Consider the following 113585-nt stretch of genomic DNA (forward strand, 5'->3'; position numbering starts at 1 on the left):
CGAGGTTCACAATGAAGAAGGCCGTCTATCAAATGCAACCATTCAGTTGCCCGTCGTGCATCAGGAGGATAGAAGGTGCGCTGCTAAAGCAGCCAGGCGTCAGGGATGCCAGGCTGCTATTCCATTCTGCCAAGGCCCGTGTTGAATTCGATGAATCCATCGTCGATGCGACCACGCTGGGGAATATCATCGCCAGCCTCGGCTACACGGTTCTCTCCAAAAAGGTCGCATGAAGGAACGTAAAGAATGAACCGGATGAGGGACGCCTATATCGTGTTGGCAGCAGGCACACTGCTGCTGACAGCCCTCGCCCTGCACGGCGCACAGCAATACGATCTAAAAAATCTGGTCCTAATCATGTCCACAGCCGTAGCCGGCACGCCGATACCGTTCAAGGCATATAAGGCACTACGGATGAAGACACTCAGTATAGAGCTGCTGATCACAATCGCGGTCGTCGGGGCGTTGATCATCGGAGAATATGTTGAATCGGCTGTCGTCACTTTTTTATTTGTATTCGGGGCATGGCTTCAAGCCCGAACGCTTGAAAAAACCCGCTCGGCAATGCAAAAACTGATCGCTTCCGAGCCGCTAAGGGCAACCGTCATACGTGCCGACGGCAATGTCTCTATCGCCGTCGAAAATATCGCAATTGGCGATCGCATAGCAATCCATCGCGGCGAGAAAGTCACCGTCGATGGCCCAATCGTTCTTGGCCTGGCGCTAATCGACGAATCGGCTATCACCGGTGTAACGGAGTCGGTCAGGAAATCCGTCAATAACGTGGTCTACAGTGGGACTTTCCTTGAAAGTGGTTATGTCGAAGTAATCGCCAGATGTACAAGCGCGGACACGACGTCCTCAAAAATGATCGCCATGCTGGAAGATGCTCAGGAAACCGGCACAAAAACACACTGGTTTCTTGAGAGGTTTGCCACTGCTTATACGCCGTCGGTCGTCGCCCTATCGCTTCTGGTTTATGTTTTCACTGGCGATATCCATATGGCCCTCACCTTTCTGGTCATCGCCTGTCCCGGTGCGCTGGTTATTGCCGGGCCGGTGTCGTTGGCCGCTGGCCTGGGAAATGGTGCCCGCCACGGCATCCTGATAAAGGACGGGGAAACAGTGGAAAACCTCGCGAAAGTCGATGTCGTACTATTCACTAAGGCTGGCATATTAACGACGGATAGCCAAGGACCAGCCGAAGCCCGAACAGACACGCAAATTGCGATCGACCAAGTGCGTAGCGCTGGAATCAGCAAGCTCTACCTGCTTACCGAAGACAGTGTCGAAACCGGTCGTGCGATGGCCAGGGCCTATGGATTGGACGGCGTGTACGCTGAACTCTCCCCTGAACGAAAGGTCGAGCAGGTGACTGAATTAATTGCCCAAGGTCACAAGGTCGCAATAATCGGGAACGGTGTACACGATGCTCCTGCATTGGCTGCTGCTAATGTAGGGGTTGCCTTGGGCGCGGCGAATTCTATAGTATCCATGGGAACAGCCGATGTCGTTCTGCTGTCCAACCGGCTGGGACAGTTTTCGTACGCGTACTTATTGGCCCGGTCCACATTGCGCAACATGAAACAAAACACCTACTTCGCGATGGCAACTGTCGTGCTGCTGCTGTTCGGGGTCTTGCTGGGCAGCGTGTTTCTTGCTTCCGGCATGTTGATACACGAGCTTAGCGTCCTGATAGTGATCCTGAATGCGGTCAGGCTTACCTGCTACAGAAACCCTCACCATCCAGATCTCGCGATGATTTATGCGAGCCGGAAGAAAGCTGCGCAAGCAACACAGGATATATAGCAATGAAACAGCACGGCTGCGCAGCGTCCGATATCAGCGATTCAAATATAGAAGCACTGTGCGTTTCCATGGTTCCTATATTCAATCACCTACCCTCGCAACACCTCGCCAGCATTTCAAAATTGGCAAAAAGTCGTACCTTCGAGCGCGGCGAATTCATCCACCGTTCAGGCGAGCATTCCAACCAATTGTGCATTGTTCATCGTGGGCGCGTGAAGGTGTATCGCTTATCCGAATCGGGAAAAGAACAGCTTGTCCGCATTCTCACTCCCGGCGACTTCACCGGCGAGCTGGCTATGTTCTCTTCCGATTCCTTCCATGAAACCTACGCTCAGGCATTGGAAAAGGCCGATATCTGTTCGATTCAGCGTACAGATCTTCAGACGCTGCTGCTGGAACATCCAAGCATTTCCCTGCACATCCTGAACGAGCTCGCAAAGCGTCTGGGAAAAAGTGAGCAACAATCAACCAGCATTGCCACGGACTCTGTTGAAACACGCATTGGCCTATTCCTTGCCGAACAGGTCGAGCAGCAAGGTTCCAGTAAGTTGACGATTCCCATGTCCCGCAAAGACCTTGCCTCTTTCCTGGGCACGACTCCCGAAACCATCAGTCGACGACTTGCCCAATTTGAAGAATCGGGGTGGATAAAACAATCCGGCCAACGAGGGGTGCTCATACTCGACCTGGACGCACTGCTCTTACTATAGATTGTAAACCCCGTGGCATCACATCAATTGCCAATCTACACTAGCGGTATTCGCGAAACCGCGCGAACCAATTCCCTTGCACCGCCAAGGTGTAAGGTTCTAAGCCGGAGATAATCATGAAGATTCGGACATTATGCGCAACTACGCTTTCCGCCGTTCTATTGAATATGAGCGGAATCGCAATGGCAGCAAACCCTGGCAGCGAAATGCCCATGCCAGGTCGAACGCCGTCTATGGGGGCTGACGCTCCCAGCAACTGGTCTCCCCAGATGCAATACATGAGGCAGGGCGGAATGATGGCCGGTGGCATGGGTGGCATGGGTGGCATGGGTGGCATGGGGGGCATGATGGGCGGTTGCCCCATGATGGCCCCCGGTGGAGGAGCCAATGCGAAAGTCATGATGCAAATGCATGGCGAAATGATGCGCGCCATGGGCGACATCATGATGAAGTACGCCGACAAATTTGAAGCACCTCCCGCTGCTCAATAATCGAAGCACTTCTTGAAGGCCATCCAGGCAGCATCGCCTGAATGGCCCGCCCGACTGGCTAAACAGATGTCCTGCCTACGGGCCTATATTTGATGCTGCCCATCAAGAATAACTATCTCCTGAAATGTTTCGCCGTCGTGAAGCACAAACAACACGCTCATGCCCCGCTTCTGGGCCAATTCCACTCCAGCGGTTTCCCCTAGCACCAGAAAGGCGGTAGCCCAGGCATCAGCAAGCATACAACTTGGCATCACCACTGAAACCGCCGCAAGACGATTGCACGCAGGCTGACGCCCGATTGGATCCATGGTGTGGGCATGGCGCCTGCCGTCCAAGTCGACCCAATGTCGGTAGTCCCCCGACGTGGCAATGGCGGCGTCGATCAGTTCCATCACACCCATGACTTCCCGAACGTGAGGTACCGGCTTTTCGATGGCGACGGCCCACGCTTTACCATCAGGCTTCATGCCTTTAGCGCGCATTTCACCGTCAATACCAACCAGGTAACGGGTAATTCCAAAGCTGTCGAGACAGCAGGCCAGACCATCCACTCCGTAGCCTTTGGCAATCCCTGAAAGGTCCAACGCGATGGGCATGCGCTTGCGAACCCGCTTATGCTCGTGATCGATCTCCAATGCATCACTTGCTGAATAGCGCAGGTGCTTTTCTAACACCCTTGTTTGATGTTCATCAGGCACAGATCCAGAGGGACCAAACCCCCAGGCATTGACCAGATCCCCCACTCCAATATCAAATGCGCCTTCGGACTGCTCGCCTATGCGCATGGCAGTATCCAGTACGGTCAGAAGCTCTTCGGGCACGGCAAGCCATTGTCGCGGCGGCAATGCGTTCAGGCGGCTCAGGTCGGAGTCCGGTTTCCAGGTGGACATCTGGCAATCCACTTTGTCGACCGCGGCAAACAAGGCGGCGCCGACGGCGGTCTCATCAAGCCCCGCCTCGGCAAAAAAAACAGCACTGTAACGGGTTCCCATCGTCTTGCCGCTAAGGACACGACGCCGTAAAAAAGGGGCCGACGCTTCTTGTGCTTCAGAATACATCTTCACGGTACCGCCCTTGTGCTTTAAGCGTCTGTACATCAAGGTTCAGGGGGGCGAGGATCTCATTCATGGCCCGTGTGATGTTTTCAGCCATGGCACGGCTGCCGCAGATAAGGACTTGCGCCCCACTCTGGATCAGTTGTCGCATTTGAGTGCTGTCGTCCAATACTCTGTCGTGTACGTAAGCGCCATCCCGAACTCGTGAGAATGCCGCACGCAACCCCGTCAATCTACCGTCGGCCAAATAAGTGCTGAGTTCGGGCTCATAAAGAAAATCAGAAGACGGGTCGCGCCCACCCCAATACAGGTACATCGGATATCGGCCAGTGTTATTACGGATAAACCCGGCTAGGGGGCCGATTCCTGTGCCGGAGCCGATAAGTATCACCGGGGCCTGGCCGGAAGCTGGGCGAAAATCCGGGTGCAGCTGGATAAAAGCGTCCATGCGATCGCCCACCTTCAAGGCATGCAGAAACGTGGAACACTCGCCGTCGGGCAACTTGCGCACGCAGATTTCCAGAAATCCATCAGCCGACTTGCTGGCCAACGAATAGAACCGGGGGATGGAGCTGCCGGGAGGCACAACGCCAACCAGATCGCCGACTTCAAAATGCGGCAGTCCGTTGGCGCGGGTCAAGCGCAACAACCAGCCAGCCATACCTTGCGGGACTACCGCTGCGAATCTCAAAATGCTGGTGGGCGCTTGCACTTTTTCACCATAGTCGACCCGCTCCATTAACACATAGCTCTGTGTTCGTGGACGCCGTGGCGTATGCAGCAGGGTCAGGTCCCGGCCGATCCACTGGCCAACGGCATTGCCCCATCGGGTAAAGCTCTGCGCTGACTGCCGATCAATGGTGTCCAGGCCCATTACCCGGCGCCAGCCATGGGCGGCCAGGGCTGCGTCAGTGTCCCTTGCAAATTTGCAGAATTGCGGGAACTGACGGTCCCCAAAGCCCAATACGGCATACCCCGCTTGTGGATTGGCCTTAGTCTTGTCTAGTCGCGCCAGGAACTGAGTGGCAGAGCTGGGTGCGTCACCATCGCCATACGTTGCCGTGAGAACGAATAGGCGCTCGGCACGACGGTACTCGGTTGCCAGTTGGTTCATCGCCGCGGTATGCACACGGAAACCAGCCTGCTTCAACGCGTCATGCAGAGCCTTGGCAAAACCCCAGGTGCTGTTGTTTTCACTGCCCACTAAAATGATCGTGTCGGCCGACTGCGGCCCATTGTTTTCGGTAATCCGCGGCATGGATTGCCGACGCTGCCACCATGTCAAGGCGCCCGTGATGCTCATTAACGGCACACTCGCCGCACACAGTCCAAGGAGTAAACCGAGCCACCAAAAGCCTTCGCCTGTGTGCAATTGATAGATCAGTTCGTAGGCGTCGCGGATACCGTTATGTGGCTGGTAGGACAAGAGCGAGCCCTCCACCTGATCAACATAACCATCACCTTGGGCCGTGCGTAGCGAGTAAACATCCGTAGGGTCATTTGGGTTGGGATACACCAGTTCGCGTAGGTCGTTCAGGTCGGTAGCCAGCAGAGCGGGCAACGTCGTTATGGGCGCTGCGGGACCACTGGCAAGCCCGGACGGAAAATCAGGCTCGTTCTGCATGCCATCAGGAATAAAACCGAAGCTTGCAGCCGACATGTAGACCCCGGTGACCGCAGACAGCAGCAATCCAGCCAGCACGAAGCGGCCCACTTGTGCATGCCATCGCTGGCTGAAGCCGCCACGCAATGGTTCGGCAATATGTCGCAAGCCTCCTACGCGCTTGACCAGCAACACAGCGCCCGAAATAGACAGTACGAGCATGATGAGTGCCGTCATACCTGAAACCGCGCGCCCGGGTGTATCCAGCAACAATGACCGATGCAGGCCTTTCATCCAGCGTGTAAACGTCGAGGGTATGTGGGCCGCAATGCCCTGCCCGGTGAATGGGTCAATACGGTCAATTCCGGTCTGGCCGTCGCGGCTGTAATAGACAATGACCGAACCTGATGGCGTGCGCTGTATCTGCTCTGCTCCGGGGTAATGCCGGGCTATTCGGCCGGCTAGCGTCGCAACGTCGATCTGCCCGGTGGGAGGTATCGTTGTACCCAGTCTTTCCAGCGTTGGGTCAAGCGACAGGATCGCACCGCTGATTGCCAACACTATGGCCAGCACGCCCGCTATCAGGCCGAGCAGCGAATGTAGCTGACGCATCATCACCAGGGAATGTCTCCGGATCGGGATGCGCTCACATGTCGTAAGTGAAAGACTTCACGTAGCCGCGCCCCGTCACAGGTTTGCCGGCGCCCTGAGCAGTTAGCGGCGCGCGCACATCAGCAGGGTTGTCGCGCTGGTCTTCGACCGCGCTGTCCACGCGTATTTCATAGCCAGCATCTATCAGCGCGTCAGCCAGTTCGACCGTGACTTTCAAGGTGCTCCCACTTCCAACGCTAGCCCCACTGACGCCGTCAAACTCGCTGGCTTTCAAGCCGCTGCCGCGCGCCCAGTCACGCAGGTTTTTATAGTATTTGGCCTTCTTGCCAGCAACCCACAGCGTCTTCTTATACTGGCCATTGGCATCGGTCACATAAATTGCCAGATATGCGCCATCACCGTTATAGTTTTTCAATTGAGTAGTCAAGGTCACTGGACGCGCGTGCACCAGAACGGGCAGTGCCATGGCGCCAACCAAACAAAGCGAGACAGCTAATTTGTTCATGATGAATCTCCGGATCGATTCGATGATTGCACGTTGATTCTGCGTGATGAAGATTTTTTACGTCGCATTTGGAAGTGGTTCAGCGTATTTGTTACAGTGGCGCCCCAAGATCGAAACCTTCATTCGGCTTTTCGGCCATGGTCGAGGTAGTCATAGGCTTCTCCATGCCGATTGAAGCTGATTTCGAGTTCACGGATGCGTAGAGTATCAGGTGAAAATTTGGCTTTGAACTTGTTTCCCAGATGGTCCTTGCCTTTGACCTCATAGCAGCCATCGTCCACCTTGATGCGGTGTATCGTCCAGCCCCGCTGCTCAAGCTGCTGGCGCAACACTTCGCGCGGCTGCCACAGAGCTATGGGAGCATCACAGTCGGTGTCCGCCATTGCGGCGCTGCTGATAAGCAAACCAGCCAGCACGGTCGCAGCCAAGATTCGAGGCTTCATAATCACTTACCCATTGAAGTTCCTGATGTTCATCATGGCCCTTCGCAATCGCCTGAATATTGATCAAAATCAACATTTCAGCGGTTTACAAACCGGGGAATTGATAAAGGTCATCACACCTGCGACCCGACCTTCGCAGCGCCGGAAAAACTCGGAACAACCACATACTGCTTCTACACCACGGATCTATTTTCCAGTCGCTTCTTCCTCTTGCTCCATGGCGCGCTCCGCCAGGCGGGCAACCTCGGCAGCTACTCCTTTGCGTTCGCTGTACCGGTCGGTCAGGTAATCGCCGCGGTCCCGAACCAGCAAGGTGAACTTCATGAGTTCCTCCATCACATCGACGACGCGGTCATAATACGGCGAGGACTTCATCCTCCCGTTTTCATCGAATTCCTGAAAGGCTTTGGCCACCGACGACTGATTGGGAATTGTCACCATCCGCATCCAGCGTCCCAGAATGCGCAGCGCATTCACTGCGTTAAAGGACTGGGAGCCGCCGCTGACCTGCATTAGGGCAAGCGTGCGACCTTGTGTGGGACGCACGCTTCCCATCTCAAGCGGCAGCCAATCTATTTGGCTCTTGAATACCCCCGTCAACGTTCCGTGGCGTTCCGGACTGCACCATACCTGGCCCTCCGACCAGTTTGATAATGCACGCAATTCGGCGACTTTAGGATGATCTGCCGGAACACTGTCGGGCATCGGTAATCCACGCGGGTCAAATATTCTGGCCTCGGCACCCAGACGGATGAGGATGCGCGCCGCTTCTTCGGTAAGGAGGCGACTGTACGAGCGCTCGCGCAACGAGCCGTACAGTAAGAGGATACGCGGCGGGTGCCTTGCCGCAGCCTGCAAGGAAAGTTTCTCAGAGGTCGGGATATCCAATAAGGCGTCATCCACCAATGGCAAGGTCAAGTCGTGGGGTGAACAATAGGGGCTCATAAGTATCTCAAACTTCCGGGAAAAGTGCTAAATGGCGTGTTAGCGTATCGGCTACGCCTGGCGAACTCGCCGGCCGAGCTCATCGATGACAACTTCTCCGTCTTCTTTGGTAAACGGTCCCTGTTGGTCCCGCGGAAGGATATCCAGGACGAGTTCCGACGGCCGGCACAGACGCACTCCCAAGGGTGCAACAACAAAAGGTCGGTTCATCAGGACAGGATGCTCTTGTATCGCGTCGAGCAATTGCACATCCGTGAGCGCCATATTATCAAGACCTAATTCGAAGAACGGGGTGCCTTTTTCACGCAGCGCCTGGCGCACTGTTAACCCGGCACGTTTGATTAAATCAGTAAGCACCTCACGTGATGGAGGAGTTTGCAGGTATTCGATTATGGTGGGCTCGATACCCGCATTGCGGATTAAGGCAAGTGTATTGCGCGAAGTCCCGCAGTTGGGATTATGGTAAATCGTGATGGTGTCCATGGGATTCCTAAATTTTAATATTTCGAGTATTATTGATCAATGGAAACTAAAAGTATAGTCCGGGCGCTTGCCGCTATCGCACATGAGTCTCGCCTGGAAACCTATCGTTACTTGGTGCAGGCCGGGCCGTCCGGGCTGCCTGCTGGGCGATTGTCCGAATTGGTGGGGATCGCGCCCTCCTCACTTTCCTTTCACCTGAAAGAATTGGTTAATGCTGGCCTGTTATCGTCGCGTCAAGAAGGCCGTTTCGTCTTTTACTCGGCGGAATATGAAACCATGAATTCACTTTTGGCCTATCTTACCGACAACTGTTGTGGCGGTAATCCGTGCTTGTCCGTGAATGCCGACGCTTGCCCCGCTCCACATAAAGCCCACTCCTAGACATTCTCTGAACCACGTGTCAGTAAGTCCGCCACCCGTAACATAGGAACCACCCACCATGTCGGATAAAATCTTCAATGTTCTTTTTCTATGTACGGGCAATTCAGCACGCAGCATCATGGCCGAGGTGCTGCTGAACTCTTTCGGCGAAAATCGTTTCAAGGGATACAGCGCTGGCAGCCGTCCCAGCGGCCACGTAAATCCCCTGGCTCTCGAAGTCCTTCAGGCGACTCATCTACCAACTGATGGCTTACGCAGCAAAAGTTGGGATGAATTCTCTCGTCCGGGCGCGCCGCATATGGACTTTGTCATCACGCTTTGCGATAGCGCGGCTGGCGAGCAATGCCCACTGTGGCCGGGACAACCGATTACCGCGCACTGGGGCTTTGAGGATCCATCCACCTTTGGGGGATCTGCCCAAGAGAAGCGCGTGTTCTTCGACAAAATATTTCGCCAAATCGCCAGCCGCATCAGGATTTTCAATAGCCTGCCTTTAGCCACTCTGGACCGCGTGGCAATCAAGCGCGAGCTCGACGCCTTGGGCAGTCCAGCCACGCGCACGAGCACCATCACGTCTTAATGACTCGATGCACGCGCATGACGCGACGGTGCGCGGCGCCTTCCCGATAGTCGTAAAGAGAGATACAACGTGCTTGTCGCACTATTGATTTTTGTTGTCACCATTGTTCTGGTTATTTGGCAGCCGCGCGGCTTGAATATTGGTTGGAGCGCCTCAATCGGCGCGGTGCTTGCACTGTCTTTCGGTGCAGTCAGCCTCAGCGACATACCCGTTGTCTGGCAGATTGTCTGGAATGCTACCGCTACGTTCGTGGCCATCATCATTATCAGTCTGCTCCTGGATGAAGCCGGTTTTTTCACGTGGACAGCACTGCACGTCGCCAGATGGGGTGGAGGGCGTGGTCGTCGTCTGTTCGCCCTGATTGTATTGCTGGGAGCTGCGGTGTCCGCGTTCTTCGCCAATGACGGCGCTGCCCTGATCATGACGCCTATCGTAATGGCTATGCTGCTGGCATTAGGTTTCAGTCCCGCCGCAACACTAGCGTTTGTTATGGCAGCGGGCTTCATTGCCGATACCGGCAGCCTTCCGCTGGTTGTATCCAATCTCGTCAATATCGTATCTGCTGATTTTTTCAACATCAGCTTCGCGCGATATGCCGCAGTGATGATTCCGGTCAACGTTGTCGCCGTTGCAGCCACGCTGTTGGTTCTGATGCTGTATTTCCGCCGCAGTATTCCCATACGCTATGACGACGGCCTGCTCAAGGAGCCCAAAACAGCCATACGCGATCTGGCGACCTTTCGTGCGGGGTGGATAGTGCTGGGGTTGCTGCTGATCGGTTTTTTTACCCTTGAAGGCGTTGGCATTCCGGTCAGTGCCATCGCCGCCTTGGGCGCGGTGGCATTGCTTTTCGTTGCAGGACGCGGGCACATAATCAGCACGCGCAAAGTCGTGCGGGAAGCGCCTTGGTCTATCGTGATTTTCTCGCTAGGCATGTACCTCGTCGTCTATGGACTGCGCAATGCCGGGTTGACGGAAATGATCGCAGGATTGCTCGACTATCTTGCTGACCACGGATTGTGGGCGGCAACGTTGGGCACCGGTGTACTGACCGCCCTGCTTTCGTCCGTCATGAATAATTTGCCTACTGTCCTGGTGGGCGCACTCTCGATTGAAGCAAGCCAGGCCACCGGCGTGGTCAGGGAAGCCATGATTTACGCCAATGTTATTGGCAGCGACCTTGGACCCAAGATCACGCCTATCGGCAGCCTGGCTACACTGCTGTGGCTACACGTCTTGTCGCGCAAAGGGATGACGATTACGTGGGGATATTACTTCCGAGTCGGTATCGTGCTGACGCTACCCGTATTGCTCGTCACCCTAGCCGCTCTTGCGATACGCTTGGGCGCGTTATAAGGACCTGGGCTAATTCAAGTGCAGTGGCCTTGGCATAACGCATCCCACCGACCAATGTCGCGGATGCAAAACCAGTCCATTCTCCATAGCCAACGAACCATAGACCCGGCACCTCTACTGACTGGGTGCCGGAAAGAGCAACCTTGCCGTCCGCGTCGACGATATTCAGCGACGTTAAATGCTGCAATGCTGGGCGAAAGCCGGTGCACCAAATAACGGCATCGAATACCGTGCGTGATCCATCCTGCCAGATCACACCGCTATCCGTGAACGCCAGAAACGGATGCACTGCGTGCAGAACACCACGCTCGCGCGCCAACTTTACTGGCTCGACCATAACCACGTCGCCCAAGCCACCGGGAGGGTCTTGCAATAGGCGTCCTTCTTGCTGCGCTTTCCATTTGGCTGTGGCACGCTCGAACAGCACGCGACCATCCACATCGTCCGGCAGAAAGACCGGCTCGGTCTGTGTGACCCATGTGGTCTTGGCCACACCCGACACTTCCGCCAAGATCTGCGCACCCGAATTCCCTCCTCCTACGACGAGCACCCTCTTACCGACAAAGGCCGCGGCATTTCGGTACTGCGATGAATGTATCTGCAAGCCGGCAAAAGTCGATTGACCAGGATAGGTTGGGATGAAGGGGTGGCTCCAGGTGCCCGTTGTGCTGACGACGGCGCGTGCGCGCCATAAGCCTTGGTCCGTATGCACAGTAAATCCGTCGTTTTCGCGGAGAATGTCCGTTACTGTCACCGGCCGTTTCACGGAAAAATCATAGCGTTTCTCGTACTGCGCCAGGTAACTGACGATGTCATCGCGCGTCGGGTAGCCCTCTGTCGTGGGCATGCCCCATCCCGGCAAGGAGCTCCACTGTGCAGGAGAGAATAAACGCAGCGAATCCCAGCCATGGACCCACGCACCACCCGGTCCCTCGCCGTTATCGAGTATCACGACGCTTAAAGGCGTTCGTCGTAAAAAATAGGCCACCGTCAGTGCGGACTGGCCGCCGCCAACGATCACCACATCGGCATTTCCCCGGGTTGTCGTAATCGACAAGTCTTCCGCGTATTGCTGCTGTACCTGCTCTGCCATGACCGTCTTACCTTATGTGTCGACCGCTTGCCGGACATGACAAAATTGTAATGCATCGGTAGGCCGAGTACAGACTCCAAACCCGCGTCTATATGGCATGATGAGGCTTCCAATTGGCGCAGTCCTTCGCGCATCGACTATAGAGGGGCCGCACCGGCACTATTTGCGTGAAGGTCGTAATCATCATGACACCAAAGAACTCTGAACAACATCGCGAACATCACCACCACGATATGACGGCGGCTGTTGCCGGGCTGGAGCTCACGGATCCCGTTTGCGGTATGCGCGTGACGGAAAGCTCTCCGCACCATATCGAACACGGCGGGAAGCCCATCTATTTCTGCAGCGCCAAGTGCATGGGAGCGTTCAACAGCGATCCCGACAAATTCATACAAAAAGACAAAAGCGAAATAGCGATAGAGCAAACGGCTCCAGGCACCATCTATACCTGTCCCATGCATCCCGAAATCCAACAAGATCATCCAGGAAGCTGCCCGAAATGCGGCATGGCGCTGGAGCCGCTGATGCCTAGTCTGGAAGACGACAATCCGGAACTGAAGGATTTTACGCGCCGTTTCTGGTGGACGCTCCCATTTACCGTCATCGTCACAGTCCTTGCCATGTTCGGGCATCAACTCGCATGGTTCAGCATGGCGACGCAGACCTGGGTAGAACTAGTACTGTCCCTGCCTGTGGTGTTATGGGCCGGTCAGCCCTTCTTTGTGCGCGGCTGGCAATCAGTGATCAACCGCAGTCCAAACATGTGGACGCTCATTGGTCTTGGCACTGCGGCTGCGTTCGTCTATAGCGTTATGGCGACAGTGACGCCGGGGCTTTTTCCGGAAACCTTTATGTCCATGGGGCGAGTCGCCGTTTACTTTGAAGCCGCCGTGGTCATCATCTCCCTGACTCTGTTTGGCCAAATCCTCGAGCTGCGGGCGCGCTCGCAAACTTCGGCTGCCATAAAGTCGCTGCTTGGGCTGGCGCCTAAAACAGCGCGTCGCATTAATCCGGATGGCACAGAGGAAGACATACCGTTAGGGCACGTTCATGAGGGCGATCGTTTACGCGTGCGCCCCGGTGAGAAAGTCCCCGTTGACGGCGTTGTTGAAGATGGCGCCAGCTCCCTGGACGAGTCGATGCTCACCGGGGAGTCTCTGCCCGTCAGCAAACGGCCCGGGGACAAGGTGATCGGCGCAACAATGAATACGTCCGGCGCTTTGGTGATACGGGCCGAAAAAGTGGGTTCCGCCACGGTGCTCTCGCAAATCGTCCAACTTGTAGCGCAAGCGCAACGCTCGCGCGCGCCAATGCAACGCATGGCAGATATCGTTGCCGGTTATTTTGTGATGGCTGTCGTAGCTATCGCGATTTTTACCCTGGTGTTGTGGGGTCTTTTTGGACCTCAGCCGAGTTGGGTTTACGGCTTGATTAACGCGGTGGCCGTGTTGATTATTGCATGCCCCTGCGCACTCGGATTGGCCACGCCCATGTCCATCATGGTGGCCACCGGCCGTGGCGCCACTCAAGGGGTTCTATTTCGCGACGCGGCAGCCATCGAGAACTTCCGCAAAGTTGATACCTTGATCGTCGATAAGACGGGCACCTTGACAGAAGGTAGGCCCGCATTTGAGCAAGCCATCCCCGTTGGCGATATGGAAGCCGACGAAGTGCTGCGGCTGGCAGCAAGCCTGGATCAGGGTAGCGAACACCCCTTGGCGGACGCTATTGTCAACGCGGCCCGGGAACGCGGTTTGAGCCTTAGCGCAGTCAACGATTTTGAATCGGGCAGCGGTATTGGCGTGCGCGGTCGGGTGGATGGAAAAAGGCTGGCCCTGGGCAATACCGCCCTCATGGATCAGGAAGACATTGACGTCACGTTAAGGGCCAGCACCGCCGAATCGCTGCGAAAAACGGGTGCAAGCGTCATGTTTCTGGCGGTGGATGGCCATTTATCAGGTTTGCTGGCTGTATCGGATCCAATCAAAAAGAGCACCCCGGAAGCCCTGCAAGAGCTTAAGGCAGCAGGAATTCGCGTCATCATGGCAACCGGAGACGGTGTTTCCACCGCTAAAGCCGTAGCGCAACGATTGGGAATCGACGAAGTTCATGGCGAGGTTAAGCCCGCTGACAAGCTCGAACTCGTCAGTAAGCTTCAATCGGAAGGTCGGATTGTTGCAATGGCGGGCGACGGCATCAACGACGCGCCTGCCCTGGCTAAAGCAAATGTGGGAATTGCAATGGGTACGGGAACCGACGTGGCCATGAACAGCGCGCAAGTCACCCTGGTCAAGGGCGACTTGCGCGGGATTTCGATAGCGCGTCATTTATCGGACAAAACCATCGCCAATATGAAACAGAATTTGGGCTTCGCGTTCATCTACAACGCGCTTGGGGTGCCGCTGGCCGCAGGTGTTCTTTATCCGTTTACTGGGCTCTTGCTATCTCCCATGTTCGCCGCCCTCGCGATGAGTTTGAGTTCGGTGTCTGTCGTATTCAACGCTTTACGACTACGAAAATCCGTATAAAGCTCAAGCCCTTTTCGCATCTTCGAATCTGGTAAGAGTAGTCGGGTACTGAACAAGCCCCGGCCATTACGATCTTGTAATGGTCGCGACATCTCGCTGTCAGACCATGGTCCGTATAGTAAAGCCAGTAGCCAAGCCCTTGGCTAATTGTCGGCAAGGACCAACGTCATGAAAAACCTGCGTACAGTTGTTTTTACTATCCTCCTGACTTCCGCGAGCACTTTATCATGGGCTCAAACTCCAGACGAGCACAACGTCCACCACCCCGACGCCGCTACCACAGGTCAAGCCCCAAACCCCACTCCATCAATTCGGGCAGATAGCGCGTCGCTGGAAAAAGACATGGCTACGCAAATAAAGGCTATGCACGACCTTCACGAAAAATTTCAGAACGCAAGCCCCGATGAGCGCCAAGCACTCATGTCCAAACACCATAACTTGATGCACGAGAGCATGCAAATGATGGGCATGGCCTCTGCTGAAATGCGCGGGATGCGAATGATGAATACTATGCCGGAGAAAACATCAAGCGGTTCCCCGACCGTACCATCCGCTGCAGATCACACGATGATGTTGAAGCGCATGGACATGATGGAATCGATGATGCAATTGATGGTCGATCGAATGTCCGCACCCCCTGCGACAACCCGATAGTAGATCCAGCTAAAGGACTCCAGCTACCCGATAGAAAGGTAGTTCAACATGGGCACGGAAAGGTTCCAGGGGGTTGCGAAACGGAAGCCGAATAGGCCCGACTGCATAACCCCGCTCTTTCCTTCTCCACGCAGTGTCAGTCTTGCGAAAACGGTTTACCAGCGAAATCCACAGTGATCAGGTTGCCGTCGAGCTTCCCCATGCCCGGAGCGTTCAGCGGCATACCGGGCGCCGAAACGCCTGTTATGGATATATCCGTCAAAAGCTTGCGCACCGCATTGGCTGGCACATGACCCTCAATTATCTGCCCCGTGTCTTTCACCACGCCCGTATGGCACGAGCCGAGATTTGATGGCACGCCCAGCTTCTGCTTGATCGATGTCATGTCGGCCGTCTTTATGGCTGTCACGTCAAAGCCGGACTCACGCATATGCTCGACCCAACCGGAGCAGCATCCGCAGTTGGGATCCTGATAGACCGTGATGGCCGTGCCGGCGGCGGCATGTGCGAAGGACGACGCGGCCGACCAGGCAACCGCTGCGAGCCAGAATTTCATGAAATGTACTCCGAGAAAAAATGGGTATTGGGCTGATAGGACAGACCATAACAAAGCCCGTTTAGTTTTGCCGCTGTAATGTCACTTCTCTCTGTGCCTGCAGGACCTTAGGCGGCCACGAACTTTTGATATATGCGAGCACGGCAATGATGTCCTTGTCGGATAAGGCGAGGCCATATGCAGGCATGTCGCTGACATAACCCGGAGGGGCCGTCTTGCCTGGTACCAAGCCGTTTTTCACCATATCGATTAGCATCGCATCGGGATGGTGCCAAGTATGGCCGGTCTTGTCGTGCGGTGGAGCGGGAAGCTTTCCATTTGGCAAGCGTTCACGCCAGTTCGACTGGCCTTGGAGCGACTCGCCGTGGCAGGCCGCGCAATTGTTAGCATAGACCGCCCTGCCTTGCATCACAAGAGTCTGATCTGACGGATCGATGAATGCGGGAGGCGATTGTCGCATAGTGCCGTAAAGAAGAGCCGCGGCTCCTATTATGACTACGCCGACCACCCCGAGAATCAATTTTTTCTGTGTCATTACTATGTGTTAACTCAGCTGACCTTTACCTTGCCAACCATTCCGGCTTCCATGTGGCCAGGAATCAGACAAGCGAAATCGACGGTGCCTGCCTGGTCGAATTGCCACACGAGGCCGCCTATTTTGCCCGGCGCCAAGGTAATCATATTAGGCTCCGCATGTTGCATTCCGGGCATTTTTCGCATGTCGGCTGCGTGGGCCTGTAGCTCGGCAATGGATCCGATCACCATTTCATGAGGAATTTTCCCGGTGTTCTTGATAAAGAAACGAACAGTCTCGCCAGCACCAACCTGTATCTCGCCAGGCGTGAACCGCATTGTATCGTCCATGGTCAGTTCGATTGTGCGGGCTACTTTCGCCGGATCGCCAGGCTGACCTGTCGGGGACGGTGCTTTTGACATCGTGGACATATCGTGTCCAGGCATGCCATGCACTGGCGCAGCGCGCCCGCCGGCATGGCTACCCGCGGCCGATGCCAGGGTCGGAAGCAGGCTCAAAGCCACGATGGAAAGGAATGTTTTCATTGTGAATACTCTCTTATCGTTTAGTAAACGGGGCGGCCGCTGTCGCGCCACCCATGGGAAAAGGTAACGTCAAAATCTGAAACTTAAACCGGCAACAAAACGGGTTTCCTGCTTGGCCTCGCCCACGGCACGTGCATAATCCGCCGTCTTACCAAACTTGCTGGACCACTCCACCCCAATGTAGGGAACAAACTGACGGGTGACTTCATACTTGAGCCGCAAGCCTGCGGTGCCATCTGTCAGCCCGCTACCAATACCCCGGCGTTCGTCGTCTTTGCCATAAAAATTCATTTCCACACTCGGCTGGAGATAAAGTTTTTGTGTGAGCAATATGTCGTATTCAACACTTAAGCCCAATGCGGTTCGACCGCTTGGGCCGACATAGGCGGTGGCGTCTACCTCGAACCAGTAAGGCGCAAGCCCTTTAACGCCAAACGCAAGCCATTTCCGGTTCGGCGCCCCTTGGCCATGGTCGAAACGGAAACCCAGTTCGGTGTCCCAAAACGTTGAAACCGCATGACGCCAAAGCAGTTGCGTCTCGGAGTCTTGCAGTTTGCCGCGCGCGACTTCGCCCTCAGCTTTGATGACCGCCCTGTCATAGGTGCTGCCGTACCAGGCTTCGCCCTCATAACCCCCCCACTCCTCGCCTCGCGCCTTCACGTACTCAAGCCGGTCAAACCTGACTGATGCGAAGTTGTGCATGTCCGACATGATCAGGGCATCCTCGGGCGGCAACGCATACTTGCCTGCATTTCGGGCGTAACCGCCGGAGTAGGCATCCGGATCACGGGCATCAGGCGGCGCCGCCCCCCCCTTGCATCTGCATATCGCGGTGATCCATGACGCCCGCCCCATGGTCCATCCCACCCATGGAGCCAGCCGTTGACGGTGCCCCGGTGTCGGCTACGCCCTGCGGCATTGTGGGCGAGCTCTTCACCGAGTCAGCCTGCTTGCTTTGCATGTTCATGGCCCCGTGTCCCTGATGCGCCTGCGCATGGGCAAAGATGGGTACCGCGCCTACTGCAGCGATTGCCACGGTAAGGAGTTTCCCCTTTAATTGCTTCTTCAAAACCAGAATGCCTGACGTGTCGCTGATTGTCTTCATGCCACCACCACTTCACGAAACATGCCCGCATCCATATGTAGCATCAGGTGACAATGCCAGGCCCAGCGCCCCAGGGCGTCAGCGGTTACAAGGAAGCTGATCCGTTGCGCTGGCTGCACGGGAATTGTGTGACGCCGCGCCTGAAATTGCCCGCTGGGAGTTTCCAGTTCACTCCACATGCCATGCAGATGCATGGGATGCGTCATCATGGTGTCGTTGTGCAAGATGACTCTGACCCGTTCGCCGTACCGGAAATGCACCGGCGTTGATTTGCCGAACTCCACGCCATCGAACGACCATGCATAGCGCTCCATGTTTCCAGTCAGGTGGAGCTCGAGTTCGCGCTCCGCCCCGCGCGGATCCATCGCACCGCCCAAGGTGTGCAAATCAGAGAGCGTAAGCACGCGTCGGCCGTTGTTACGCAGTCCAATTCCGGGATCGTCCAGATTAGTCCGTGGCGTGTCTACCCGCATATCGGCGCTTGCGCCATACTCTGTTCTAGCATGGCGCACTTGGGCGCTCGCCCCAGTCGCTGGCATTGCGCCATGGTTCATGCCGACCATGGAGGGTTGATTCGCCGCAGCATGACTCATCGCCCCTGTACTTCCGTCCATCGCACCCATCATGTCGGTCATGGTCAACCATTCTGCCGGGTCGAGGGTCGGGACGGGCGCATGGAGTCCAGCATGCGAGGCTAGCGTACCGCGCGCATATCCCGTGCGGTCCATGGCTTGAGCATAAACGGTGTAAGCGTCATCCTTGGGCTGCACCACCACATCATAGGTTTCCCCAGGTCCGAATCGGAACTCATCGACCGTCACCGGCTCGACATTCACACCGTCAGCCTGAACTACTGTCAGGCCAAGGCCGGGGATTCGCACGTCATAGAAGGTATTGGCCGCGCCGTTGATAAAGCGCAGCCGCAAGCGTTCGCCCGGTCGAAAGAGCCCCGTCCAGTTGCCCGCAGGGGTCGTGCCGTTCATCAGATAGGTAAGCACGCTGGCGGACAAGTCCGCCAGGTCGGTTGGATTCATGCGCATTTCGTTCCACATCTTGCGCTTGTCGACAGCCGCCTTCACACCGATTCGGGAAACGTCCTGGAAGAAATCTACCGCCGTGGGCTGGTTATAGTTGTAATAGTCGCCCTGGGTCTTGAGCTTGGCCAGGACGCGCATTGGGTCCTCGTCGGTCCAGTCCGAGAGTTGAACGACGTACTCGCGGTCGACCCGTATGGGGTCGGCTTCTGCTGGGTCGATAATGATCGCCCCATAGACGCCCGTGGCTTCTTGCATACCCGAGTGCGAGTGATACCAATACGTGCCACTTTGCTGTACCTTGAACCGATACGTGAACGTTTCGCCCGCTGGAATTCCAGTAAAACTGATGCCGGGAACGCCGTCCATCTGAAATGGCAGGATGATGCCGTGCCAGTGGATCGAGGTGGCTTCTTTCAGGCGGTTCCGGACCCGAATCGTCACCGTATCGCCTTCGCGCCAGCGTAAGGTCGGTGCGGGCAGCGAACCATTGACCGTCGTCGCCATGCGAGGACTACCGGTGAAATTCACGGGCGATACACCGACGTCCAGCGTGAACTCGGTTCCGCTCAGCACGGGGGCTGAGCCGGTATTTGTACCGTCCGGGCGCAGCCCGGCGGCCCGAGCGAACGGCGACAGGCCCAGCACTATGCCACCTGCGGCAAGTCCTTGGACGAAACGACGTCGAGGCAAAAACGTGGGGAGTGCGGCCAGCGAAGTTAGGCGTTTCAAGCGAGAGAGTCCTATTACGAGTTGTTTATTGAGCCCTATGGTCGGTCGGTTTAGTTAAACCACGCGATCAATTTTCTTAACTTTAATCAAGTCGGGCTGTCACGTGCGTGACGGCCGCATTACATTTCTGTAATGCAATGGCCATGTATGCGCGGCCGGGCCAACGCCAAACAGCCCCGCCACTACCAGGGCAAGTAGGGCTATCAAGTTACGAATGAATTGGTTTGGATTCCACAACCCGTCCGGGCATCACAATTCTTTATTGCGGTCCCCAACAGCAGCTACTGTCGGTATTGGCGCCTGGGGAACCTTGCTCTTTTTTGATTCGTTATCGCTGTGGCACGATTGCATACCCTTCATCATGAAAAACATCATCAACGGGCAGATGAGGAAAAATAAAAAAGGGCTCACCGCCGTAATCCACTCACGAGCAGCAGGTAGCGCGGCGTAGGCCCCCGCAATCAGTACGGCTAACCCGAGACCGGCTTTGAGCATTGCCTTCATATCGCATTTCATTTTCGGCTCTCCTTGTAGTTAACGCTCGCTATTCTGTAGTGCGAACGTCTGGCGAAAAGCCTACTTTAGCCATTCCATGCTTGCAGGCAGATTGCGGGCACATTACATCTTCGCAATTTTCGAGAAAGAGCGTCGGGGAAGCCGCCTGTCTGTCGCCACATATCAAGCGACGCTATTGTGGTTATCGACTTACCTTAGCGCATACTAGGCGTGGAAGAGATTTTCTACACTGGAGTTGTAAGAATGGTGAACTACGAGGCCGGACAACGTCCGGCGCCCGAAGTCCATATTCATAGGGTATAGGAGTAACGATCCTGCAATGTGGAGTGTTCAAGCCATTTGAGCCATCCGCTTGCACTCTTCGGCACACCTCCTGCAAGCCTCGGCGCAGCGTTGGCAATGATCCATTTTGTGCTTGGCGCATTCATCTGCGCATGCTTGGCAAATATCCGCACACAGGTGACAAAGCGCTTGAGCGAAATCGCTGCCCCTGGCCATATAACTGGCTGCCAAGCGACAAATTTGAGCGCAATCCATATCCAGTTTTATACAGCGCGCCATACTGTTGACGTCCTGTTCCGCGAGACACGAAGCTGCACAATGGTCACAGGCTGTCGCGCAGGCATAACAAGCGTCGATACAAGATTGGAACTTTTCATGGGACATATTCATCTCCAATAAGGGTCAAATGAGGTTGCACATGGCCATTTCACAAAGCCGCCACCGTTGCCTAGCAATTCGAGTGCCATACGCAGAAGCGTTCTGCCTGTCAAATGTTGGAATCTATGTGCCCCTTCTGCCCGTAATAGGTTACGAGTCTGCCTACACATTACAATTTTGTAATCTTTGCGTCATGTTCACGTAAGCGCCGCCGAATTACAGTCCATTAACGCTAAGTCATTCTAAAGCCGTACCGTACCGTATCGGCTTACCCGGAGGAGTTATATGAAGTTGCTCGTGGTCGAGGACGAGATCAAGACAGGCGATTACGTCCGCCAAGGACTCGTGGAGTCGGGCTTCGTCGTGGATCTCGCACGCACCGGCCTGGATGGCCACCATCTGGCCCTGACAGGGTCTTACGATTTGATTATCCTTGATGTCATGCTGCCGGACGTTGATGGTTGGCGCATCGTGCAAGCGCTGCGCGACGCCAAATCGTCGACGCCCGTACTTTTCCTGACCGCCCGGGATAGCGTGGAAGATCGGGTCAAGGGGCTGGAATTGGGCGCTGACGATTACTTGGTCAAGCCCTTCGCTTTCTCAGAACTCCTGGCACGCGTCCGTACGTTGTTGCGGCGAGGCGCCGCGCCCTCCTTCCAGGATCAATTACAAGTAGCCGATCTCGTCCTCGATATCCCCCGGCGCAGGGCTCAGCGTCAAAGTGTGCGCATTAACCTTACAAACAAGGAATTCGCCCTGCTGGAGCTTTTGGTGAGGCGCCAGGGCGAGGTATTGCCCCGCTCACTGATTGCCTCCCAAGTTTGGGATATGAACTTTGACAGTGATACCAATGTCATTGATGTCGCGATACGGCGGCTACGGGCCAAAATCGACGACGACTATGACCCGAAGCTTATTCATACCGTTCGCGGCATGGGATATATGCTCGATGTGAGCCACCTGGACTAGCCTATGAAGCGACGTCCGGCATCCCTGGCGGTGCGACTTATTGTCTCCATTGGGGCAGTGATTACCGTCGTGTTACTCGCGTTCGGCTTGATCGTTGAACGGTCGCTGAACAATCACTTCATCCAACAGGATGTGGACGAGATAAACGCCGTCGTTCAGGCATTACAGGGCACACTCGCGACGCTCCCGGCTGATATAGCGCCGAAGGATCTCAGCTGGCAGCTTGCCAATGCCGTATCTGGCCACCATAACGCGCAATTCCGTATTTCCGATGACAAAGGCGTGGAGATCTACGCGACGCCAGGGTCCAGCCTGGAAAGGTTTACACAAGTTGCACGTCCGGTAGACAGCGCCACTGTCGACACGGTAGGCACATGGCAAGACCATGGCCAGACATACCGAGGCGCTGTACTGCGCATGGCGTCTGACGGCCTGCCCGCGTCAGGCCCGCTCACTATCACAGTGGCGACTGGGATCAACTTTCACCTCCATTACCTTGACAGTTTTCGCAACTACCTGCGAATTATCACGGTCGCCGCCTGCCTTATCGCTATTCTGGCTACCTGGTTCGCCGTACACCAGGGCCATGCGCCGATACGGCGTATCAGTCGCGAAATAAGCAGGATCAGGTCCGACCAGTTGCATGTCCGACTCCAGCCGGACGCTGCACCTTCTGAGCTGGTAGAGCTTGCCACCTCTTTCAATGAGATGCTCGAACGACTTGAAGGCGCGTTTCGCCGTTTATCGGATTTTTCGGGCGATATTGCCCACGAACTTCGAACCCCGATCACCAATTTGAAAACTCAAACCGAGGTGGCACTTTCGCAGTCCCGTAACGCACAGCAATACCGCGAGGTTTTGTATTCGAACCTCGAAGAGTATGAGCGCATGGCGAAAATGGTCAGCGATATGCTGTTCCTGGCCCAAGCAGACAATAACCTGCTTAAACCGGAACTTGTCAAAATAGGCCTCAAGACCGAGATGCGTGTTCTTTTCGATTATTTCGGCGCGTGGGCCGAAGAGCGCGGGGTCGGTCTAAAGATGGTGGGCTCGGAAGTTTACATCCTCGGCGACAGGTTGATGATGCGCCGGGCGTTAAGTAATCTGATATCGAATGCGATCCGGTACACGCCGGCCGGCGGCAGCGTTACAGCTTCCTTTTGTCTCGAATCGAGTACTGCGAGAGTATCTATCGGTAACCCAGGGCCTCCTATAGATCCCGAACACATCAATCATATCTTCGAACGATTCTACCGGCCAGATGCGTCGCGACACCGCAGTGGTGAGGGAGCAGGCCTGGGCTTGGCGATCGTCAGGTCAATTGTCGAGGCTCATGGCGGAACGATCAGTGCTCACTCCACGCCACAAGCGACAACGTTTCAGATGGCGGTCCCCGCAACAAAATGTTGATCGTTGCTGTGCAACGCCTCATGAGATATGCCTTTCAACTGGCAGGGAACTGAGCAATGGGTGCCGCTGACATTGCTTGGCGAGTCAGGATTACGATAGAACGCCCAGCAACGCGATAGACCGGACGGCTTGAAAGAAGTGACGCGCCACTGTCCGCGATATCATGCGGCGCCTCCAGGCCGGTGTCCACGATACGACACCAAGGTAGTCGCGTTGCGTCCTGGACGGTAAATTCGAGCGGGTTCCAATAGCCGTTTATCATGACATAGATGTCTTCATCGGCCTGGGATTCTCCGTAAAGACAGAAGGCAATACTGCGCGATTCGTAGCTCATGTCTGCTGCGCCGCCGATACCATGCCACTTGACGTCCTCTCGCCAGAACCTGCTTCGCGACAGACTGGAATGAGCCTTTCTGAACGCGATCATGTGTTTGAAAAAACGAAAAACATCCACGTGCTCCCTGAGCCGACTCCAGTCGAGCCAGCTCGTTTCATTGTCCTGGTTATAGGGATTGTTATTGCCGCCTTGAGTCTGCATGAATTCATCTCCTGCCCTCAGCATCGGAGTTCCATTGGCAAGGAACAACAGGCAGCAGAAATTCTTAATTTGCCTGATACGCAGTCGCATGACATTTTCCGGCAGCCCGTCGTCGCCCTCCCACCCACAATTCCATGAATACTCCTCATCCAATCCATCGGTATTCGCATGGCCGTTGCGCCAGTTACGCTTTCTGCTGTAGGAGACTAGATCGTATAGCGTGAAACCGTCATGTGAGGTGATGTAGTTGATGCTCTGATAAGGGTGGTAGGCATCCCGCAAATCGTCGGGGAACAGATCGTCGCTTCCGTACAGGCGCCGAACGAGGGATGGCACCATGCCGGGGTCTCCCCGGACGTAGCGTCTAATATCATCGCGAAAAGCGGCGTTCCATTGTGCGGCGCTGATACCGGGAAACGCTCGTCCGAGTTGGGACACGCCACTTGCATCCCATGGCTCGACAATCATCCGCAAGCTGGCCAAGCTTTGGTCGGACGCCATATCACTCAAAGGCGTGGATGCTGCCGTGTCGATGGCACCATCTGTGCCGCGCGAGAAGACCGAGGCCAGGTCGAACCGGAAACCGTCCACGCCCATTTCAACCGACCAATGCCGAATGCTGTCCATTATCAGTTTGCGCACTGCATGGTTTGCACAATGCAGTGTATTTCCGGTGCCTGTGACATCCATATAGGGCCGTGCGGCCTGATCCGAAATCAAATAGTAGGTACTGTTGTCTATGCCCTTGTAACTGTAAACCGGCCCGGTGTGATCCCCTTCGCATGTGTGGTTGTAGACGACGTCGAGTACGACCTCGATGTCTGCTTCGTGTAAAGCATCGACAAGTTCACGGAACTCGCTCCTCTGGGCTCGACCTGAACGATCTTTAGCGTATCCATTGTGCGAAGCAAAAAAGCTTAATGGGGAATAGCCCCAAAAATTCCCGTCAGAAGGGTCAAACTGGAAGACCGGCATCAGTTCAACTACCGTTATACCGAGTTCCTGCAAGTATGGAATTTTTTCGATGATACCGGCGTAGGTGCCTCGGGCTTGCGGAGTCACGCCTGATGAAGGGTGTTTGGTGAATCCGCCGACGTGCAGTTCATAAATGACCGAGTCGGATTCATGACGCGGACGCCGCCGGGTTGTGGGTGGAGGCGACGCTTCAGTGGGCAGTACGCCGAGTGGCGCCTTACCGGCGTTGGTACCGGGGTGGCTTGCTGCCAGACGGTCCATTCCCGGTGGAAAGAACACCTCTTTCGCGTATGGATCCAGCAGAACTTTAGTCGGATCAAAAGCGTGCCACTCGAATCGTCCGGTCGGGAACGGGCCGTCGACGTGGTAAGCGTAATAGACAGCATTGCACAAATCCGCCCTTGGTATCCTGCAGTGCCAGACGCGTCCGGATTTGTTCTTCAAGTAATCGAACACGAAAGTCACAACCGGCGTCGTCACACAGCTTGCCGCGTACAGCAACAACGTCACCTTCTGTGCGTGCTTGGAATAAAGTGCAAAGTTGTATGCATGTTCTGACTCTATCCAGGTCACTCCCATCGGGCCCGGTTCTCCCTCTGCCGTTCCCCAAGAAGGACGTGCTGGCAGTTGCTCAGTATGAGAATGCTGTCCCGAATCAATGTTCGCCATAGCGAGTCAGTCCTTGGCTGCGAGACGCCTTATGCGTCGGTGTTCCGTATCCGTTCCATGCGCCGGATGTCCTCGCTCAATACTTCGATACGATTCAGAATCTGGACCAGTTGATCGTTTCGCAACCGGTCAAGTTTATCGTGCAACGCCATGATCTCGATCTCCGCCTTCAAATTGACTTCGTAGTCGTGACCAGCGTCGATCCGATCATGCTGCAGTTGTCGATGCTGGGCCATCATGATGATCGGCGCCTGGATCGCCGCGAGCATAGACAGCACTAAATTGAGAAAAATAAATGGGTAAGGGTCAAAGGCCCGTGTAGCCAACCACATATTGCCAAGCGCCCAGATGCCGAGAAAGACACAAAAGCCGGTGATGAAACGCCACGATCCCCCAATGCGTGCCATGCTATCCGACAATTTATCACTGAAGGACAGGTTCTCTTCATACACCTCATTGGTATTTTGCGTGATAGGTTGTCGCTCCATCGCGCTCTTCATTACCCGCCGTTGAGCATCCGTAAGCGCGTCGTAGTTATGCCTGAACCATTCGTGTGGGATTTCGCGTTCCGGTTTCATCCTCAAAACCTCCTGAATTGATAGAGCTCGATTATGTGCCGAAACGGGTCCCTAGTGACGATCACCATGGGTAACCGTGCGAGTTGGTGGGAGTTCTGAGCCGCGACGAATCGTGACCCGCAACCCTTGTCCAAAACCATTGTTTGCCTCGCGCATCCCGAATTGCAGGACCAGTCCATGAATGTGCGCGATTCGGCGCGCGATCGAAACGCCAAGCCCGCTGCCTGGCTCCTCATTTCCTGACGCACGCAGGAATCGATCTCCCACTCGCGGCAGGACCGCAGGGGCAATGCCTGGGCCCTCGTCATCCACAAATATGCCCGTCGCGGAGAAAGTCAGGCGCACATGCGAGTGTTTTGGCCCATAGCGGATGGCGTTGTCAAGAATGTTCTTCAGCATAACGGCCAGCGCGTCCGCATCGCCTACTACGGGCAACGGTACATCGTCGGATTCCGGCCATTCCACGGAGATTTCGACATCGCGCCGATCAGCGATCCATAAGCAATCGCCGACTGCCTGATCGGCGACGGACCGCCAGTCGACAGCGCTACCAAAAGAGACGCGATTGATGTCGTCGAGTCGCGCCATGATCAACAACTGTGACACCAGCCGGTCGAGCCTCTCGATGCCGCGTGTAACGCTGCTCTGTGCATGCTGCCGCTCACCCGGGTCTCGTGTCCGCTGCGCAACATCCCACTGCGCACGCAATGCAGCCAGCGGCGTGCGCAATTCGTGGGCCGCATCCGCTGTAAAACGTCGCTCTTGTTCAACCAGCGTGGCTACGCGCGCAAGCAGCCCGTTCATGGCTTCTACTAACACTTTCAGTTCGCCAGGAGAATCTTCGACCGGCAACGGTTTCGGGTCATCCGGACTACGCCGTTCCAGCTGCGCGGACAGGTCATGGACTGGTTTAAGCGCTTGTTGGACGGCAAGGATCAAGAGCATGATCAACACCGGGAGCCCGAACAACCACGGAACGATTTGGCTGGCGATATAGGCCACCACGAGATCGCTGCGTTCCCCGAGGCGCTGTCCCACAGCTACGCGCGTTTGACTTGAGGGCTCGCTTAGGTAATACAGCCGCCACTGCGTACCGCCGACGGCACTATTGAAAAAACCTTCCCGGGCATCATCGCGCGGGAACTGTAGCGCCTGATCGTCCAGCACTAGGGGGACGTCCGAGCCGCGCCAGATTGCTACGGCGAGATCGCCGAGGCGGGCATCTCCAGGGTCCGCCGGCAATGGCGATGGCAGTGCCGGACGAGACGGCGCCGCCGACCGCGGGATCAGAGCGGCAACTGCAAGCGTCTGCTCGGCGAGCCGCAACATGTCACTATCATAGAGCTCATTGATCTCGTGTGACGCGCGCCAGTAAGTGCCAGCTATAGTGAGCAGCCATGCCAAAGGCGCAGCGACAAGCACGGCGATGATAAGTCTGCCCTTAAGCGTCATATGCCGACATCCTCCGCGCCCAATGCATAGCCCGACCCACGCACGGTGCGCACAATCTTGGGATGGATCTTCTTGCGTAGATGGTGCACGAAGACCTCCAAGGTATTGCTCTCCATTTCCGCATCCCAGTCGTACAATTTGTCGCGTATGAAATCGCGGGTCAGCACACGATTTGGATGCGTTAGAAAAAGTTCCATCAGCAAGGCTTCCCGTGTCGTCAGGTCCACACGCTGCCCCTTCCAGTGCACCTCGTGTAGGGCAGGATAATACTCGAGCTCTCCGTGACGCCAGACAGGTTCCGGCTTGCCGGCTACGCGCCGCGTAACGGCACGCAGGCGCGCGGCGAGCTCTTCGAGTGCCACCGGTTTGATAAGGTAGTCGTCCGCACCGGCGTCGAGTCCCGCAATCCGGCTCTCGACCGAGTCGCGTGCGGTCAAAATGACGACGGGTAATGTTTGATTGGTGTGGCGCCAGCGCATCAGCAGCGCCACACCGTCTTCACCCGGCAAGCCCAGGTCTAACACCACGGCATCATAGTGCACGACACGCATTGCCTGGTCACCTTCCCGACCGCTGGCGAACCAGTCAACCGCATAGCCCAGCAGCCGCAAGCCCCGCTTAAGGCCGTCGCCAATAAGCGGATCGTCTTCTATGATGAGAATTCTCATTTACATGCCCACTGCTTCGTTCCTGCCAGATAATACTGGCCGTCGTTAATTTCTCATTAAGGTCCGGCGCCTAGACTGCCGTACATGATAAAGGGAAATCCACGATGCTTATAGCTGAAACCCACATGGCGCGGCCCGAGCGGTCCTCACGAATGCTGCACCATACACCTGAGCCGCGCTTCCAGCCTCAACCGCTCTCGCTACACATCCACCAACCCGGTGATCCGATGCGGCCTCTTGTTGAATCGTACATCCAGCAACGCTACCAACAGCGGTTCGGCGCACACTTGAAAGAATGGTTGCCTACGCTGGTGAGCATGCAGGCCAATGGCGAAATTCTTGCCGCAGCCGGCTATCGCGTCGCCAATGATCCCTTGTTCCTCGAGCGTTACCTGGCCGCGCCCATTGAGCATTATGTTCACAATCAGGATGCTCCGGTCGCCCGCAACGTGATCGTCGAGGTCGGCCAGTTCGCGGCCGCCCGCCCTGGCGCAGGGCGCCTGCTTGTGCCTTTGCTTGTCCGGCATTTGCGCCAACAAGGCTTCAACTGGGCCGTCAGCACGCTTACGAGCGAACTGCATCACCTCCTTGCCCGCATGGGAATAGTTCACCAACCGCTGTCGGAAGCCACGGCGGAATACCTGAGCGAGCAGGAATGCAAGGATTGGGGAAGCTATTATGCGCACGCGCCTCATGTTTTTGCCGGACGCCTGGACACCATTCTCGACCATTTCCCGGAGAGCGCGGCGTGAATCACGCAGATGAATTTCTCTCCCTGCTCAACGATCCTGGCCGCAAGGGCGATATGGCCGTGCGAGCGGCCGAGGAAGAGCTGACCTATGGCGAGCTGGACCTTCTCGTGCATGCGCACGCCGAACGCTTGGCATTTCATCGGGTGCGTGTGCTCGCCTCGTTGATGAGTAATGGCACAGAGTGGATTATCAATGACCTGGCATGCTTGAAGGCGGGCGTGGTGCATGTGCCCCTGCCGCTATTCTTTACGCCGCAGCAATGGCACCACACGCTGAAGGCCGCGGGCGTGGACAGTGTGCTCAGCCCTCCTTCAATGCAAGCCATGCTCGGTTCCTTTGATTTCCAGCCTATCGACACGTTCTCGGAGACGCTGGCTCTATTTCGGCAGCCTGCACAAATCTCTCTTCCCGCCGACACAGCGAAGATTACTTTTACCTCCGGCTCGACGGGCAGCCCTAAAGGTGTTTGCCTGGGCGCGCGCGCGATGCTGGAGGTGGCCGGCAGCGTGGCAAATGCCACTCAGACACTGAGAATACGGCGTCATCTGACGACGCTGCCTTTGCCCATTCTGCTGGAGAACATTGCGGGCGTCTATGTGCCATTAATCCAGGGAGCAGCCATCACTACAACAAGCCCAGGCAAAACCGGCTTGCAGGGGTCGTCTTGCTTTGACCCCGTGCTGTTCCATGCGACGCTTACAGATACCGGTGCACAGAGTGTCATTGTTCTTCCGCAAATGCTGCGCGCCTACAGCGCCTGGGTGAGAGCGACGGGCGCGCGTGTTCCCAGCGAGATCCGTTACGTGGCAGTCGGCGGCGCCGCGGTTGGCGCACAACTACTCATGGATGCTCGAGCTCAAGGGATTCCGGCGTATGAAGGCTATGGACTGTCCGAAGCTTGCTCCGTACAGACACTGAATCTGCCGGGCGCCGACTGCCCAGGATCCGCCGGGCGCCCGCTTCCTCATACGCAGTTGCGTATCGCTGCTGACGGCGAGATCGAAGTTGCCGGCAGCCATGCGCTTGGTTATCTCGGCGAGCCATTCGCCCGACGGCATTGGCTGCCCACGGGGGACCTCGGTTATCTGGATGAAGCAGGCTTCCTCCATATTCAAGGCCGCAAGAAGAATGTGCTGGTCACTGGCTTCGGTCGGAACGTATCGCCGGAGTGGATAGAACTGCACCTTACTGGTTTTGCCGCGATTGCCCACGCCGTAGTGCTGGGAGAAGGCGAACCTGCGCTAGGCGCCGTAATTTGGCCGCGCGGTGAAGTCAATGACGAAACCATTGAGGCCTGCGTGGCTCGTGTCAACCAGGCGTTGCCCGACTATGCGCGTTTAGGTCGGTGGACCAGGGCGCGTGGGGAGTTCTCGGCGGCCACCGGATTGGCGACGGCCAACGGCCGCCCGTGCCGCCAGGCCATTGCCGGCTTGCATGCCGACCTATTCCCAGCAATTTCCGCTCAACCCTTACTGTGATTAATCATGCCCTTCTTTGAAACGCTAGTAAAGCACACCCACGCAAATCGGAACTCCCTTGTCCAGACCCCGATCATTCAGGAATGTCTGCGGGGTGATATCGTGTTGCCCTCCTATGTTTCATTTTTACATGAGGCTTACCATCATGTCAGCCACACCGTTCCGCTGATGCATGCCTGCCGCGCGCGCATCCCGGCACGTCTGGGCTGGATGATCGATGCACTGGACGAATACATTGAAGAGGAAACGGGGCACGACAAATGGATTCTGAACGATCTGCAGGCGCTGGGGCAGGATGCCAAAGCCGTCAAGCGTGCTGGGCCGGGTCCGGATACCGAAGTCATGGTGGCATATGCCTATGACACTATTGCGCGAAAGAACCCCGTCAGCTTCTTTGGCATGGTGCACGTGTTGGAAGGAACCAGCGTAGCGCTCGCCTTGAACGCGGCCGACCGGATCCAGCGAGCGTTGGAATTGCCCGACAACGCTTTCAGCTATTTGCGCTCGCATGGAACTCTCGATCAGGAGCACATCGCACACTTGGCTCAGTTAATGAATCGGCTGGATGATGACGACGATCATGCTGCGGTGATACATGCCTCGAACATGTTCTACCGTCTTTATGGCGCGATTTTTAGCGCATTGCCCCGTTCATCGGCGGACGGAGCATCAGCATGACTCCGAGCGATGCCTCCGTGGTGTTGACCGGCGCTGCAGGCGGACTGGGCAGCGCAATTGCGCGTCAGTTGAAGAAAGACGGCGCCACGCTCTTGCTGGTGGGGCGCAGTGCTGGCCCCTTGTTGTCCCTGGCGCAATCCCTCAAAGGGGACCCGCAAAACCGCTCGGACGTCGATGTACTGGTCGTTGACATCACTACAGATCATGGTCGCGCCGCAATCATAGACGCCGCCGCAGCGCGGCAAGCGAACGTTCTGATCAATAACGCCGCCGTCGCTGCTTTCGGTCCTGCGCAGGACCTGCAACCTGAGCTTGCCCGCCGGATGCTCGAGACTAACGTCCTTGCCCCTATGCTGCTGACGGCCGGCATGTTGCCCATGCTCTGTTCTCGCGAACGCGCGCAAGTGCTGAATATCGGGTCGACACTGGGCAGCGTGGGCGTGCCCGGATTTTCGGCCTACGGCGCGAGTAAGGCTGCGCTACGGATCTACACGGAAGCACTACGGCGTGAATTTGCAGACTCTCGCGTTCAGATCCAGTATTACGCCCCACGCGCTATCGATACGGACTTCAACACGCCCCAGATCGTCGCATTCAACAAGGCCACCGGGTCGCCCAGCGATACACCCGAGGCGGTGGCGCGCCAAGTCGCGCACATGTTGAACAGCGAATCCAGACAGCGTTTTGCCGGTCGAACTGAAGCCCTCGCAGCACGGCTGAATGGGTTGTTCCCAGAATGTCTCGACGGCGCATTCGGTAAGCATCGGCGCGCCCTAGAATCCCTCAAACTTACTCCTGGAGCTTCCTGATGGTTGGCTATTTCCTTCTTCGCCTGTTTACCGCTGCCTTCTTGGCGGCGGCATCCTTTACCTATTCCGCCTATGCGGCATCGGCTCCCGTCGAACTTGATGAGGGAATTCGCAGCCTGCAGAACGAATGGGCGCTCATTCAGTACAAAACACCCGAAAAACGTCGCGCCGCGCGCTTTGAAACCCTGTCGCAACGAGCTCATGAGCTGACCACACGCCATACTGCCCACGCCGAGCCGCATATTTGGGAAGGGATCATTCTAGGTTCGTGGGCTGGAGCCAAAGGAGGCCTGGGCGCGCTGAGCCTGGCCAAACGTTCCAAGGCCGAATACGAAACCGCCATACAGATCGACAGCATGGCGCTGGACGGTTCAGCTTTGAGCAGCCTTGGAGTGTTGTACTACCGGGTCCCCGGTTGGCCCGTTGGATTTGGTGACAACAAAAAAGCAGAAGCCCTGCTTCGGCAAGCGCTGGCCGTAAATCCCGACGGAATCGATTCAAACTTCTTTTATGCCGACTTTCTGGTCTCCCGGAACCGCGAAAAAGAGGCATTGGAGTATGTGGAAAAGGCGCTGAAGGCGCCCCCCCGCCCCGGTCGAAAGGTGGCCGACGAGGGTCGCCGCGACGAAGCCCAATTACTTTTGAAAAGAATCCAATCCAAAGCAGACGCACCATCCCAGTGAACACGAATAACGCCCGATTCAACGACGCGGGAGTGATCCCCAATCTTTACAGTAGACAACAGTGCGTAATCCCATATCGCGAAAATCCGACATGTCTTTGAACCAAGCAATTCGAATCCTTATTGTCGAAGATCACGCGGGATTGGCTACGAACCTGTTCGAATTTTTCGACGAGCGCCGCTACATCCTGGACTTCGCCGCTGACGGCCTGACGGCCCTTCATCTCGTTGCAACTAACGACTATGACGTCATTATCCTGGATGTGATGCTTCCCGGACTTTCCGGCTTCGAAATATGCCAGCGTATTCGTCGCGACATGCACTGTTCAACCCCGGTCATCGTCATGACATCCAAGGATCAGCTGCAGGACAAGGAAGAAGGTTTCAGTGTTGGCGCGGATGATTATCTTGTTAAACCGTTCAATCTGCGCGAGCTTCAATTAAGGGTTGATGCGTTATACCGGCGCAAGGCTGGATTTTCCCGGGTGCCGCACATTCGGGCGCCCGGGATCTGCTTTGATCCCGGCACATTTGTGGTGAGTACTGACGACGGAGAACGACTCGAGCTATCCGGCACGGCCGCGCGGATTTTTGAAGGCTTGATCACAGCGTATCCTGGCGTTGTTTCCTATGCAGAAATCCAGAGTACCGTTTGGGGTGAACGGGAAGTCGATATGAATACTTTGCGCACCCATGTGTATTCGCTGCGCAAGCTGCTGCAAGATTCATTCCACTACCCCATGATAAAAACCATGCATGGCCGCGGTTACAGGCTGCTCGCGCAGAACAAGAGCGACTGATGGAACTTGGATCGATCTCCCGCAGGGTTTACCGTGCCATATTGACAGTAAGCGTGGTAAGCATGGTGGCCATGGTCCTGACCGTGATCCTCATCAATGAGGACCTTGAACACACCATGCTGGAAGTGGAGTTCGCACAGGAGCGTGACTTCATCCTGATGAACAGCACGGGCGACGACGTGTTTATATGGGACACACCAAATCTTGCCGTTGTTTTCATACCCACCGGCAAGCCTAGGCCCGCGGTTTTACCGCGGGTGTTCCGAGGACTGCCCAACAATTATTCGTCGGAAATCAGGCTGGAAGCTGAGACCTACCTGGTTGCCGTCAATACCGTTGAGACGGGTTTACTTTACGTCGCAAAGAACATCACCCATTTTGAGAATCGCGAGGCGCTGTTTGAGATAGCACTGCTCATTATGGCGTCGGTCATTGTCGCATCGAGTCTACTGCTTGCGGTAATAAGTAGTCGCCGGATTGTCAAGCCGTTGAAGCTTCTGGCAGATCGGATAAGTCGTATTCCAGTCGGGCCAAACATGCCCCGGATGGAGACCGACTACCTTGATGCGGAGCTGCATTCCATAGCGGTAGGTTTCAATCGTTTTCTGGATGAACTCGAGTCCTTTGTGCGCAGAGAGCAGTCCCTCGTGAACATGGCCAGCCATGAATTGCGCACTCCAATCGCGGTCATGTCGGGGGCACTTGATATTCTGGAGTTGCGCGATCAGCTCACTCCAAATGACCGCACCACGCTTAAGCGCGTGCGCAACGCGTGTGACGAAATGAGCGCCAACGTCAACGTTTTGCTCAAGCTGGCTCGCCGTGATTCCGCTGATCAGACTAATGAAGTACTTGACGTAGCTTCCGCGGTACGGCAGGTAGTCGACGATTTAAAGATCAGCCACCACGCGGGTGACCGTATGACGCTCGACATCCAGTTCCCATTGACGGTAAGGGCAGATCCAGTCATGGCGCGGATGGTGTTCCGCAACCTTTTACAGAACGCAATCCAGCATACCCAGAGCGCTATTCGCGTGACGATATCGGAAAATTTCATCGAGATCGAAGACCGAGGTACGGGACTTACCGCCGATCAGACAGCCATTCTCCAGGGCCAGCGGAAAATCGCGTGGGACGGATCAGCATTGAATGGACTGGGCTTATACATTGTGACGCTGATGACCGAAAGGCTGGGATGGCAACTGGATATCACGCAGACACAGAACAATAGCGCAAGATTCCGCCTGAGTCCGAGTCGTAGCAGCCGGTGCATGGAACACTGATGGGTACTGCGTCCAGCGGCCCCTTTGATGAATTATTGATATTTGCTTGACGAATTCTTGTTGTCGATCATCGTATTCTTATTGCCATAGCATCAATTGCTGGTGTCGGCGCGACGTCACGGCGAGTGCAAATGGCCCGCGGCGTCGCTCACGAACCAAATCACTCAATTCTTCATTTCAGGCGATGTTCCATGAACGCTTTAGTCGAAAGCCGGCACCTTGAGTTTCGAAGGAATCGCAAGGTCGAGTTATCAATCGTGATCCCGCTCTATAACGAGCATGAGGTGATCACGGCAATGTATGAGCGTGTGACCGCTGTACTTGCCATCCTGGCTATCCCGTATGAGCTCGTCCTCGTCGATGATGGCAGCCGTGACGGCACGCCCATCATGATGAACCGGCTGGCCGCGGCAGACCCAAGCGTGATCGCCGTATTTTTGAGCAGAAATTTCGGGAAAGAAGCCGCACTCACGGCAGGTCTGGACCATGCCACAGGTAATGCGGTCATCATCATGGATGCCGATCTGCAGGACCCTCCGGAACTGATTCCGGAAATGCTTCAAGCCTGGAAAGCCGGCGTGGATGTGGTATGCATGCGCCGCCGTTCGCGAGCTGGAGAAAGCTGGTTCAAGCGGTACAGTGCTCGGCGCTTCTATCGGGTGCTCAACGCGATCAGCGATGTAGACATACCGGTCGATACCGGCGACTTTCGCCTGCTCAGCCGCAAGGCTGTCGAAGCGATGAAACAATTGAACGAGCGGAATCGCTACATGAAGGGCTTGTTTGCCTGGATAGGCTTGCCCACCTCCATCATTGAGTACGATCGCATGCCTCGGGCCGCAGGCGCCACTAAGTGGGATTACCTGAGCCTTTTCAATCTTGCCTTCGAAGGTATTACCTCTTTCTCGACAGCTCCGCTACGTCTGGCCATGGGGGTTGGTTTATTGACCGCGTTATTCGGCATCCTGTTCACCCTGTGGATTGTCGCCAAGGCGCTTTTCCTAGGCGATCCCGTGCAAGGCTATCCTTCGCTTATCTCCATGATCACGATACTTGGCGGTGTGCAATTGCTATCGATCGGCCTGCTTGGCGAGTACATCGGCAAGACCTATTACGAAACGAAGCAACGACCTGTGTACTTGTTGCGGGATGTGATGAGATGCGGAAAATCAGTTAATGAAACTGAAGCGGCACCGCATACTACTTTCATGTCGGTTGGAAAAGAGACCTATGTCCGGTTCAAGTAAGACCGCGTGGGGCGCTTTGGCGGCGTTGTTGCTGTTGCCGCTCATCTCGATGGCAGTCATTCCATTCTATGACACAAGCGAGCCGCGCTATGCCGAAACGGCTCGCATGATGGCACAGTCGGGCGATTGGATAACGCCCTGGTTTAGTCCAGGGGTGCCGTTCTGGGGTAAGCCCCCTCTTTCGTTTTGGGCACAGGCCCTGTCGATGAAGGCCTTCGGCTTTACTGAATTCGCGGGGCGGCTGCCTTCATGGATATGCCTGCTGCTCACCACTATCATATTCCTGACCGGACTTAAATCGTTGCGGGGACCACGCGTCGCGCTATGGACGGCCATCGTCTACAGTAGTTGCGCTTTACCCTACATCAGTTCGGGCGCCGTACTCACCGACCCCTTCCTGGCGCTTGGCACTACCTTGTCACTGGTGTCCTTTGCCGTGGTCGCGCAACACGGCAGTCACTCTTCAACTCAGCCAGGAGGCGAACCAAACGGGCAATGCACCGGTGCGAAGCATAAGCACAAGCCTGGGTGGTGGCCATATGGGTTTTTCTTAGGCTTGGCCGTTGGTCTTCTGGCAAAGGGCCCCCTGGCTATTGTATTAAGTGGCGCGCCCGTATTGCTATGGTTGGTTCTGAACCGGAAAACGGCCACGGCCGCATCGCTACCGTGGGGCAAGGGCGTGCTCTTAGTGGCCGCGTTAAGCGCGCCCTGGTATATCCTGGCGGAGATCAAGACACCTGGCTTCCTGGACTATTTCATCGTGGGCGAACACTTTCGGCGCTTCCTGGATCCGGGCTGGGCCGGCGATCTATACGGGTCGGCCCACCGGCGGGTATATGGAACGATATGGATCTACTGGCTGCAGGCTTCATTTCCTTGGGGTGCGTTGGTGTTGGCAGCGATGTGCGGCGCACTACGGAGTTCCCGCTTGCGTATGTCCTTGCGCGTTGTCGGTGAAGATCCTCTCTTCAGCTATTGGCTGGCAAGTGCCTTGATCACACCCTTGTTCTTTACGTTTTCCGCCAATATTCTATGGACTTATTTACTACCGTCACTGGCCGCGTTCAGCGTGCTTGCCGGGATTCTCATCGAGCAGGTGGGAAGGCAATTCAGTATCTCAATGGAAAAATTACTGGCGAGCGCGATTGTTGTTCCGGTGGTAGGCCTGGTATTGAGTATTTATTTCTGGACCAACCCTGATGTACGAAATACAGAACGAACCCTCGTGCGTTATGTCCACCAGGACAGCGCGCTAAACATACCGCTGTTTTATCTATCGACGCCGCCGTTTTCGGCGCAGTTCTACTCAGCAGGACGTGTTAAGGGAATCGAGCCGGATGAGCTCCGGCAGGCCGTCGATTGTGGAATGTCTTTCTACTTGGCGATACCCAAGGACCAGCAGAAGGCAATTGCGCAAATTACCGACAAGCCTGCTATCCCCATTTTTGCCAACAAACGATACTTCCTTGTCAAGATGCCCGCAACTGGATAGTACGCACGCCGTCGTGGATCGCGATACCCCAGGCGCGCTGGCGCAATGCATGAGCAGCTGCTGGCTCGACATGTGGATTGTGCCAAGGCCTACGTGATGTCCTGAACGTATGGGGGTAGTTTCGCGCCACAATTTTGACAAAACTTTGCCGTTTCGCCCAATCCTGTTGCAAGGCATTCCGGACATGTGCGAGTATTTGGCCGGGCAAGAAATCGTTGACTGGTCATCTCTGCGCTGATGATCCCGGTGGGGACCGCCAGGATGCTCCAACCGACCAGCATGCTAATTGAGGTGATTGCTCTGCCCAAATCAGTCTGTGGCGTTATATCTCCAAAACCCACGGTGGTCACAGCTGTGATGGCAAAATAAACCGAAGCAGGAATGCTGCTGAAGTCCGAACCCGGGCCGCCTTCTATAACATAAAGAACGGTTCCATTAACAATCACAATAATGGCTACGACCGAAAGAAAAATGATGATCTTTCGTTTGCTGGCCAATAATGCGCTCGCCAGCATCGAATATTCGTCTACGTAGGAAGCGAGCTTCAAAAGCCGAAAGATTCGCAGCAGTCGCAACAAACGTAGATCGAAGAGCGCATGCAATTCCGGGATAAAGAATGCAGCGTAACTTGGCAGGATAGCCAATAGGTCGACTATCCCATAGAAGCTCTTCGCATATCTCAGCGGATATTTCACGCAGACCAGGCGAGCGATATATTCGATCGTGAAAACCACGGTGAAAAACCACTCAAGAGCCCGCAAAGTAGCGCCATGACGATTGTTTATGGACGCAACGCTATCAAGCATCACTATCGTCACACTTAATAATATGGCTGCAATCAGCGAGAAATCGAACCAACGGCCGGTTCGCGTATCGGCTTCAAAAATGATCACAAACAAGCGGTCGCGCCAGCGGGATTCCGGTCTGCCATAGTAAGCAGCACCATCCGACTTGGCTGGTATCGAGGACCGTCTGCGCTTTGGTAGGTGAGTCTTCATATCCCGGTCCGCACTTTCTAGATCGCCTTGCGTATCGCCAAAGGCTTCTTGGCTGTCACTAACCGGAACACTATGAAGGGTTGGGTCAAGATGCCTGGCGTTGCTGGATAGGTAGGGTGTCAGTCAACACCTGGGTCCGAACACGATACTATGCATTCGCGTGCTGGTCGATATCGTGCTTTCCGGGAACCAAGAGTATCGGATGTGTGGAAAGCCGGAGGAAACCCTCTGCCACACTTCCCAGTAATAGACGTTTAAATCCACCTCTACCATGGGTCCCAAGGACGACTAGGTCTGCTTGCTGTTCATCAGCAACCTTTCGCAACTGTTCGGCAATGGAATCGGTGCTTGTGCGGTTATCGACCAGAAGCGATCGGAATGCAATATCCTGGCTTGCCACCAGACTTTCGGCCTTGTCGAGCACGCGCCTGCCTTCAACTACAAGTGCCTCTGTAACCGGCAGCGGGTCATAACCGAGGTCGGATACATAGACGTGCGGATACTCAATCACATAAACCAATGTTAGCTCCGCCCCTTGGCTTTTTGCCAGCTTCACAGCTTCGTCAAGTGCCAGCATGGCCATCGAGCTACCATCCACAGCCACCATGATCTTTTTGTACATATGAACCCTTTAACCTCGCTGTGACATGGGAGCTTGTTCACAATCGGTACATCGAACAGCGGTGGGAAGAGCAAGCAGACGATCTGGGGCGATGGCTTTTCCGCAAGCCATACAGACCCCATAGTTGCCTTCGTTCATCCGGCGCTCCGCCTCGTCGATGGCGTTAAGTTTACTTTCATCGATTGCTATTTCAGAGCGACGAAGCGCCTCTAGCCGACTAAGCTCCGACGCATCCGAGCCACCTCTGCTTTCACCTTCCAGAGACTCGTGCACGGACTCGATGTCTGCATGGGCAATGCGGATTTCCTCGAGTAGCCGGGCCCGCATTTCAACAAGCTGCCTATGTAGTGATTGAACGGCACTGCTGGAGAGATGCTTCATCGATGCATACACTCATTCAAGAATTAAGAAAGTGGAAAAATGCCAAAGCGCTTAGCTGATTGGAAGCACTTTTCGGCCGCCGCTGCTTGGTTTCTTGGGCAACGAGAGTTCCAGTATGCCGTCCTGGTATTTGGCCACCGCTTTTGAGTCGTCGATCTCATGCGCCAGCGTAAAGCTGCGCGATTGATGACCCATGTAGCGCTCGCGACGCACGACTGTCTCGCCCTCCTTTTCTTCGGTCTCGCGCTTGGTTTCGGCGGCGATGGTGACTTGGTTGCCTTCGACAGCCACTTTCACATCTTCTTTTTTGACGCCAGGTATTTCAGCTTTTATGGTGTAGCCCTGCTCTGTTTCAGAGACATCCATCTTGATGCGCGGCTCGGCATCCAAATGGCCCATCATGGGCCTTAGCCGAAAATCCTTGAACAAATCATCCAAACCTCGCATAGGCGACAAATTGGCAATTTCACTGAAAGGGTCGAACTGCATTAGATTGTTAGCCATGAATAACCTCGTAGAAAAAGTTATTTTGATGCTCGCGGTCAATGCCAATGGAGCGAGCTAGAGCGACAGGCGCGCACTGCTTTTAAGTGCGCACAATTTCATAATACGCCTTCGATTATCACCTTGGATGATTAACATCAAGTTTCGGAGCGATTTCCAACCAGAATTTGTATCGTCGGGTGCGTTGGTGAACGGACTTCAGGAAGGTCGACGGTTATATAATGCATTTTATCGTTCGCATTCAAGTCATGCCCGAACATAAGGAAAAAATGCGATGGGGTCAATGGCCTCTCCTACCATGCGGGCGATGCTCCTCGCTCGCCCCGGTGCGCCACTTCAGCTGGCACGGTTGCCACGCCCCGTGGCCAGCCCTGGACAATTGCAGATCCAGATTGAAGCCTGCGGCGTTTGCCGAACGGATCTGCACCTTGTAGATGGAGAGCTGCCCGACCCGTGTCTCCCCATTGTGCCGGGCCATGAAATCGTTGGCAAAATTACCGCTATTGGAAAGGGTGTCGAGGGTTTTTCACTGAATGAACGGGTGGGCGTACCGTGGCTGGGCTGGACTTGCGGCAAATGCCAGTTCTGCCTGAAGAACAAAGAGAACCTTTGCGAATCAGCGCGCTTTACCGGCTATCACATAAACGGTGGCTTTGCGGAGTACACGGTTGCCGATGCACGCTACTGTTTCACGTTGAAAGACCTTCCCGCTCAGCAGTCATCAGCCCAGCTGGCGCCGCTTTTGTGCGCCGGTCTGATCGGCTATCGCGCACTTCGTTTCGCGGACGATGCACAACGCATCGGTCTATACGGATTCGGCGCTGCCGCTCACCTTATTTCCCAGGTATTGAGGGCCCAGGAGCGGCCTTTTTTTGCCTTTACGCGTCCCGGAGATACTGATAGCCAGCAGTTTGCAATGCGGCTCGGGGCGACTTGGGCCGGTGGTAGCAACCAATCGCCACCAACCAGACTTGATGCCGCGATACTTTTCGCCCCTAGCGGTGAGCTGGTCCCCCTGGCATTACGTCACCTGGACAAGGGAGGTTGCGTGATATGCGCTGGCATACATATGAGCGATATTCCAGCCTTTCCCTATGCTGACCTATGGGGGGAACGGGTGATCCGCTCGGTCGCAAACCTGACCCGTGACGACGGAATTGAATTTCTGGAGTGTGCAGAGAAATTCACAATACAATCGGTCGTCACGTCCTTTCCGCTGGAACGAGCCAATGATGCCATCGAATACCTGCGTTCGGGTGCCCTACAGGGCGCCGCGGTGTTGAAACTCGTTCCGGACTTTTAGCGTCATGTGCGGCTGATGATTACTTTCAGTGCATTTTCCACTGCTGCGTTGCCAAACACAGCATAGGCCTCCATGAACTGATCGAAGGTATATCGGTGCGTGATCAAATCCAGCGGTGTCAGTTTATTTGACTCAACGGTCTTGATCAACATTGGAGTTGTGTTGGTGTTGACCAAGCCGGTCGTTACGGTTATGTTGCGAATCCAGAGCTTTTGAAGCTCGAAGTTCACGCTTTTCCCATGAACGCCAACATTGGCAATGTGGCCACCCGGCCTAACAATATGCTGGCAAATATCGAAAGTTTGCGGTATTCCTACCGCCTCAATGGCAACGTCGACGCCGTCTTTCGTCTGATCGAGGACCTTCTGTACGACATCGCCGCCGGAACTGTCGATTACGTGTGTTGCACCAAGTTTTTCGGCTAAGTCCAGACGTGATCGATCAAGATCGATCATTATTATCTTGCTCGGAGAAAAAAACTTCGCTGTCAGCAACGACGCCATTCCTACCGGCCCGGCGCCAACAATAGCCACTACGTCGCCGGGTTTGACTGCCCCATAAAGCACGCCGATCTCGAATCCAGTGGGAAAAATATCGCTGAGCATGACTAAAGCCTCTTCGTCGGCTCCGGGAGGTATCGCGTAGAGGCTGTTGTCAGCATGCGGAATCCGCACATACTCGGCCTGGGTGCCGTCGATCAGATGACCCAGTTTCCAACCCCCATCTTCGCAGTGGGCGTACAGCTGTTTTTTGCAATACTCGCACTTTCCACATGAAGTAATACATGAAATCAAAACATGGTCGCCTTGCTTGAAGGATCGTACAGCACTGCCGACTTCTTCAATGATTCCCACCCCCTCGTGGCCGAGTATCCTGCCGGGGGTTACGGCCGGCACGTCTCCTTTCAGGATATGAAGATCTGTGCCGCAGATTGTGGTCTTGGTGATTTTGACGAGCGCATCAGTCGGTTCCAGGACGGTTGGTCTTGGAACTTCTTTCCAGGCGATTTTTCCGGGATCAAGATAAACAAGTGCGTTCATGGTGGATGGGTGGGCCATAATAAGCTCCTTGATATTGGATTCAGTTGACGTAAAATTTGATGGGGTGTCTGGATGCTGTCATCATCCGCCTTGCTATCCAAAACATGGTTGACCGGAATCAATATCGCAAGCCTCCATTGGTACAAAATAGTTTCGTAGTCTTTAGTGCATCACCACTTCGATCATCCGGTTATTTTTCAATAGAGGGTGTTATGAAAGACGAAGAACTCCGCCAACACATTATTGATGAACTCAGCTTCGAACCCAGCATCGACGCTGCCAATGTCGGGGTAGCGGTCGAGGATGGCATAGTCACTCTTTCGGGCCACGTCGCCAGCTTTGCCGAGAAGGTCATTGCCGAACGTGCCACGCAACGTGTCAAAGGAGTACGCGGCGTTGCACAAGAAATCGAAGTACGTTTTTCTTCCGCGAAGCGGACCGCAGATGATCAAATCGCCGGACGTGCTTTAGATATATTGGCCTGGGACACTACAATTCCTGACGGAACCATCCAGGTAAAGGTGGAAAAGGGCTGGGTCACGCTTTCAGGAAAAGTGGACTGGCACTTCCAAAGGTTAAGCGCTGCGAACGCCGTCCGCAAGTTGTCGGGAGTAACGGGCATTACGAATCTGATCGACGTTACGCCCAAGGTCAATGCGGCCGACATCAAGAACAGCATTGAAACGGCGCTCAAACGTAGTGCCGAGGTCGAGGTCAAAGGTATCCAGGTTCGCGTGGACGGAAACAAGGTAGAGCTCGATGGTCGTGTAAATAGCTGGCATGAACGGGAAGCGGCCAAGCGTGCTGCCTGGGCAGTCCCTGGGGTGATTTCGGTTACAGATAACCTGATCGTTGCTTAATATCTCTTGTTCTCCGATAGAACCACTTCCACTTGACGCCGTGTCGAGGAATGGCTGGTCCAGGCTGCCAGCCAGAAACTGAGTGTCAAAAGCCCCGCGCATGCAGCAATAGACCACACCACCACGCCATACGACATGGTGCTGGACCACAACAGTGCGGCGGCTAGCGGTGCCAAGGCCCTGGCCAAGGTGCTTGGAAAAGTCAGCAAGCCATTGATCGCGCCATAAGCGCGACGACTAAGCATCTCCGGCACCACCAATCCGCGCACGATGGTAAAGATCCCATTGCCGGCGCCATAGACGACACACACGGCCACGACTACCCACATGCTCGACGGCGCTAGCGCCAGAACAACAAACACCACAGGGAACACAGCAACCACGAAGGTTCCAATGCGCCGCATGGACATTCTCGAGCCGAAAATACTGATCAGGATCCGACCGGCTACCTGCGCGGGTCCGATAGTGGCGATGGCCCAGACCACATTGGCGGTAGACAGTCCCCCTTCGAGCAGCAAGGGATACATATGGAAAGTAAAGGCCGTGAAGGCCCCTGCATAAGCAGTAAGCGCGAGCATCAGTAACCAGAACACCGGCCTGTGAAACACGGCCCTGACCTCCTGCCCGTCGGTGGTCAATGCTGTCTCATGCGCCGTATGCGCGGAATGCAGAGCGTCCTTCTCCGGCCGGATGAAGCAAAAATACGCCGCGGCGCATACCAGCCCGTTCACCAGCGCCAGCACGAGCAGCGCCTCACGCCACCCCCAACGGTCCAGCAAGAATTGCACGAGGGGAATAAATACGGTGCTGGCGAAACCTCCCCATAGCGTTATCGCGGTAATGCCGGATCGAGCCCTAGTTGGCCCGACCCGTCGGGCAATCACCGCGAACGCCGGTTCGTATAACGCCGCCGCCTGTAAAGCTCCGATGCCTGCAATAACCAGATAGAAACCCAATAGACTATCTACCTGTGACCAGACGGCCAGCAGGAGCCCAGCCAGGAGCGATGTTCCGGTCATAAGCGCCCTGCCATGCCCTTTGTCGACAGCGACACCGACCGGATAGGCAAGGAAGCCTGCGAAGACCAAGCCTATCGTGGCCGCGCCATAGACATCGGTTCGCGACCAGCCGAGCTCGGCCATCATCGCCTCCGCGATCAAAGGAAAGCTGTAGTACAGCGATCCCCACGCACATACCTGCCCGATACCGAGCGCCACGATGAGCCCGCGGGGGTTGTCTTCTGTTCCGTGCGAAGGCCTGGCGGGTTTTCCCAATACGTCTACGTGACTATCAGCCATGATTGCGTGTCTCTCACTACTACATATGCGTTCCATTCTCGATACGTACGGGGATCTCGGCAGTCACGTTTCGAAAGTGCCCGCTGGAATAGTACGCGATCCTCCATCTTAAAACCGGTACATGTGGTTCGACGCTCGCGCTGTTGGCTTAGGCACACACATTGCTTTCATGGGAGCGGGCGAACAACTTACCCTGTGGACAGAACTCATTCAATGAATTCGGATTACTACTATTTGTGAGAGTGGCCATGTTCGACATGCAGATGCCTTGGTGGGAATTCATCGTACGAGCCGCGCTCGTCTATTCGGCCTTACTGCTGATGGTCCGAATTTCAGGGAAACGAACGATTTCGCAGTACACACCTTTCGATTTGCTGGTCGTGCTGCTGCTGAGCGAAGCGGCGTCCGGATCTTTGACCGGTACCGACGGGTCGATTCCGGGAGGCCTCATTTCGGTGGCAACGCTCCTTGCCCTGAACATGGGCGTCGCGCTGATCGCGTCACGAAGTCTAAAGGTTGAACGACTGCTAGAGGGATCCCCTGTGCTGCTTGGGCGCAAAGGCAGATGGTTCGAAAGCGTTATAAAAGCACAGCGTATCGGCAACAGCGAACTGGAAAGCGCCCTGCGTGAAGCGGACTGCAAGCTTGAAGACATGGAGTACGCCGTTCTTGAAGCCAACGGCGTCATAGCCATTCTAAAAAAGAAATGACAAGCACGTAACCGCGGCAAAAATGGAACGACGCGGTTGACTGGCGCCGTTTATTCCTACTTGATTTTCGTAACGTGGTCTATCCTACTAATGATTAATAGCGCCTCGAAAAGGATTGGACCACCATATTCGACTGTACACCCGGCATTCTGAACGGCATGTACCCTTTTACTTTCAAGGACGTAAAGATGCAAACACAAATTGGCACCGTCAAGTGGTTCAACAACGAGAAAGGTTTCGGCTTTATTACCCCGGAAAACGGTGGTAAGGACCTGTTCGCCCATCATTCCGACATCCTGGGAACAGGTTACAAATCGCTCGAGGAAAACCAAAAGGTTTCTTACGAACCGGCCGAAGGCCCCAAGGGACCGCAGGCAAAATCCATTCAAGTGATCTGAACCATAGCGGCAAGCCCAGGCAAACACCTGGGCCCCAATATAATGTCATGGATACGACTTCGACTATTTTTTCATCGTCACTCATCTTTGGAAAATTTCCCAGGAGGCCAATTATGGTCGGACGTTACGGAGCCCGCGCCTTTCTGCCTAAGCGATGTATCACGGTCAACCAATTTATTGAACATGCTGTCCGACTCATATAATAGCGCCAGTTTTTTTGCCTCGAATTCCTTGAAAAATTCATCCCACGATATCTCCACGAGGTCATCATGTTCGGAATTTGGGGCGACGGGAAACATGATACGAAGTGTCCCGATCGCGTTTTCCCCATGAGTTTTCTTGACCGCCGCAGGCTTGCCTTTGAATTTGGCGACCCACTCTTCTATCGTCTTTCGGTCAATGCTGGTTTCAGCCATAACGATGCTCCTTGAATCAGATGCTGGCGCAGGCCAACTTGGGAGGGCTAGCAAGTCACATGCCATACCGGTTCGTCATCCGGTATGGTATTTGCTCATCGCCAGGTCTGAAAGAACTCAGAGCTGGAGGAATGAATGGGCCAGGCCACTATCAAATCACGTCGCAAGCTTCGAATACTGACCTGGCACGTCCATGGAAACTACCTCTATGCACTGACGCAGGTTCCTCATGAGTTTTTCATTCCGGTCCGGGCAGACGGCCGTGCAGGCTATGCCCCGCTGGGAAGCAAAATACCGTGGGGGGCCAATGTGGTTCAGATCAAGCCCGAAGATATTGGGCATCATTCATTCGACTGCATCATCTATCAATCCAAGTCCGCCTACGAGGATGACAGCCGCGAGCTGCTGACGCCAGCGCAGCGGGCTCTTCCTTCCATCTATATTGAACACGATCCGCCCAGGCCGTTTCCTGTGGATACCCAGCACTGGTTCCACCATGAGCGAGGAACGCTGGTGCACGTAACGCACTATAACCAGCTGAACTGGGATGCTGGCAGCATGCGGACGAGAGTGGTAGAACACGGCGTCCCAGTAAATTCCTCAGTGATGTACACCGGGATGCATCCGGCAGGCATTACAGTGATCAATGGCCTGCAGAAACGGGGGCGACGGATGGGTGCCGATCTATTCCTGTGGGCACGGGAGCGAGTGCCGCTGGACCTGATTGGCATGCAGAGCGAAGAGATGGGTGGCCTGGGCGAGGTGCCGAACCTGACGGTCGCAGCGACCATGGCTAACTATCGGTTCTTCTTCAGCCCTATCAGGTATACGAGTCTGGGTCTTGCGCTGGTTGAGGCCATGTTGCTTGGCATCCCGGTGGTTGGGGTAGCGGCGACTGAATTACCCACCGTCATTATGAATGGAGTAAATGGCTACGTGCACAACGACAAGGCACTGCTCGTCGACGTCATGCGGCAACTTATCGCCGATCCCGAAATGGCACGGAATTGGGGCGAAGCGGGACGGCAGACGGCCATTCATCGTTTCGGTATGGATCGGTTCATCAAGGACTGGCTGGCGGTTATCGCTGAAGTCACCGAGGTTGATGACGGGGCCACACCACGCCCTACCGAAGGCATGTTGCTTGCTGAAGTCCAGGCATTTCCCCACGCTTAGTTGCCCGAAGGGTTCCGGTTACCGAGTAGCGGTCGCATGTGATGCCGTGCGCCTCAGCCTATTAGTGGAACACAATGCAAAGATCAGATACTGATGGGAAGGCCCCTCTATTCCAGAGCTTCTTCTTGGGTGGATTTGAGTGCTCGACACATCGCCGTACCGATGGTGTCCGACTCGACCTGCTGCGCAGCACTCGTCACGATATTCACGCTGAACGCGACTATCAATCTATGTTGCAACATGGAATTGCCACTGTGCGCGATGGATTGCGGTGGCATCTCATCGAACATTCTCCTGGCCTGTATGACTGGTCTAGTTTCCTTCCCCAGCTACGAGCCGCCAAGGCGGCGGGCGCGCAACCTATCTGGGACATTTGTCACTACGGATGGCCCGATGATATAGACATATGGTCGTCCGACTTCGTCACCCGGTTCGCGCGGTTTGCGGGAGCCGTAGCCAAACTGGTGCGCAACGAGTGCGACGACGTTCCTTACTACTGCCCAGTAAACGAGATCTCATTCTGGGCGTGGGCGGGTGCCGACACGGCGAAGATAGGCCCCCTGGCACGCCGACGCGGTATGGAATTGAAACGGCAGCTGGTCAGGGCGACGGTGGCCGCGATTGAAGCGATGAGGGCGGTGGACCCGCGCGCACGATTTGTGAGCGTCGACCCGGCTATCCATATACTTCCCAAAGGACCTCGTCAGCGCGCTCATGCCGAGAACGCACGTCTGGCGCAATATCAGGCCTTCGATATGATTGCAGGCGAGTTGATGCCGGAACTCGGCGGCCAGCCCGACTACCTGGACATCATCGGCGTCAATTACTATCCGCACAACCAGTGGGTCCTCAATGGGGCTGGCATAAAGCGGGGCGAGCCCTTGTACCGTCCACTGCGGGAAATCCTCACTGAAAACTGGCAACGATACGGCAGACCCATCTTCATTGCCGAAACCGGGGCGGAAGCAGAACATCGGGTGCCCTGGCTGCGTTATGTATGCGACGAAGTCGCCAGCGCAAAGGATAGTGGTGTGCCAGTGGAGGGTATCTGCCTGTATCCTGTCACGGATTATCCCGGTTGGGCAAATAATCGCCGCTGCCCGACCGGCCTGCTGGGCTTTGCCGACGAACATGGCAATCGTCCGGTCTACGAGCCGCTGGCAACCGAGCTGCGGGTACAGGCGGAACGGTTTCAGACTGCTTGGGCCTCGTCGACGTATTAAATACCCGCATAATGCGCAGCGGCGATCCCGGGACGTTTACACCGGAGCGTCGGCAGTGGATCAGGGGTGCTCATTGTGCCTCTGATCCGTTACTCCAGGAATAGCAGACGTAGAACGCGAAAAAGCATCTTTCAATACATCCACACCGGCTTGGGGTTTGGCAAGTTCGACCAGGTCTTTACGCTGCTCTCTGGTTCTGCTCGTACTGACGCCGAGACGTTCGTCGCGCTGCTGAATCATGTCCTGTATCGCTTCACCATCGCGGTTAAATGACCACGCCAGCCTGGGCTCGCCCAATGGAAGCTTGTCCGCCGCCATGTTGAACGCGCCGCTTTGCCAAAAATGCCAGGTCTTGCCATAACTGTTCATCTTGTCCTTCATCAACTCTTTTTCCGCGACTGCAGGTATACCTGGTGCAATCAGTTGTCCTGACAGGATCTCTCCGTTATGCGGGTGCCAGTATTGCTTTTCTTTGTCTGGCAAGGCGTCGAACATACTCTGCGAAATAATGTATTCCACACCATTCAAATTGGATATCGCTTCATTCCCATCAAAAAGCACACACTGCGCGAAATCCTGGTTCACCTGTTTGCAAAAGTGATGGGCCTCCATCTGATGCTCTGGTTCGTCCTTCATAGGATGAAAACCTACCAGGTACATGTCCATGGATTTCAGGGGATGGCTTTCCTGCAAGATCTTGGCACCTGCTTCAAGCATTTTTGTCTTCGTGGCCTTGTCAGAGCCTGGTGGGATGGCCCTCTCAGCGGTTTGCGCCCCGACCATCGTGAAAATGGCAAAGCTGCCCAACGTTGCAGCAGCTGTCATGAGCATGCCGCGCATGCTTGCCAGTAATGTGATGTGCCTCATTCAGTACACCTCCGTTTTTCTGTCAAAGACGCCGCCCTCGCGGCGGCGGCGGACGAACGCCATCATGTCGATGCACACCAGCAATTCGTGCGCCAAGAAGTCTTAGGACTACGTCGATTTGACGTGCATCCAATAAACCGCAACATGCTTCGTTCGGCACGTCAGTTGCTATCTGCGCACCATGCACCTCCCAGATTCATGGACCGATACACTCCGCCTTCGCAGTCCTTATAAGAGGCTTCCAACATGTTGCGCTCTAGCTCCTGGCCGGCGTACGCTGGAAAACAGCCGACGCTTATATGCTTCTCCCATCTACGTTGGAACTTTGTCTACCAACGTCCGCAACACCTAATGTCTCGTTTCGCAAACGAGTTCAACGTTCAATATGTTGAAGAGCCTATTTGGACCGATGAGGCGCACTCGCGACTCGAAATCCGCGATGTCGCGAAAGGTATTCGAGTGCTGGTGCCGCGACTGGGCGACGATGCAAAGGCGCGGCCTGAGCAAGCGCAGCGGGAACTATTGGACTTGCACCTGGGCCCGGACGCCGACAAGGACATAATACTGTGGTACTACACCCCGATGAGCCTCACCTTCTCGCAGCACTTGCGTGCCCGCCTGGTCATCTATGATTGCATGGACGAACTCTCTGCCTTTCGTGATGCTCCTCTGCAGTTAGTCGAGCTGGAGCGACGCCTGATGAAACGTGCAGATATCCTTTTTACTGGCGGCCACAGCCTGTATGAAGCCAAACGCCTTTTGCATGACAACGCTTATGCCTTTCCCAGCAGTGTCGACATTGCGCATTTTGCCAAGGCGCGCGAGCCGCTGCCTGATCCAGCTGACCAGGCAGGCATACCTTCGCCGCGCTTGGGCTTCTACGGTGTGCTGGATGAGCGGCTGGATATCGACCTTATCGATAAATTGGCAGCACTGCGGCCGGACTGGCATCTGGTGCTCGTGGGGCCAGTCGTAAAAATTGACCCGGCAAGCCTTCCTACGCGGCCGAACATCCACTATCTGGGCGCCAAGACCTACGACGCACTACCCCATTATCTGGCCGGATGGGACGTGGCCTTGATGCCGTTCGCATTGAATGCGTCGACGCGATTCATTAGTCCGACGAAAACGCCGGAATATCTGGCGGGAGGCCGGGCGGTAGTGTCGACGCCAATCACCGATGTGGTGCGCAGCTATGGCGCCAGCCCGATAGTGAGGATTGCAAGAACGGCTCGCGGCTTCGCCGAGGCTATTCAGCAGGCTTTACAAGAAACTGGCGACCGCCCAAGCCTTCTTCGTGAGGCCGACGTGGTTCTTGATGGAATGTCTTGGGACCGCACATGGTGGCAAATGCGGCGGCTTATGGAAAAAAGCCTGTCGAGATCGCAGACCCGATATGACGTTCCTGGAACGAAGAGACGAACGGACTACGATTACCTGATCGTGGGAGCCGGCTTCGGCGGTAGCGTTCTGGCCGAGCGACTTGCCCGAGGGCTCGATAAGCGCGTGTTGGTGATTGACCGACGGCCGCATATTGGTGGAAACGCCTATGATTTCCACAACGAGGACGGCTTGCTCGTTCACAAATACGGCCCTCACATTTTTCATACCAACTCGGAAAAGGTCTTTCGCTATCTGTCTGACTTCACCCGTTGGCGTCCCTACGAGCATCGGGTTCTGGCGCAGGTCGACGGGATGCTGGTGCCTATGCCCATTAACCTTACGACGCTGGGCATGCTGTACGGACGCGAGTTCACTTCCGATGACGCTGTCCAGTTCCTTGCCGCGCGAGCCGAACGTCTCGACCACATTAAGACGTCGGAGGACATCGTCGTCAGCACAGTGGGACGTGAACTGTACGAGAAGTTTTTCCGTGGCTACACGCGCAAGCAATGGGGGCTGGATCCGTCTGAATTGAATAAGTCGGTGGCGGCACGTATACCGACGCGCACATCGCTCGACGATCGATACTTCACCGACAGTATCCAGTGCATGCCCTTGCATGGCTACACCCGGATGTTCGAAAACATGCTGAGTCATCCTAACATTACGGTCGCCACCGGTACGGGGTTCAACGATATCGGCACCTCTATAAATTACGATCACCTGATCTACTGCGGCCCCATCGACGAGTTTTTCGACTACCGATATGGCAGGCTGCCTTATCGGTCACTTGAATTCCGCCACGTGACACTGGGCCAGCAGAGGTTTCAACCGGTTGGCGTAGTGAATTTTCCTGGAGAAGACGTGCCGTATACCCGTATTACTGAATACAAGCACCTCACCGGACAGCAACACCGAAAAACCAGCATCACCTACGAGATCCCCTGTGCCGAAGGGGACCCCTATTATCCTGTGCCTCGCCCGGAGAATTTCGAACGCTTTCACAAATACCTGAGACTCGGTGACGCCACGCCGCGCGTTACGTTCGTGGGCAGGCTGGCGACCTACCGCTACTACAACATGGACCAAGTCGTGGCCCAGGCGCTCACGGTCTATGCTCGAATCGCCGAGCTCGATGCGAAACAGCAGCTTCCATACAAGTCCATCGTGGAGGCAGCGTGATCGCATAACGGAACACGAGGTCTCGACGATGACGCCGCTCGTAAAGGCACACAGCCCTTTGGCGTTCCTGCTGGTCTATGTGCGAGCACGGCCCTGGCACTTCGGGGTGCTGGTCGGCCTGGTCATCGGCGCAGGCGCATGCGGGGTCGCCGTCCAATACGGCATGAAAGCGGAAAATCTACGCTCGTCGGCTTGATACAGCGACTGGACGACGTCCAGGAAGGTTGGCTTCTTATCGACGGCCGCGCAGTCGAAGACTTTGCACAGGACCACCTGCGCGGAGGTATCGCTGTCGTACCGCAGGAAATCAGCCTATTTCGACGTTCCATCATGGAGAATATCCGATACGGGCGCCCAGAAGCGACGGACGAGGAAGTCTGTGCGGCTGCCCGAGATGCGCATTGCGACGGGTTCTACGCAAGCAAGAGCATGGCTATGAAACCGTGGTCGGCGAGCGGGGGGCCACACTCTCAGGTGGACAGCGCCAGCGCGTGGGCATTGCACGCGCCTTTCTCAAGGATGCACCAATTCTGATTCTTGATGAGGCGACTGCTGCGCTTGACAGCCGATCCGAACGTGACGTCCATCGGGCACTTCAACGTCTCATGGAAGGAAGGACGGTTATCGCTGTCGCCCATCGCCTATCCACGCTTGACGGATTCGACCGTATCATTATGCTAAGCGCCGGAAGGATTGTCCAAGATGGCAATCCGGCAGATCTGCGTCGCCGGGATGGACTCTACAGCGCGCTCTGGCAAATACAGACGGGCCAGGAGGCGGTCATTCCGCCTCGCACACCGCTTGGTGGGCCCAGTACGCCGGGAAGACGTGCCGGGTTGGCGAGCGCCCGCAAGTTTTAGCTGAATGAAGGTTTAAGCACCACTTTGATGCAGCCATCTTTCTTGTCCCGGAAAGTCTCGTACATTTCTGGCCCCTTCTCCAGGCCAACGGTATGCGTTATGACGAAGGATGGGTCTATTTGGCCTTGAACGATCCGGTTCAACAAGTCGTCAGTCCACCTTTTGACGTGCGTCTGACCCATGCGCCAGGTTAGCCCCTTGTTCATGGAAGCGCCAAAGGGTATCTTGTCGACCAGGCCACCATAAACACCGGGTATGGAAAGCGTACCGCCGGGCCTGCATACATAGATCATTTCCCGCAGGACATGAGGACGATCTGACTCTAGCATGACGGCTTGCTTTACTCGATCATAGACGGCATCTATCGACCGCGTGGCATGCGATTCCATGCCGACCGCGTCAACGCATTTTTCCGGGCCCTTGCCTGCCGTCAGCTCGTTCAAGCGGTCCAGGATGCTTTCCTCGTCGAAGTTGAGCGGGATCGCGCCGCCAGCCTGAGCCATCGCCAACCTTTCCGGAACCCGGTCTATAGCAATGACTTGCCTGGCACCGAGCAATATCGCACTGCGTATCGTCATTTGCCCTACAGGGCCCGCTCCCCATATGGCTACCGTATCCGTAGGTTCGATATCGCATTGGACCGCTGCCTGCCAGCCAGTGGGAAGGATATCGCCGAGAAACAGGACCTGCTCATCAGTCAGACCGTCAGGCACCTTGACATGGGTCGTATCGGCAAATGGCACGCGGACATATTCGGCCTGACCCCCCGGATACCCGCCTGTAAGTTGTGTATAGCCGAAGAGGCCAGCAGTCGTATGGCCAAAAACTTTTGCTGCAGCATCTTTATTACGATTGGTACGTTCGCACACCGAAAAATTGCCGCGCTTGCATTGTTCGCACTCGCCGCAAAAAATCGTGAATGGTATGACTACCCGCTCACCCACTCTCAGCGCATGATTCTCTTTACCCACTTCAACGACCTCTCCCATGAATTCATGGCCGACAATATCGCCGGATTTCATGCCTGGCATGAAGCCATCGAACAAATGAAGATCGGAGCCACAAATCGCACACGCCGATACTTTGATAATTGCGTCGCGAGGATGCTCAATAATGGGATCCGCAACGGTATCGTACCGGATGTCCTGTTTGCCATGCCATCTGAGTGCTCTCATGATTCGCTCCGTAACGTTATTTCGCGACGTCAGGCCGAGCAATCCATATGCCCGAAAATCGATTCGTCAAGAACGTATCCGGAACGGCCATTAAAATGCCCCAAAGACCGGACGAAATGTCCGGGCTTTGGAGCGCTTTACCGTTGATCTAGCGAGGTTTTCTAACGGCCTGTCAATCTTCTTCGACAAACGCCTCGGCACGTTTCTTCCGTATGGAAGGAAGGGCCACCAGCACCACCAGGACAGCGGCGGCGGCCAGCAAGGACATCGATAACGGGCGGGTCACGAAGGTGGTGTAGTCGCCCCGGGCCAGCAGCAATGCCCGCCGGAAGTTCTCCTCCATCATGGGTCCCAGCACCAGCCCCAGCAGCAAAGGCGCGCCCTCGCATTTGAGCTTGCTCCAGACGTAGCCGACGAAACCGAAGGCTGCGGTCATCCAGATGTCGAAGACATTGTAGTTCAGCGAATAGACACCGATCGTGCAGAACACCAGAATCGCCGGGAACAGGATGCGGTACGGCACGTTGAGCAACTTGACCCACAAACCGACCAAGGGCAGATTCAATACCACCAGCATCAGGTTACCGAGCCACATCGACACGATCAAACCCCAGAACAGATCTGGATGGCTGGTCATGACCTGAGGACCGGGCTGGATGTTGTGGATGGTCATTGCGCCGATCATCAGCGCCGTGACCGCATTACCTGGAATGCCCAGTGTCAGCAACGGAATGAAGGAGGCTTGCGAACCGGCGTTGTTGGCGGATTCCGGGCCGGCAAGACCGGCGGGATGCCCTTTACCGAAGCGCTCGGGATTCTTCGAGATCTTCTTTTCCAGGGTGTAGGAAGCAAAGGACGAAAGCACCGCGCCGCCGCCGGGCAGGATGCCCAGTGCGCAACCGACGGCGGTACCGCGAACGACGGCCGGCCAGGACTCCTTGAACTCCTGCTTGTTGGGATAAAGGCTGCCGACTTTACCGGTCAGGTCTACCCGCTGGTCCTTGAGCTCGAGGTTGTTCATGATTTCGGAGAAACCGAACACCCCCATGGCGACCACGGCAAAGTCGATGCCATCCTGCAATTCAGGGATACCGAAGTCGTAGCGGGCAACGCCCGAGTTCACGTCGGTGCCGACCATACCCAGCAACAGGCCCAGCAATATCATGCAGATGGCCTTGGGCAGCGAACCCGACGCCAGCACGACCGCACCGATCAGGCCCAATACCATCAGCGAAAAGTATTCCGCAGGGCCAAACTTGAATGCGACTTCAGCCAGGGGCGGCGCGAAGGCCGCGATCACCAGCGTGGCGACGCAACCGGCAAAGAAGGAACCCAGCGCGGCAATGGCCAGGGCTGCCCCGGCGCGTCCATTGCGCGCCATCTGGTGGCCGTCGAGCACGGTGACGACCGCCGCCGTTTCCCCCGGCAGCGCAACCAAAATTGCTGTGGTTGATCCGCCATAGGCGGCACCGTAATAAATACCGGCCAGCATGATCAGGCCGGCCACGGGCGGCAGGACATAGGTGATGGGCAGCAGCATGGCGATGGTCGGCACCGGGCCGATGCCCGGCAATACGCCGATCAATGTGCCCAACAGGCAGCCCAGCAGGCAGTACGCCAGGTTCTCGAACGAGAGCGCGACGGAAAAGCCCAGGGATAGATGTTCAATGAGTTCCATTTTTCAGATTTCCGTTAGTTGCCGAGAAAACTGGGCCACAAGGGGAAGATCAAACCCAGACCCTTGATGAATGCCCCCCAGACGAACAGGACGATGAATATCCCATTGATCGCAGCGACCTTCCAGTTGAAGATGTGGCTTGCCATGCTGCTGAGAAACACCAGCAGGAAAACCGAGATATAGACACCCAGAAAATCCAGCACGCTGCCGCACAGCGCGACCGAACCGATCACGACGAAAACGATTTTCCAGTCGAATTTTTCGACTTCGGTTTCTTCTGCCTTTTTTGACATTGAACCGAGCATGACGGCCATGCCCAGCACTGCGAGGCAAACGCCCAGCCAGAATGGAAAATACCCGGGGCCCATGCGGGCAGCGGTCCCCATCGAGTAGTCAGTCGCCATGACTGCAAATCCCACGCCCAGCGCGATGAACATGATTCCGGACCAGAAGTCCTCTTTGTTTTGAAGCCGCATAGGGATGAAATCTCCTGCTTGGTCGGGATAAGAAACGCCCGGAACATTCGACCGGGCAAATAGACAACACTAGTCAGCAATACAGGAAAGCAAGAACATAGTGAGTGGGGAATGGTAATAGCGTCACTCACCGAAAAAAAATTCTGGTTTCCCCTTGGTTTCCCAGGGTTTTCCCGTTAAACACCCATTGCCTATTACAAAATCGTTGCAAAACCGTAACCTCGCGGCGGTTAACTGAAAGCAAAATGAAAGCAATTCCAAAGGATAATGAAAGAGTCTGGCCAGTGCAAAGGATTTCCATCGTGCCGCGAAATGCAAAGCGATGTATACGCCCGCAGGAATTCCGGTGTAAGCAGCAAAAAAAGCCCTGACGGGCTTTTGATTTCCAGGTGATCTGTTTCTCTCTACGGAGGACTACGCCAGCATCCCTGAGCGACTGCGCCGCCCCTCGATGGGTGGTATTTCGCGCGGCGGCAACTCGATCCCGCGATCCGGCTCGACCGGTGGAATATCGTTCGGATTTCCAGGGGGTGGGACATCGTCAGGTCGCGGCGGTTCGGTCTCGGGGGGACGATCCGGCGGAATTGATGGTGGCATATCAGGCCGTTCATTGGGCACATGCGCCTTCATACCCTCAATATGATCAATATGCATCGTTGACTCCTCTTAGTGCGTCAATAACAAGTTTGCAGGTCTCCCAGCATATGTCGTGCCGGGGGCGATGACGTGGCAGGCATCCGGTTTGCTGCCCAGAACAGGTATTCAACGGATATGAGACTCCATCACCACACTCGAGACCACGAGGAAACAAATGTCAGAACTACCTGAAACCCCTGAGGACCCATCCGCGCCGTCCACAAATCAGCAGAAGGAAGGTGAACGCAGAACGTTGGGCAATCATCCCGCCGACCCTAATGCGTGGCCAAACAAAGTGAATATTCCACCCGGAATAAAGCCCGAAGAGGCGATTGATCCGGGGAATGCAATCCCGGGATCCGCGCCTGTGGATAACCGCTCGGGAAAACAAGAAAAACACAACTAGAACATTCCCTGCCGCTGGGAAAGGCTAGCCGCAACTCGGCGTGCGGCAAATGTATGTTGGAAACAGCAAGCAGGTAACCGTGGACGACGCGGAAGTCGACTATCATGCTGAATTGTCTATTGGTAAGAGCCCGCCGAAACGACGCCCACCAACGCACTCTTGCGAATATCGGTGACCAATGCTGATGCTGCTTGTACAAGACTACATATACATAGATGAACGCGATATCGAGCTCACCATGATTCGCGCACAGGGGTCTGGCGGACAGAATGTCAACAAGGTCTCGAGCGCGGTCCATTTGCGCTTCGATATTGACCGATCTTCCCTGCCAGATGAAAGCAAGATGAGATTGCGCGCCCTCTCCGATCGCCGCCTGTCCAAGGAGGGGGTGATCATTATCAAGGCACAGTCATTTCGCAGTCAGGAAAAAAATCGTGCCGATGCCATCGAACGTTTATTGTCCCTGATACGCGGTGCTCTGCACGAAGATGCAGCGCGTAAACCTACCCGACCGACGAGGTCATCACAACGCCGACGCATCCAGCGCAAGACCTTGCATGGCGAGGTCAAACGCATGCGCGCCAAAATCAACGATTTTCACTGAGGCCAGCCATGCGCCCCTTAACAGACGACGAAGCCATCTTCGACGCCACCAGGCACTGGCTACTGCAGGCCGTCATCGGGTTGAACCTTTGTCCCTTCGCGAAAAATGTTTATGTCAAGAACTTGATCCGTTACGTAATCATCCGGGCTTGCGAAGAACCGGTCATACTGGCCGACATTGAGACTGAAATTCGTCATCTTTCTGCCACTGATTCAACAGAACTCGATACGACTTTGCTGATTTTGCCAGATGGCTTCCACGATTTTGACGACTTCAACGGTTTCTTGCCGCGCGCCGAACGGCTGCTGAAACGCACGAAGATGACTGGCGTGCTGCAAATCGCCAGTTTCCATCCAGAATATCGCTTTGCCGACAGCCGACCCGACGATATCGAAAACTATAGCAATCGCGCCCCCTATCCCATCTTGCACCTGCTGAGAGAATCGAGCATCGCTACTGGCCTGCTGGCATTTCCCGATGCATCCGTTATCTATGAACGCAACCAGGAGACCCTGCGCAGACTTGGCCTGGAGGGCTGGAACGACCGGATGCGGAACCAGTTCCATCCCTGAAGTGGTAGGTTCGGTTCTTGCTGCCTATCACCTTTTATGTCACACATAGGAATCCCGACATCATGACTACGGCAAGAAATGAGTTGGAAACAGGAACCCAGCTATCGCGCGACACGCTCAATGCCAAGGAACTGCAGAACATCGACGCTTATTGGCGGGCGTCCAATTACCTTTGCGCCGGAATGATCTACCTGCGCGAGAATCCACTGTTAAGAGAGCCATTGCGTCCCCAGCATTTCAAGAATAGACTACTGGGCCACTGGGGTTCGGATCCGGGTCAGACATTCGCATGGGTGCATCTGAACCGGGTCATATGCAAACACGACCTGGAGATGATGTATATTTCTGGGCCCGGGCATGGCGCACCCGCCGTCATTTCGCAGGCTTATCTTGAGGGTGCCTATTCGGAAATCGATCCCGACAAAAGCCAGGATGAACACGGCATGCGCAACCTTTTCCGGGCGTTTTCGTTTCCTGGCCAATGGGGCAGCCATTGTACGCCCGAGGTGCCAGGATCCATCCACGAGGGTGGCGAACTCGGATACAGCCTCTCCCACGCATTCGGCGCCGCATTCGATAATCCCGACCTTATCGTAAACGTGATGGTTGGCGACGGTGAAGCCGAGACGGGGCCCCTGGCTGCCGCGTGGCACTCCAACAAGTTTTTGAATCCGCTGCGGGACGGCGCCGTGCTTCCCATTCTGCACCTGAATGGCTACAAGATTGCCAACCCGACAATTCTGGCGCGCATCGATCCAGAGGAGCTCGAATTTCTTTTCAGGGGCTATGGGTGGACACCCTATGTCGTTGACGGCAGCGACAGCACCGTGATGCACCAGAAAATGGCCGCCGCGCTGGATGCCTGCATCGAGCAGATCCGAAGCATACAAGAGTCGGCACGCAGTACCGGAAACGCCACCCGACCACGGTGGCCGATGATCATTCTACGATCTCCCAAAGGGTGGACGGGACCAGCCGAAGTGGATGGGCACAAGGTCGAGGATTTCTGGCGCTCGCACCAGGTACCAATAAGCGACCCGGCAGGCAATCCAGAGCACCTCGCGCTCGTGGATCAATGGCTGCGCAGCTACCGGCCGGAAGAATTGTTCGATCACAGTGGCAGGTTGATGCCTTACCTGCGCACGCTTTGCCCCCGGCACCAGCGGCGCATGAGCACCAGCCCGCATGCAAATGGCGGGCAGCTCTGCAAGCCGCTCGATCTTCCCGATTTCCGGCAATATGCCGTTGCCATTGACGGGCCGGGTGTCGAGCGTACGTCGCCCACTGGAGCACTGGGTCCAATGCTGCGCGACGTTATGGCGCGCAACATGAGCAGTTTTCGCCTATTCAGTCCTGACGAAAATGCATCGAACCGGCTGCAAGCGGTGTACGAAGCAAGTCCCAAGACATGGCTTGCCACCATCAAGCCGGAAGATGCAGACGGCACACACGTGGCGCCAGATGGCCGTGTGATGGAAATTCTGAGCGAACACACGGTTGAGGGCTGGCTGGAAGGCTATATTCTCACCGGCCGCCATGGCTTGCTCAACACCTACGAAGCCTTCGTGCATGTCATTGATTCGATGTACAACCAGCATGCCAAGTGGCTCGAGAAATCGAAATTGGAGGTGCACTGGAGAGCCCCGGTTCCGTCGCTGAATATTTTGATTTCCTCCGTCGTATGGCGTCAGGACCACAATGGATTCTCCCATCAGGACCCCGGTTTCCTGGATGTCGTCAGCAACAAAAGCGCGGAGATCACTCGTATCTACCTTCCTCCCGATGCCAACTGCCTGCTGAGCGTCACCGACCATTGCTTGCGCAGCCGTGACTACGTGAACGTGATCGTCGCCGACAAGCAACCGCATCTGGTGTACCTGGACATGGACGCTGCCATCGAACACTGCACCAAGGGCATTGGCGTCTGGGATTGGGCCAGCACCGATAACGGAGCCGAGCCCGATGCCGTCATCGCGTGCGCTGGAGACATCCTGACACAGGAAGCACTGGCGGCCGCGGCCATATTGCGAGAAAGACTTCCCGAATTGAAGGTGCGTTTTATCAACGTCGTGGACTTACATAGACTGCAGCACGAGACCGCACATCCCCACGGTTTGTCAGATGCGGAGTTCGATGCATTGTTCACGACGGATAAGCCGGTCATCTTCAATTTCCATGGCTACCCGTGGCTCATACACAAATTCACCTATCGGCGGAGCAACCATACCAATATTCATGTGCACGGATACAAAGAAAAAGGCAACATCGACACCCCCCTGTCACTGGCCATTCAGAACCAGGTGGATCGCTACCACCTCGCCATTGACGTTATCAATCGGGTACCGGGGCTGGAATCACGCGGGCATGCCTTGAAACAATGGCTGATGGAGCAAATTGCCGAAGGCGTCCTCCAGGCTCATTCCGAAGGCGAAGATACTTCCGATATACGCGACTGGAAATGGCCGGGATCGCCCGACTCAGGTTATATACAAAGGGAGCACTGAGAAGCCCCCGGCCGGATAAACCGCCAGTTGCGCCGGTTTGCCGGGTATCAGGCTTACCTCGTGAGTATTAAGCAGCAACTGCTCTGTGATATGTTGAAGCTCCAGCCTGGCGAGCGGCGCACCGGGGCAAACATGTATTCCCTGGCCGTACAATAAATTCTGACCGGCGTTCTGATCCGGTTTGAACTCATCGGGGTCGCCGAAGACGGTCTCGTCCCGGTTGGCGGATGCCCAAATCAGTGAAAGGCGGTCCCCCTTGCGCAGTTCGCGACCGCCCACAGTTACTGGCTTTGTCACAACTCGGCGATTGGCGATAAGCGGTGCGTGGATGCGCAGGATTTCGTCTATCGCAGCAGGCAACAACGAGAGGTTTTCTCGCAACTGCGCCTGCAAGGACGGTTTAAAAGCAAGATGGTGGGCAATGATGCCCACGCAAGACGCCATGGTGCTGAGTTCCCCGACCGTCCAGTTGCGCAAGATGCTGATGATCTCATCGTCAGTAAGAAGCCTGCCAAATACCTTGTCGCTCAGAAGGCTGGTGGTGATGTCGGCGGGCGCCGCGGAGCCGGCTGTCCTTCGAACAGTGAGCATATCCTTGATATAGCCATCAAACTCAAATGCAATGGCTGCCATCGCGGTTCTGTCGCGTTGCAGGGTCGCCTGGCGGTTCTTTTGTATCCAGGACCGGAGCGGTTCATGCAATTCTTGCGGCCAGCCGAGGTAGGCGCTTTGCATTTGGAGTGCGAACGTCTGGGCAAAATCCCCCATCAGTTCGACTTCCCCTCGGGGCAGCGTGCAAGCGAGCCGAGCGGCAATATCACGACAAACGGGCGCATAGGTGTCAATATATGCCGGCGTGAAATACGAGTCGACAATACGACGATATTCGGAGTGGATCGGAGGGTCCATGCCATTCGGCACTGACAAATGCGCTGACACTTCACTGCTGAACGTCTCGGGATCATTCAGTATGGCCACCACGTCGGCATGCCGGAATACAGACCAATTAAGAAACTCGCTGTGGGCTACCGGGCATGTGCGCCGCATTTGATCATAACCGGCGATCTGATTGTGGAGTACGGCGTCCGCCCGAGGATCCCAGTCGGCAACCGGGCACTGAGTGATGACTTCTTTCACGTAAGACTACCTTGACTTATTGGCAATGACCTCCGCTACTATATATCTTTTACGCCACGACAAGCGAAATCTTCGCCGTAAACCATGATGCAGGTCAATGATTACTCAAGAAGAGGACTAATCCTGCAGTTTCGTCACTTTTGTGCCCTCTACGCTTAAATTCGCCATCAAGCCAGTGTTAGTCAGTACGATGACGCTTACCGGGTCAGCGGCCGTTCGCAGATCCAGCTGACCATCAGCCCCGACCTTGATAATGGCAACGGACGCATCCGCCCCCGCCGTCCAACCATTACTTTGAACAAAGTTATCAAGCGCTTGCCGCGTCATGAATAAGAAGATGATTGCCTTGGACTGCGCACCTATATGCAAACCGGACGATCCCGTTACGGTACTGTAATAGTCCTTGGTTTTTCCGTTCACGCGCAAAGCTCCTTCACCGTACTCGCCGCCGACCACGATACCTGTCGCCAAGACTGATGGGAAAACCAGTACTCCACGGGCTCTGGTGACGAGCTCGTTAGAGCCTTGAACCGTACTATATAGACGATCCAGCGTTGCGTTTACGTTGTCGTCGATCTCTTGTCTACGAGCGGCACCTCTCTTCGGTTTGCTCGACATCGGCGTTGTAGTGCAACCCGACATCAGTAATGCAGTTCCGCCGATCAGCGTTGCGCCCCGGACCAGAAACTCTCTCTTATGCATTTCGCTCTCCTCAGAGTGAGGTACCACCTGCCTGAAGATGGCGCTACGTTAGCAACGCGATCAAAATAATGATGGGAATGGGTATGCCCAGGAAAAACAAAAGCAATGAACGCATATCGGACTCCTTGGTTAAAAAATGATTCTTCAGCCGTCTATCGCATCGCGCCTTCGACCGCCCCAAACTGCAAAGAAACTGGCAAAGAACGCTCCACACAATAAGGCCACGAACGTCCACAATGCCGTGCCCGCTGCCGCCTTGCGCGCCGTATCAGCCGCTTCCTTGGCGGTTGCCTGCGCGCTCTCCAACGTTTGGACGGCTTGCGTATAGACGTCGTCTACGCGCGCCTCCGCCTCTTGCGGACTGAGTTTCGTCCGCTGTGCCACAAGGCTGGCAAGGTAGGATTTATCTTCAGGATCCAAGCTGCCGCTACCCACGTTTTTAACAAGAATGGTCAGCGCCTCGTTATTTCCCTGGTTACCAGTTGCATCGGCAACTGGTTGGTCAGAACGAAAGAGGCTGTCGACGAAGTAGTCCAGCTGACTACTCCCGGGCGCGCTGTCGTCTTGCCCTCCAGCCATCGCCGCGGACCCTCCGGCCACTACGGCCGTCGCTGCGCCGGAGGCAACCGAACCGACCGCTTTGGCACCGCCACTGATCATCCCGCCGATTGCCGAGCCCAGAAACACCGCCGTCACCAGAGTCGCGACTGCCCAGCTGAGCATGCCGTGCGCCGTATCACGAAAATACACTTCGTCGCGATCCGCATCAGCCCATCGGACGCGCAGTCGCCCAGCCAGGTAGCCCCCCATGCCGGAAGCGATGATCTGCGTGAGAGCCAACCAAATCGCGGTCGAGATGCCGATCGTAGTGGCGCTGGCGCCCTCGGGTGACCAGGGTGAGACGGATGACAGACCCAGGCCCATACCCAAAATCACCAGAATTAGGGAAAGCGCTGCGGCCGCTGCCGCACCGGCGAAAATCGCTGGCCACGACGTGGCGGAAGCCTGCGCGGGTGCGACCTGACGGCCGGCCACCCCGTAGGGCAAAGGTTCAGTGTGTTCTCGTTGCATTGTCGACTCCTCGCTACATCATGTTTGCTGGTTTCTTGGCCCGTACAAGTAACGTATAACGCGATCATCGCGTGCGGGCGTGCTGACACAGCAAAGCACGTGCCTGGAATCAGGACACCAACGATCGGCTTACGGTTTTTGATGCCTCCAGCAAGTATCTGCTCGAGACGTACCCCGCCCCTTTCTTCCCTCCCGGGACCTGGCCGGGCTGGCGCGACATTCTATTCATTATTGGCCTGGGGCTATGCAATGGCGCGGCCCAGTTGCTGTTGATTGCGGCCTTTCAGCGCGTCAATGCGTCCACACTCGCGCCGTTCAATTATTTCCAGTTGCTGATGGCGCTCGCCTTCAGCACTTTGTGGTTCAAGCAGGCACCCGATCTCCTGGCACAGGCCGGCATCGTGCTTATCGTGCTTGCCGGAATCTTCCTGGCGACGCGTCGTGATCCCGCTCGGTCAACCCCTCAATAGCCGCGATCGCGCAACACCACGCCGCTCAAGGTCTCGCCAGCCATGTACTGCCTGATTTTTCCGGCGACCTGCTCGATGGTCTCCTCCCGCAGGCTGGCGGCCGCGGTATGGGGAGTAATGGTAATACGTCGGTCACGCCAGAACGGATGTCCCTTTGGCAAAGGCTCCTGACGGAATACATCCAGGGTCGCACCGCGCAGGTGGCCGGAGTCCAGCAGCGACAGCAAGTCTTCCTCGACCAGGTGCTCACCCCTCCCAAGATTGATGACATAGGCGCCGCCAGGCAGTTGCGCTAGCGTGTTGCGGCACAATATCCCCGTTGTGTCCGCGGTGAGCGGCAATAGGTTGATCAAAACCCGAGTACGGGCAAGGAACACAGGCAGTCCACCTTCTCCGGAATAGCTTTCGATTCCAGGTATCTGTTTGGCACTACGGGACCATCCTGCAACGGGATAATCGAGTCCGGCCAGTGTCTGCGCGACTCGGGCACCCATCACGCCCATACCCATCACTCCCACCGTCCACTCTTTCCTTTTAATATTGCCCAGGGGCCGCCAGAGTTGCTGTTGCTGTTGCATTTCGTACTCGTCGAACTGGCGTGAGGCCCGCACGAGTGCATACACGGCATATTCGGCCATCTGCGCTGACATTCCCGCATCTTCCAGGCGTATTACGGCCACGTCTTCCGCCAAACCGGGAAGCTTGACCACCGCGTCCACCCCCGCACCAAGGTTGAACACCGCCTTCAATCCGGATTCGCGCAAAAAGAGGTCTTGAGGAGGGTTCCATACGATGGCCAGCTGCGCGTCTATCGAGGGACCGCCATCCAGCCACGGATGAATTTCCGCAGCTGGAATCAATGCCTGCAACGGCTTCATCCAGCTATCAGGATCGGCATGGGCAGAGGCAAAAATAATTTTCACGCAAGTGGCTCACTATAAGAAATGTACGATAAGTTCATATATGATATATCAACATTATTTAACTTGTCAGGAGCCGATATGTCCTCGTTTTCGCCCGCACAAAGCCGCGATATCAAACACCAGATGCACCCTTATACCAATGATGTTGCCCATAAAACCATCGGGCCACGTATCATCGAACGCGGCGAAGGCATTTATGTTTACGACGATCAGGGCAACAAATTTCTGGAAGCGATGGCTGGCTTGTGGAGCGTGGCAGTGGGATTCGGCGAACCACGGCTGGTGGAGGCGGCCACCCGACAATTGCAGAAGCTGCCCTATTACCATACCTTCACCCATAAGTCCCACTCACCCTCAATCGAGCTGGCCGAAAAACTTGTGGACTACACGCAAGGCCGCATGTCGCGGGTGTTCTTCACCAACTCTGGTTCTGAAGCCAATGACACGGTAGTCAAGATGGTCTGGTATTACAACAATGCACTGGGGCGTACGCAAAAAAAGAAAATCATCTCTCGCAAGCGCGGTTATCACGGCGTAACAGTGGCGTCAGCCAGCATGACGGGTCTGGTCGGCAACCATCGCGATTTCGACCTTCCCTTGCCGCAAATGAAGCACACCAGTTGCCCGCACTTCTACCGTGAAGGCCAGCCCGGCGAATCAGAAGTTGACTTCGCGAGCCGCATGGAGGCCGAATTGGAAGCGATGATTATTCAGGAAGGACCGGAAACGGTGGCGGCATTCATCGGCGAGCCGGTAATGGGCGCTGGCGGCGTCATTGTGCCTCCAGACACTTACTGGGGAAAAATTCAGGCGGTGTGCCGCAAGTACGACCTTCTGATCATCGCCGATGAAGTCATCACCGGCTTCGGGCGATTGGGCAAGCGTTTCGGTTCCGATGTCTATGGAATCGAACCGGACATCATGGTGCTGTCAAAGCAAATCACATCATCATATCAACCGCTGGCGGCGGTTATGCTCAATGACGATGTTGCGTCGGTCATTTCGGAACACAGCGGCAGGTTGGGCAGCTTCGGGCACGGCTACACGGCAAGCGGCCACCCGGTCGCCACCGCTGTAGCGATCGAGAACCTGAACATCATCCAGGAGCGCAAGCTCGTCGAAAACGCTGCAACCACCGGTGCCATCATGCAGGCCGCCTTGCGGGAACTGGCTGGCCATCCGCTGGTTGGTGAAGTACGGGGATTAGGCCTGATCGCGGCCGTGGAACTCGTGGCCGACAAAGAAAGTCGGCGTCCATTCGACCCGCTGGGCAAAGCCGGTGCGGCCGTTTACGGGCGTGCGCACGAGAACGGTCTGATTGTGCGGGCTATTCAAGACACTATTGCGTTCTGTCCCCCACTGATTATCACTCCTGAACAAGTCTCCGACATGGTGGCCCGGTTCGCCAAGACGCTCGATGAAGTCCAAAAGTCTCTCCAGGTCTGACTGCGTGCCTTCCGCGAACCGCCAGAATCCGTTTCAAAATCTGGCGTCACCTACGCTGCTTCAAGAGCAGGTATATCGCCAGATCACGGAAAAGCTGATAACGGGTGAATTGCGCCCTGGCGACCAACTGATCCTGCGCCAGCTATCGTCTGCCATGGGCACAAGTCCCATGCCCGTACGCGACGCGCTTCAGCGACTTGCCGCACAGGGCGTACTGGTGGGGAGACGAACACTATGTGTGCCGACGCTCTCACCCCAGGAACTCGCCGACATCCGCGACATCCGCCTTACCCTCGAGGGACTGGTGGTGGTTCGGGCGGTCAAACTGGCAAATAGCGAAGGCCTTGCCGTGCTGTCCAGTCATTACCAACAGATGGAGGTGGCCGCAGAAAACAATGATTTGCGCCACTTCTTGAAGGCCAATGCGCATTTCCATCTGCAAATTGTGCATATGGCGCACTCTCCGGTTCTGACCGGGATCATCGAACCGCTATGGCTACGGCTGGGTCCTGCCATTAAACTCAGTGATCAGGAGCAACGCCAGTTGCCCCTGACTTTACCGGTCCACCGCAAAATACTGGACGCCTTCAACGCACGGGATGTGGATGCCGCCCAAGAAGCACTGCGCGAAGATATCCTGGATAGCTTTGGGGCCTTGCCAGAAATCGGCTCGTCGTTAGAATAGGCATATTGGTTGCTATGGCAACGGGCTGCACGCTGGCTTTGTGAAGCTTCTCGGGAATCTTGATGAAATACGTTGACTACTACAAAGTGCTGGGCGTCGAACGCGACGCCACACTCGCCGATATAAAAAAAGCTTATCGCAAGCTGGCTCACAAGTATCATCCCGATATGTCGAAAGGAACGGCTAGCGAGGAAAAGTTCAAGGAAATTTCGGTCGCCTATTCCACTCTCAAGGACCCCGAAAAGCGCGCTGCCTACGATGAATTGGGACGGCATCGTCCGGGTGAGGATTTTGTCCCCCCGCATCAATGGCAGGAACACTTCCAAGACGGCACCAGCAACTTCGCCGACGTAGACCTTGCCGACATATTGGCGGCCTTTGCCGCTGCCCAACATCCAGAGCGCCGCGGACGGTCCCAGTCCGCCACGCGTGGGCCAGACTATGAAGTCCCAGTCTCTGTGACCCTGGAACAGATCTACAGCGGTGCCGAAACGGAGATCAGTGTGTCGGTACCCGAATATGATGCCCGCGGATTGCTGCACCAAGTTCCCAAAACGTTTCGTGTCCGCATCCCCAAGGGGGCTACCGACGGTCAACGCCTGCGCTTGCCCGAAAAGGGTGGCAGTGGCTTGCGCGGCGGCAAGGCCGGCGACCTGTATATTGTTATGAAAATACAACCTCACAAGCTCTACCGGGTCAGCGGCGACGACCTGTATATCGATTTGCCGCTGGCGCCTTGGGAAGCGGCATTGGGCGCAAGCGTGCAAGTCCCGACCCTGGGTGGACCCGTGGAAATGACCATCCCGCCCGGGACCACGTCTGGTCGCAAGCTGCGGCTGGGCAAGCGCGGCTTGCCCTCCGCCTCCGGCGCTCATGGCGATCAATATGTCGTGGTCCGCATCGAGGTGCCCAAAACCCTTACAACCCGGGAACGCGAGCTTTTTACAGAGCTTGCCGGCGCCTCGGCCTTCAAGCCATGGGCGCAGTTGCATGCAAGAGGCTAACCATGACCGTTCATATCACCGAGAGCGTCTGGCTTAACGCATCCGACATTTGCTCATTCGAACATCTTGTGCAAGTATCGGGCTTGAGCAATGAAGCACTGCTGGGCCTGATCGACGCGGGCATACTCGAGCCTGCAAACAATGATCCAGCCAATTATTTTTTTCCCGTCGATTGCATTGTAGTGGCCCGCAAGGCGCGACGTTTGCGCGACGATTTCGAACTCGACCCAGAGGGCCTCGCCGTCGCACTCAACTTGTTGCGACGTATTGAAAAACTTGAAAACCAACTGCGCGCGGTACAGGCCCGCCTGACCCAGGACGGCTAGCCGGCGCTTCACTTATACACTGTCTGTTTTGCTACGGACTCGTCATTCCACCCACCAGGAGCACGCCATGAGTCAATACCAAATTGCAGTTATCGTAGGCAGCCTTCGTCAAGGTTCCTTCAATCGCAAGCTTGCGGACGGATTGGCCAAGCTGGCCCCACAGGATTTCTCCTTCAAACAACTCGAGATCGGCGATCTGCCCCTTTATAACCAGGATGACGACGGCAGCCAGGCCCAGTCCGTCCAGCGCCTGAAGAGTGAAATCGCCGCTTCCCAAGGCCTATTGTTTGTCACCCCGGAGTACAACCGGTCTATACCTGGTGTGCTGAAAAACGCCATAGATAACGCGTCGCGTCCCTACGGTGAGAACGCATGGGCGGGTAAGCCGGCCGGGGTCATCGGTGCATCGGTAGGTGCCATTGGCACAGCCATGGCGCAACAGCATCTGCGGAATATACTTGCCTATCTCGATGTCCCAACCCTTGGCCAGCCGGAAGCCTTCATTCATGCGAAAGAAGGCTTGTTTGACGATAATGGCGCTATCGGCGCCGCCAGCAAAGAGTTCCTGCAGACGTGGATGGACCAATATGTGGCCTGGGTCAGAAAACACGCTTGATCGATACTGCGGCGACTGGACGTATTGTTCAGATTTGTTCAAACCGGTCGAAATAGCGTTCGGTGATTTCTTCCTGGCTGGTCACTTCTTGAACTCGTGCCGCAGGCGGGCCCATGTGTAACCAAGACAACATACGATCCACTTGGTCATGAGGCCCTTGAAGCACAGCGTCGACTGAGCCGTCATCGGCATTTCGCACCCAACCTGTTATACCCAGCATATGGGCATGACGGACAGTTGCGATGCGAAATCCGACCCCTTGGACGCGGCCAGTGATACGAACCGACAGCGTTTCGACATGACTGTCGCGATGAAGCTTTTTCATAGTATTCCGAGCAAGTCATTGACAAGCCGTATTATGTCGCCGACACGTTGCCGCTATCGATGTCAAGCGCCGTTACGTGTTCAGCGGATTCCTGATGTGCACGTTTAGCGGCAGGCGCGCGCGCACGGTGCAGATTCAGCGCAGTATTGATGATGCCCACATGGCTGAATGCCTGCGGGAAATTACCCAGCATGCGGCGTTGATGCGGATCATATTGTTCCGCCAACAAGCCAACATCGTTACATAGACCGGCAAGATGATCGAACAGCGCGCGCGCATCATGATCGCGCCCCAGCAGTACATAAACGTCGGCAAGCCAGAAAGAACAAACCAGAAAAGCGCCTTCGCCTGGGGGCAGACCGTCTACGCCAGCGTCGCTATCATAGCGTAGCAATAAACCGTCCTTCATCAGTCGTTTCTCGATGGCGGCGACGGTGCCCAGGAAGCGCGGATCATCAGCCGGCAAGAATCCCGTCAGAGCTATATGCAGAAGACTGGCATCCAGGCTGGTGGCGCCATAATGCTGAACGAAGCTGCCCAGCACGGGATCGTAGGCTTTGCTGCAGACCTCGGCGTGGATTTCGTCGGCAATACGCCGGCAATTATCGGCAAATTCCCTCCCGTTCTTCATGGCGCCCGCAACCGTTGAAATACGGTCGAAGGCCACCCAGGCCATCACTTTGGAATGTGTGAAGTGTTGCCGCTGAGCTCGTATTTCCCAAATGCCTTCATCAGGATTGCGCCACGCCTGCTCCAGAAACGGCACGATAACCTCTGCAATGGCTTCGATGCGGGGATGTGGAGGCAAATGCCCTTCTATGGCCTGGGCCATGGCATCCGCGACTTCACCGAACACATCGAGCTGTGTCTGGGTGGCGGCGGCGTTGCCGATGCGTACAGGTTGGGAATTCTCGTAGCCGCTTAACCAGGGCAGTTCGAATTCCGGGAGGTGCCGCTCGCCTGCGAGTCCGTACATGATCTGCATTTGATCCGGGTTACCGGCGACAGACCGGCTCAGCCAGTCGCGCCACGCGCGGGCCTCATCGAAATAGCCCAGGCTCATGAAGGCAAGCAGCGTCATCGTTGCATCACGCAACCAGCAGTACCGGTAGTCCCAGTTGCGCTGGCCACCAAGCTTTTCAGGTAGAGATGTGGTGGCAGCGGCGACAATGCCACCCGTTGGCAAGTAAGTGAGGGCCTTGAGCGTCAGCAATGACCGTTTTACCAGAGCTGAATAAGGTCCCACGTCTGGGCACCGACTGGAAAATTCCTGCCAGAAATATTCAGTCTGGGCCAGCGCGGCCTTGACGTCGAAAGGATCGGACAGCCGTTCGTGCGACGGTTGATGTACCAAGGTAAATACCTCCCGTTCGCCTTCGGTGACCGTGAAATGCCCGATGGTTTCGGGTCCATGGCCTTCCAGCGGGACGTCGCAGCGCAGAACCAGCAAGTCAGGGCCGGCAACCGCGGTATGTGTTTGCGCATCAGGACTTTCCACCCATGGCACTGTGCGTCCGTAGTTGAAGCGAATGAGCAGATCCACGTCGAAATGAACCGTGCCTTTTACACCCACCACGATACGTACAATACCCTGCAAAGCCAGACTCGATGGCATGAAATCAATAAGCTTGGCTACGCCCCCATCGGTGGTAAAAGTGGTTTCAAGTATCATCGTGCCATCGCGGTAGGCACGTTCCGTGCGCCTTACCGGATTAGACGGCGCTATTTTCCAGCGACCATTATCGCGAGTGCCCAGCAGAGCAGCAAAACACGCCGCAGAGTCAAACCTTGGAAAACAGAGCCAGTCGATTGAACCCTCGTTGGATACCAGCGCTGCTGTTCGGCAATCGCCCAACAAGGCATAATCTTCGATCCTGACAGTCATAAAGTTCCAAAAAATAATGCATATTCATTTCAAGCAAGACTTCCCATCACCCTAACCGTAGCAAGGGCGAGAAAATCATGCCATTATTGATTTAAATCACGACGACGTTTACTCTATCTTTTAATATAAAACAGCTGCTCCTGTATTGCTACCCAAGCCAACAGGTGTAATTTGCGCAAATCTCCACGAGGTATCCATGAGAACCATACTTGTTCCAGTCGACGGCTCCGAATCTTCCAATCGTGCTGTAAAGGCCGCAATCAAGGCTGCCGGCGAATTTGGCGGGGCCACGCTGCACATCGTGACCGTGCACCCTCCTATCGTCTCGGGCAACGTCAAGCGCTTCTTTTCCATTGAAGCCCTCAATGATTATTACCAGGACGAAGGCCGCAACGCCCTGCTTTCCGCCAAGGCACTGCTGGATGAAGCTGGCGTGACCTATACCGACGAGATCGCGGTAGGGCCAGTGGCCCAGACCATTGCCGATGTCGCCAAGAAAAAAGGATGTGACCTGATCATCATGGGTACGCGCGGCCTGGGCGCAGTCACCGGTTTTGTACTTGGCTCGGTAGCCACCAAGGTGCTCAGCCTTGTGGATATTCCGGTGGCTCTTATCAAGTAAACAATCAGGCCGGATCGGCATTGTGCCAGCCACCGTAGCTGGCGATAAGCGCATCGGCCTGTTCCGGCCCCCAGCTTCCCGGTTCATACGGCCATGAAGGATGATGGTGAGTAAGCACCGGCGCAAGCACTTTCCACGCAGACTCAATGGCCTGCTGGCTTGTAAACAGGGCCCGCTCGCCAGCCATGGCGTCCGCCAGCAGGCGTTCATAGGGCATTTCCTCGAACGGGTCCACATCCAGCAGATACAGTTCGCGCTGGTCGCCCACGAATTCCTTGCCCGATCTCTTTACCCGCGCCGCCAAGGCCACGGCTGAATTGGGCGAGATGCGGAATCGAATGTAGTTGGCCCGCCCATCCATCGGCTGCGAGTCGGAAAACAGTTTTTGTGGTGGTGCCTTCAGTTGCACCAGAACCTCTGCCACATTCTCGGCAAGGCACTTGCCGGACCGCAGAAACCAAGGCACGCCCGACCAACGCCATGAATCGATGAACAATCGCAGTGCGCTGAACGTTTCTACGTCGGATAGCTTATCGACATGCGACTCCTGCCGGTAGCCGCGATATTGTCCGCGCACGAGGTCATCGGCACGTACCGGCCTCATCGCCTGGAAAACCTTCGCCTTTTCGGAATGCACAGCCGCATAGCCCTGGTATGCCGGCGGCTCCATGGCCAGCAGGGCAACGATCTGGAATAGGTGATTCTGAATAACATCACGCAGGCATCCGGCACTCTCGTAGAATGCGCCACGATTCTCGACTCCAAAGGTTTCCGCCAGCGTTATCTGCACGCTTTCGACATGGTCTCTGTTCCAGATTGGCTCAAGAAAGGAGTTGGCAAATCGAAAATACAGGATGTTCATGATCGCTTCCTTGCCCAGGAAGTGATCGATCCGGAATATAGCGTCCTCCGGAAACACCGAACATGCCACCTCGTTAAGCCGGCGTGCCGACTCCAAATCGCGGCCGAATGGTTTTTCAACAATGACGCGCGCATTTTTCGCTAACCCTGCCGCGGCCAATCCCGTCATGACAGTGGCAAACAATGAAGGGGGAATGGCCAGGTAATGGATAGGACGCGCACACCTGCCCAGAGCGATTCTCAAATGCTCAAACGACGCGGGATCTTTATAGTCGCCGCTCACGTACTGCACCAGCCCCAGCAAACGGTCGAGCGCCGCTGTATCATCAATGCCGCCTGAGAGCCGGAGACTGTGTTCAATACGCTCGCGTAGTTGTTGATGGGTCAATGGCGAAGACGCCACGCCCACAACTGGAACCGCCAACGTTCCCTTCTTGACCATGGCATAAAGGGCTGGAAAAATTTTCTTCTGCGCCAGATCGCCCGTCATCCCGAAAAGCACCAGACAGTCCGACCCTTCGCCGCGTTTCCCGAATGCAGTCATGAACTGGAACCTTTGGGCTTTTCCACGTGCCCACCAAACTGTTTTCTCATGGCCGACAAGACGCGGTTGGCATAATCGGCATTCCCGCGCGATTCGAACCGCGAAAACAACGCGGCGCTGAGAACCGGCGTTGGCACTCCCTGATCCACGGCCGCCGCCAGTGCCCAACGCCCTTCTCCCGAATCGGAGACATGGCCGGTGTAATCGTCGAGTGCTGCATTGCCCTGCAGCGACCTGGCAGTAAGATCGAGCAACCACGAGCCGATCACGCTGCCGCGTCGCCATAATTCAGTGATTTCCGGTAGATCGAGGTCGTACTGGAAATGTTCGGGATGCCGCAAGGGAGTCGTTTCGGCATCCGACTCACGGATATGCTTGCCAATATTCGCCTTGTGCAGCATATTCAACCCCTCCGCGTAGGCGGCCATCATGCCGTATTCGATGCCGTTGTGAACCATCTTCACAAAGTGGCCCGCACCATGCGGCCCGCAGTGCAAATAACCCAGGTCCGCATTGGTCTGCATCCGACCAGGAGTGGCGGGTACAGTATCGGCGCCAGGCGAAAGCGCGGCGAATATGGGTTCCAGATGCGCAAACGTGGTGCTCTCGCCCCCCACCATGAGGCAATAGCCACGTTCCAGACCTGCCACGCCACCGCTGGTGCCCACGTCCATGTAATGAATGCCGTGGCCAGCCAGCTCGGCGGCCCGGCGTATATCGTTGTGATAAGACGAGTTGCCCCCGTCTATGATGATATCGCCTTGATGCAGCATGGGCGTCAATTGCCCGAGTACGCTGTCGACGGCGGCGGCGGGTACCATTAGCCATATAATTCGCGGAGCAACCAGCTTGGCAGCAAGATCATCCAGCCCGCTGCTTGCGGTAGCACCGAGCTCGACCAATGACTTCGATGCGGCAGGATCGGCATCGAACACCACGCATTCGTGGCCGTTACGCAGCAGACGCTGCGCCATATTGCTGCCCATGCGGCCCAAACCCACCATCCCGATCTGCATTGTTGTTCTCCAGAAAAATAAAACCTTAACCTATAACATCGTAGATTGTTTCGTTGACTCTTTTCCACGAGGTAATGTATGCCCTTCCCATCCTACCAGTACGCGCCTGCCTGGGAGATTGACCAGTGGATCAATACCCGCGACGAACTAACCGTGGAATCTTTTCGAGGACGCGTAGTGGTCCTGCATGCATTCCAGATGCTTTGTCCTGCCTGCGTCAGCCATGGAATCTCGCAGGCGAAAGCCATACATAACGCCTTTCCCCTCGACAAACTGCGCGTTATCGGCCTGCATACGGTGTTCGAGCACCATGAAGCCATGGGGCCGGTTTCTCTCAAGGCATTCATCCAGGAGTACCGGATACCTTTCCCTGTCGGCATAGATCGGCGACAGGGCGACGACCCTATTCCGCTGACTATGCGCGCGTATGGATTGCAAGGCACCCCCAGCCTGATCCTGATAGATCAAAAGGGGCATATAAGATTGCATCATTTCGGGCAGCTGGACGATTTGCACGTGGGCGCGACCATAGGCCAGTTACTCACTGAAGGCACCGCATGACGATCAGGACTTCTTGTTCATCAATGTCGACAGCAAATCCACTGGTATGGGAAAAACCAGGGTAGAGCTCTTGTCACCCGCCACTTGGGTCAGCGTCTGCAGATAGCGGAGCTGCATCGCGGAGGGCTGCACGGCAAGAATCTCGGCGGCCTCCATCAACGCCTGCGCCGCCTGCTTTTCACCTTCGGCGTGAATGACCTTCGCGCGGCGTTCGCGTTCGGCCTCGGCCTGACGGGCGATGGCGCGCACCATATTTTCGTTCAGGTCAATGTGCTTGATTTCGACATTGGTCACCTTGATACCCCACGAGTCGGTTTGCGCATCGAGTATCTGTTGAATATCGAGATTGAGCTTTTCACGCTCCGATAGCATCTCGTCGAGTTCGTGTTTGCCGAGCACCGCGCGCAAGGTCGTCTGCGCCAGCTGACTGGTGGCTTCCAGATAGTGCTCGACCTGGATGATCGCCCGGTCTGGAGCCACGACCCGGAAGTAGAGGACGGCATTGACCTTAACCGAGACGTTATCGCGTGAGATGACGTCCTGCGCGGGCACGTCCATGGTGACAACACGCAAGTCCACCCGCACCATTTGTTGCAGTACCGGTATTACGAAGATCAGTCCAGGCCCCTTCACCTTGGTAAATCGTCCCAGGGTGAAAATTACACCCCGCTGGTATTCGCGGAGGATCTTGATAGCATTGAACATCACCAGCAGTACGAAGATGATAATAACGGTCAAAACAATATTGACGCCGTAGAACATGGTTATTCCCCTGAGTTAATGCCGCATCATGGGTGCCGGTCCGGCACGAGTCACTTGTAAAGTCAGCCCGTCCATGGCAACCACGCGGACACGGTCGCCCGGGGATAGCGGTTCCTTGCTGCGTACCCGCCAACTCTCGCCACGAAGCTCTGCGTACATGGTGCCATCGAGCACATTGGTTACTACGCCTTCCAGCCCCAACATCTGTTCACGTCCGCTGACGATCGCGCTGTTGCGTGCACGAGATACCATGATGCCCGTCAGCATGATGAGGCCTGCACAGGATATGGCAAAGCCGACAAGGAACGGGATTGATAAATCGAACTCAGCGATCCCCGTATCGGTAAGGAATAAACCTCCCAGGATGAACGCAATTATTCCCCCAAGCCCCAGAATACCGAAGCTGGGTAAGAAAGCTTCGGCAATCATCATCGCGGCGCCTGCAGCGGCAAGAGCGACACCGGCCCAATTCACTGGCAACATCTGGAACGCATAAAGACCTAGCAGTATGCAAATCAGGCCTGCCACGCCCGGCAAGGCAATCCCCGGACTGGTCAGCTCGAAAAACAGTCCGTAAATGCCTACCATCATCAGAATCAGTGCAATCTGGGGGTTAGCCAGCAAGGACAGCACCCTGGTACGCCAGTCCGGTGCAATGCGCACGATCGTTGCGCCGGCGGTGGCAAGCTGTACCGATTCACCTTTCTCCAACTTGACCGTACGCCCGTCGATTTTCTGAAGCAGATCATTGGTGTCGGAAGCGATCAGATCTATGACCCCTGCCTTCAGCGCCTCCTGCGCAGGCAGGCTGCTGGCCTCGCGCACCGTCCTCTCGGCAAAGTCGGCGTTGCGCTCCCTAAGTTGTGCAAGACTGCGCAGGTATGCCGCCGCATCATTGGTGGCCTTATTCATCATTGTGCTGCCGCCTGCTTTCTTGTCAGCCTCCGCTTCAGGCGAAGGGGATGCGCCGCCACCTCCGATGGAAACGGGCGTGGCGGCGCCCAGATTGCTGGCCGGCGTCATGGCCGCCACATGGCTGGCATATAGGATGAAAGTTCCGGCGCTTGCCGCGCGTGCTCCGCCTGGCGCGACGAACGTAGCCACGGGAACCGGTGAAGCCAGGATTCCGCGAACGATGGATCTCATGGAGGAATCCAGCCCACCCGGCGTGTCCAGCTCAATAACGAGCAATGCCGCACGTTCCTGCGCCGCTCGCTGCAAGCCCCGGATAATGAAATCGGAAGATGGCGGGCTGATGATGCCATCGACCTGAAGCACCATGACAGTGGAGGCAGAATTGGTCGACGCCGTCGCGTCGGGCGCCGTCGCGCTTGACGATGTCATCTCGTCCGCGGCAATGGCAAGCCCGGGAGTCAGTACCGCCAAACCCAGTGCGGCCAGCACCAGGGCGCCTATGATCGTTTTGATTCTGATCATGTCCGCCTCCTTGATGAGGGAACATTCAGTATAGGCCCATTATTTCAGTTGCCAAGACCCGCGCATGGTTGTGTTCGATATCCTTGGCCGCGTATACCAGCGTGATCGGCTTGCCCTTGGCCGATTCAACCAGGTGATGCATGTGCTGTCGTTGTTCCGGGGCCTGCAACTCCAAACGATAACGTCTGCAAAACTCGTCCCAATGGGAAACCTTATGCCCAAACCAGGTTCGCAACGACGTGCTGGGTGCGAGCTGCTTGCTCCACTCGTCGAATAAAACTTCAGTGCGCGACATACCACGGGGCCAAAGACGATCAACCAGAACGCGATAGCCGTCACTGGCATCAATGGGTTCGTAAGCCCGTTTTATACGGACGTCCGGGTGCTTGCGTCCATCATGCAATGTCACGGCTGTCATCCTCTTGACAAGTTGGTGGCTAGCCTGCGTGCGTCATGTTGATGGGGACGATCCATGCATCGTATTCCTGCGCACTGACGTATCCGAGTTCGAGTGCCGCCGCACGCAAGGTGGTCTGCTCTTTCTGGGCTTTCTTGGCGATGGCTGCCGCCTTGTCATAACCAATATGGCGATTCAGGGCCGTTACGAGCATGAGGTTCTTCTCCAGGTTTTCGGCGATTCGCTCGCGATTCGGTTCTATTCCGACCGCGCAGTAGTCATTGAAGGCAAGACAAGCGTCGCTTATCAAGCCGATGCTCTCCAGTACGTTATGGACCATGACGGGCTTAAAGACATTAAGCTGGAAATTGCCCTGGCTGCCGGCGAAGGCCGTCGCGGCATCATTGCCGAATACCTGTACACATACCATAGTCATGGCCTCGCACTGGGTGGGATTGACCTTGCCCGGCATGATGGATGAGCCGGGCTCGTTATCAGGTATGCTCAATTCACCTATGCCGCAACGCGGTCCACTGGCCAACCATCGCACATCATTGGCCATTTTCATCAGCCCACCCGCCAGGGTGCGCAGTGACGCCGATAGGCCGACCAGTGCATCGTGCGCCGACAAGGCAAAGAATTTGTTGTCGGCAGAACGGAAAGGCAAGCCCGTCAAGCTTTCGATACGTGCGGCCGCCACCTCGCCGAAGCGGGGGTGGGAGTTCAGGCCGGTACCCACGGCGGTGCCTCCAATTGCCAGGTCATAGATGCCGGGGAGATCGGACTGTATCTGAGCCAGCGCGAAGTCGATTTGCGCCACCCATGCACCGATCTCCTGGCCCAGTGTTATAGGAGTGGCATCCTGCAAATGGGTGCGGCCGGTCTTGACCACATCGTCGAACTGGCCTGCCTTGCCTGCAAGCGTGTCGCGCAACTTGCCCACCGACGGAAACAGCCTGAGCGCGAGTTCTTGCGCTACCGCAATATGCATCGCGGTGGGAAAGGTATCGTTCGATGACTGACCCCGATTCACATGATCGTTCGGGTGTACGGGAACTTTGCTACCGCGCTCGCCGCCGGCCAATTCAATGGCACGATTGGCGATTACCTCGTTGGCATTCATATTGGACTGAGTGCCGGACCCGGTCTGGAAAACGACCAATGGAAATTCACCGTCGAGCCTGCCATCGATGACCTCATCGGCCGCCCTGACGATGAACTCGGCAATTTCCATGGGAAGCTCGCCGAGATCGGCATTGGCCTGTGCTGCCGCCTTTTTCAGGATACCCAATGCAGAAATGATGGGGGACTGCCACTGAAACCGTGCAATGCCTATGGGAAAGTTCTGGATGGACCGTTGGGTCTGTGCGCCCCAATATCGTTCGGCCGGAACGTCGATTTCGCCCATGGAATCAGTTTCTTTACGCGTTGCCGCCATCACACGCTCCTTATGCTGGTAGGTGAAAGTACAGTAGCCTTAACTATACGCCTGCAACCACAAGGGCGCTAAAGCTCAGAAGCGCTCAGACCATACCGCTGACACATCAAGCATGCGGTTAGCAAATCCCCACTCATTATCGAACCAGACAAACAGATTGGCAAAGCCATCGCCATTGGTGCGCGTCTGACTACCATCGATGATGGCGGAATGCGGATTGTGGTTGAAGTCTATCGAGGCATGCGGATGATTCGAGTAGGACAGCAGGCCGGGATACCGATTTGTCGATTCCATCAATAGTGCATTCAACTGCGGCGCAGTGACGTCGCATGTCAGCTTCACCATCACGTCGATGGCCGACACGTTCAATATAGGCACCCTGATGGCCTTGGCCTGAACCTTGCCAGCCAGTTGCGGCAGAAGCCGCTCTACACCCTGCGCCAGTCCCGTGGCTACCGGAACGATAGATTGCATGGCAGAGCGTGTGCGGCGCAAATCGGCGTGATGGTAGCCGTCGATAAGAGGCTGGTCGTTCATGACCGAATGCAGCGTTGTCAAGAAAGCATGATCGATGCCATATGCATTGTCCAGTTCGGACAGCACAGGAATAATAGCGTTCGTCGTGCATGACGCATTCGACACGATGCGCTCGTGCCCCGACAAGGCGTCGTGGTTGATGCCAAAAACGACTGTTGCGTCCACATCGGTGGCGCTGTTCCCCGGCTGCGAAACCAAGACTCGGGGGCATCCGGCATCGATGAAGCGCTGGATTTCATGGCGGGCGCTATAGCGACCCGAGCACTCAAGCACGATATCGGGGGCAAGCTTCACCCAATCCACCTCTTCGGGCATACGCGCGTGACTTACCTGGATTTCCCTGCCATTAATGATAAGGCAGTCAGCCCCTTGCTCGATCTTGCCCGGAAACACGCCGTGGGTGGAATCGAATTGCGACAAATAAGCCATGGTGGCCAGGTCGGCCGGCTCATTGATGCCAACGATCTGAAGACGATCTTTCAGGGGCGACTCGTACAGCGCACGCAACACACAGCGACCAATACGGCCATAGCCGTTGATGGCAAGACGAACAGGACGACTCATGGGTAAATGCTCGAAGGAAAAAGCCAGGAAAAAGCGCCACGACCAGCTGGTCGGACACGCGGACCATTATTAGAACACCAAGCAAGTTCTGCCTATGGAATACGTCAAGCAGGACGACAATCAGAATGTGACGGAGAACCCACCATCAACCACAAGGATATGGCCATTCACATAAGACGCGCTGGACGACGCCAGGAATACGGCGGCTCCGCCGATTTCGTCCGGCCGGGCCCAGCGTCCCAGTGGATTGCGGCCCACCACGATGGGACCCTTTACCGGATCAGCCGCCAGTGCCGCATTGGATTCTGTGGCGAAAGTACCCGGCGCTATTCCGTTGCTTGTAATGCCGCGGGGTCCGTATTCCACAGCAAGCGCTCGTATCAAACCGCACAAGCCTTGCTTGGCGATGGGGTAAATAGCATCGCCCATGCGGGCGAGCTCGCCGGCAATCGATGTCAGCGTGATGAGTCGACCCTGAATGCGGTTGTCAGCCATGGCCGCGGCGGCGAGCCTGGACATTTGCACGGCGGCGATCAAATCCACGTTGATCAGTTCAACGATATCCCGAAGCGTCGCTTCGCCCAAAGCCTTGCGTATCCGTATGCCGACATTGTTGACCAGGATATCGGGAGTGCCAATCTTCCTGCATAACTGCGAGAAAGCGAGCTCTTGCTCCTCCAGCCGGCTGATGTCCTGCACGTACGGATGCACATCGTGGCCTTCGGCAGTCAGGGCCTGCACGATGGCCGCGACGCGATCGCCATCGCGGCCATTGATCACGATGCGTGCACCGCTCGCGGCATAAGCCCGGGCTATGACGAGTCCCAAGCCTTGGGTAGAGCCGGTTATCAAGGCGGTTTTCCCCTGGAGGGAGAAATCCGGTTTACAAGACGTGCTCATGACTGGCCCGCCTCGGTGACTTGCGCCGCCTCATTGAACCGCCTGGCCGCCAACCACAAGCGCGTACAATCGCTGGCGCGCTGGCGCAGGAAAGCGGATGTGTTCTGGCATGCGTCCTCCAGCGTGATGGGGCCGGGGACCAGGCTGAACGCCGCTGTGATCCCAATTTCGTACAAAGCTTCGTAGCCTTCACCCAGCGAGCCTGCGATGGCAATGACGGGAATGCCTAGCCGACTGGCGTACCTGGCCACGCCGGCGGGAGTTTTGCCCAGAAGGGTCTGGGCATCCATGCGACCCTCGCCGGTAAAGACGAGGTCTGTGGCATCCAGTGCCTCGACAAGGCCTGAAAGCTCGGCGATAAGTTCGACACCAGGCCGGAAAGAGGCGTCAAAGCAGGTTTTCACTGCAAATCCCAGGCCGCCGGCTGCCCCCATGCCCGGAGTATTCTTTTCGTCTTTGCCCAGTTGCGCCGCACATATCTGCGCAAAATGCAAAAGCGCGTCGTCCAGCACTGCCACGTCGTCCGCCGATGCGCCTTTTTGGGGTCCAAAAATGGCAGACGCGCCGCGTGGTCCGCACAGCGGGTTATCGACGTCGACGGCAATCTCGAAGCTGACATCGCTCAAACGCCTGTCGAGACCTTCAAGCCCTATTCGCGCCAAGCGCTTCAGCGCGGCACCGCCCAAAGGAAGTTCGTTACCGCTGTCATCGAGCAGACTGGCGCCGAGTGCCTGAAGCAAGCCCGCACCCGCATCGTTGCTTGCGCTTCCACCCAGACCCAGGACAATATGACGGGCACCTGCATCCAGGGCCTGGTGTATCAACTGGCCGACGCCATAACTGGTCGCCTGCAATGGTCGGCGCTGTGCCGCCGGAATCTGTTCCAGGCCTGCCGCCGCAGCCATTTCTATAAAGGCTGTGCCATTGCCCAGCCACGCCCAGCTCGCTTCGCAGACTTGGTCATTGGCGTTGCGCACTCGCGCGCAGCGACGTTCCCCTGATGTTGCTGCCAACACGGCGTCCAGCGACCCTTCACCCCCATCGGCCATCGGCACGCACATGATGTCGGCCTCTGGCTCTGCATCACGCACGCCTGCGGCAATGGCTTGTGCCACATCCCACGCACTAAGACTTTCTTTGAAGGAATCAGGAGCAATTACGACACGCATTATGGAACAACCTTACGATACGAAACGGGTGGGAGCGATTTGACCTACGCTGAAGCGGGGGCCGTCACAGCATTACGGGGTGATCCCTGCTGATAGGCCTCGATGTTGTCGATGAGCTGGTCAGCCAGCGCCTGGATGGCCTGCTCGCTGGCCCAGGCTACATGGGGCGTCAGTATGAAATTCGGCAAGTCCAGCAGCTGTATCAGCGCGTTTTGATTGTCAGGTGGTTCCGGTGCTGTCACATCAAATCCGGCGGCACTGATCTGACCCTGTCGCATGGCGTTGGTCAACGCCTGCTCGTTGACCAGCCCGCCCCGCGCCGTGTTGATCAGGATAGGTTTGCGGTGCATCAGGGCAAATTCACGCGTACTGATGAGGTCGCGTGTTTGCTCGTTAAGCGGGCAATGCAGAGTAATGACATCGCTATCAGCCAGGAACTGGTCAAACGGCGTGTAGCCGCCGGGTGGATGCACGTCACCCTTGCGGGCCGCGAACAAGACACGCATGCCCAACGCTTGGGCAATGCGGGCCACTGCCTTGCCCAACGTGCCATTGCCGACAATTCCCAGCGTCGAGCCGGCCAGGTCTTTGATGGGATAATCGAAGTAACAGAACTGCTGCGCATCGTACCAGCGTCCGGCCTTAACGGATTCGCGATACGCCACGATACTGCGACGCAATGCGAATATCAGTGCAAACACATGTTCAGGTACCGTGTTGATGGCGTATCCACGTATGTTGGAAACCACAATACCCTTGAGCGCGCAGGCAGCGAGATCAACATTGTCGGTGCCTGTCGCGGCAACCGCCACCATTCTCAAGTTGCTGGCCTGCTCTATGGCCTCTTGTCGCAAAGGCACCTTGTTGGTGATGACGATATCGGCATTCGCAATGCGCTCGGCAACCTGGTCGCGGCTGGTACGGCCATAGATGGTGAGCTGGTGATCAAACGCGATAGGCCGCAAGACGGTTCGCGGCGATATGGTCTCGCGGTCCAGGAAAACAATTTGCACGGGGCGTTGAGTCATAAGACATCCTATTCCTAATACAAGACGGCCGTCACACCATTGCGGCCTATCCTATATAGTAATAGGAATCTCTCTTTGTTCCGCAACAACGGATATCCTTTATGCCGCCAAGAATTTATCCCATCACTGATTTCTTTCGCAACCCGGCAAGAGGTTTTTTCCGGATTTCTGACGACGGGGCGATGCTGGGCTTCATGGAACCGGTCACAATAAGCGACCACGCCCCGCGAATGAACGTTTTTGTTCAAGACTTGGATGGCAGCACACCGGTCGGTGCGCCCAGACAACTGACTCACGAAACCGAACGCGACATCAGCCAGTATTTCTGGAAAGGCACAGACACCATCATCTATGAAAAAGACTTCAAAGGCGATGAAAACTTTCACATTCTGACCGTCGACACGCGAACCGGAAAGCTAACCGACCTCACGCCGTTTGCGGGTGTGCGCGCGAGCATCGAAGACGACTTGCCCGACGATCCCGACCACGTCCTGATCAGCCATAACCAGCGCGATCCGGAAGTATTCGACGTCTACAGGGCAAACATACGTACTGGACAACTGCTGCTGGTCGCCCAGAATCCGGGAAATATCATAGGCTGGCAAACCGATCACCAAGGAAAGGTACGAGCCGCTATTGCCAGTAACGGACTGGATAGCACCCTGCTATACCGCGACAACGAGACCGAGCCGTTTCGGCCTATTCTTTCCACCAACTTCCGCACTGTCGTTAGTCCGGAGTTTTTCACCTTCGACAATAAAAAGCTTTATTCGCTAAGCAACCGCGGACGCGACTGTCTCGCACTGGTGATTATCGATCCGGCACATCCGGATAACGAAGAACTGGTCTTCGAGGTGGCGGGAGTTGACCTGGATGGCGCAGGCTATTCACGTTTGCGACAGGTCCTTACTGTAGCGACATACCAGACTGACAAGCCGAAGTACCACTTCTTTGACGACCTCAGCGCACAGCGCCACGCCCGCATATGGGCAAAGTTGCCTGGATACGAAATCGCGCTTCAAAGCGGCACACGCGATGAAATGAAGTTCATCGTGGCGGCCTATAACGACCGTACACCGGGCAGCCGTTATATCTATGACGCAGAGAAGGACACGCTGGACAAGTTGGCCGACATCAACCCGGCGCTGCCTGAAGAAGATATGGCAACCGTGCAACCCGTGACGTATCAATCACGCGATGGCCTCACCATCCACGGCTACCTGACGCTGCCAGTGGGCCGCAGGTCAGAAAAATTGCCGTGCATCATCAATCCGCATGGCGGACCATGGCTTCGGGACAGCTGGGGTTTCAACGCCGAAGCCCAGTTTCTGGCGAATCGTGGTTATTGCGTATTGCAAATGAACTTCCGGGGTTCGACCGGCTATGGCCGCAAGTTCTGGGAAGCCAGCTTCGGACAATGGGGCTTAAAAATGCAAGACGACATCACCGACGGAGTGCAATGGCTTATCAAGCGGGGCATTGCCGATCCGGCGCGCATCGCCATCTATGGCGGTAGTTATGGCGGCTATGCCACCCTGGCCGGTATTGCCTCGACACCCGATCTATACGCGGCAGCGGTCGATTACGTAGGGGTGGCCAACCTGCTTACCTTCATGAACACAATACCGTCCTACTGGAAACCGATGCTGACCAAAATGCACAGCATGGTGGGCGATCCGGTTGTCGATCGCGAGCGGCTCGAGGCAACCTCACCAGCGCTCAAAGCCGACAAAATCAAAACACCCTTGTTCATTGCCCAGGGAGCCCATGACCCGCGGGTCAATAAAGCCGAAAGCGACCAAATGGTCGCGGCCTTGCGCTCAAGGGGCGTAGAGGTTGAATATATGGTCAAGGATAACGAAGGCCATGGTTTCCATAACGATGAGAACAAATTCGAGTTCTACGAAGCCATGGAAGCCTTTCTTCGACAACATCTGGACCCTCGGTGACCTGATCCTTCTACTCGAACCCTTACCGTGGCGCTCACCCAAAGCGCCCAACTTGCACGGAGTCTTGTCACAATGAAGTTATATTACTTGCCCGGCGCATGTCCTTTGGCTTCTCATATCGTACTCGAATGGATAGGCAAGCCGTACGAAGCGCAGCCCGTTGGACGCGACGAAATCAAGCAGGCGCCCTTTCTGGCATTGAATCCATTGGGCGCTGTTCCTGTCCTTGAGGATGGGGATTTTGTTCTGACACAGAGCGGCGCCATTCTTGAGTACCTGGCAGAGCTCCACCCCGAGACGGCCCTGATGCCAGACAGCCTGCGTGAAAAAGCCGACACCCGCCGCTGGCTGGGATTCTGCAATGCAGATCTGCACCGCACATTCGCTCTGATATTTGGTGTCGGTTATTACACAGATAATGCTGACTTCCAGCATCAACTCGTCGCCAGGACCGCGGCAAAACTGGTACAACTATTCGGTGTCATGGACAAACAGCTGGAAGGCAAGCAATGGGTAACAGGGAAAAGGTCTATCGTCGACCCTTACCTTTACACGGTATTGCGCTGGGCCCATGCGAAAAACGTGGACATCGGCAATATGAAAAACTTGCAGGCATTCGCGACCCGCATGGACAACGATCCGGGCGTCCGCAGGGCATTAAGTGCACAGGGCTTGTCATAGCAGCGGGCCAAAGCCGGTCAGTCGCAAGCCTTGCTTAAGCGCCCAGGTAAGCCTTGCGAACCTCATCGTTGACCAATAGATTGGCACCGGTATCGGCCAGCACGACTTTGCCGGTTTCCAGCACATAGCCTCTATCAGCAACCTGCAATGCTTTATTGGCGTTCTGTTCTACGAGAAATACCGTGACACCCTGATCCCTGATCGTGCGAATGATATTGAATATCTGAGTAATGATCAGGGGTGCCAGCCCCAGCGTCGGTTCGTCGAGTAACAACAACTTGGGCTTGGTCATCAGCGCCCGTCCGATAGCCAGCATTTGCTGCTCGCCGCCCGACATGGTCCCTGCTCGTTGATTGGAGCGCTCTTTCAATCGCGGGAACAAAGTATATACATGATCGACACCCTCGTCGATTTCCCTGGAACGCAGGAAAAAACCGCCCATTTTCAGGTTCTCGGCCACTGTGAGTTCCGGAAAGACGCGACGGCCCTCCGGCGAAATGGCGATGCCCCGCCGCATGATGGTGTGGGTTTCAGCCTGAGTGATGTCTTCATTTTCGAAGAACACCGAACCGCTGCGTGCGCGCGGCGACCCACAAACAGTCATGAGCAATGTGGTTTTGCCTGCGCCATTGGCGCCGATCAAGGTTACGATCTCGCCCTTGTTGACTTCGACCGAGACATCGTTAAGCGCTTGGATGGCACCATAGTAAGTATGTATATTTTGGAGCTTAAGCACTTATTCTTCCCCCAGATACGCTTTGATGACACGAGGGTCACAACGAACCTCAGCAGGCAGCCCGGTAGTGATCGGCCTGCCGTTTTCCATAACCATGATGCGGTCCGATACGCCCATGACCAGGCTCATATCGTGCTCGATCAGCAAGACGGCCACGTCGAATTCCTTGCGCAACTGGTCTATGAGCTGCTGGAGCTCGCGTTTTTCCTGAGGATTGAGGCCCGCAGCCGGTTCGTCCAGCATCAGCAGCCGGGGCTTGGTGATCATGCATCGTGCGATCTCTAATCGTCGTTGATGACCGTAGGCAAGATTCCCCGCTTCCCGATTGGCGTACTGCCGGATACCCATGAAATCCAGCCAGTCGCCGGCGCGCTGCAATGCCTCATCTTCGGACCGGCGATAAGATGGCAATTTAAGCAAGCCATGCAGCAGGCCGGTCTGGATCCGCGTATGCTGCGCCACCAGCAGATTCTCGAGCACCGTAAGATTCTTGAACAGCCGAACGTTTTGGAATGTCCGCACCAGCCCCTGCTGCGCGACCTTGTGGCTGGGCAAGCCGGTAATCGGCTTGCCGTCCATCATGATATTGCCTGATGACGGTTTATAAAACCCGCCTACGCAGTTGAAAACGGTGGTCTTGCCAGCGCCGTTCGGTCCAATGATCGCGAACACTTCGTCGCGCTTCACCTGGAACGCCACCTGATCCACGGCCAGCAGGCCGCCGAATCGCATGGTCAACTCAGATACCTCAAGAAGTACATCGGTCATACCTTCAGCTCCACATGGGGGCGCTTGACCGGCAATAACCCCTGCGGACGCCACATCATCATCAAAACCATTACCAGTCCAAATATCAACATCCGGTATTCTGCAAACTCACGCGCTATTTCCGGCACGACGGTGAGCACGATAGCGGCGAGAATCACGCCAACCTGAGAACCCATGCCACCCAACACGACGATGGCCAGAATAAGCGCGGACTCCATGAAGGTGAACGATTCCGGATTCACCAGCCCTTGGCGGGCAGCAAAGAAGGCTCCGCCCAGACCTGCGAACATGGCGCCCATCGTGAATGCGGAGAGCTTGACGCGGGTTGGATTCAAGCCTAGCGACCGGCAGGCAATTTCGTCTTCGCGCAAGGCTTCCCAAGCTCGGCCTATGGGCATGCGTATCACCCGATTGGATACGAACAGGGCCAGCAAGGCGAGGGCCAGAGCCATCAGGTACAAAAACACGATGACATCCTGGGTGGCGAATTCCCACCCGACCAAGTCATGGAACGTGGTCTGCCCTTCGGGCGCCCGCCGGGCCATGGGAAAACCGAAAACGGTGGGTTTCGGAATGCCGGAAATTCCGTCAGGCCCACCTGTCAGCCCATACAGATTGATCAATAGCAATCGGATGATTTCACCGAACCCCAATGTAACGATGGCCAGATAATCACCACGCAATCGCAGCACCGGAAAACCCAACACAAAGCCGAACAAGGCCGCCATTGCGCCGGCCAGCGGCAAAGCCTGCCAAAATCCCCAGCCGGCCCAGTGAAACAACAAGGCGTAGGTGTATGCACCGACGGCATAGAACCCCACGAATCCAAGGTCAAGCAAACCAGCGAAGCCCACCACGATATTCAGGCCCAGGCCGAGCATGATATAGATAAGCACCAACGTGGCGATATCGACCTGGGCTCTTCCGGTAAAGAATGGAAATATGATGGCAATCGAAACCAGCAAGAAAATGAGTCCGCGCCTGGCTGAGTCGGAAAGCACCGGAAGCGCCCGTTTCACGGCCTTCTTGGCAAACAGCCGGGCGAAGAAAGGCCGCAGTACGAGTTGGAACACGAACACTATGGCCATGCCGACTAGGATAATGTTCCAGTCCGGTTCCAGATGCGTTTGCATCCCCACGCGGGCGATTTGCAGTCCGAATACAGGCGCGATGATGACGCCAGCCATGAAGGCCGCGATCAGCGCATTTTTTATGTTGTTACCCATTACACTTTTTCCACTTCGGGTTTACCCAACAAGCCGGTCGGGCGGAACAGCAAGATGAAGACCAGCAAGCCGAAAGCGACAATATCCTTGTACTGCGACGAGATATAAGCCGCTGCGAAGGTTTCAGCCAGGCCCAGCAACACCCCACCGAGCATGGCGCCGGGAATGCTGCCGATACCGCCCAATACCGCGGCGGTAAAGGCCTTGATGCCGGCTAGAAAACCGATGAAGGGGTTGAGTTTGCCAATGGCCAGCGCGATGAGCACACCGCCCACGGCCGCCAGCATGGCGCCTATGATGAACGTGAATGAAATGATGCGGTTGGTGTCGATACCCAGCAAATTTGCCATGCGCAAGTCCTGCGAACACGCACGCGATGCGCGACCTATGCGCGAGTATTTGATGAAGAGGGAAAGCGCAACCATCAGCACCACGGTGACCACAATGATCATGATGCGCGAATACGGTGCCGTAATGATGAAATCGGTTCCCAGCTTGAACTGCACCGAGCCGGTGACGAGCGCCGGTACCGCCATATCGCGGGCGCCCTGGCCGATTGCAACCCAGTTTTGAAGAAAGATGGACATCCCGATGGCTGATATCAGCGGCACCAGGCGTGGTCCCCCGCGCAGCGGCGCGTAGGCGACTTTCTCGATTGCATATCCGTAGACGCCGGTGACCAGTACCGCGATGATCAGCATGATAAGGATAATGACCGGCAACGGCAGGCCACTGTTGACGCCAATGGCCGAAAGCGTGACCAGGCCGACATAGGCGCCGATCATGTAGATTTCGCCGTGAGCGAAATTGATCATGCCGATAATGCCATAGACCATGGTGTAGCCAATGGCGATAAGCGCGTAAATTGCGCCGAGCGACAGCCCGTTGAATAGCTGCTGCGTAAGCTGGGGAAGAAGTTCAGACATAAAACCGGTATTCCGATGCGTCAGCGGGAAATAGTGCACCCGCCGGCCGAGGAAGAAAAGAAATGCTCCAGCCCAGAAAGGGCTGGAGCACAGAGTACGGCAATTAGAACTTCAGCTGCTCCATGTTGCCAGTCTTATCCCACTTGAAGACGGCAAACTCGAACTTTTTAAGGTCGCCCTTTGCGTCGTATTCCACCTTACCGATAGCAGTATTGAACGGATTGGCGTGCATGTAGTCGGCCACTTTGGCCGGGTCGGTGCCCACGGCATTGATACTGTCGGCCAGGATTTGAACTGCTGCATAGGCAGTAAGTGTGAATGCGCCGTCGGGACTACGTTTGGCCGTCTTGAAGTGTTCGAGCACTTTTTCGTTGCCGGGAAGCTTGGTGAAGTCGGCTGGCAAGGTGACCAGCAGTCCATCGATGGCAGGGCCGGCAATGGCCACCAGGTCTTTGTTGGCAACGCCTTCCGGACCCATGAACTGCGTCTTGAGGCCTTGTTCACGCGCCTGGCGTAACAAGAGGCCCAGTTCCGCATGGTAGCCCCCGAAATAGATAAGGTCGGGATTGAGCGACTTGAGTTTTGTAATGACGGCGGAATAGTCGCTATCGCCAACGTTGATGCCTTCAAAAAAGGCAACGTTGACGTTGTCCTTGGCAAGGCTGTCGCGGACCTGACTTGCCACGCCCGAACCGTAGGTTTGCTTGTCGTGCAAGATAGCCACGGATTTGGGTTTGAGCTGCTTGGCAATATAGCCGGCGGCAAATGGACCCTGCTGATCGTCGCGACCTATGGTGCGGAAGAAGTAATGCGGCTTGATCGTGTCGGTAACCAGGGGCGATGTGGCTCCCGGAGTGATGGCGACTATGCCCTCCTGCTCGTACACATTCACGGCTGGAACGGTGGTGCCCGAGCAGGCATGGGCAACAGCGAACTTGGCGCCTGAATTGATGACCCGGTTGGCTGCCGGCACCGCTTGCTTGGGTTCGCAACCGTCGTCGATCAGGAGGGGCTCAAGCTTCATGCCCTTGACGCCGCCAGCGGCATTGATGGCTTCGATGGCTGTCAGGGCACCCGCCTGGATCTGGTCGCCGTACTGCGTCGCGGGACCGGTCATGGGCTGAGGGATACCGATCTTGATCGTATCAGCGGCGTGAACGCTACCGGCAAATGCCATGGCGCTGATGGCCACCACGAATGGTGTAACTCTTTTTATGAACTTCATGCCTACAGATCTCCGGGTTCAGCCTGCCGTACTTCGTCTTCATGTTTGGAAGACAACTACCAAATACGGCCAGCCATGATGTTTAGCTTCCGCCTCGAACGGCTAGCGTATTCTGCCGTTTCATCATCCCGATGTCACTACGGATAAGCCCTTACCGCCGGAAATTCAAAACCCCTTGGATCCGGTGCTCGCCCGGATAAGAGAGAGCACCCTGTGTTGACCACCGGTTGATCGGATAGCGCGCTGGCACATTGCCACTACGATCAGCCCCATGGCCAGCGCTGCGACAAAAAAACTGCTATCCGATCATGCGCACAAACCGCGTGGACGCACCACGATTCATTTTGAAAATTCGTTTGATAATTCGGCGGCCCGGGTGGCGGCTGCCCGCATTGCCGACTGGATAGTGTCGAAAAACTGTCGATCTTCCAATACCGCGACCGCGGCGGCGGTAGTTCCGCCCTTGGAAGTGACGCGCTCACGGAGCACCGCCAGACTTTCGTGTGACAACGCGGCCAACTGGGTCGATCCGGTCAGAGTCGCCAGCGCCAGGGTCCGCGCCTTGTCTTCGGATAGCCCCTGGCTGACACCACCTTGTATCAAGGCATCGAGAAACAGGAAGACATAAGCGGGACCGCTGCCCGACAAGGACGTGACCACATCGATGTCGTGGTCGTCGTCAACCCATACCGTATCGCCTACCGCCCGCAGCAACTGCTGCGCCATTACCTTGTCGTCGTCGTTGACGCCATCCATCGCCATCAGGCCGCTGGCGCCAGCGCCAATGAGCGCGGGGGTATTAGGCATACAGCGGATGATGCGCGTATATGGACGCAATTCGGTGCCCAGCCATCGCGCTATGGAAGTACCGGCTATGCCTGCGGCAATACTGATGATGAGCGTATCTTCCTGCAGGAAAGGTCGACAGCTCTCCACCGCCTCGCGCATCCCCTGTGGCTTGACGGCGAAGATCCAGACACGACGCGTGGCAAGCGTGTCATCGGGCGCGGCGGCGACCGAAACACCCTGCTGCGACCAGCGATCCAGGACGGCGCCATTGGTATCGATGACGTGCACATCGTGGGCGCCGCAGCGCTTTCCGATAAGTCCAGCCCCCAGGGCGGTAGCCATATTGCCCCCGCCTACGAATGCAATAGTGAGTTCTTTAGTCATAGGGTGCATATTGTACGATTTTCGAGATCTGGCTGGGCATATTTACATTGACCTGACCATCTCAACATCGTTACAGTCACGCCAAGGTAACAAACATGTCATAGACTACCCGCCGTACCCGGTCACGACCAATAAATTGGCCAGGAAATTCAAGGAGAAAAACTCATGCGAGCAAAGCTGTTAGCAGTATCGATTGCGGGCGCAATCGCCGCCATGGGCAGCGCCAATGCTGCGACGACTATCAATTTCTGGCACTCGATGGAAGGCGCCTTGGGCGATCGGGTCAACGGACTGGTGGACGAGTTCAATAAAAGCCAATCCGACTACGTTATCAACGCCGTATACAAAGGCACCTACGGTGAATCGATGAACGCCGGCATTGCCGCATTCCGCGCCGGCAATGCTCCCGACATCCTGCAAGTCTTCGAGGTTGGCACGGCCACCATGATGTACGCAAAAGGTGCCATCCAGCCCGTCCAGGAAATGTCCGAGAAGGCCGGCGACCCGATCAATCCGGCCGACTTCCTTGGCGCTGTCGCCAGCTACTATTCGGCACCTGACGGAAAGCTCGTCTCCATGCCGTTCAACAGTTCCACACCCGTTTTCTATTACAACAAAGACGCCTTCAAGAAGGCCGGCCTTGATCCTGAAAAGCCACCAAAGACATGGAAGGAAGTTGCTGAAGCGGGAAAAAAAGTGCGCGCCGCCGGTCTGGAGTGTGGATACACCACTTCGTGGCCTGCCTGGATCCAGCTTGAAACGTTCGGGGCATGGCACAACACGCCATACGCATCCAAAGACAACGGTTTCGGCGGGTTGGATGCACGCCTTGAAATAACAAATCCGCTGTTCCTGCGCCACATGACCGAACTGGCAAAGATGTCCAAGGAAGGCAGCTTCACCTATGGCGGTCGCGGCGATGCACCGAACTCCTTGTTCACATCGGGCAAATGCGCCATGTTCACCGGATCCAGCGGTAACCGAGCCAACATCATCAAGACAGGCAAGTTTGAGTTCGGTACGTCTTCGCTGCCGTACTACGCCGACGTGAAAGGCGCACCGCAGAACACGATCATTGGCGGGGCTTCATTGTGGGTATTCGCTAAAAAATCCCCGGAAACCTACAAGGGTGTGACCAAGTTCTTCAAATTCATATCCAGTCCTGAAAAGGCAGCACAATGGCACCAGGGCACAGGCTATGTACCGGTTACCAAGGCCGGGTTCGAACTGACCGAAAAATCGGGTTTCTATGCCAAGAATCCGGGTTCTGACGTAGCAGTGAAGCAACTGGATGCCACCACGACTGAAAACTCACGTGGCATACGCCTTGGGTATCTGCCGCAGATCCGCGAGATTGAAGACGGTGAAATGGAAAAAATCTTCTCGGGTTCAGTCACCCCCGAAACGGGTCTTGCCAATATGGTGAAACGTGGCAACGAACTGCTGGAGCGATTCGAGAAAAGCGTCAAGTAAGGACTTTGTACTAAAATCGCCATCGCGAGCGCCCAATGGTGGCGCTCGCAGTTTGCATATGTGCCACTATGGCACCCCTTTTTTTCACCCTCGCCAGCGGCCCGGCCCACGGCGGAAAGCGATGGCTATATAAGATTCCCCCCTATGGAAAAACGCGTCGTTTTCAGCCATAAGACTCTGCCCTATTTGTTGCTGGCGCCGCAATTGGCCATCACTATCGTTTTCTTTTTCCTTCCCGCGGGCCAAGCCGTATGGCAGTCTTTCCGTCTCGAAGATCCATTCGGCTTGTCTTCGCAATTCGTAGGCTTGAGCAATTTTGCCGAACTGTTCGCCAACGACAACTACCTTGATTCCTTCAAGGTCACCTCGATTTTTTCACTATTGGTTGCCGTGCTTGGCTTGACCGTCTCGCTGCTGCTGGCGGTCATCGCCAACCGGGTCGTGCGCGGAGCCGGCATCTACAAGACGTTACTGATATGGCCCTACGCCGTGGCCGCCGCGGTTGCAGGCGTGTTGTGGCTTTTCCTGTTTTCGCCTTCCGTAGGCACGCTGGCCGTGTACATGGCGCAAGCGGGAATCGGCTGGAACCCGCGCCTGGACGGAAACGATGCCATGGTACTGGTGGTGATGGCGTCGGTCTGGAAACAAATCTCCTACAATTTTCTATTTTTCCTCGCCGGGCTGCAGTCGATTCCCCGTTCATTGATCGAAGCGGCCGCCATTGATGGCGCCAGCCCTGTACGCCGGTTCTGGACTATTGTTTTCCCATTGCTATCGCCAACCACATTTTTCCTGCTGGTCGTTAACGTGATTTACGCGTTTTTCGATACCTTCGCCATTATCGACATAATGACCCAGGGCGGACCTGGGGACAGCACATCGATTCTTGTCTACAAGGTGTACAACGCGGGATTCAAAGGGCTGGACATTGGTTCGTCCGCGGCGCAATCGGTCATCCTCATGATGATCGTCATACTGCTCACGGTCGTGCAGTTCCGCTACGTTGACCGCAAAGTCAATTACTGACACCCCTGACACCTTGCTGGCAAGGCCACACATGATTGAACGTCGTCCTTACCTGGATATCCTGTCCCACATCATTCTCATCATTGGTGTGGTGATTATCGCTTTCCCTTTGTATGTCACAGTTGTCGCGTCTACGCAAACGGCACAGGAAGTCGCACAGGCTCCCATGTCGCTCCTGCCCGGCAGCCATTTCCTTGAAAACTACAGCGCCGTACTGTTCGGCGATGGTGCAAACACACCGCCCGTCGCAAGAATGATGTGGGTCAGCACGGTGATGGCGCTAACCATTGCCATCGGCAAGATAGTGATCTCCATGTTGTCGGCGTTTGCCGTCGTCTACTTTCGTTTCCGCTTCCGGATGTTCTTTTTCTGGATGATCTTTGTCACATTGATGCTGCCGGTAGAAGTTCGGATTGCGCCCACCTACAAAGTGGTCGCCGACCTGGGGATGCTTAACTCCTACGCCGGACTGACCTTGCCGCTTATTGCATCCGCTACGGCCACCTTCTTGTTCCGCCAGTTCTTCCTGACCGTACCTGACGAATTGATCGAGGCTGCGCGCATTGATGGAGCAGGACCCATGCGGTTCTTCAAGGATGTATTACTTCCCTTGTCACGAACCAGTATTGCGGCGTTGTTCGTCATCCAGTTCATTTACGGCTGGAACCAATACTTATGGCCACTGATCATGACCACGCAGGAAGACATGTATCCGGTAGTCATAGGCATCAAGCGAATGATTGCTGGCGGCGACAGCGTGACTGAATGGAATCTGGTCATGGCCACCGCCTTGCTGGCCATGATCCCACCCGCCGCAGTGGTGATCTTCATGCAGAAATGGTTTGTGAAAGGCCTGGTCGACGCCGAAAAATAAGCGCTGCGTCCCATAAGGAAGATAGAACCCCGCCCGCATTGCCCGGCACACCGATTTTGGAATGAACTATATGGCCACACTCAGTTTCCGCGACGTAACAAAGACTTATCCGGGCGATATAGCCGTCATACATGGCATCAACATGGACGTTGCGGATGGTGAATTCATTGTTATCGTCGGTCCCTCGGGCTGCGGCAAATCGACTCTGATGCGCATGGTCGCGGGACTGGAAAGCGTTACGGGCGGCGAAATCAGCATTGACGGTAAAGTGGTGAATAAGCTGGAACCCGCGGAGCGCGATATCGCCATGGTGTTCCAGAATTATGCGCTCTATCCGCATATGACGGTTTTCGAGAACATGGCCTACGGCCTGAAGATTCGCAAATTCAGCAAGCAGGAGATCCAGGCCCGTGTAGACAGGGCTGCCAAGATACTGGAGCTCTCGCTGCTGCTCGATCGCCGGCCGCGCCAATTGTCAGGCGGACAACGGCAGCGTGTCGCAATGGGTCGCGCCATCGTTCGCGACCCCAAGGTATTTCTCTTTGACGAGCCATTGTCCAACCTGGATGCCAAATTGCGCGTGCAAATGCGCCTGGAAATCCAGAAGCTGCACTCTCGCCTGAAGACCACGAGCCTGTATGTCACGCACGATCAAGTCGAGGCAATGACCCTGGCTCAACGTATGGTCGTCATGAACAAAGGCGTATCCGAACAGATAGGCACGCCAATCGAAGTATTTGAAAAACCTGCGTCGATTTTTGTCGCCAGCTTCATCGGTTCGCCGCCGATGAACCTGATCCCGGTACACGTCGATGAGCACTGTCATGTCAAGGATGAAAACGGCGCCTTGCTTCAGATCGATGCGGCATCGGTTCCTGCTGCTCTGGCAAATCAGAAGGTCATCATGGGAATGCGCCCAGAGCACATGAAGCTGCATGCGCCGGGAATGGCGATAAACGTCGAAATGGTGGAAATTCTGGGATCAGAGCAATTGATACATGGCCGGCATGGTGATACGCCCATCGTACTGCGTTGCCCGGTCGGGCTGACCAAGGATTTTCCATTGCAACTGGATGAGACGGTTCAGGTCGGGTCTGATGGTGTGCATCCGCTGCACTGGTTCGATATGACGACAGGTCGGCGGATTGTCGACTAACCCAGCACGATAACCTTCTTGCGGCTATCCCGATGGCCGGAAACGACAAGGGCGCCAGCAGGCGCCCTTGTTGTGACTGCCGTATTGACTTACTTGTACACCGTCTTGCTGCCGTCTTTATGCCAGGTAAAGATATCGAACTTGAACTCGGTGAGATCGCCCTGCTTGTTCCAGGAAATTTTTCCGATCGGCGTGGCGACGGTATTAGCATGCAGGTAAGCGGCTACTTTGACGGGGTCGTCGACGCCTGCGCCCTTTATACCATCAGCAATGGCTTTTGTTGCCGAATAGGCGGTTAGCTGGAAAGCACCACCGGGATCGCGTTTTTTATCTTTGAACGCCTTTACGATGCCTGCATTGGAAGGGTCCTGGGTGAAATCGGCCGGAAGGGTCAATAGCATGCCCTCGACAGCGGCACCCGCGATGGCATTGATGTCCGGGTTGCCGACGCCTTCAGGCCCCATGAATTTCACTTTCAGGCCCTGCTCGGCCCCTTGCCGCAACAACAGGCCCATCTCTGGATGGTAGCCACCGTAGTAGACGAAGTCGGCGCCTGTGCTTTTTAGCTTGGTTATGATGGCTGAATAATCGGTATCGCCAGCATTGATCCCTTCAAAAAAGGCAACCTTGATACCGGCTTTTTCAAGCTCGCTTTTCACCGAGCTGGCGATGCCTTGACCATACGACTGCTTGTCATGAATGATGGCGACGTTCTTGGGTTTGATCTGATCGATGATGAACTTGGCGGCTGCAGGACCTTGTTGATCATCCCGTCCTATGGTGCGGAATATCATGTCGTAGTTCTTGCCGTCGGTGACGCCCGGCGCCGTTGCCGAGGGAGTAACCATCAGGACGCCTTCAGTGTTGTAGACGTTCGTCGCCGCGATGGTGGCGCCCGAGCACACGTGCCCGACCACATAATTTATTTCGTCGTTTACAACCCGGTTGGCAACAACGGGACCCTGCTTGGGTTCGCAACCATCATCGATGGAAACGGCCTCAAGCTGCTTGCCGAGCACTCCGCCCGCTGCATTGATTTGTTCTATGGCAGTATCAACGCCCTGTTTGACCATCGCTCCATATTGGGTGACCGGACCGGTAAACGGGCCGGCAATGGCTATTTTGATCGTATCGGCCATGGCGCCCGACGTAAGCAGCATGCCTGTCGCAAAGCCTATGGCGGCGGCAACTGGAGTAAAACGGATTTTCATATAGCCTCCTCAAGGTACGCGGGAAAGCATACACCTAAAAACTGGTGACCGGGCATGATCCCGCACAGGGTTTCCTCTATGGTTTGAGTTCACCGCGGGTATCGGTCAGGACGGGCACAGGCGCTGCGCCGCCAAAAGAAAACCCGCTTTGAAAGCGGGTTGTAAAGGCGTGAATTACCTATTGCAGCAGGCTTCGCAACATCCAGGCATTTTTTTCATGGATATCAAGGCGTTGTGTCAGCAGATCGGCAGTAGGTTGATCGTCGGCGTTATCGGCTTTTTTGAACGCGGCCCTTGCCGTCTTTGCCACGGCTTCGTTTCCCCTGACGAGCAGATGTATCATCTCTTCGGCAGACGGAACGTTGGACGGTTCGCTGATTGAAGAAAGTTCGGCATACTGCGCATAGGTGCCCGGGGCGTAGTGCCCCAGTGCCCGGATGCGCTCGGCAATGGCGTCGAGTGCTTGCCATTCTTCGGTATATTGCGTCATGAACATCGTGTGCAGCGTATTGAACAGAGGTCCGGTGACATTCCAGTGAAAGTTGTGGGTCATCAGATATAGCGTGTACGAATCAGCCAACATTTTAGAGAGCTCGCCTGCCACGACTGATCGGTCCTTGTCGGAAATACCAATATCGATCGGTAAACCCTTGTCACTCATTTTGTCTGTTTTGTTGTCCAGCTTCGCCGGTTTAGCCATACTGACCTCCAAGTGATGCTCATTGAATATTCCAGTTCAAGGATACCACGTCGAAATCAAAAATCGGGGGGCTGACGCAGTGAAAATGCCACTTATCATGCGACGCTGGACGTTGGCGTCATTGCCGTATCGAGGTAGTTGACACCGGGCAGCTTGCACGCGCGGATTGCATCGCTGAGTGCTTCTATGGCCGCAGGCCGCGGAAAGCTTTTACGCCATACCAGTACGACGCGCCTGTCGGGCACCGGCTTCTTGAAGGGAATATAGGCAAGCAAATTATTCTCCAGGCCCGGCATGGAAAGCGCACTGGCTGGCAATACGGTCACGCCGATGCCGGCTGCGACCATGTGTCGTATGGTTTCGAGTGAGGAGCCTTCGAACGTGCGCTGAATCCCCTCACTGGACGCCGAGAAACGCGAGAGCTCCGGACAGACCTCGAGCACCTGGTCGCGAAAACAATGCCCTGTGCCAAGCAGAAGCATGGTCTCATTTTTCAGTGTGCGCGCATCGATTTCTTTCTGTGCCGTCCAGGGATGATTCTTGGGCACTGCCACCACGAATGGTTCATCGTATAGAGGGTGCACCACCAAGCCGGACTCCGGCAAGGGCAAGGCGACAATGGCGCAGTCGATTTCACCCTGCCGCAGGAGTTCCAGAAGGCGGGCTGTGAAGTTCTCTTGCAACAGCAGCGGCATCTGGGGCGTGGCGGTAATCTGGGTCGGCACCAGGCGTGGCAAAAGGTACGGCCCTATCGTGTGTATCACTCCTACCCGCAATGGCCCGGCAAGGGGATCATGGCCCTGCCTTGCGATTTCACGCAAATTTGCCCCTTCTTCAAGCACGCGCTGAGCTTGCGCAACCACACGCAATCCGATAGGAGTGACGCTTACCTCTGTGCCCCCACGTTCGAAGAGCACCACTCCAAGCTCGTCTTCCAGTTTGCGTATAGCGACCGACAGTGTCGGCTGGCTGACGAAACAAGCTTCGGCAGCCCTGCCAAAGTGCCGCTCACGCGCTACAGCCACGATGTACTTCAATTCGGTCAAGGTCATTGCATATCTCGATCTAAATAAGGTTCACGCTGGGCTAGCTGCGTAAAAAGTCCTGTCTGCCCCGCATCCACCGGTCCAGGTGAGCGCGTGCGTGTTCCGGGTAACGGTCGCGCAGCTCGCCTGCGGCCTCCCTTGCACGTTCAGCGATCAGGGCGTCGGTATCGATGCTCGCAAAACGCAGGAGTTCCTGGCCGGACTGACGGACGCCCAGGAATTCCCCGGGGCCACGCTGTTCAAGATCGCGCCGGGCAATCTCGAAGCCATCGGCGGTCTCGTACATGGCGCGCAGTCGCTGCCGTGCCACGGCCGACAAAGGCGACTGGTACATCAGCACACAAACTGACTGTCGGCTGCCCCGCCCCACCCGCCCACGTAGCTGATGCAGCTGCGCAAGGCCAAAGCGCTCGGCGTGCTCGATAACCATCAGGGATGCATTGGGCACGTCGACGCCGACCTCGATGACGGTCGTCGCCACCAGCAAGTCAATGGAGCCGATCCGAAAATCCTGCATGACCTGCTGTTTTTCGGACGCAGGCAGGCGTCCATGCACCAACCCCACCCGCATTCCCGACAACGCCAGTACCAACCTGGCGTGGGTATCCACAGCTGTTTGCAACTGCAGGGCTTCACTTTCCTCAACCAGGGGACATACCCAATATGCCTGGCTGCCGCCTCTTACTTCAGTGATGACATGACTCAACACCTCGTCGCGCCGCGCATCGGAAACCAGCTTGGTCAACACCGGACTTCGCCCAGGTGGAAGTTCATCGATGACTGAAACATCCAGATCCGCGAAAAAGGTCATGGCGAGGGTCCGCGGGATCGGGGTCGCGCTCATGCTCAGTTGATGCGGAATCATGTCCAGACTACCTTCAGATTCTTCACCCTTGCGGCTCAAATCCAGCCTCTGACCTACCCCGAAACGATGCTGCTCATCCAGAATTACGAGGCCCAGATTGGAAAAATTGACCTTGTCCTGGATCAGGGCCTGGGTGCCAACCACCAACTGCGCCTTGCCGGACTCGATCGATTCAATAGCCACTTTGCGCGCTTTGCTCGACAGGCTACCAGTCAGCCAAGTGACGGTAACGCCCAAAGGCTCGAGCCAACTCACCAGTTTCTGAAAATGTTGTTCCGCCAGCAGCTCGGTCGGTGCCATGATGGCAACCTGGCTCTGGCTGGAAATTGCCCTTGCCGCGGCAAACGCCGCCACGATGGTCTTGCCGCTGCCCACGTCTCCCTGCAGCAAGCGGTGCATGGGAAACGAGCGGGACAGGTCGCCGACTATTTCCATGATGACCCGTTCCTGCGCTGTGGTCAGCGCAAACGGAAGGCTGGCTCGCAATGCTTGCGTCAACCCCGCGCGATCGTCCTTGAGCGCCCGTGCCCGTTGACGTCGGCGCGCCGCGCGCGCTGCTGCCAACGATATCTGTTGGGCCAGCAATTCGTCGAACTTGATACGGGTCCAGGCTGGATGCCCCCGTTCAATCAATTGACTGTAAGAGATGTCGGGAGAGGGATGATGCAATACCCGAATGGCCTGATCGAACGGCATAAGATGGTAGCGGTCACGTATTTCGGACGGCAAGGTGTCGGACAAATCGGCACGCGCCAGGGCCTGGTCTATTGCCTTGCGCAGACTGACCTGGGACAGACCATCAGTGGTCGGATAGACTGGCGTTAGCGCCTGCGGCAGTGGCGTATCGGCCGCCGTGATTCTGGGGTGAACCATCTCGTAGCCGCCAAAACCGCCACGCACCTCGCCACGAGCGCGTATACGCTTCCCTGCAGCGACCTGCTTTTGCTGGTTGGGGTAGAAATTCAACCAGCGTAAAACCAGCGAGCCAGTATCGTCCTCAACGACAGCTACGAGTTGCCGACGCGGACGGAACTGCACCTCGCTGCGTTTCACTTCTCCTTCGACCTGAGCGGCCGCGCCCGGATACGCCGACATGATCGGTGTAATGTGGGTTTCGTCTTCATAGCGTAAAGGAAGATGCACGATGAAATCAGCAGGGTCCCGCAAGCCCAGACGCCATAGTTTGCGTTCGAGCAACGAGCCTGGACCCGTTGCAACGTGCCTCGATGCAACCGCTTTGGTGGCAGATGCGGCCACGACAACGACCCCGGATTGTTCGATCAAATGACGATAATCGCTTCAACCTCGAACTGGGCCCCCTTGGGCAGGCTGGCAACCCCTATTGTGGAGCGCGCCGGGAATGGCTGTGGAATGATATCCGCCATGATGGAATTGGCGCTGGCAAACTTGCTGAGATCGGTCAGGAACAGGGTAAGCTTGACGATATGTTCCAAAGACCCGCCGGCTGCCTCAATAACCGCCTGCATGTTGGCGAATGACTGACGTACCTGCCCTTCGAAGTTTTCCGAAACCAGTTCCCCGGTACCGGGTTCGAGCCCTATTTGCCCCGACAAGAACACCGTTTTACCGGGACCCGCAGCAACCGCCTGCGAATACGGTCCGACAGCAGCCGGCGCCGCATCAGTATGGATAATTTGCTTGGCCATGAGTTCGCTCTCTGTAAAGTCAATAAAACAACTATCAGAGTGTAATCATCTATAGCTTGAATTAACAAGCCCCCTTGCGACCCAGGCGCCTATTTTTCCACGAATGCCCGTTCTATTACATAGTCGCCCGGCTGCCCGACCCCACTGGACACCTTGAAGCCGCGCTTGTCCAGCATGGCGCTGATGTCAGCCAACATGTGGGGACTGCCGCAAAGCATGGCGCGATCGGTCTGGGGATCAAGCGGGGGAAGTCCGATGTCGGCGAAGAGCTTGCCGGACTCGACCATGTCGGTGATGCGACCCTGGTTACGAAACGGTTCGCGGGTTACGGTTGGATAGTAAATGAGCTTTTCGCGGACGATATCCCCGAAATATTCATTCTTGGGCAATTCGTTCTGGATATAGTCCGAATACGCCAGTTCGGTTTGGAACCGAACCCCATGCAAAAGAATGACTTTTTCGAAGCGCTCATAGACATCGGGATCCTTGATGATGCTCATGAACGGGGCAAGTCCGGTGCCCGTAGCAAACAGATAAAGATGCTTGCCCGGCTTGAGGTCATCGACGACCAGTGTGCCGACCGGTTTTTTGCTGACCAGTATGGTGTCGCCCTGTTTCAAGTGTTGCAGACGCGATGTCAGCGGACCGTCTTGAACCTTTATGCTGAGAAACTCGAGATTCTCTTCGTAGTTGGCACTGGCGATACTATAGGCACGCATCAGCGGCTTGCCGTTAACCTCGAGACCCAACATGACGAAGTGGCCATTATGGAAACGCAGGGCCGGGTCGCGCGTGGTGGTAAAGGAAAATAACGTATCGTTCCAATGACGTACGTTAAGAACCTGCTCTGTATTAAAGGCTGCCATTTGATTGTGTAAATAAGTTCTAGAAGGCCCGATTTTAGCGTGCCGGTCTAAGCGCACGCCGAAAACCCGTGATACATCAAGGATATTACAGCTCCAGCCACATGGACCACAGCCTCTTTCGAGCGATAACTGCAAGCCATTTAAGATAAATCAAATAAATCCTGAAAACGACCGCATCCTGAGCAGAATCGACTCGATTTTCAATTGAATAGTTGCGGATAGTCTGGTATCTTACAGCATCTATATGAGAATCATTTCTATTCGAATTTAGCCGTTTCAGTCACTACCAAATTCATTCTTAACTTTTCGCCCAGGAGATGCTTACATGCGTTTTACCCGAGAGCCACGGCCCTTGTTTCGGTCTTTAATGCTTGCTGGCTTTACAGCCCTTTGCGCGGCCTCTGGTGCTGCAACGGCGGCCGATGTCAGTCTGTATACAACGCGCGAGCCTCAACTCATCCAGCCGCTTCTGGAAGAGTTCACCAAGGACACAGGCATCAAGGTCAATACGGTTTTCGTCAAAGATGGTTTGATCGAGCGTGTAAAAGCGGAAGGCGAAAAGTCTCCAGCCGACCTGCTCATGACGGTCGACATCGGCAATTTGCTTGACCTTGTTGAAGCCGGCATCACGCAGCCCATCGAATCCAAGGTATTGAACGACACCATACCCGCAAACCTGCGTGGAACCAACAACCAATGGTATGCCTTATCGCTACGCGACCGGGTTGCCTATGTCGCGAAAGATCTCGACGTCAACGCCCTCACCTACGAGGCGTTTGCCGACCCAAAATGGAAGGGTAAGGTCTGCATACGGTCAGGACAACATCCATACAACACGGCACTGATCGCGGCCATGATCGCGCACAATGGCGCAGAAGCCACTGAAGCATGGTTGCGCAATGTCAAGAATAACCTGGGGCGCAAGGCTTCCGGCGGAGATCGCGACGTGGCGCGTGACATCCTTGGCGGTATCTGCGATGTCGGCATCGCCAATGCCTATTATGTCGGCCGCATGAAAAATGCCGAACCGGGCACAGATGCCCGCAAATGGGGCGATGCCATCAAAGTCGTACGCCCCACGTTCGCCAGCGAGAAGAGTCGCGGCACCCATGTTAATATTTCCGGCGCATCTGTCGCGAAACACGCTCCAAATAAAGAAAATGCCGTCAAGTTGCTTGAATACCTGGTCTCTGATAAAGCCCAGAGCTTGTATGCGAATGCCAATTATGAATATCCGATCAAAGAAGGTATCAAGCTGGATCCAGTAGTCGCGAGTTTCGGTCCTCTGGTTGTAGATCCGCTACCTCTGGCTGAAATCGCCAAGCATCGCAAGCAGGCAAGCGAATTGGTGGACAAAGTTGGATTCAACAACTAAAAACTTGACGTTGCCTCCTGGAACGCGAGCCATAACGCCCGCGTTCTTCCGTTTTTTGCAGGAACCCCCGCTGTTGCATCTGCGCCGTTTTTTCTCATGTGAGGCTGGCCTGGGCTGGCGGGTCGGCACGATCCTGATCGCGCTGTGCGTGCTCGCTCCCATCGCCACACTATGCTGGTACGCTTTGCAAGGCACGGCCGGGCACTGGTCCCATCTGCTCTCTTATGTTCTGCCGACGGCCTTCTTGAATACGGTGCTGCTGCTTGTCGGCGTAGGCGTATTGGTCACATCCCTGGGAGTAGGAAGCGCCTGGCTCATTACGGCATTCCAGTTTCCTTCCCAGCGCATCCTGTCGTGGGCGCTCTTGCTGCCGTTGGCCGTTCCAACCTACATCGTCGCATTCGCCTACCTCGACATTCTTCATCCCATTGGTCCCGTACAAACACTGTTGCGAGACGCATTGGGATACGACAGCCCCCGACAATTCCGGCTGCCTGATCTGCGCTCCTTGCCCGGCGCAATATTCTTGCTGGGTTTCGTACTCTATCCCTACGTCTACCTCAGCACCCGCATCATGTTTTCCACCCAGGCAGCCAGTCTCCTGGAGGCAGCCAGGGTGTTGGGAGAATCAAGCCGCAGCACTTTCTTCCGCGTTGCATTGCCCATGGCACGCCCAGCGATCGCTGTGGGAGTCAGCCTGGCGCTGCTTGAAACACTAAACGACATCGGCGCCTCCGAATTCCTGGGCGTGCAGACCCTTACGGTGTCCGTATATACGACGTGGGTCACCCGCTCAGATCTCGCCGGAGCCGCCCAGATTGCCCTCGCCATGTTGGCTATCGTCGCAGTGCTGATACTTACCGAGCGCCATGGAAGGCGCCGACAACGCTACGCGAGCACCCAGCGCACGAGGGCTATGCAGCCCAGAAAACTGAAAGGGCCCGCGGCCGCCGTTGCTTTCATGCTCGGATGGATACCGGTCGTGATCGGCTTCGTGGCACCCGCCTTATACCTGCTGAATGAAACCATCAAGCACTTCAATCGTGTGGGATCGGTCTCGGACCAGTTATTGATGAGCGGCTACAACACTGTCAAGATCGCGCTGATTGCCACCGTTGCCACGATCGCCTGCGGGCTCGTCGTCGCATGGGCGGCGCGCACCATACGAAATGGGTCCACGTTCACCCTGCCTCGGCTTTGCGCCCGAATTGCCACGTCCGGCTATGCCATACCGGGCACCGTACTGGCCATTGGCTTGCTAAGTCCCATCGTATTCCTGGGTAACCTCGGAGCCTGGCTCTGGAAATTACTCGGCAATGCGGACCCCGGCCTCCTGCTGATGGGGACCACGACAGCGCTTGTATGTGCTTACGTCATACGATTTCTCGCCATATCGATAGGCGGAATAGAGTCAGGCCTGGCACGCATTCCACCGTCCATGGAACAGGCGGCACGCCTCTTGGGCGAAACCTCCAGCGGTACCTTGCGACGCATCCACCTTCCGCTGTTGCGTCCGGCGCTGGGGGCAGCCGCCCTGCTGATATTCGTCGATGCCATGAAGGAACTGCCGGCCACGCTTCTGTTGAGGCCGGTGAATTTCGACACACTAGCGACCTGGCTTTACGCCGAGGCAGCCCGGGGAACGTATGAAGAAGGATCCGTTGCGGCGCTGGCCATTGTGCTTGCAGGCTTACTGCCGGTAGTCCTGCTGGCGCGTACTCAATTCAAGTCGACCCAATAGTATGTCCGAACTACTCAAACTCGATCATATCTCGCTTGCCTACGACACCCAGAACGGCGTGGTGCCGGTCGTGGACAACCTTTCGCTTAACTTGGAGAAAGGCCATATCGGCTGTCTGCTGGGGGCCTCCGGTTGTGGGAAGACCACCGTATTGCGCGCGATAGCGGGCTTCGAGCCCCTGCGTGCCGGTTCCATATCGCTGGGTACCACGGTGCTTTCGTCCGACAACGAACAAGTCGAACCCGAACACCGGAATGTCGGCATGATGTTCCAGGACTATGCGTTGTTCCCGCATCTTAGCGTCGAAAAAAATATCGGTTTCGGATTGCGCAGATGGGACCGACAGCGACGCAAGCAGCGCGTCGACGAGCTGCTATGCCTAGCGGGCCTGGAAGGTTCCGGACAGCGTTATCCACATGAGCTCTCGGGCGGCCAGCAGCAGCGCGTGGCGCTTGCGCGCGCACTGGCTCCCGAACCTGAACTCCTGCTGCTTGATGAGCCTTTTTCCAACCTGGACGTCGATACCCGGGAGCGGCTCGCTTTTGAGGTGCGGGATATTCTGAAAAGAACCGGTCACACCGCGATACTGGTCACCCATAATCAAGCCGAAGCGTTTGCCATTGCGGACCGTATTGGTGTCATGAGGAATGGCGTGATCGCTCAATGGGACACCCCTTACGGCATACACCACAGCCCAGTGAATGCCTTCGTCGCGGATTTCGTCAAGCGGGAAGCCTTGATGGCACAACGCGCTCAGGCCTATCTGCGAGGAGAGGCAAGCTAAGCGACCCGCTGCTTAATAACGATAGGTATAAGTAAGCTGGACGACATCCAGACCGTCATTGGGTTCCTTGATTCCCGCATTCGAAAAATGCGAGAACCGAAGTCCCACCTGATGTGCCGGGCTGATGAGCACTCCCACGCCGATATGGTTGCCAAACTGGAACGCAGAACCCAAATTTTTGTCGGCAAAACGGGTGCGGCTCAGTACCGTGGCTCCTACGCCAATTTCGGTGTAAACAAATTCATTGGGCCACCAGCGCAACATCGGCGTAGCGCTCAATTGCCACAATGAATCCGGACGGCCATGGGTGGCGTCCCAGTACGTAAGCCCAAGCTCACCGTTCAAATCCAACCTTCCCCAACCGTTTTGCAGCCGATAACTCCACCACGGCGCCGTCTCATGAAAAAGGCTGACATTGCGATAGTCATCGAAATACCCTATCCGTAGTCCTAGACCGTTACCTGAGCGTCCCGTATCCGATGCGATCGTTGTCGGAGAAACTGGCTGCGAGCTGCCTACGGGCTGGGCGCCAGCCGGTAGCGCGGCGGCCAGCACAGCCAGCGCGATGACCGGCACTACATGACGGAAAACGAACTGCGGTAAAGCGTTCATGAAATGCATGAATATTCCTTGAAATACGAGATGATCAGCACAAGCAAACAGTGTGCCCGATCCATATTAAACCCGCACTGATTGGTATCAAAGCTTCAATCGCCCGCTTCGTCATTCAAACCGAGTTCACTGCATTTGCGGGTCAGCGTATTGCGCCCGATTCCAAGTCGCTGAGCCGCTTCCATGCGGCGCCCCCGACTATGCAGCAGTGCCGACTCGATTAGTACGCGCTCAAAATCCCGAGTGAAGCTTGCCATGATTGCCGGCTCGTTGCGACTCAACCTGGCCTGTACCTCTCGACCCAGCAAAGTTGTCCAGGACATCTCCAGGGCGGATATGGCGTCCGGCTGACTTGCGGGGGCATGGTAACCTTCCCGACGGAAATCGCCGGCGGCAACCTCTACGCTGGCCACTGTTTGCGTAGCGTCGCTGTGCGGCGCACCGAAGACTTCAGGTGGCAGGTCCTTGGATTCAATAATCTGGCTGGACGACATGACCGTCAGCCACTGGCAAAAATTCTCCAACTGCCGGATGTTGCCTGGATAATCGAATCCGGACATTACCTGCAGGGCTTGGGGTGACAGGCGTCGGACTGGTACACCGAGGTCACGTGCACTGTTCTGCATGAACAGCTGGACGAGTGCCGGGATATCTTCTTTCCTTTCACGCAACGGTGGAAGCCTGAGACGGATTACATTCAACCGATGAAACAGATCTTCCCGGAAACGTCCTTCCGCTACCCGCTGCTCAAGCGGCTGGTGGGTCGCGGCGACGATACGGACGTCAGCGTTGATGGCCTGTGATCCGCCGACACGATAAAAGTTGCCTTCTGCCAGAACGCGCAACAAGCGCGTTTGCAACTCGAAAGGCATGTCGCCGATTTCGTCGAGAAACAACGTGCCATTGCGCGCCTCCTCAAAGCGGCCCCGGCGCTGCTGTGTAGCGCCCGTGAATGCACCGCGCTCATGGCCGAATAACTCGGCTTCCAGCAAATCTTTGGGTATGGCTGCCGCATTCAACGCGACGAAAGGGCCGTCTGCACGATTGCTGTGGGTATGGAGGGCCTTTGCAATGAGCTCCTTGCCGGTGCCGGACTCGCCAGTGATTAATACCGTGACGCTGGAAGAAGCAAGGCGTCCTATTGCACGGAAGACCTCTTGCATGGCGGGCGAGGAGGACTGCAGCATGATACCTTCGCTACTGGTCGAAACGGCGTGGCGTTCAGCTACGTCCTCGCTCTCCGCACCCGTGGACTGGGCAGCGCGCTGTATCAATGCGATGGCGGCATTGACATCGAAGGGCTTGGGCAGGTAGTCGAAAGCCCCTTTCTGGAATGCCGCGACCGTGCTGTTCAAGTCGGTGAAGGCTGTCATGACGATCACCGGCAAGTCCGGATGGTCCTCCTTGATGCGGTGCAACAGGCTAAGTCCGTCCAGGCCCGGCATCCGGATGTCAGTCACCAGCACGGAAGGGATGGCGGCTTCGAGCGCCTCCAGTACTTCGGCGGCGCTGGCAAAAGCCCGGGCAGGAATACCAACCCTGGCCAATGCTTTTTCAAGCACCCAACGGATGCTTTGATCATCGTCAATAATCCATACCGGTTTCATCTTTACTCCAAAGGCAGAATCATCCGGAACTCGGTATGACCCGGGCGTGAATCGAACTCAATGATTCCGCCATGTTGTTGCACGAACTCCTGGGCCAGGCTCAGGCCCAATCCGGTACCGTTGGCCCTGCCGGTAACCAGGGGATGAAAGATTTTGTCATGCAGCTCTGCTGGTATTCCGGGCCCGTTATCAACGATGGAAACCACAATACCCAGCTTGGCTTGATGAGTGGCGAGCAGCAGCTGCCGCCCGACCCGGGTGCGAACGGTGAGTCTGGGCGCATCCGGGTCGGGATTTTCCGATAATGCTTGCGCCGCATTACGGGTCACGTTCAGAAATGCCTGCAGCAAGCGGGAGAAATCACCATGCAGGTCGGGCACGGACGCATCGTAGTCGCGGACGATTTCAATGCGTGGGAACTCGGCCCTGACCAGTGTGTAGACCCTCTCGCAGATCTGATGAATATTGAACGGTGCCTTGCGCAAGGTCTCCCCCTGCGGAGCAATCAGCCGGTCAACAAGCCCACCCAGGCGGTCCGCTTCGGCGATGATGACCTGGGTATACTCGGACAAGGCATCCGAATCCAGTTCGGCCTCCAGCAGTTGAGCTGCGCCTCGTATCCCGCCTAATGGATTCTTTACTTCGTGCGCCAAGTTCCGTAAGGACTCCCTCTGTGCCGCCAATTCCTTGCTGAGCTGCTGGTGCCGATCGATCAGGATATGGTGTTCGATGACACGCACTTCCAGCAGCGCCGCCCATTCCTGCTTATGCAATGGAACGATGGCCAGGCTGATGGGCACTGAAACACCTGAACGGTCGATGACGAGATCCTGTCGAAGGATACCGAACTTGCCATCAATCGCATCCGGAAACCGGCTTTGCAGAGAAGTGTCGGAACCAAACAGGTGATGGGCCGGCATACCGGCAAGCTGGCGACGCGATAGGCCGAATAACTCTTCTGCCGCCGTGTTGGCGTGTCGAATCGATCCATCGGCATGTAAAAGCAAGATTGCCGTCGACAATAAATCGTAACTCGCTACGTCCATGATCCGCCTTTACAACCCGAAGGTCGGATTAATAGTACTAGGACAGGCAACGCCGCAGCAGCCAAGGGGCAAGGTGCCGGCGCGGGGCCTCATCGCATGACCGGTTTCAACGCGCTGCGCGCATTACGCGCAGCGCGTCCAGGCGGTTTAAATGCTGTAGTACATGTCGAACTCGACGGGATGCGAAGTCATCCGCAGGCGGGTGATTTCGGCCATCTTCAGTTCGATATAGGCATCGAGCATATCGTTGCTGAATACGCCGCCACGGGTCAGGAACTCGCGATCCTGGTCCAGCGCCGCAATGGCCTCTTCCAGCGATGCGCAGACCGTTGGAATCTTTGCATCCTCTTCGGGAGGTAGGTCATACAGGTTTTTGTCCGCTGGATCTCCAGGATGGATCTTGTTCTGCACACCGTCCAGGCCGGCCATCATCAGCGCCGAGAATGCCAGGTAAGGATTGGCGAGCGGATCGGGGAACCGGGCCTCGACACGGCGGCCTTTGGGACTGCTGACATACGGAATGCGGATTGACGCAGAGCGATTGCGTGCCGAATAAGCGAGCTTGACCGGCGCTTCGAAGTGGGGAACCAGGCGCTTATATGAATTGGTGCCTGGGTTGGTGATGGCGTTCAAGGCCTTGGCATGCTTGATGATGCCGCCGATGTAATAAAGCGCGAATTCGGACAGGCCCGCATAGCCGTTTCCAGCAAAAAGATTCTGGCCGTCTTTCCAGATGGACTGGTGCACATGCATCCCAGAACCATTGTCGCCAACGATGGGCTTGGGCATGAAAGTGGCGGTCTTACCGTATACGTGTGCCACATTTCGCACGGTGTACTTCAAGATCTGGTTCCAGTCTGCGCGCTGAACCAATGTGCTGAATTGGGTGCCTATTTCCAGTTGGCCCTGGCCCGCCACTTCGTGATGATGCACTTCGACAGGAACGCCCTGCTGTTCCAGCAGCAAGCACATTTCGGAACGCATATCCTGGAAACCATCGACGGGGGATACCGGTACGTAGCCGCCCTTCAGACCTGGCCGATGCCCTTGGTTGCCGCCGTCCATATCGATGCCGCTGGACCAGGGAGCTTCGTCGGACTTGATCTTGACGAAACAACCCGACATGTCATCGTTCCAGGTAATGCCGTCGAAGATAAAAAATTCTGGCTCGGGACCGAAGTAAGCGGTATCGCCCAGTCCACTGGACTTGAGGTAGGCTTCAGCACGCTTGGCGAGCGAACGGGGATCGCGATCATAACCCTTGAGGTCCGACGGTTCCACTACATCGCACGTAAGGATCAGTGTGTTCTCTTCGCGGAACGGGTCCAAGTGGGCCGTATTGGCGTCGGGAATCAACACCATGTCGGAAGCTTCAATGCCTTTCCATCCCGCAATGGACGAACCATCAAACGCCACGCCGGTTTCCATCTTTTCTTCGTCCACCGTGTGCGCCGGCACAGTGAGGTGATGCTCTTTACCAAGCGTGTCGGTAAAGCGAAAGTCGACGAAAGTAACTTCACGATCGGCAATTAGCTTGACAACTTCTTCAGGGGTGGACATATAGGGGCTCCTGCACCAATAGAATCGGAAAAATGAAAGAGAGACGAATAACCTTAAGCAAAGGCCATGCCTGTTTTTAACGGGCCATTACGGCGCAAATTGTAAGTCTACGCCGTAATGATTCCCCATAACGGTACATAAGGCACCACTATGGGGCAAAACGTAGTGCATTAATCGAACCTTCGGCACTATTCAAGAAATTCGGCCTGCAAATCGTTCAGGAACCGCCAACCCAGGGAGCTCGCCCGGAACCGCCCAAGTTCGGGTTCAAGCAGCCCCCTGGACCTGGCGCGATCGACGGTGGCCTTGATGGACAGCAGAGATAAACCCGTGCGCTCCTTGAAACTGCCGGACGCGACGCCATCCTTGAGCCGTAACGCATTCAGCATGAACTCAAAACCCAGTTCGTGCGGCCCGATGACACGCTCTTCAGAGATATGGCTGCCATCGCGACGTACCGATTTCTCGATCCAGGACGCCGGGTTCTTGTGTTTCGCCTGCCGAATGATCCTGTCATGGAACGATAATTTTCCGTGGGCGCCGGGACCAATACCAAGGTAGTCGCCAAACTCCCAGTAATTCAGGTTGTGCAGGCAGCGTTGGCCAGGCTTGGCGTAAGCCGATACTTCATACTGTTCCCAGCCACCCGCGCTCGTCGCTTCGGTGATGAGATCCTGCATTGCCGCGCTGGTGTCGTCATCGGGCACGACAGGCGGGTACTTGGCAAATACGGTATTGGGCTCGAGTGTCAGATGATAAAGGGACAAATGCCCGGTCTGAAACGACATGGCCTGCCGCAGGTCATTTGCACAGGCCTCCACGGATTGCCCCGGCAAGGCATACATCAAATCCAGATTGACCCGGTCGACCGAGCGTTGCGCAATCTCGATCGCAGCCCTGGCCTGCCGGGCGTCGTGCACCCGGCCCAGGGCCTTGAGTGCCGCATCATCGAAACTCTGAATGCCCAAAGACATGCGGTTCACGCCGCTGGCCGCATAGTCGGTAAAGCGTCCGGCCTCGACTGTGCCAGGATTGGCCTCCATCGTTATTTCGGCGTCGGGTAGCAGATTCAATAAAGCGCGGAACATTGCCAGCATCTCGTCCAACGCACTGGCGGAGAGCAAACTCGGCGTGCCGCCCCCGATGAAGATGGAGATGACTTGCCGTCCCCATATGAGTGGGAGCGCCTGTTCGAGATCGGCCTGCAAGGCGTCCAGATACTCTCGCTCGGGCACCTCATTCTTCAGTTCATGGGAGTTGAAATCGCAGTAAGGACACTTGCGCACGCACCATGGCACATGCACGTACAAGGACAAGGGAGGAAGACTGGTAAGCGCCGATGAGGGGCCGATACGGGGAACGACACCGGGATTTTTTGTCCGTCCTTCGGTTGCTTTGGGGAATGTGGGATGCACCTGGTTCTCGAAATTAGGACGTGGCGGTGGTGGCGGCTTGATCGTTCAGCGCTTGCAACAACAAGGTCAAGGCCTGTGCACGGTGACTGGACCGGTTCTTTTCATCCGGTTCGAGTTCAGCCGCCGTCTTGCCCAAGGCCGGGAGAAAGAAGTGAGAATCGTAGCCGAAGCCATTGCTGCCTCTGGGCGTATCCACGATCATTCCCTGCCATATGCCTTGCGCAATGACAGGCATGGGATCGTCAGCAGATCGAAGATACACCAGCACCGCCACATAGGATGCGCGGCGATCCTCGACACCCGTCAATTGCTGCACCAGATACCCATTGTTGGCAGCATCTGACTTTTCACCTCCCGCCATCGAAGCGAACCGCGCGGAATACACCCCGGGCGCGCCACCGAGCGCAGCCACGCTCAGACCGGAATCGTCTGCCAGCGCTGGCAGGCCGGTCAGCCGACTGGCGTGTCGCGCCTTGGCCAACGCATTCTCGACAAAAGTCGGGTGGGGCTCCTCCGCCTCGGGCACTCCGAGTTCCCCTTGCGCCACCATGGTGATGTTGGCGCGCTGGAGGATGGCGGAGAACTCTTTCAATTTCCCTGGATTGTTCGAAGCCAATACGACTTTATTCACTACTTTTCTCCGTTGCGCCGTCCTTGACCAGCAGGGAAACCAGCTCTTTGGCAAAGACCGGCAGCTTATCGAACTGTTTGACACAAATATGCAGTCGTCGCAACGCCCATGCATCGTTCAAGGTGATTATTTTCAGCGGTAGATCCTTGACGTAGCGC

General features: G+C 55.9%; 115 protein-coding genes and 2 pseudogenes (1 of these 117 running past the window's edge). 51 read left to right on the plus strand and 66 right to left on the minus strand.

Features of this window, described 5'->3' with window-relative positions; genetic code table 11:
• The first annotated feature begins 11 nt into the window (after window positions 1-11).
• From CR155_RS09120 to CR155_RS09135, 4 genes are all read left to right on the plus strand, one after another.
• Complete coding sequence (locus tag CR155_RS09120; RefSeq protein WP_102069707.1) at window positions 12-233, plus strand: heavy-metal-associated domain-containing protein; 222 nt, start codon at window positions 12-14, stop codon at window positions 231-233.
• A 13-nt stretch (window positions 234-246) separates the two neighbouring features.
• Entirely contained in the window at window positions 247-1809 is a 1563-nt protein-coding gene (locus CR155_RS09125; protein ID WP_102069708.1) for an HAD-IC family P-type ATPase, read from the plus strand.
• Window positions 1810-1811: 2 nt separating this feature from the next.
• On the plus strand, window positions 1812-2519 hold the full coding sequence (locus CR155_RS09130; protein WP_102069710.1) for a Crp/Fnr family transcriptional regulator: 708 nt from the start codon (window positions 1812-1814) through the stop codon (window positions 2517-2519).
• 116 nt (window positions 2520-2635) lie between these two features.
• Window positions 2636-3010, plus strand: coding sequence for a hypothetical protein (locus tag CR155_RS09135; protein ID WP_102069711.1), 375 nt, complete (start codon window positions 2636-2638; stop codon window positions 3008-3010).
• 83 nt (window positions 3011-3093) lie between these two features.
• Here CR155_RS09135 and CR155_RS09140 read toward each other — a convergent pair whose 3' ends face one another.
• The 6 genes from CR155_RS09140 to arsC all read right to left on the minus strand — a co-directional run bounded on the left by CR155_RS09140 (window position 3094) and on the right by arsC (window position 8656).
• Window positions 3094-4068 (minus strand): FAD:protein FMN transferase, encoded by a 975-nt coding sequence (locus CR155_RS09140; RefSeq protein WP_233214096.1) that lies wholly within the window; start codon window positions 4066-4068, stop codon window positions 3094-3096.
• Window positions 4058-6283: a PepSY domain-containing protein gene (locus CR155_RS09145; RefSeq protein WP_102069715.1), complete on the minus strand. Its 2226-nt coding sequence runs from the start codon at window positions 6281-6283 to the stop codon at window positions 4058-4060. The genes CR155_RS09140 and CR155_RS09145 overlap by 11 nt, the downstream gene beginning before the upstream one ends.
• 31 nt (window positions 6284-6314) lie before the next feature.
• Window positions 6315-6785: a DUF2271 domain-containing protein gene (locus tag CR155_RS09150; RefSeq protein WP_102069716.1), complete on the minus strand. Its 471-nt coding sequence runs from the start codon at window positions 6783-6785 to the stop codon at window positions 6315-6317.
• 119 nt (window positions 6786-6904) lie between these two features.
• Window positions 6905-7228, minus strand: a complete 324-nt coding sequence (locus CR155_RS09155; RefSeq protein ID WP_102069717.1) for a PepSY domain-containing protein — start codon at window positions 7226-7228, stop codon at window positions 6905-6907.
• 186 nt (window positions 7229-7414) lie between these two features.
• Window positions 7415-8173, minus strand: coding sequence for an arsenical resistance protein ArsH (arsH, locus tag CR155_RS09160; RefSeq protein ID WP_102069718.1), 759 nt, complete (start codon window positions 8171-8173; stop codon window positions 7415-7417).
• Between the two features lie 51 nt (window positions 8174-8224).
• Window positions 8225-8656, minus strand: a complete 432-nt coding sequence (gene arsC / locus CR155_RS09165) for an arsenate reductase (glutaredoxin) (RefSeq protein ID WP_102069719.1) — start codon at window positions 8654-8656, stop codon at window positions 8225-8227.
• Window positions 8657-8695: 39 nt separating this feature from the next.
• Here arsC and CR155_RS09170 point away from each other — a divergent pair, with 39 nt between their 5' ends.
• From CR155_RS09170 to CR155_RS09180, 3 genes are all read left to right on the plus strand, one after another.
• The gene (locus CR155_RS09170; protein WP_102069720.1) at window positions 8696-9037 is read left to right on the plus strand and encodes an ArsR/SmtB family transcription factor; all 342 of its coding nucleotides are present in this window, start codon (window positions 8696-8698) and stop codon (window positions 9035-9037) included.
• Window positions 9038-9095: 58 nt separating this feature from the next.
• A complete protein-coding gene (locus CR155_RS09175; protein ID WP_102069722.1) occupies window positions 9096-9617 on the plus strand; it encodes an arsenate reductase ArsC in 522 nt (173 codons plus the stop codon).
• 69 nt (window positions 9618-9686) lie between these two features.
• Window positions 9687-10973, plus strand: coding sequence for an arsenic transporter (locus CR155_RS09180; protein ID WP_102069724.1), 1287 nt, complete (start codon window positions 9687-9689; stop codon window positions 10971-10973).
• On the opposite strand, the gene CR155_RS09185 is transcribed toward CR155_RS09180, so the two are convergent.
• Window positions 10933-12066, minus strand: a complete 1134-nt coding sequence (locus tag CR155_RS09185) for an ArsO family NAD(P)H-dependent flavin-containing monooxygenase (protein WP_102069725.1) — start codon at window positions 12064-12066, stop codon at window positions 10933-10935. The two genes, CR155_RS09180 and CR155_RS09185, sit on opposite strands and share 41 nt — an antisense overlap.
• Before the next feature lie 233 nt (window positions 12067-12299).
• On the opposite strand from CR155_RS09185, the gene CR155_RS09190 reads away from it, so the two are divergent.
• Together CR155_RS09190 and CR155_RS09195 are read left to right on the plus strand one after the other, a co-directional pair.
• Complete coding sequence (locus CR155_RS09190) at window positions 12300-14594, plus strand: heavy metal translocating P-type ATPase (RefSeq protein ID WP_102069843.1); 2295 nt, start codon at window positions 12300-12302, stop codon at window positions 14592-14594.
• A 168-nt stretch (window positions 14595-14762) separates the two neighbouring features.
• Window positions 14763-15248, plus strand: coding sequence for a hypothetical protein (locus CR155_RS09195; RefSeq protein ID WP_102069727.1), 486 nt, complete (start codon window positions 14763-14765; stop codon window positions 15246-15248).
• A 136-nt stretch (window positions 15249-15384) separates the two neighbouring features.
• Here the strand turns inward: CR155_RS09195 and CR155_RS09200 are convergent, their stop codons facing one another.
• From CR155_RS09200 to CR155_RS09230, 8 genes are all read right to left on the minus strand, one after another.
• Window positions 15385-15804: a DUF411 domain-containing protein gene (locus CR155_RS09200; protein ID WP_102069728.1), complete on the minus strand. Its 420-nt coding sequence runs from the start codon at window positions 15802-15804 to the stop codon at window positions 15385-15387.
• Between the two features lie 61 nt (window positions 15805-15865).
• The gene (locus CR155_RS09205; RefSeq protein ID WP_143705192.1) at window positions 15866-16339 is read right to left on the minus strand and encodes a c-type cytochrome; all 474 of its coding nucleotides are present in this window, start codon (window positions 16337-16339) and stop codon (window positions 15866-15868) included.
• Between the two features lie 14 nt (window positions 16340-16353).
• Complete coding sequence (locus CR155_RS09210) at window positions 16354-16863, minus strand: cupredoxin domain-containing protein (RefSeq protein WP_102069730.1); 510 nt, start codon at window positions 16861-16863, stop codon at window positions 16354-16356.
• 69 nt (window positions 16864-16932) lie between these two features.
• Window positions 16933-17574, minus strand: coding sequence for a copper resistance protein B (locus tag CR155_RS21355; RefSeq protein ID WP_369406175.1), 642 nt, complete (start codon window positions 17572-17574; stop codon window positions 16933-16935).
• 82 nt (window positions 17575-17656) lie between these two features.
• Window positions 17657-17968: a hypothetical protein gene (locus tag CR155_RS21360; protein ID WP_369406176.1), complete on the minus strand. Its 312-nt coding sequence runs from the start codon at window positions 17966-17968 to the stop codon at window positions 17657-17659.
• Complete coding sequence (locus tag CR155_RS09220) at window positions 17965-19734, minus strand: copper resistance system multicopper oxidase (RefSeq protein WP_233214069.1); 1770 nt, start codon at window positions 19732-19734, stop codon at window positions 17965-17967. The genes CR155_RS21360 and CR155_RS09220 overlap by 4 nt, the downstream gene beginning before the upstream one ends.
• Window positions 19735-19983: 249 nt before the next feature.
• Window positions 19984-20250 (minus strand): DUF2933 domain-containing protein, encoded by a 267-nt coding sequence (locus CR155_RS09225; protein WP_102069731.1) that lies wholly within the window; start codon window positions 20248-20250, stop codon window positions 19984-19986.
• A gap of 330 nt (window positions 20251-20580) precedes the next feature.
• Window positions 20581-20916 carry a four-helix bundle copper-binding protein gene (locus CR155_RS09230; protein ID WP_102069732.1) on the minus strand — a complete coding sequence of 112 codons (336 nt, stop codon included), beginning with the start codon at window positions 20914-20916 and terminating at the stop codon, window positions 20581-20583.
• 279 nt (window positions 20917-21195) lie between these two features.
• On the opposite strand from CR155_RS09230, the gene CR155_RS09235 reads away from it, so the two are divergent.
• A complete protein-coding gene (locus tag CR155_RS09235) occupies window positions 21196-21879 on the plus strand; it encodes a heavy metal response regulator transcription factor (RefSeq protein ID WP_102069733.1) in 684 nt (227 codons plus the stop codon).
• 3 nt (window positions 21880-21882) lie between these two features.
• Window positions 21883-23289 carry a heavy metal sensor histidine kinase gene (locus CR155_RS09240; RefSeq protein WP_102069734.1) on the plus strand — a complete coding sequence of 469 codons (1407 nt, stop codon included), beginning with the start codon at window positions 21883-21885 and terminating at the stop codon, window positions 23287-23289.
• 34 nt (window positions 23290-23323) lie between these two features.
• Here CR155_RS09240 and CR155_RS09245 read toward each other — a convergent pair whose 3' ends face one another.
• From CR155_RS09245 to CR155_RS09260, 4 genes are read right to left on the minus strand one after another with little or no spacing between them, the layout of a single operon-like run.
• Entirely contained in the window at window positions 23324-25471 is a 2148-nt protein-coding gene (locus CR155_RS09245; RefSeq protein ID WP_102069736.1) for a glycogen debranching protein, read from the minus strand.
• A 29-nt stretch (window positions 25472-25500) separates the two neighbouring features.
• The gene (locus CR155_RS09250) at window positions 25501-26049 is read right to left on the minus strand and encodes a DUF1003 domain-containing protein (protein ID WP_102069738.1); all 549 of its coding nucleotides are present in this window, start codon (window positions 26047-26049) and stop codon (window positions 25501-25503) included.
• A 51-nt stretch (window positions 26050-26100) separates the two neighbouring features.
• Window positions 26101-27501 carry an ATP-binding protein gene (locus CR155_RS09255; protein ID WP_102069740.1) on the minus strand — a complete coding sequence of 467 codons (1401 nt, stop codon included), beginning with the start codon at window positions 27499-27501 and terminating at the stop codon, window positions 26101-26103.
• Window positions 27498-28169 (minus strand): response regulator, encoded by a 672-nt coding sequence (locus CR155_RS09260; RefSeq protein WP_102069741.1) that lies wholly within the window; start codon window positions 28167-28169, stop codon window positions 27498-27500. Before CR155_RS09260 ends, CR155_RS09255 begins: the two co-directional genes overlap by 4 nt.
• A gap of 104 nt (window positions 28170-28273) precedes the next feature.
• Here CR155_RS09260 and CR155_RS09265 point away from each other — a divergent pair, with 104 nt between their 5' ends.
• From CR155_RS09265 to CR155_RS09305, 9 genes are all read left to right on the plus strand, one after another.
• Complete coding sequence (locus CR155_RS09265; protein ID WP_233214070.1) at window positions 28274-28921, plus strand: thermostable hemolysin; 648 nt, start codon at window positions 28274-28276, stop codon at window positions 28919-28921.
• The gene (locus CR155_RS09270; protein ID WP_233214071.1) at window positions 28918-30399 is read left to right on the plus strand and encodes an AMP-binding protein; all 1482 of its coding nucleotides are present in this window, start codon (window positions 28918-28920) and stop codon (window positions 30397-30399) included. Before CR155_RS09265 ends, CR155_RS09270 begins: the two co-directional genes overlap by 4 nt.
• Window positions 30400-30405: 6 nt before the next feature.
• Window positions 30406-31077, plus strand: coding sequence for an iron-containing redox enzyme family protein (locus tag CR155_RS09275; protein WP_102069744.1), 672 nt, complete (start codon window positions 30406-30408; stop codon window positions 31075-31077).
• A complete protein-coding gene (locus CR155_RS09280; RefSeq protein ID WP_102069746.1) occupies window positions 31074-31886 on the plus strand; it encodes an SDR family oxidoreductase in 813 nt (270 codons plus the stop codon). The genes CR155_RS09275 and CR155_RS09280 overlap by 4 nt, the downstream gene beginning before the upstream one ends.
• Entirely contained in the window at window positions 31886-32569 is a 684-nt protein-coding gene (locus tag CR155_RS09285) for a tetratricopeptide repeat protein (RefSeq protein ID WP_102069748.1), read from the plus strand. The genes CR155_RS09280 and CR155_RS09285 overlap by 1 nt, the downstream gene beginning before the upstream one ends.
• A gap of 91 nt (window positions 32570-32660) precedes the next feature.
• On the plus strand, window positions 32661-33368 hold the full coding sequence (locus CR155_RS09290; RefSeq protein ID WP_102069750.1) for a response regulator transcription factor: 708 nt from the start codon (window positions 32661-32663) through the stop codon (window positions 33366-33368).
• Window positions 33368-34651 (plus strand): sensor histidine kinase, encoded by a 1284-nt coding sequence (locus CR155_RS09295; RefSeq protein WP_102069751.1) that lies wholly within the window; start codon window positions 33368-33370, stop codon window positions 34649-34651. The genes CR155_RS09290 and CR155_RS09295 overlap by 1 nt, the downstream gene beginning before the upstream one ends.
• A gap of 191 nt (window positions 34652-34842) precedes the next feature.
• The gene (locus CR155_RS09300) at window positions 34843-35898 is read left to right on the plus strand and encodes a glycosyltransferase family 2 protein (RefSeq protein ID WP_102069752.1); all 1056 of its coding nucleotides are present in this window, start codon (window positions 34843-34845) and stop codon (window positions 35896-35898) included.
• On the plus strand, window positions 35882-37390 hold the full coding sequence (locus tag CR155_RS09305) for an ArnT family glycosyltransferase (RefSeq protein ID WP_102069753.1): 1509 nt from the start codon (window positions 35882-35884) through the stop codon (window positions 37388-37390). Before CR155_RS09300 ends, CR155_RS09305 begins: the two co-directional genes overlap by 17 nt.
• Before the next feature lie 89 nt (window positions 37391-37479).
• Here the strand turns inward: CR155_RS09305 and CR155_RS09310 are convergent, their stop codons facing one another.
• The 4 genes from CR155_RS09310 to CR155_RS09325 all read right to left on the minus strand — a co-directional run bounded on the left by CR155_RS09310 (window position 37480) and on the right by CR155_RS09325 (window position 39895).
• A complete protein-coding gene (locus tag CR155_RS09310) occupies window positions 37480-38388 on the minus strand; it encodes an ion transporter (RefSeq protein ID WP_102069754.1) in 909 nt (302 codons plus the stop codon).
• A 148-nt stretch (window positions 38389-38536) separates the two neighbouring features.
• Entirely contained in the window at window positions 38537-39010 is a 474-nt protein-coding gene (locus CR155_RS09315; RefSeq protein WP_102069755.1) for a universal stress protein, read from the minus strand.
• 9 nt (window positions 39011-39019) lie between these two features.
• The gene (locus tag CR155_RS09320) at window positions 39020-39391 is read right to left on the minus strand and encodes a TraR/DksA family transcriptional regulator (protein ID WP_102069756.1); all 372 of its coding nucleotides are present in this window, start codon (window positions 39389-39391) and stop codon (window positions 39020-39022) included.
• A gap of 51 nt (window positions 39392-39442) precedes the next feature.
• A complete protein-coding gene (locus CR155_RS09325; RefSeq protein WP_102069757.1) occupies window positions 39443-39895 on the minus strand; it encodes an Hsp20/alpha crystallin family protein in 453 nt (150 codons plus the stop codon).
• A gap of 298 nt (window positions 39896-40193) precedes the next feature.
• Between CR155_RS09325 and CR155_RS09330 the strand changes: the two genes are divergently transcribed.
• Window positions 40194-41198, plus strand: a complete 1005-nt coding sequence (locus CR155_RS09330; RefSeq protein WP_102069847.1) for a zinc-dependent alcohol dehydrogenase family protein — start codon at window positions 40194-40196, stop codon at window positions 41196-41198.
• Between the two features lie 2 nt (window positions 41199-41200).
• On the opposite strand, the gene CR155_RS09335 is transcribed toward CR155_RS09330, so the two are convergent.
• Window positions 41201-42238: a zinc-dependent alcohol dehydrogenase family protein gene (locus CR155_RS09335; protein ID WP_102069848.1), complete on the minus strand. Its 1038-nt coding sequence runs from the start codon at window positions 42236-42238 to the stop codon at window positions 41201-41203.
• Between the two features lie 212 nt (window positions 42239-42450).
• Between CR155_RS09335 and CR155_RS09340 the strand changes: the two genes are divergently transcribed.
• On the plus strand, window positions 42451-43098 hold the full coding sequence (locus CR155_RS09340; protein ID WP_102069758.1) for a BON domain-containing protein: 648 nt from the start codon (window positions 42451-42453) through the stop codon (window positions 43096-43098).
• On the opposite strand, the gene CR155_RS09345 is transcribed toward CR155_RS09340, so the two are convergent.
• A complete protein-coding gene (locus CR155_RS09345) occupies window positions 43095-44396 on the minus strand; it encodes an MFS transporter (RefSeq protein WP_102069759.1) in 1302 nt (433 codons plus the stop codon). The genes CR155_RS09340 and CR155_RS09345 overlap by 4 nt on opposite strands.
• Window positions 44397-44644: 248 nt before the next feature.
• Here CR155_RS09345 and CR155_RS09350 point away from each other — a divergent pair, with 248 nt between their 5' ends.
• Together CR155_RS09350 and CR155_RS09355 are read left to right on the plus strand one after the other, a co-directional pair.
• On the plus strand, window positions 44645-45106 hold the full coding sequence (locus tag CR155_RS09350; protein WP_102069760.1) for a DUF421 domain-containing protein: 462 nt from the start codon (window positions 44645-44647) through the stop codon (window positions 45104-45106).
• A gap of 188 nt (window positions 45107-45294) precedes the next feature.
• Window positions 45295-45504, plus strand: coding sequence for a cold-shock protein (locus CR155_RS09355; protein ID WP_102069761.1), 210 nt, complete (start codon window positions 45295-45297; stop codon window positions 45502-45504).
• A 77-nt stretch (window positions 45505-45581) separates the two neighbouring features.
• On the opposite strand, the gene CR155_RS09360 is transcribed toward CR155_RS09355, so the two are convergent.
• Window positions 45582-45920 (minus strand): hypothetical protein, encoded by a 339-nt coding sequence (locus CR155_RS09360; RefSeq protein WP_199171716.1) that lies wholly within the window; start codon window positions 45918-45920, stop codon window positions 45582-45584.
• Window positions 45921-46055: 135 nt separating this feature from the next.
• Between CR155_RS09360 and CR155_RS09365 the strand changes: the two genes are divergently transcribed.
• Window positions 46056-47096 carry a glycosyltransferase gene (locus CR155_RS09365; protein WP_102069762.1) on the plus strand — a complete coding sequence of 347 codons (1041 nt, stop codon included), beginning with the start codon at window positions 46056-46058 and terminating at the stop codon, window positions 47094-47096.
• A 74-nt stretch (window positions 47097-47170) separates the two neighbouring features.
• Window positions 47171-48319 (plus strand): glycoside hydrolase family 1 protein, encoded by a 1149-nt coding sequence (locus CR155_RS09370; RefSeq protein WP_102069763.1) that lies wholly within the window; start codon window positions 47171-47173, stop codon window positions 48317-48319.
• A gap of 60 nt (window positions 48320-48379) precedes the next feature.
• Here CR155_RS09370 and CR155_RS09375 read toward each other — a convergent pair whose 3' ends face one another.
• The gene (locus CR155_RS09375; RefSeq protein WP_199171717.1) at window positions 48380-49144 is read right to left on the minus strand and encodes an OBAP family protein; all 765 of its coding nucleotides are present in this window, start codon (window positions 49142-49144) and stop codon (window positions 48380-48382) included.
• A gap of 393 nt (window positions 49145-49537) precedes the next feature.
• Between CR155_RS09375 and glf the strand changes: the two genes are divergently transcribed.
• The 4 genes and pseudogenes from glf to CR155_RS09385 all read left to right on the plus strand — a co-directional run bounded on the left by glf (window position 49538) and on the right by CR155_RS09385 (window position 52611).
• A complete protein-coding gene (glf, locus tag CR155_RS21365; RefSeq protein ID WP_102069764.1) occupies window positions 49538-51751 on the plus strand; it encodes a UDP-galactopyranose mutase in 2214 nt (737 codons plus the stop codon).
• 28 nt (window positions 51752-51779) lie between these two features.
• The gene (locus CR155_RS20765) at window positions 51780-51947 is read left to right on the plus strand and encodes a hypothetical protein (protein ID WP_158238253.1); all 168 of its coding nucleotides are present in this window, start codon (window positions 51780-51782) and stop codon (window positions 51945-51947) included.
• Window positions 51890-52078: pseudogene (locus CR155_RS21465) on the plus strand (ATP-binding cassette domain-containing protein); the annotation flags it as partial. The gene CR155_RS20765 and the pseudogene CR155_RS21465, both read left to right, overlap by 58 nt.
• Before the next feature lie 74 nt (window positions 52079-52152).
• A complete protein-coding gene (locus tag CR155_RS09385; RefSeq protein ID WP_439650426.1) occupies window positions 52153-52611 on the plus strand; it encodes an ATP-binding cassette domain-containing protein in 459 nt (152 codons plus the stop codon).
• Here CR155_RS09385 and CR155_RS09390 read toward each other — a convergent pair.
• The 4 genes from CR155_RS09390 to CR155_RS09405 all read right to left on the minus strand — a co-directional run bounded on the left by CR155_RS09390 (window position 52608) and on the right by CR155_RS09405 (window position 56594).
• The gene (locus CR155_RS09390; RefSeq protein ID WP_102069765.1) at window positions 52608-53786 is read right to left on the minus strand and encodes a zinc-dependent alcohol dehydrogenase; all 1179 of its coding nucleotides are present in this window, start codon (window positions 53784-53786) and stop codon (window positions 52608-52610) included. The genes CR155_RS09385 and CR155_RS09390 overlap by 4 nt on opposite strands.
• 172 nt (window positions 53787-53958) lie before the next feature.
• Window positions 53959-55464, minus strand: a complete 1506-nt coding sequence (locus CR155_RS09395; RefSeq protein ID WP_102069766.1) for a tripartite tricarboxylate transporter permease — start codon at window positions 55462-55464, stop codon at window positions 53959-53961.
• 14 nt (window positions 55465-55478) lie between these two features.
• Window positions 55479-55940, minus strand: coding sequence for a tripartite tricarboxylate transporter TctB family protein (locus CR155_RS09400; protein ID WP_102069767.1), 462 nt, complete (start codon window positions 55938-55940; stop codon window positions 55479-55481).
• Window positions 55941-56354: 414 nt separating this feature from the next.
• Complete coding sequence (locus CR155_RS09405) at window positions 56355-56594, minus strand: hypothetical protein (protein WP_102069768.1); 240 nt, start codon at window positions 56592-56594, stop codon at window positions 56355-56357.
• 157 nt (window positions 56595-56751) lie between these two features.
• On the opposite strand from CR155_RS09405, the gene CR155_RS20670 reads away from it, so the two are divergent.
• From CR155_RS20670 to CR155_RS09420, 4 genes are all read left to right on the plus strand, one after another.
• Complete coding sequence (locus tag CR155_RS20670) at window positions 56752-56982, plus strand: hypothetical protein (RefSeq protein WP_143705193.1); 231 nt, start codon at window positions 56752-56754, stop codon at window positions 56980-56982.
• 184 nt (window positions 56983-57166) lie between these two features.
• Complete coding sequence (gene arfB / locus CR155_RS09410; RefSeq protein ID WP_102069850.1) at window positions 57167-57586, plus strand: alternative ribosome rescue aminoacyl-tRNA hydrolase ArfB; 420 nt, start codon at window positions 57167-57169, stop codon at window positions 57584-57586.
• Between the two features lie 8 nt (window positions 57587-57594).
• Window positions 57595-58158 carry a DUF1415 domain-containing protein gene (locus CR155_RS09415; RefSeq protein ID WP_102069769.1) on the plus strand — a complete coding sequence of 188 codons (564 nt, stop codon included), beginning with the start codon at window positions 57595-57597 and terminating at the stop codon, window positions 58156-58158.
• A gap of 62 nt (window positions 58159-58220) precedes the next feature.
• Window positions 58221-60662 (plus strand): phosphoketolase family protein, encoded by a 2442-nt coding sequence (locus CR155_RS09420; RefSeq protein ID WP_102069770.1) that lies wholly within the window; start codon window positions 58221-58223, stop codon window positions 60660-60662.
• Here CR155_RS09420 and CR155_RS09425 read toward each other — a convergent pair.
• From CR155_RS09425 to CR155_RS09435, 3 genes are all read right to left on the minus strand, one after another.
• A complete protein-coding gene (locus tag CR155_RS09425; RefSeq protein WP_233214073.1) occupies window positions 60636-61799 on the minus strand; it encodes a cytochrome P450 in 1164 nt (387 codons plus the stop codon). The two genes, CR155_RS09420 and CR155_RS09425, sit on opposite strands and share 27 nt — an antisense overlap.
• Window positions 61800-61916: 117 nt before the next feature.
• Window positions 61917-62501 (minus strand): BPSL1445 family SYLF domain-containing lipoprotein, encoded by a 585-nt coding sequence (locus tag CR155_RS09430; RefSeq protein WP_102069771.1) that lies wholly within the window; start codon window positions 62499-62501, stop codon window positions 61917-61919.
• A gap of 144 nt (window positions 62502-62645) precedes the next feature.
• Window positions 62646-63572 carry a hypothetical protein gene (locus CR155_RS09435; protein ID WP_233214074.1) on the minus strand — a complete coding sequence of 309 codons (927 nt, stop codon included), beginning with the start codon at window positions 63570-63572 and terminating at the stop codon, window positions 62646-62648.
• Between the two features lie 158 nt (window positions 63573-63730).
• Between CR155_RS09435 and CR155_RS09440 the strand changes: the two are divergent.
• A pseudogene (locus CR155_RS09440) lies at window positions 63731-64042 on the plus strand (EamA family transporter); the annotation flags it as partial.
• Here CR155_RS09440 and CR155_RS09445 read toward each other — a convergent pair.
• A complete protein-coding gene (locus CR155_RS09445) occupies window positions 64036-64965 on the minus strand; it encodes a 2-hydroxyacid dehydrogenase (protein WP_102069773.1) in 930 nt (309 codons plus the stop codon). The pseudogene CR155_RS09440 and the gene CR155_RS09445 overlap by 7 nt on opposite strands.
• A 78-nt stretch (window positions 64966-65043) precedes the next feature.
• Between CR155_RS09445 and CR155_RS09450 the strand changes: the two genes are divergently transcribed.
• The 5 genes from CR155_RS09450 to CR155_RS09470 all read left to right on the plus strand — a co-directional run bounded on the left by CR155_RS09450 (window position 65044) and on the right by CR155_RS09470 (window position 69042).
• Window positions 65044-66411, plus strand: coding sequence for an aspartate aminotransferase family protein (locus CR155_RS09450; RefSeq protein WP_102069774.1), 1368 nt, complete (start codon window positions 65044-65046; stop codon window positions 66409-66411).
• Window positions 66383-67096 carry a GntR family transcriptional regulator gene (locus tag CR155_RS09455; protein WP_102069775.1) on the plus strand — a complete coding sequence of 238 codons (714 nt, stop codon included), beginning with the start codon at window positions 66383-66385 and terminating at the stop codon, window positions 67094-67096. The genes CR155_RS09450 and CR155_RS09455 overlap by 29 nt, the downstream gene beginning before the upstream one ends.
• 62 nt (window positions 67097-67158) lie before the next feature.
• Window positions 67159-68100 carry a DnaJ C-terminal domain-containing protein gene (locus CR155_RS09460; protein ID WP_102069776.1) on the plus strand — a complete coding sequence of 314 codons (942 nt, stop codon included), beginning with the start codon at window positions 67159-67161 and terminating at the stop codon, window positions 68098-68100.
• A 2-nt stretch (window positions 68101-68102) separates the two neighbouring features.
• Window positions 68103-68426: a chaperone modulator CbpM gene (locus CR155_RS09465; RefSeq protein ID WP_102069777.1), complete on the plus strand. Its 324-nt coding sequence runs from the start codon at window positions 68103-68105 to the stop codon at window positions 68424-68426.
• Between the two features lie 67 nt (window positions 68427-68493).
• Window positions 68494-69042, plus strand: coding sequence for an NADPH-dependent FMN reductase (locus CR155_RS09470; RefSeq protein WP_102069778.1), 549 nt, complete (start codon window positions 68494-68496; stop codon window positions 69040-69042).
• 28 nt (window positions 69043-69070) lie between these two features.
• Here CR155_RS09470 and CR155_RS09475 read toward each other — a convergent pair whose 3' ends face one another.
• Both CR155_RS09475 and CR155_RS09480 read right to left on the minus strand, forming a co-directional pair.
• Window positions 69071-69367: an acylphosphatase gene (locus CR155_RS09475; RefSeq protein WP_102069779.1), complete on the minus strand. Its 297-nt coding sequence runs from the start codon at window positions 69365-69367 to the stop codon at window positions 69071-69073.
• A 31-nt stretch (window positions 69368-69398) separates the two neighbouring features.
• Window positions 69399-71252: a glycoside hydrolase family 15 protein gene (locus CR155_RS09480; protein ID WP_102069780.1), complete on the minus strand. Its 1854-nt coding sequence runs from the start codon at window positions 71250-71252 to the stop codon at window positions 69399-69401.
• A 196-nt stretch (window positions 71253-71448) separates the two neighbouring features.
• On the opposite strand from CR155_RS09480, the gene CR155_RS09485 reads away from it, so the two are divergent.
• A complete protein-coding gene (locus tag CR155_RS09485) occupies window positions 71449-71874 on the plus strand; it encodes a universal stress protein (protein WP_102069781.1) in 426 nt (141 codons plus the stop codon).
• Window positions 71875-71878: 4 nt separating this feature from the next.
• Here the strand turns inward: CR155_RS09485 and zwf are convergent, their stop codons facing one another.
• Entirely contained in the window at window positions 71879-73279 is a 1401-nt protein-coding gene (gene zwf / locus CR155_RS09490) for a glucose-6-phosphate dehydrogenase (protein ID WP_102069782.1), read from the minus strand.
• A complete protein-coding gene (gnd, locus tag CR155_RS09495; protein ID WP_102069783.1) occupies window positions 73276-74295 on the minus strand; it encodes a phosphogluconate dehydrogenase (NAD(+)-dependent, decarboxylating) in 1020 nt (339 codons plus the stop codon). Before gnd ends, zwf begins: the two co-directional genes overlap by 4 nt.
• A gap of 78 nt (window positions 74296-74373) precedes the next feature.
• On the opposite strand from gnd, the gene CR155_RS09500 reads away from it, so the two are divergent.
• Window positions 74374-74856, plus strand: coding sequence for a redoxin domain-containing protein (locus CR155_RS09500; RefSeq protein WP_102069784.1), 483 nt, complete (start codon window positions 74374-74376; stop codon window positions 74854-74856).
• Between the two features lie 3 nt (window positions 74857-74859).
• Here CR155_RS09500 and CR155_RS09505 read toward each other — a convergent pair whose 3' ends face one another.
• From CR155_RS09505 to CR155_RS09540, 8 genes are all read right to left on the minus strand, one after another.
• Window positions 74860-75618 carry a slipin family protein gene (locus CR155_RS09505; RefSeq protein ID WP_102069785.1) on the minus strand — a complete coding sequence of 253 codons (759 nt, stop codon included), beginning with the start codon at window positions 75616-75618 and terminating at the stop codon, window positions 74860-74862.
• Between the two features lie 15 nt (window positions 75619-75633).
• Entirely contained in the window at window positions 75634-77055 is a 1422-nt protein-coding gene (locus tag CR155_RS09510; protein ID WP_102069786.1) for an NfeD family protein, read from the minus strand.
• Window positions 77056-77080: 25 nt separating this feature from the next.
• On the minus strand, window positions 77081-77464 hold the full coding sequence (locus tag CR155_RS09515) for a DUF488 domain-containing protein (RefSeq protein WP_233214076.1): 384 nt from the start codon (window positions 77462-77464) through the stop codon (window positions 77081-77083).
• A 28-nt stretch (window positions 77465-77492) separates the two neighbouring features.
• Window positions 77493-78890: a class II fumarate hydratase gene (gene fumC, locus CR155_RS09520; RefSeq protein ID WP_102069788.1), complete on the minus strand. Its 1398-nt coding sequence runs from the start codon at window positions 78888-78890 to the stop codon at window positions 77493-77495.
• 75 nt (window positions 78891-78965) lie between these two features.
• The gene (locus CR155_RS09525) at window positions 78966-79991 is read right to left on the minus strand and encodes a type I glyceraldehyde-3-phosphate dehydrogenase (protein WP_102069789.1); all 1026 of its coding nucleotides are present in this window, start codon (window positions 79989-79991) and stop codon (window positions 78966-78968) included.
• 120 nt (window positions 79992-80111) lie between these two features.
• The gene (locus CR155_RS09530; protein WP_102069790.1) at window positions 80112-80891 is read right to left on the minus strand and encodes an SDR family oxidoreductase; all 780 of its coding nucleotides are present in this window, start codon (window positions 80889-80891) and stop codon (window positions 80112-80114) included.
• Window positions 80888-82060: a glycerate kinase gene (locus CR155_RS09535; RefSeq protein WP_102069791.1), complete on the minus strand. Its 1173-nt coding sequence runs from the start codon at window positions 82058-82060 to the stop codon at window positions 80888-80890. Before CR155_RS09535 ends, CR155_RS09530 begins: the two co-directional genes overlap by 4 nt.
• A gap of 44 nt (window positions 82061-82104) precedes the next feature.
• On the minus strand, window positions 82105-83088 hold the full coding sequence (locus CR155_RS09540) for a D-2-hydroxyacid dehydrogenase (RefSeq protein ID WP_199171718.1): 984 nt from the start codon (window positions 83086-83088) through the stop codon (window positions 82105-82107).
• A 101-nt stretch (window positions 83089-83189) separates the two neighbouring features.
• On the opposite strand from CR155_RS09540, the gene CR155_RS09545 reads away from it, so the two are divergent.
• Together CR155_RS09545 and CR155_RS09550 are read left to right on the plus strand one after the other, a co-directional pair.
• Entirely contained in the window at window positions 83190-85037 is a 1848-nt protein-coding gene (locus CR155_RS09545) for an alpha/beta hydrolase family protein (RefSeq protein WP_199171719.1), read from the plus strand.
• Between the two features lie 72 nt (window positions 85038-85109).
• The gene (locus CR155_RS09550) at window positions 85110-85718 is read left to right on the plus strand and encodes a glutathione S-transferase family protein (RefSeq protein ID WP_102069792.1); all 609 of its coding nucleotides are present in this window, start codon (window positions 85110-85112) and stop codon (window positions 85716-85718) included.
• A gap of 34 nt (window positions 85719-85752) precedes the next feature.
• On the opposite strand, the gene CR155_RS09555 is transcribed toward CR155_RS09550, so the two are convergent.
• The 6 genes from CR155_RS09555 to proC all read right to left on the minus strand — a co-directional run bounded on the left by CR155_RS09555 (window position 85753) and on the right by proC (window position 91772).
• Window positions 85753-86454: an ABC transporter ATP-binding protein gene (locus tag CR155_RS09555; protein ID WP_102069793.1), complete on the minus strand. Its 702-nt coding sequence runs from the start codon at window positions 86452-86454 to the stop codon at window positions 85753-85755.
• Window positions 86455-87222 carry a high-affinity branched-chain amino acid ABC transporter ATP-binding protein LivG gene (gene livG / locus CR155_RS09560; protein ID WP_102069794.1) on the minus strand — a complete coding sequence of 256 codons (768 nt, stop codon included), beginning with the start codon at window positions 87220-87222 and terminating at the stop codon, window positions 86455-86457.
• The gene (locus CR155_RS09565; protein ID WP_102069795.1) at window positions 87219-88448 is read right to left on the minus strand and encodes a high-affinity branched-chain amino acid ABC transporter permease LivM; all 1230 of its coding nucleotides are present in this window, start codon (window positions 88446-88448) and stop codon (window positions 87219-87221) included. Before CR155_RS09565 ends, livG begins: the two co-directional genes overlap by 4 nt.
• Complete coding sequence (gene livH, locus CR155_RS09570; RefSeq protein WP_102069796.1) at window positions 88448-89374, minus strand: high-affinity branched-chain amino acid ABC transporter permease LivH; 927 nt, start codon at window positions 89372-89374, stop codon at window positions 88448-88450. The genes CR155_RS09565 and livH overlap by 1 nt, the downstream gene beginning before the upstream one ends.
• Window positions 89375-89477: 103 nt before the next feature.
• Window positions 89478-90599 (minus strand): high-affinity branched-chain amino acid ABC transporter substrate-binding protein, encoded by a 1122-nt coding sequence (locus CR155_RS09575; protein WP_102069797.1) that lies wholly within the window; start codon window positions 90597-90599, stop codon window positions 89478-89480.
• A 339-nt stretch (window positions 90600-90938) separates the two neighbouring features.
• Window positions 90939-91772 carry a pyrroline-5-carboxylate reductase gene (gene proC, locus CR155_RS09580; protein ID WP_102069798.1) on the minus strand — a complete coding sequence of 278 codons (834 nt, stop codon included), beginning with the start codon at window positions 91770-91772 and terminating at the stop codon, window positions 90939-90941.
• A 165-nt stretch (window positions 91773-91937) separates the two neighbouring features.
• On the opposite strand from proC, the gene ugpB reads away from it, so the two are divergent.
• The 4 genes from ugpB (at window position 91938) to CR155_RS09600 (ending at window position 96301) form a co-directional block, all read left to right on the plus strand.
• Window positions 91938-93245, plus strand: coding sequence for a sn-glycerol-3-phosphate ABC transporter substrate-binding protein UgpB (gene ugpB / locus CR155_RS09585; protein WP_102069799.1), 1308 nt, complete (start codon window positions 91938-91940; stop codon window positions 93243-93245).
• A gap of 144 nt (window positions 93246-93389) precedes the next feature.
• Entirely contained in the window at window positions 93390-94271 is an 882-nt protein-coding gene (gene ugpA, locus CR155_RS09590; protein ID WP_102069800.1) for a sn-glycerol-3-phosphate ABC transporter permease UgpA, read from the plus strand.
• A gap of 31 nt (window positions 94272-94302) precedes the next feature.
• A complete protein-coding gene (gene ugpE / locus CR155_RS09595) occupies window positions 94303-95145 on the plus strand; it encodes a sn-glycerol-3-phosphate ABC transporter permease UgpE (RefSeq protein WP_102069801.1) in 843 nt (280 codons plus the stop codon).
• 70 nt (window positions 95146-95215) lie between these two features.
• Window positions 95216-96301 carry a sn-glycerol-3-phosphate import ATP-binding protein UgpC gene (locus CR155_RS09600; protein ID WP_102069802.1) on the plus strand — a complete coding sequence of 362 codons (1086 nt, stop codon included), beginning with the start codon at window positions 95216-95218 and terminating at the stop codon, window positions 96299-96301.
• Between the two features lie 89 nt (window positions 96302-96390).
• Here the strand turns inward: CR155_RS09600 and CR155_RS09605 are convergent, their stop codons facing one another.
• The 6 genes from CR155_RS09605 to CR155_RS09630 all read right to left on the minus strand — a co-directional run bounded on the left by CR155_RS09605 (window position 96391) and on the right by CR155_RS09630 (window position 102656).
• Window positions 96391-97512 (minus strand): branched-chain amino acid ABC transporter substrate-binding protein, encoded by a 1122-nt coding sequence (locus tag CR155_RS09605; protein WP_102069803.1) that lies wholly within the window; start codon window positions 97510-97512, stop codon window positions 96391-96393.
• 178 nt (window positions 97513-97690) lie between these two features.
• Window positions 97691-98212: a Dps family protein gene (locus tag CR155_RS09610; protein ID WP_304528515.1), complete on the minus strand. Its 522-nt coding sequence runs from the start codon at window positions 98210-98212 to the stop codon at window positions 97691-97693.
• 95 nt (window positions 98213-98307) lie between these two features.
• A complete protein-coding gene (locus CR155_RS09615) occupies window positions 98308-99264 on the minus strand; it encodes a LysR substrate-binding domain-containing protein (RefSeq protein WP_102069804.1) in 957 nt (318 codons plus the stop codon).
• Between the two features lie 34 nt (window positions 99265-99298).
• Window positions 99299-101407, minus strand: a complete 2109-nt coding sequence (gene recG / locus CR155_RS09620) for an ATP-dependent DNA helicase RecG (protein WP_255399230.1) — start codon at window positions 101405-101407, stop codon at window positions 99299-99301.
• Window positions 101404-101790, minus strand: a complete 387-nt coding sequence (locus CR155_RS09625) for a Rid family detoxifying hydrolase (protein ID WP_102069805.1) — start codon at window positions 101788-101790, stop codon at window positions 101404-101406. The genes recG and CR155_RS09625 overlap by 4 nt, the downstream gene beginning before the upstream one ends.
• 89 nt (window positions 101791-101879) lie before the next feature.
• A complete protein-coding gene (locus CR155_RS09630) occupies window positions 101880-102656 on the minus strand; it encodes a ferredoxin--NADP reductase (protein ID WP_102069806.1) in 777 nt (258 codons plus the stop codon).
• Window positions 102657-102981: 325 nt separating this feature from the next.
• Here CR155_RS09630 and CR155_RS09635 point away from each other — a divergent pair, with 325 nt between their 5' ends.
• The 3 genes from CR155_RS09635 (at window position 102982) to CR155_RS09645 (ending at window position 106556) form a co-directional block, all read left to right on the plus strand.
• Entirely contained in the window at window positions 102982-104031 is a 1050-nt protein-coding gene (locus tag CR155_RS09635) for a Fe(3+) ABC transporter substrate-binding protein (protein WP_102069807.1), read from the plus strand.
• 73 nt (window positions 104032-104104) lie between these two features.
• Complete coding sequence (locus CR155_RS09640; protein ID WP_233214078.1) at window positions 104105-105772, plus strand: ABC transporter permease; 1668 nt, start codon at window positions 104105-104107, stop codon at window positions 105770-105772.
• Between the two features lies 1 nt (window position 105773).
• Window positions 105774-106556 (plus strand): ABC transporter ATP-binding protein, encoded by a 783-nt coding sequence (locus CR155_RS09645; RefSeq protein WP_102069809.1) that lies wholly within the window; start codon window positions 105774-105776, stop codon window positions 106554-106556.
• Between the two features lie 12 nt (window positions 106557-106568).
• Here the strand turns inward: CR155_RS09645 and CR155_RS09650 are convergent, their stop codons facing one another.
• From CR155_RS09650 to CR155_RS09680, 7 genes are all read right to left on the minus strand, one after another.
• Entirely contained in the window at window positions 106569-107177 is a 609-nt protein-coding gene (locus CR155_RS09650; protein WP_233214080.1) for an acyloxyacyl hydrolase, read from the minus strand.
• 86 nt (window positions 107178-107263) lie between these two features.
• Window positions 107264-108775, minus strand: a complete 1512-nt coding sequence (gene ntrC, locus CR155_RS09655; protein WP_102069810.1) for a nitrogen regulation protein NR(I) — start codon at window positions 108773-108775, stop codon at window positions 107264-107266.
• A 2-nt stretch (window positions 108776-108777) separates the two neighbouring features.
• Window positions 108778-109821: a nitrogen regulation protein NR(II) gene (gene glnL / locus CR155_RS09660; RefSeq protein ID WP_102069811.1), complete on the minus strand. Its 1044-nt coding sequence runs from the start codon at window positions 109819-109821 to the stop codon at window positions 108778-108780.
• Between the two features lie 147 nt (window positions 109822-109968).
• On the minus strand, window positions 109969-111381 hold the full coding sequence (glnA, locus tag CR155_RS09665) for a type I glutamate--ammonia ligase (RefSeq protein WP_102069812.1): 1413 nt from the start codon (window positions 111379-111381) through the stop codon (window positions 109969-109971).
• A 188-nt stretch (window positions 111382-111569) separates the two neighbouring features.
• On the minus strand, window positions 111570-112733 hold the full coding sequence (gene hemW, locus CR155_RS09670; RefSeq protein ID WP_233214106.1) for a radical SAM family heme chaperone HemW: 1164 nt from the start codon (window positions 112731-112733) through the stop codon (window positions 111570-111572).
• Between the two features lie 76 nt (window positions 112734-112809).
• The gene (rdgB, locus tag CR155_RS09675; protein ID WP_102069814.1) at window positions 112810-113427 is read right to left on the minus strand and encodes an RdgB/HAM1 family non-canonical purine NTP pyrophosphatase; all 618 of its coding nucleotides are present in this window, start codon (window positions 113425-113427) and stop codon (window positions 112810-112812) included.
• Window positions 113420-113585: the final stretch of a LysR family transcriptional regulator gene (locus CR155_RS09680; protein WP_102069815.1), read on the minus strand. 749 nt of this gene lie beyond the right edge of the window; the window shows 166 of its 915 coding nt (coding positions 750-915); the start codon falls outside the window, past its right edge; its stop codon occupies window positions 113420-113422. Before CR155_RS09680 ends, rdgB begins: the two co-directional genes overlap by 8 nt.

The organism is Pollutimonas nitritireducens (assembly GCF_002849615.1).
GTDB classification, from domain to species: Bacteria; Pseudomonadota; Gammaproteobacteria; order Burkholderiales; family Burkholderiaceae_B; genus Pollutimonas; species Pollutimonas nitritireducens.

What these genes read in the sequence shown, in the direction of transcription:
- livH (WP_102069796.1), bottom strand. Translation starts at nt 89,374, where the DNA reads ATGTCTGAACTTCTTCCCCAGCTTACGCAGCAGCTATTCAACGGGCTG.
- CR155_RS09605 (WP_102069803.1), bottom strand. Translation starts at nt 97,512, where the DNA reads ATGAAAATCCGTTTTACTCCAGTTGCCGCCGCCATAGGCTTTGCGACA.
- CR155_RS09210 (WP_102069730.1), bottom strand. Translation starts at nt 16,863, where the DNA reads ATGAAAACATTCCTTTCCATCGTGGCTTTGAGCCTGCTTCCGACCCTG.
- CR155_RS09305 (WP_102069753.1), top strand. Translation starts at nt 35,882, where the DNA reads ATGTCCGGTTCAAGTAAGACCGCGTGGGGCGCTTTGGCGGCGTTGTTG.
- CR155_RS09310 (WP_102069754.1), bottom strand. Translation starts at nt 38,388, where the DNA reads ATGAAGACTCACCTACCAAAGCGCAGACGGTCCTCGATACCAGCCAAG.
- CR155_RS09535 (WP_102069791.1), bottom strand. Translation starts at nt 82,060, where the DNA reads ATGCGTGTCGTAATTGCTCCTGATTCCTTCAAAGAAAGTCTTAGTGCG.
- CR155_RS09190 (WP_102069843.1), top strand. Translation starts at nt 12,300, where the DNA reads ATGACGGCGGCTGTTGCCGGGCTGGAGCTCACGGATCCCGTTTGCGGT.
- CR155_RS09355 (WP_102069761.1), top strand. Translation starts at nt 45,295, where the DNA reads ATGCAAACACAAATTGGCACCGTCAAGTGGTTCAACAACGAGAAAGGT.
- CR155_RS09275 (WP_102069744.1), top strand. Translation starts at nt 30,406, where the DNA reads ATGCCCTTCTTTGAAACGCTAGTAAAGCACACCCACGCAAATCGGAAC.
- CR155_RS09500 (WP_102069784.1), top strand. Translation starts at nt 74,374, where the DNA reads ATGCCCTTCCCATCCTACCAGTACGCGCCTGCCTGGGAGATTGACCAG.
- CR155_RS09455 (WP_102069775.1), top strand. Translation starts at nt 66,383, where the DNA reads ATGAAGTCCAAAAGTCTCTCCAGGTCTGACTGCGTGCCTTCCGCGAAC.
- arfB (WP_102069850.1), top strand. Translation starts at nt 57,167, where the DNA reads ATGCTGCTTGTACAAGACTACATATACATAGATGAACGCGATATCGAG.
- arsH (WP_102069718.1), bottom strand. Translation starts at nt 8,173, where the DNA reads ATGAGCCCCTATTGTTCACCCCACGACTTGACCTTGCCATTGGTGGAT.
- CR155_RS09450 (WP_102069774.1), top strand. Translation starts at nt 65,044, where the DNA reads ATGTCCTCGTTTTCGCCCGCACAAAGCCGCGATATCAAACACCAGATG.
- CR155_RS09155 (WP_102069717.1), bottom strand. Translation starts at nt 7,228, where the DNA reads ATGAAGCCTCGAATCTTGGCTGCGACCGTGCTGGCTGGTTTGCTTATC.
- CR155_RS09510 (WP_102069786.1), bottom strand. Translation starts at nt 77,055, where the DNA reads ATGATCAGAATCAAAACGATCATAGGCGCCCTGGTGCTGGCCGCACTG.
- CR155_RS09565 (WP_102069795.1), bottom strand. Translation starts at nt 88,448, where the DNA reads ATGGGTAACAACATAAAAAATGCGCTGATCGCGGCCTTCATGGCTGGC.
- CR155_RS09125 (WP_102069708.1), top strand. Translation starts at nt 247, where the DNA reads ATGAACCGGATGAGGGACGCCTATATCGTGTTGGCAGCAGGCACACTG.
- CR155_RS09150 (WP_102069716.1), bottom strand. Translation starts at nt 6,785, where the DNA reads ATGAACAAATTAGCTGTCTCGCTTTGTTTGGTTGGCGCCATGGCACTG.
- CR155_RS09295 (WP_102069751.1), top strand. Translation starts at nt 33,368, where the DNA reads ATGGAACTTGGATCGATCTCCCGCAGGGTTTACCGTGCCATATTGACA.
- CR155_RS09185 (WP_102069725.1), bottom strand. Translation starts at nt 12,066, where the DNA reads ATGGCAGAGCAGGTACAGCAGCAATACGCGGAAGACTTGTCGATTACG.
- CR155_RS09610 (WP_304528515.1), bottom strand. Translation starts at nt 98,212, where the DNA reads ATGGCTAAACCGGCGAAGCTGGACAACAAAACAGACAAAATGAGTGAC.
- CR155_RS09195 (WP_102069727.1), top strand. Translation starts at nt 14,763, where the DNA reads ATGAAAAACCTGCGTACAGTTGTTTTTACTATCCTCCTGACTTCCGCG.
- CR155_RS09265 (WP_233214070.1), top strand. Translation starts at nt 28,274, where the DNA reads ATGCTTATAGCTGAAACCCACATGGCGCGGCCCGAGCGGTCCTCACGA.
- CR155_RS09475 (WP_102069779.1), bottom strand. Translation starts at nt 69,367, where the DNA reads ATGAAAAAGCTTCATCGCGACAGTCATGTCGAAACGCTGTCGGTTCGT.
- CR155_RS09470 (WP_102069778.1), top strand. Translation starts at nt 68,494, where the DNA reads ATGAGTCAATACCAAATTGCAGTTATCGTAGGCAGCCTTCGTCAAGGT.
- CR155_RS09435 (WP_233214074.1), bottom strand. Translation starts at nt 63,572, where the DNA reads ATGCAACGAGAACACACTGAACCTTTGCCCTACGGGGTGGCCGGCCGT.
- CR155_RS09465 (WP_102069777.1), top strand. Translation starts at nt 68,103, where the DNA reads ATGACCGTTCATATCACCGAGAGCGTCTGGCTTAACGCATCCGACATT.
- CR155_RS09175 (WP_102069722.1), top strand. Translation starts at nt 9,096, where the DNA reads ATGTCGGATAAAATCTTCAATGTTCTTTTTCTATGTACGGGCAATTCA.
- CR155_RS09350 (WP_102069760.1), top strand. Translation starts at nt 44,645, where the DNA reads ATGTTCGACATGCAGATGCCTTGGTGGGAATTCATCGTACGAGCCGCG.
- CR155_RS09235 (WP_102069733.1), top strand. Translation starts at nt 21,196, where the DNA reads ATGAAGTTGCTCGTGGTCGAGGACGAGATCAAGACAGGCGATTACGTC.
- glnA (WP_102069812.1), bottom strand. Translation starts at nt 111,381, where the DNA reads ATGTCCACCCCTGAAGAAGTTGTCAAGCTAATTGCCGATCGTGAAGTT.
- CR155_RS09365 (WP_102069762.1), top strand. Translation starts at nt 46,056, where the DNA reads ATGGGCCAGGCCACTATCAAATCACGTCGCAAGCTTCGAATACTGACC.
- CR155_RS09170 (WP_102069720.1), top strand. Translation starts at nt 8,696, where the DNA reads ATGGAAACTAAAAGTATAGTCCGGGCGCTTGCCGCTATCGCACATGAG.
- CR155_RS09375 (WP_199171717.1), bottom strand. Translation starts at nt 49,144, where the DNA reads ATGACAGCTGCTGCAACGTTGGGCAGCTTTGCCATTTTCACGATGGTC.
- CR155_RS09480 (WP_102069780.1), bottom strand. Translation starts at nt 71,252, where the DNA reads ATGACTGTCAGGATCGAAGATTATGCCTTGTTGGGCGATTGCCGAACA.
- CR155_RS09230 (WP_102069732.1), bottom strand. Translation starts at nt 20,916, where the DNA reads ATGTCCCATGAAAAGTTCCAATCTTGTATCGACGCTTGTTATGCCTGC.
- CR155_RS09320 (WP_102069756.1), bottom strand. Translation starts at nt 39,391, where the DNA reads ATGAAGCATCTCTCCAGCAGTGCCGTTCAATCACTACATAGGCAGCTT.
- CR155_RS09420 (WP_102069770.1), top strand. Translation starts at nt 58,221, where the DNA reads ATGACTACGGCAAGAAATGAGTTGGAAACAGGAACCCAGCTATCGCGC.
- CR155_RS09345 (WP_102069759.1), bottom strand. Translation starts at nt 44,396, where the DNA reads ATGGCTGATAGTCACGTAGACGTATTGGGAAAACCCGCCAGGCCTTCG.
- glnL (WP_102069811.1), bottom strand. Translation starts at nt 109,821, where the DNA reads ATGGACGTAGCGAGTTACGATTTATTGTCGACGGCAATCTTGCTTTTA.
- CR155_RS21360 (WP_369406176.1), bottom strand. Translation starts at nt 17,968, where the DNA reads ATGAAGACAATCAGCGACACGTCAGGCATTCTGGTTTTGAAGAAGCAA.
- CR155_RS09145 (WP_102069715.1), bottom strand. Translation starts at nt 6,283, where the DNA reads ATGATGCGTCAGCTACATTCGCTGCTCGGCCTGATAGCGGGCGTGCTG.
- CR155_RS09200 (WP_102069728.1), bottom strand. Translation starts at nt 15,804, where the DNA reads ATGAAATTCTGGCTCGCAGCGGTTGCCTGGTCGGCCGCGTCGTCCTTC.
- CR155_RS09460 (WP_102069776.1), top strand. Translation starts at nt 67,159, where the DNA reads ATGAAATACGTTGACTACTACAAAGTGCTGGGCGTCGAACGCGACGCC.
- fumC (WP_102069788.1), bottom strand. Translation starts at nt 78,890, where the DNA reads ATGGCGGCAACGCGTAAAGAAACTGATTCCATGGGCGAAATCGACGTT.
- CR155_RS09635 (WP_102069807.1), top strand. Translation starts at nt 102,982, where the DNA reads ATGCGTTTTACCCGAGAGCCACGGCCCTTGTTTCGGTCTTTAATGCTT.
- CR155_RS09285 (WP_102069748.1), top strand. Translation starts at nt 31,886, where the DNA reads ATGGTTGGCTATTTCCTTCTTCGCCTGTTTACCGCTGCCTTCTTGGCG.
- CR155_RS09540 (WP_199171718.1), bottom strand. Translation starts at nt 83,088, where the DNA reads ATGACTCAACGCCCCGTGCAAATTGTTTTCCTGGACCGCGAGACCATA.
- CR155_RS09650 (WP_233214080.1), bottom strand. Translation starts at nt 107,177, where the DNA reads ATGCATTTCATGAACGCTTTACCGCAGTTCGTTTTCCGTCATGTAGTG.
- CR155_RS09430 (WP_102069771.1), bottom strand. Translation starts at nt 62,501, where the DNA reads ATGCATAAGAGAGAGTTTCTGGTCCGGGGCGCAACGCTGATCGGCGGA.
- CR155_RS09390 (WP_102069765.1), bottom strand. Translation starts at nt 53,786, where the DNA reads ATGAGAGCACTCAGATGGCATGGCAAACAGGACATCCGGTACGATACC.
- CR155_RS09300 (WP_102069752.1), top strand. Translation starts at nt 34,843, where the DNA reads ATGAACGCTTTAGTCGAAAGCCGGCACCTTGAGTTTCGAAGGAATCGC.
- CR155_RS09400 (WP_102069767.1), bottom strand. Translation starts at nt 55,940, where the DNA reads ATGCGGCTTCAAAACAAAGAGGACTTCTGGTCCGGAATCATGTTCATC.
- CR155_RS09530 (WP_102069790.1), bottom strand. Translation starts at nt 80,891, where the DNA reads ATGAGCACGTCTTGTAAACCGGATTTCTCCCTCCAGGGGAAAACCGCC.
- CR155_RS21355 (WP_369406175.1), bottom strand. Translation starts at nt 17,574, where the DNA reads ATGTCGGACATGCACAACTTCGCATCAGTCAGGTTTGACCGGCTTGAG.
- CR155_RS09405 (WP_102069768.1), bottom strand. Translation starts at nt 56,594, where the DNA reads ATGCATATTGATCATATTGAGGGTATGAAGGCGCATGTGCCCAATGAA.
- glf (WP_102069764.1), top strand. Translation starts at nt 49,538, where the DNA reads ATGTCTCGTTTCGCAAACGAGTTCAACGTTCAATATGTTGAAGAGCCT.
- CR155_RS09130 (WP_102069710.1), top strand. Translation starts at nt 1,812, where the DNA reads ATGAAACAGCACGGCTGCGCAGCGTCCGATATCAGCGATTCAAATATA.
- CR155_RS09335 (WP_102069848.1), bottom strand. Translation starts at nt 42,238, where the DNA reads ATGAACGCACTTGTTTATCTTGATCCCGGAAAAATCGCCTGGAAAGAA.
- CR155_RS09630 (WP_102069806.1), bottom strand. Translation starts at nt 102,656, where the DNA reads ATGGCAGCCTTTAATACAGAGCAGGTTCTTAACGTACGTCATTGGAAC.
- arsC (WP_102069719.1), bottom strand. Translation starts at nt 8,656, where the DNA reads ATGGACACCATCACGATTTACCATAATCCCAACTGCGGGACTTCGCGC.
- CR155_RS09140 (WP_233214096.1), bottom strand. Translation starts at nt 4,068, where the DNA reads ATGTATTCTGAAGCACAAGAAGCGTCGGCCCCTTTTTTACGGCGTCGT.
- CR155_RS09205 (WP_143705192.1), bottom strand. Translation starts at nt 16,339, where the DNA reads ATGACACAGAAAAAATTGATTCTCGGGGTGGTCGGCGTAGTCATAATA.
- CR155_RS09625 (WP_102069805.1), bottom strand. Translation starts at nt 101,790, where the DNA reads ATGGCCAAGCAAATTATCCATACTGATGCGGCGCCGGCTGCTGTCGGA.
- CR155_RS09615 (WP_102069804.1), bottom strand. Translation starts at nt 99,264, where the DNA reads ATGACCTTGACCGAATTGAAGTACATCGTGGCTGTAGCGCGTGAGCGG.
- CR155_RS09240 (WP_102069734.1), top strand. Translation starts at nt 21,883, where the DNA reads ATGAAGCGACGTCCGGCATCCCTGGCGGTGCGACTTATTGTCTCCATT.
- proC (WP_102069798.1), bottom strand. Translation starts at nt 91,772, where the DNA reads ATGACTAAAGAACTCACTATTGCATTCGTAGGCGGGGGCAATATGGCT.
- CR155_RS09360 (WP_199171716.1), bottom strand. Translation starts at nt 45,920, where the DNA reads ATGGCTGAAACCAGCATTGACCGAAAGACGATAGAAGAGTGGGTCGCC.
- gnd (WP_102069783.1), bottom strand. Translation starts at nt 74,295, where the DNA reads ATGCAGATCGGGATGGTGGGTTTGGGCCGCATGGGCAGCAATATGGCG.
- CR155_RS09260 (WP_102069741.1), bottom strand. Translation starts at nt 28,169, where the DNA reads ATGAGAATTCTCATCATAGAAGACGATCCGCTTATTGGCGACGGCCTT.
- CR155_RS09135 (WP_102069711.1), top strand. Translation starts at nt 2,636, where the DNA reads ATGAAGATTCGGACATTATGCGCAACTACGCTTTCCGCCGTTCTATTG.
- CR155_RS09505 (WP_102069785.1), bottom strand. Translation starts at nt 75,618, where the DNA reads ATGTTCTACGGCGTCAATATTGTTTTGACCGTTATTATCATCTTCGTA.
- CR155_RS09415 (WP_102069769.1), top strand. Translation starts at nt 57,595, where the DNA reads ATGCGCCCCTTAACAGACGACGAAGCCATCTTCGACGCCACCAGGCAC.
- ntrC (WP_102069810.1), bottom strand. Translation starts at nt 108,775, where the DNA reads ATGAAACCGGTATGGATTATTGACGATGATCAAAGCATCCGTTGGGTG.
- CR155_RS09330 (WP_102069847.1), top strand. Translation starts at nt 40,194, where the DNA reads ATGCGGGCGATGCTCCTCGCTCGCCCCGGTGCGCCACTTCAGCTGGCA.
- CR155_RS09485 (WP_102069781.1), top strand. Translation starts at nt 71,449, where the DNA reads ATGAGAACCATACTTGTTCCAGTCGACGGCTCCGAATCTTCCAATCGT.
- livG (WP_102069794.1), bottom strand. Translation starts at nt 87,222, where the DNA reads ATGACCGATGTACTTCTTGAGGTATCTGAGTTGACCATGCGATTCGGC.
- CR155_RS09120 (WP_102069707.1), top strand. Translation starts at nt 12, where the DNA reads ATGAAGAAGGCCGTCTATCAAATGCAACCATTCAGTTGCCCGTCGTGC.
- CR155_RS09290 (WP_102069750.1), top strand. Translation starts at nt 32,661, where the DNA reads ATGTCTTTGAACCAAGCAATTCGAATCCTTATTGTCGAAGATCACGCG.
- CR155_RS09225 (WP_102069731.1), bottom strand. Translation starts at nt 20,250, where the DNA reads ATGAAATGCGATATGAAGGCAATGCTCAAAGCCGGTCTCGGGTTAGCC.
- CR155_RS09280 (WP_102069746.1), top strand. Translation starts at nt 31,074, where the DNA reads ATGACTCCGAGCGATGCCTCCGTGGTGTTGACCGGCGCTGCAGGCGGA.
- CR155_RS09600 (WP_102069802.1), top strand. Translation starts at nt 95,216, where the DNA reads ATGGCCACACTCAGTTTCCGCGACGTAACAAAGACTTATCCGGGCGAT.
- CR155_RS09545 (WP_199171719.1), top strand. Translation starts at nt 83,190, where the DNA reads ATGCCGCCAAGAATTTATCCCATCACTGATTTCTTTCGCAACCCGGCA.
- CR155_RS20670 (WP_143705193.1), top strand. Translation starts at nt 56,752, where the DNA reads ATGTCAGAACTACCTGAAACCCCTGAGGACCCATCCGCGCCGTCCACA.
- CR155_RS09395 (WP_102069766.1), bottom strand. Translation starts at nt 55,464, where the DNA reads ATGGAACTCATTGAACATCTATCCCTGGGCTTTTCCGTCGCGCTCTCG.
- ugpB (WP_102069799.1), top strand. Translation starts at nt 91,938, where the DNA reads ATGCGAGCAAAGCTGTTAGCAGTATCGATTGCGGGCGCAATCGCCGCC.
- zwf (WP_102069782.1), bottom strand. Translation starts at nt 73,279, where the DNA reads ATGACTGCATTCGGGAAACGCGGCGAAGGGTCGGACTGTCTGGTGCTT.
- CR155_RS09370 (WP_102069763.1), top strand. Translation starts at nt 47,171, where the DNA reads ATGCAAAGATCAGATACTGATGGGAAGGCCCCTCTATTCCAGAGCTTC.
- CR155_RS09645 (WP_102069809.1), top strand. Translation starts at nt 105,774, where the DNA reads ATGTCCGAACTACTCAAACTCGATCATATCTCGCTTGCCTACGACACC.
- CR155_RS09525 (WP_102069789.1), bottom strand. Translation starts at nt 79,991, where the DNA reads ATGAGTCGTCCTGTTCGTCTTGCCATCAACGGCTATGGCCGTATTGGT.
- CR155_RS09315 (WP_102069755.1), bottom strand. Translation starts at nt 39,010, where the DNA reads ATGTACAAAAAGATCATGGTGGCTGTGGATGGTAGCTCGATGGCCATG.
- CR155_RS20765 (WP_158238253.1), top strand. Translation starts at nt 51,780, where the DNA reads ATGACGCCGCTCGTAAAGGCACACAGCCCTTTGGCGTTCCTGCTGGTC.
- CR155_RS09255 (WP_102069740.1), bottom strand. Translation starts at nt 27,501, where the DNA reads ATGACGCTTAAGGGCAGACTTATCATCGCCGTGCTTGTCGCTGCGCCT.
- CR155_RS09245 (WP_102069736.1), bottom strand. Translation starts at nt 25,471, where the DNA reads ATGGCGAACATTGATTCGGGACAGCATTCTCATACTGAGCAACTGCCA.
- CR155_RS09250 (WP_102069738.1), bottom strand. Translation starts at nt 26,049, where the DNA reads ATGAAACCGGAACGCGAAATCCCACACGAATGGTTCAGGCATAACTAC.
- CR155_RS09325 (WP_102069757.1), bottom strand. Translation starts at nt 39,895, where the DNA reads ATGGCTAACAATCTAATGCAGTTCGACCCTTTCAGTGAAATTGCCAAT.
- ugpA (WP_102069800.1), top strand. Translation starts at nt 93,390, where the DNA reads ATGGAAAAACGCGTCGTTTTCAGCCATAAGACTCTGCCCTATTTGTTG.
- CR155_RS09575 (WP_102069797.1), bottom strand. Translation starts at nt 90,599, where the DNA reads ATGAAGTTCATAAAAAGAGTTACACCATTCGTGGTGGCCATCAGCGCC.
- CR155_RS09550 (WP_102069792.1), top strand. Translation starts at nt 85,110, where the DNA reads ATGAAGTTATATTACTTGCCCGGCGCATGTCCTTTGGCTTCTCATATC.
- CR155_RS09340 (WP_102069758.1), top strand. Translation starts at nt 42,451, where the DNA reads ATGAAAGACGAAGAACTCCGCCAACACATTATTGATGAACTCAGCTTC.
- ugpE (WP_102069801.1), top strand. Translation starts at nt 94,303, where the DNA reads ATGATTGAACGTCGTCCTTACCTGGATATCCTGTCCCACATCATTCTC.